Annotated in this window: 94 protein-coding genes (2 of these 94 running past the window's edge); 59 read left to right on the forward strand and 35 right to left on the reverse strand. The window is 71.8% G+C overall.

All coding sequences use genetic code 11. The features are described from left to right. Positions 1 to 722, reverse strand: the 5' portion of a protein-coding gene (locus IE278_RS09945; RefSeq protein WP_189770844.1) for a COG1470 family protein. 712 nt of this gene lie to the left of the window's left edge; only the first 722 of its 1,434 coding nucleotides appear in the window; it begins with the start codon at positions 720 to 722; its stop codon lies beyond the left edge, outside the window. A 284-nt stretch (positions 723 to 1,006) separates the two neighbouring features. Here IE278_RS09945 and IE278_RS09950 point away from each other — a divergent pair, with 284 nt between their 5' ends. Continuing rightward, positions 1,007 to 1,942 carry an ABC transporter ATP-binding protein gene (locus IE278_RS09950; protein ID WP_189770846.1) on the forward strand — a complete coding sequence of 312 codons (936 nt, stop codon included), beginning with the start codon at positions 1,007 to 1,009 and terminating at the stop codon, positions 1,940 to 1,942. 104 nt (positions 1,943 to 2,046) lie between these two features. After that, positions 2,047 to 2,844: an ABC transporter permease gene (locus tag IE278_RS09955; RefSeq protein ID WP_189770849.1), complete on the forward strand. Its 798-nt coding sequence runs from the start codon at positions 2,047 to 2,049 to the stop codon at positions 2,842 to 2,844. A 207-nt stretch (positions 2,845 to 3,051) separates the two neighbouring features. Here IE278_RS09955 and IE278_RS09960 read toward each other — a convergent pair whose 3' ends face one another. The 8 genes from IE278_RS09960 to IE278_RS09995 all read right to left on the reverse strand — a co-directional run bounded on the left by IE278_RS09960 (position 3,052) and on the right by IE278_RS09995 (position 14,140). Continuing rightward, positions 3,052 to 3,693, reverse strand: a complete 642-nt coding sequence (locus tag IE278_RS09960; RefSeq protein WP_189771008.1) for a response regulator — start codon at positions 3,691 to 3,693, stop codon at positions 3,052 to 3,054. An 81-nt stretch (positions 3,694 to 3,774) separates the two neighbouring features. Then, positions 3,775 to 5,433, reverse strand: a complete 1,659-nt coding sequence (locus IE278_RS09965) for a sensor histidine kinase (protein ID WP_189770850.1) — start codon at positions 5,431 to 5,433, stop codon at positions 3,775 to 3,777. 46 nt (positions 5,434 to 5,479) lie between these two features. Beyond that, a complete protein-coding gene (locus tag IE278_RS09970) occupies positions 5,480 to 6,274 on the reverse strand; it encodes a hypothetical protein (RefSeq protein WP_189770851.1) in 795 nt (264 codons plus the stop codon). Further along, positions 6,267 to 8,609 carry a hydroxymethylglutaryl-coenzyme A reductase family protein gene (locus IE278_RS09975; protein WP_189770852.1) on the reverse strand — a complete coding sequence of 781 codons (2,343 nt, stop codon included), beginning with the start codon at positions 8,607 to 8,609 and terminating at the stop codon, positions 6,267 to 6,269. Before IE278_RS09975 ends, IE278_RS09970 begins: the two co-directional genes overlap by 8 nt. 62 nt (positions 8,610 to 8,671) lie before the next feature. Beyond that, on the reverse strand, positions 8,672 to 10,387 hold the full coding sequence (locus tag IE278_RS09980) for a GH3 family acyl-acid amido synthetase (protein WP_189770853.1): 1,716 nt from the start codon (positions 10,385 to 10,387) through the stop codon (positions 8,672 to 8,674). Next, positions 10,388 to 11,164: a DUF6182 family protein gene (locus IE278_RS09985; protein WP_189770854.1), complete on the reverse strand. Its 777-nt coding sequence runs from the start codon at positions 11,162 to 11,164 to the stop codon at positions 10,388 to 10,390. It lies immediately after the preceding gene. Next, positions 11,161 to 12,249 (reverse strand): hypothetical protein, encoded by a 1,089-nt coding sequence (locus IE278_RS09990; RefSeq protein ID WP_189770855.1) that lies wholly within the window; start codon positions 12,247 to 12,249, stop codon positions 11,161 to 11,163. Before IE278_RS09990 ends, IE278_RS09985 begins: the two co-directional genes overlap by 4 nt. 721 nt (positions 12,250 to 12,970) lie before the next feature. Next, positions 12,971 to 14,140: a magnesium and cobalt transport protein CorA gene (locus IE278_RS09995; protein WP_189770856.1), complete on the reverse strand. Its 1,170-nt coding sequence runs from the start codon at positions 14,138 to 14,140 to the stop codon at positions 12,971 to 12,973. A 266-nt stretch (positions 14,141 to 14,406) separates the two neighbouring features. On the opposite strand from IE278_RS09995, the gene IE278_RS10000 reads away from it, so the two are divergent. Next, positions 14,407 to 15,570 (forward strand): winged helix DNA-binding domain-containing protein, encoded by a 1,164-nt coding sequence (locus tag IE278_RS10000; protein ID WP_189770859.1) that lies wholly within the window; start codon positions 14,407 to 14,409, stop codon positions 15,568 to 15,570. Positions 15,571 to 15,711: 141 nt separating this feature from the next. Here the strand turns inward: IE278_RS10000 and IE278_RS10005 are convergent, their stop codons facing one another. The 3 genes from IE278_RS10005 to IE278_RS10015 all read right to left on the reverse strand — a co-directional run bounded on the left by IE278_RS10005 (position 15,712) and on the right by IE278_RS10015 (position 20,934). After that, entirely contained in the window at positions 15,712 to 16,503 is a 792-nt protein-coding gene (locus IE278_RS10005; RefSeq protein ID WP_189770860.1) for a S1 family serine peptidase, read from the reverse strand. Positions 16,504 to 16,967: 464 nt separating this feature from the next. Further along, positions 16,968 to 19,835, reverse strand: coding sequence for a helix-turn-helix transcriptional regulator (locus IE278_RS10010; RefSeq protein ID WP_189770861.1), 2,868 nt, complete (start codon positions 19,833 to 19,835; stop codon positions 16,968 to 16,970). Positions 19,836 to 19,989: 154 nt separating this feature from the next. Beyond that, the gene (locus IE278_RS10015) at positions 19,990 to 20,934 is read right to left on the reverse strand and encodes a helix-turn-helix transcriptional regulator (protein ID WP_189770862.1); all 945 of its coding nucleotides are present in this window, start codon (positions 20,932 to 20,934) and stop codon (positions 19,990 to 19,992) included. Between the two features lie 113 nt (positions 20,935 to 21,047). On the opposite strand from IE278_RS10015, the gene IE278_RS10020 reads away from it, so the two are divergent. The 3 genes from IE278_RS10020 (at position 21,048) to IE278_RS10030 (ending at position 28,030) form a co-directional block, all read left to right on the forward strand. Continuing rightward, complete coding sequence (locus IE278_RS10020; RefSeq protein WP_189770863.1) at positions 21,048 to 22,814, forward strand: AMP-binding protein; 1,767 nt, start codon at positions 21,048 to 21,050, stop codon at positions 22,812 to 22,814. A 74-nt stretch (positions 22,815 to 22,888) separates the two neighbouring features. Continuing rightward, the gene (locus tag IE278_RS10025) at positions 22,889 to 24,499 is read left to right on the forward strand and encodes an AMP-binding protein (RefSeq protein ID WP_189771009.1); all 1,611 of its coding nucleotides are present in this window, start codon (positions 22,889 to 22,891) and stop codon (positions 24,497 to 24,499) included. Between the two features lie 459 nt (positions 24,500 to 24,958). Further along, on the forward strand, positions 24,959 to 28,030 hold the full coding sequence (locus tag IE278_RS10030) for an NACHT domain-containing protein (protein WP_189770865.1): 3,072 nt from the start codon (positions 24,959 to 24,961) through the stop codon (positions 28,028 to 28,030). Positions 28,031 to 28,197: 167 nt separating this feature from the next. Here IE278_RS10030 and IE278_RS10035 read toward each other — a convergent pair whose 3' ends face one another. Together IE278_RS10035 and IE278_RS10040 are read right to left on the reverse strand one after the other, a co-directional pair. After that, complete coding sequence (locus IE278_RS10035) at positions 28,198 to 28,725, reverse strand: GNAT family N-acetyltransferase (RefSeq protein ID WP_246570219.1); 528 nt, start codon at positions 28,723 to 28,725, stop codon at positions 28,198 to 28,200. A 38-nt stretch (positions 28,726 to 28,763) separates the two neighbouring features. Continuing rightward, entirely contained in the window at positions 28,764 to 29,594 is an 831-nt protein-coding gene (locus tag IE278_RS10040; RefSeq protein WP_189770867.1) for a hypothetical protein, read from the reverse strand. Between the two features lie 274 nt (positions 29,595 to 29,868). Here IE278_RS10040 and gcl point away from each other — a divergent pair, with 274 nt between their 5' ends. Then, positions 29,869 to 31,653, forward strand: a complete 1,785-nt coding sequence (gene gcl / locus IE278_RS10045) for a glyoxylate carboligase (RefSeq protein WP_189770869.1) — start codon at positions 29,869 to 29,871, stop codon at positions 31,651 to 31,653. Positions 31,654 to 32,488: 835 nt separating this feature from the next. Here the strand turns inward: gcl and IE278_RS10050 are convergent. Further along, positions 32,489 to 33,403 carry a 2-hydroxy-3-oxopropionate reductase gene (locus IE278_RS10050; protein WP_189770870.1) on the reverse strand — a complete coding sequence of 305 codons (915 nt, stop codon included), beginning with the start codon at positions 33,401 to 33,403 and terminating at the stop codon, positions 32,489 to 32,491. Positions 33,404 to 33,467: 64 nt separating this feature from the next. Beyond that, a complete protein-coding gene (locus IE278_RS10055; RefSeq protein WP_189770871.1) occupies positions 33,468 to 34,343 on the reverse strand; it encodes a TIM barrel protein in 876 nt (291 codons plus the stop codon). 281 nt (positions 34,344 to 34,624) lie between these two features. Between IE278_RS10055 and IE278_RS10060 the strand changes: the two genes are divergently transcribed. The 7 genes from IE278_RS10060 to IE278_RS10090 all read left to right on the forward strand — a co-directional run bounded on the left by IE278_RS10060 (position 34,625) and on the right by IE278_RS10090 (position 40,524). Further along, positions 34,625 to 34,876 carry a YkoF family thiamine-binding protein gene (locus IE278_RS10060; RefSeq protein WP_189770872.1) on the forward strand — a complete coding sequence of 84 codons (252 nt, stop codon included), beginning with the start codon at positions 34,625 to 34,627 and terminating at the stop codon, positions 34,874 to 34,876. 53 nt (positions 34,877 to 34,929) lie between these two features. Next, a complete protein-coding gene (locus tag IE278_RS10065) occupies positions 34,930 to 35,241 on the forward strand; it encodes a helix-turn-helix domain-containing protein (RefSeq protein WP_373311966.1) in 312 nt (103 codons plus the stop codon). A gap of 195 nt (positions 35,242 to 35,436) precedes the next feature. Then, positions 35,437 to 35,958 (forward strand): 2-oxo-4-hydroxy-4-carboxy-5-ureidoimidazoline decarboxylase, encoded by a 522-nt coding sequence (uraD, locus tag IE278_RS10070; protein WP_246570220.1) that lies wholly within the window; start codon positions 35,437 to 35,439, stop codon positions 35,956 to 35,958. Continuing rightward, positions 35,955 to 36,422 (forward strand): hydroxyisourate hydrolase, encoded by a 468-nt coding sequence (locus tag IE278_RS10075; protein WP_189770874.1) that lies wholly within the window; start codon positions 35,955 to 35,957, stop codon positions 36,420 to 36,422. The genes uraD and IE278_RS10075 overlap by 4 nt, the downstream gene beginning before the upstream one ends. Before the next feature lie 5 nt (positions 36,423 to 36,427). Next, a complete protein-coding gene (gene pucL, locus IE278_RS10080; protein WP_189770875.1) occupies positions 36,428 to 37,375 on the forward strand; it encodes a factor-independent urate hydroxylase in 948 nt (315 codons plus the stop codon). A 67-nt stretch (positions 37,376 to 37,442) separates the two neighbouring features. Continuing rightward, positions 37,443 to 38,822 carry an 8-oxoguanine deaminase gene (locus tag IE278_RS10085; RefSeq protein ID WP_189770877.1) on the forward strand — a complete coding sequence of 460 codons (1,380 nt, stop codon included), beginning with the start codon at positions 37,443 to 37,445 and terminating at the stop codon, positions 38,820 to 38,822. A gap of 277 nt (positions 38,823 to 39,099) precedes the next feature. Continuing rightward, positions 39,100 to 40,524, forward strand: coding sequence for a nucleobase:cation symporter-2 family protein (locus tag IE278_RS10090; protein ID WP_189771013.1), 1,425 nt, complete (start codon positions 39,100 to 39,102; stop codon positions 40,522 to 40,524). A gap of 28 nt (positions 40,525 to 40,552) precedes the next feature. Here the strand turns inward: IE278_RS10090 and IE278_RS10095 are convergent, their stop codons facing one another. Next, positions 40,553 to 41,329 (reverse strand): chitosanase, encoded by a 777-nt coding sequence (locus IE278_RS10095; RefSeq protein WP_189770879.1) that lies wholly within the window; start codon positions 41,327 to 41,329, stop codon positions 40,553 to 40,555. Positions 41,330 to 41,646: 317 nt separating this feature from the next. Next, positions 41,647 to 43,191, reverse strand: coding sequence for an MFS transporter (locus IE278_RS10100; RefSeq protein ID WP_281403144.1), 1,545 nt, complete (start codon positions 43,189 to 43,191; stop codon positions 41,647 to 41,649). A gap of 102 nt (positions 43,192 to 43,293) precedes the next feature. Here IE278_RS10100 and IE278_RS10105 point away from each other — a divergent pair, with 102 nt between their 5' ends. After that, the gene (locus IE278_RS10105) at positions 43,294 to 43,683 is read left to right on the forward strand and encodes a winged helix-turn-helix transcriptional regulator (RefSeq protein WP_189770881.1); all 390 of its coding nucleotides are present in this window, start codon (positions 43,294 to 43,296) and stop codon (positions 43,681 to 43,683) included. 38 nt (positions 43,684 to 43,721) lie between these two features. Here the strand turns inward: IE278_RS10105 and IE278_RS10110 are convergent, their stop codons facing one another. From IE278_RS10110 to IE278_RS10120, 3 genes are all read right to left on the reverse strand, one after another. Further along, a complete protein-coding gene (locus IE278_RS10110; RefSeq protein ID WP_189770882.1) occupies positions 43,722 to 44,150 on the reverse strand; it encodes an acyl-CoA thioesterase in 429 nt (142 codons plus the stop codon). Positions 44,151 to 44,247: 97 nt separating this feature from the next. After that, the gene (locus tag IE278_RS10115; protein WP_189770885.1) at positions 44,248 to 44,892 is read right to left on the reverse strand and encodes a hypothetical protein; all 645 of its coding nucleotides are present in this window, start codon (positions 44,890 to 44,892) and stop codon (positions 44,248 to 44,250) included. A 104-nt stretch (positions 44,893 to 44,996) separates the two neighbouring features. Then, the gene (locus tag IE278_RS10120; protein WP_189770887.1) at positions 44,997 to 46,205 is read right to left on the reverse strand and encodes a pyridoxal phosphate-dependent aminotransferase; all 1,209 of its coding nucleotides are present in this window, start codon (positions 46,203 to 46,205) and stop codon (positions 44,997 to 44,999) included. 86 nt (positions 46,206 to 46,291) lie between these two features. On the opposite strand from IE278_RS10120, the gene IE278_RS10125 reads away from it, so the two are divergent. Beyond that, the gene (locus IE278_RS10125; RefSeq protein ID WP_189770889.1) at positions 46,292 to 46,927 is read left to right on the forward strand and encodes a winged helix-turn-helix transcriptional regulator; all 636 of its coding nucleotides are present in this window, start codon (positions 46,292 to 46,294) and stop codon (positions 46,925 to 46,927) included. A gap of 356 nt (positions 46,928 to 47,283) precedes the next feature. Here IE278_RS10125 and IE278_RS10130 read toward each other — a convergent pair whose 3' ends face one another. Genes IE278_RS10130 through IE278_RS10140 form a run of 3 tightly spaced genes read right to left on the reverse strand, consistent with a single transcriptional unit; the run spans position 47,284 to position 51,034 of the window. After that, positions 47,284 to 48,081 (reverse strand): hypothetical protein, encoded by a 798-nt coding sequence (locus IE278_RS10130; RefSeq protein ID WP_189770891.1) that lies wholly within the window; start codon positions 48,079 to 48,081, stop codon positions 47,284 to 47,286. Next, positions 48,081 to 49,358, reverse strand: a complete 1,278-nt coding sequence (locus tag IE278_RS10135) for a VWA domain-containing protein (protein ID WP_189770893.1) — start codon at positions 49,356 to 49,358, stop codon at positions 48,081 to 48,083. Before IE278_RS10135 ends, IE278_RS10130 begins: the two co-directional genes overlap by 1 nt. A gap of 32 nt (positions 49,359 to 49,390) precedes the next feature. Then, on the reverse strand, positions 49,391 to 51,034 hold the full coding sequence (locus IE278_RS10140) for an IucA/IucC family protein (protein WP_189770895.1): 1,644 nt from the start codon (positions 51,032 to 51,034) through the stop codon (positions 49,391 to 49,393). A 74-nt stretch (positions 51,035 to 51,108) separates the two neighbouring features. Here IE278_RS10140 and IE278_RS10145 point away from each other — a divergent pair, with 74 nt between their 5' ends. The 3 genes from IE278_RS10145 to IE278_RS10155 are packed head-to-tail and all read left to right on the forward strand — an operon-like array spanning position 51,109 to position 54,094. Next, positions 51,109 to 52,800 carry an IucA/IucC family protein gene (locus tag IE278_RS10145; RefSeq protein ID WP_246570222.1) on the forward strand — a complete coding sequence of 564 codons (1,692 nt, stop codon included), beginning with the start codon at positions 51,109 to 51,111 and terminating at the stop codon, positions 52,798 to 52,800. A gap of 35 nt (positions 52,801 to 52,835) precedes the next feature. Next, positions 52,836 to 53,765 (forward strand): HipA family kinase, encoded by a 930-nt coding sequence (locus IE278_RS10150; RefSeq protein ID WP_189770899.1) that lies wholly within the window; start codon positions 52,836 to 52,838, stop codon positions 53,763 to 53,765. After that, entirely contained in the window at positions 53,762 to 54,094 is a 333-nt protein-coding gene (locus tag IE278_RS10155; protein WP_246570223.1) for an Rdx family protein, read from the forward strand. The genes IE278_RS10150 and IE278_RS10155 overlap by 4 nt, the downstream gene beginning before the upstream one ends. A gap of 22 nt (positions 54,095 to 54,116) precedes the next feature. Here the strand turns inward: IE278_RS10155 and aceB are convergent, their stop codons facing one another. Together aceB and IE278_RS10165 are read right to left on the reverse strand one after the other, a co-directional pair. Next, positions 54,117 to 55,751 (reverse strand): malate synthase A, encoded by a 1,635-nt coding sequence (aceB, locus tag IE278_RS10160; protein WP_189770901.1) that lies wholly within the window; start codon positions 55,749 to 55,751, stop codon positions 54,117 to 54,119. 186 nt (positions 55,752 to 55,937) lie between these two features. Beyond that, positions 55,938 to 56,540, reverse strand: coding sequence for a nucleotidyltransferase family protein (locus IE278_RS10165; RefSeq protein WP_189770903.1), 603 nt, complete (start codon positions 56,538 to 56,540; stop codon positions 55,938 to 55,940). Positions 56,541 to 56,734: 194 nt separating this feature from the next. On the opposite strand from IE278_RS10165, the gene IE278_RS10170 reads away from it, so the two are divergent. Then, positions 56,735 to 57,049: a DUF5955 family protein gene (locus tag IE278_RS10170; RefSeq protein ID WP_189770905.1), complete on the forward strand. Its 315-nt coding sequence runs from the start codon at positions 56,735 to 56,737 to the stop codon at positions 57,047 to 57,049. 275 nt (positions 57,050 to 57,324) lie between these two features. Here the strand turns inward: IE278_RS10170 and IE278_RS10175 are convergent, their stop codons facing one another. Continuing rightward, positions 57,325 to 58,137, reverse strand: a complete 813-nt coding sequence (locus tag IE278_RS10175) for an IclR family transcriptional regulator (RefSeq protein ID WP_189770907.1) — start codon at positions 58,135 to 58,137, stop codon at positions 57,325 to 57,327. A 276-nt stretch (positions 58,138 to 58,413) separates the two neighbouring features. On the opposite strand from IE278_RS10175, the gene allB reads away from it, so the two are divergent. After that, positions 58,414 to 59,763 carry an allantoinase AllB gene (allB, locus tag IE278_RS10180; RefSeq protein WP_189770909.1) on the forward strand — a complete coding sequence of 450 codons (1,350 nt, stop codon included), beginning with the start codon at positions 58,414 to 58,416 and terminating at the stop codon, positions 59,761 to 59,763. A gap of 68 nt (positions 59,764 to 59,831) precedes the next feature. Continuing rightward, a complete protein-coding gene (alc, locus tag IE278_RS10185) occupies positions 59,832 to 60,959 on the forward strand; it encodes an allantoicase (RefSeq protein ID WP_189770911.1) in 1,128 nt (375 codons plus the stop codon). Between the two features lie 123 nt (positions 60,960 to 61,082). Here the strand turns inward: alc and IE278_RS10190 are convergent, their stop codons facing one another. Together IE278_RS10190 and IE278_RS10195 are read right to left on the reverse strand one after the other, a co-directional pair. Further along, positions 61,083 to 61,886, reverse strand: a complete 804-nt coding sequence (locus tag IE278_RS10190; RefSeq protein ID WP_189770913.1) for a 3-oxoacyl-ACP reductase family protein — start codon at positions 61,884 to 61,886, stop codon at positions 61,083 to 61,085. 93 nt (positions 61,887 to 61,979) lie between these two features. Continuing rightward, positions 61,980 to 62,186, reverse strand: a complete 207-nt coding sequence (locus IE278_RS10195; RefSeq protein WP_189770915.1) for a hypothetical protein — start codon at positions 62,184 to 62,186, stop codon at positions 61,980 to 61,982. 169 nt (positions 62,187 to 62,355) lie between these two features. On the opposite strand from IE278_RS10195, the gene IE278_RS10200 reads away from it, so the two are divergent. Beyond that, entirely contained in the window at positions 62,356 to 63,621 is a 1,266-nt protein-coding gene (locus IE278_RS10200; protein WP_373311965.1) for a sensor histidine kinase, read from the forward strand. A gap of 20 nt (positions 63,622 to 63,641) precedes the next feature. After that, a complete protein-coding gene (locus tag IE278_RS10205; protein ID WP_189770919.1) occupies positions 63,642 to 64,313 on the forward strand; it encodes a response regulator transcription factor in 672 nt (223 codons plus the stop codon). A gap of 194 nt (positions 64,314 to 64,507) precedes the next feature. Here the strand turns inward: IE278_RS10205 and IE278_RS10210 are convergent, their stop codons facing one another. Beyond that, positions 64,508 to 65,521, reverse strand: coding sequence for a Gfo/Idh/MocA family protein (locus IE278_RS10210; protein WP_189770920.1), 1,014 nt, complete (start codon positions 65,519 to 65,521; stop codon positions 64,508 to 64,510). Between the two features lie 117 nt (positions 65,522 to 65,638). Between IE278_RS10210 and IE278_RS10215 the strand changes: the two genes are divergently transcribed. From IE278_RS10215 to IE278_RS10295, 17 genes are all read left to right on the forward strand, one after another. Then, positions 65,639 to 66,388, forward strand: coding sequence for a GntR family transcriptional regulator (locus tag IE278_RS10215; protein ID WP_189771015.1), 750 nt, complete (start codon positions 65,639 to 65,641; stop codon positions 66,386 to 66,388). A 152-nt stretch (positions 66,389 to 66,540) separates the two neighbouring features. Further along, positions 66,541 to 67,545, forward strand: a complete 1,005-nt coding sequence (locus IE278_RS10220) for a sugar ABC transporter substrate-binding protein (protein ID WP_189770923.1) — start codon at positions 66,541 to 66,543, stop codon at positions 67,543 to 67,545. Continuing rightward, positions 67,542 to 68,606 carry an ABC transporter permease gene (locus IE278_RS10225; protein WP_189770925.1) on the forward strand — a complete coding sequence of 355 codons (1,065 nt, stop codon included), beginning with the start codon at positions 67,542 to 67,544 and terminating at the stop codon, positions 68,604 to 68,606. The genes IE278_RS10220 and IE278_RS10225 overlap by 4 nt, the downstream gene beginning before the upstream one ends. After that, entirely contained in the window at positions 68,603 to 69,415 is an 813-nt protein-coding gene (locus IE278_RS10230; protein ID WP_189770927.1) for an ATP-binding cassette domain-containing protein, read from the forward strand. Before IE278_RS10225 ends, IE278_RS10230 begins: the two co-directional genes overlap by 4 nt. 147 nt (positions 69,416 to 69,562) lie before the next feature. Beyond that, entirely contained in the window at positions 69,563 to 70,747 is a 1,185-nt protein-coding gene (locus IE278_RS10235; protein ID WP_189770934.1) for an ROK family glucokinase, read from the forward strand. Beyond that, on the forward strand, positions 70,744 to 71,325 hold the full coding sequence (locus IE278_RS10240) for a sugar kinase (RefSeq protein ID WP_189770936.1): 582 nt from the start codon (positions 70,744 to 70,746) through the stop codon (positions 71,323 to 71,325). Before IE278_RS10235 ends, IE278_RS10240 begins: the two co-directional genes overlap by 4 nt. 129 nt (positions 71,326 to 71,454) lie before the next feature. Continuing rightward, positions 71,455 to 74,313, forward strand: a complete 2,859-nt coding sequence (locus IE278_RS10245) for an SCO1167/SCO6262 family helicase (RefSeq protein WP_189770938.1) — start codon at positions 71,455 to 71,457, stop codon at positions 74,311 to 74,313. Continuing rightward, positions 74,313 to 76,892 carry an SWIM zinc finger family protein gene (locus tag IE278_RS10250; RefSeq protein WP_246570225.1) on the forward strand — a complete coding sequence of 860 codons (2,580 nt, stop codon included), beginning with the start codon at positions 74,313 to 74,315 and terminating at the stop codon, positions 76,890 to 76,892. The genes IE278_RS10245 and IE278_RS10250 overlap by 1 nt, the downstream gene beginning before the upstream one ends. A gap of 377 nt (positions 76,893 to 77,269) precedes the next feature. After that, positions 77,270 to 78,613: a sulfite oxidase gene (locus IE278_RS10255; protein WP_189770940.1), complete on the forward strand. Its 1,344-nt coding sequence runs from the start codon at positions 77,270 to 77,272 to the stop codon at positions 78,611 to 78,613. Between the two features lie 182 nt (positions 78,614 to 78,795). Further along, on the forward strand, positions 78,796 to 80,397 hold the full coding sequence (locus tag IE278_RS10260) for an ABC transporter substrate-binding protein (protein ID WP_189770942.1): 1,602 nt from the start codon (positions 78,796 to 78,798) through the stop codon (positions 80,395 to 80,397). A gap of 20 nt (positions 80,398 to 80,417) precedes the next feature. Next, a complete protein-coding gene (locus tag IE278_RS10265; RefSeq protein WP_189771017.1) occupies positions 80,418 to 81,386 on the forward strand; it encodes an ABC transporter permease in 969 nt (322 codons plus the stop codon). Positions 81,387 to 81,421: 35 nt separating this feature from the next. Next, complete coding sequence (locus IE278_RS10270) at positions 81,422 to 82,300, forward strand: ABC transporter permease (protein ID WP_189770944.1); 879 nt, start codon at positions 81,422 to 81,424, stop codon at positions 82,298 to 82,300. A gap of 38 nt (positions 82,301 to 82,338) precedes the next feature. Further along, positions 82,339 to 83,250, forward strand: coding sequence for an ABC transporter ATP-binding protein (locus IE278_RS10275; RefSeq protein ID WP_189771018.1), 912 nt, complete (start codon positions 82,339 to 82,341; stop codon positions 83,248 to 83,250). Next, the gene (locus IE278_RS10280; protein ID WP_189770945.1) at positions 83,243 to 83,914 is read left to right on the forward strand and encodes an ABC transporter ATP-binding protein; all 672 of its coding nucleotides are present in this window, start codon (positions 83,243 to 83,245) and stop codon (positions 83,912 to 83,914) included. Before IE278_RS10275 ends, IE278_RS10280 begins: the two co-directional genes overlap by 8 nt. 186 nt (positions 83,915 to 84,100) lie before the next feature. Next, positions 84,101 to 85,402 carry a bifunctional 3-oxoadipate enol-lactonase/4-carboxymuconolactone decarboxylase PcaDC gene (gene pcaDC / locus IE278_RS10285; protein ID WP_189770946.1) on the forward strand — a complete coding sequence of 434 codons (1,302 nt, stop codon included), beginning with the start codon at positions 84,101 to 84,103 and terminating at the stop codon, positions 85,400 to 85,402. A gap of 61 nt (positions 85,403 to 85,463) precedes the next feature. After that, positions 85,464 to 86,099, forward strand: coding sequence for an MBL fold metallo-hydrolase (locus tag IE278_RS10290; RefSeq protein ID WP_189770947.1), 636 nt, complete (start codon positions 85,464 to 85,466; stop codon positions 86,097 to 86,099). A gap of 45 nt (positions 86,100 to 86,144) precedes the next feature. Then, entirely contained in the window at positions 86,145 to 86,924 is a 780-nt protein-coding gene (locus IE278_RS10295) for an exodeoxyribonuclease III (protein ID WP_189770948.1), read from the forward strand. Positions 86,925 to 87,094: 170 nt separating this feature from the next. Here IE278_RS10295 and IE278_RS10300 read toward each other — a convergent pair whose 3' ends face one another. Next, positions 87,095 to 88,948, reverse strand: a complete 1,854-nt coding sequence (locus IE278_RS10300; RefSeq protein ID WP_189770950.1) for an SGNH/GDSL hydrolase family protein — start codon at positions 88,946 to 88,948, stop codon at positions 87,095 to 87,097. A 153-nt stretch (positions 88,949 to 89,101) separates the two neighbouring features. Between IE278_RS10300 and IE278_RS10305 the strand changes: the two genes are divergently transcribed. After that, a complete protein-coding gene (locus IE278_RS10305) occupies positions 89,102 to 89,542 on the forward strand; it encodes a DUF6278 family protein (RefSeq protein WP_189770952.1) in 441 nt (146 codons plus the stop codon). A 127-nt stretch (positions 89,543 to 89,669) separates the two neighbouring features. Beyond that, the gene (locus IE278_RS10310) at positions 89,670 to 90,413 is read left to right on the forward strand and encodes an amino acid ABC transporter ATP-binding protein (RefSeq protein WP_189770954.1); all 744 of its coding nucleotides are present in this window, start codon (positions 89,670 to 89,672) and stop codon (positions 90,411 to 90,413) included. A gap of 502 nt (positions 90,414 to 90,915) precedes the next feature. On the opposite strand, the gene IE278_RS10315 is transcribed toward IE278_RS10310, so the two are convergent. Beyond that, positions 90,916 to 91,671: a hypothetical protein gene (locus tag IE278_RS10315; protein ID WP_189770956.1), complete on the reverse strand. Its 756-nt coding sequence runs from the start codon at positions 91,669 to 91,671 to the stop codon at positions 90,916 to 90,918. A 104-nt stretch (positions 91,672 to 91,775) separates the two neighbouring features. Here IE278_RS10315 and ggt point away from each other — a divergent pair, with 104 nt between their 5' ends. From ggt to IE278_RS10360, 9 genes are all read left to right on the forward strand, one after another. Beyond that, positions 91,776 to 93,587, forward strand: coding sequence for a gamma-glutamyltransferase (gene ggt / locus IE278_RS10320; protein ID WP_189770957.1), 1,812 nt, complete (start codon positions 91,776 to 91,778; stop codon positions 93,585 to 93,587). A gap of 183 nt (positions 93,588 to 93,770) precedes the next feature. Continuing rightward, on the forward strand, positions 93,771 to 95,342 hold the full coding sequence (locus tag IE278_RS10325) for a hypothetical protein (protein WP_189770958.1): 1,572 nt from the start codon (positions 93,771 to 93,773) through the stop codon (positions 95,340 to 95,342). 167 nt (positions 95,343 to 95,509) lie between these two features. After that, positions 95,510 to 96,352: a nitrilase-related carbon-nitrogen hydrolase gene (locus tag IE278_RS10330; RefSeq protein ID WP_189770959.1), complete on the forward strand. Its 843-nt coding sequence runs from the start codon at positions 95,510 to 95,512 to the stop codon at positions 96,350 to 96,352. Then, complete coding sequence (locus IE278_RS10335) at positions 96,349 to 97,638, forward strand: aspartate aminotransferase family protein (RefSeq protein WP_189770960.1); 1,290 nt, start codon at positions 96,349 to 96,351, stop codon at positions 97,636 to 97,638. Before IE278_RS10330 ends, IE278_RS10335 begins: the two co-directional genes overlap by 4 nt. Before the next feature lie 89 nt (positions 97,639 to 97,727). After that, on the forward strand, positions 97,728 to 99,311 hold the full coding sequence (locus IE278_RS10340) for a PucR family transcriptional regulator (RefSeq protein WP_189770961.1): 1,584 nt from the start codon (positions 97,728 to 97,730) through the stop codon (positions 99,309 to 99,311). 155 nt (positions 99,312 to 99,466) lie between these two features. Beyond that, entirely contained in the window at positions 99,467 to 100,309 is an 843-nt protein-coding gene (locus IE278_RS10345) for a nitrilase-related carbon-nitrogen hydrolase (protein ID WP_189770962.1), read from the forward strand. Between the two features lie 198 nt (positions 100,310 to 100,507). Then, complete coding sequence (hydA, locus tag IE278_RS10350; RefSeq protein WP_189770964.1) at positions 100,508 to 101,911, forward strand: dihydropyrimidinase; 1,404 nt, start codon at positions 100,508 to 100,510, stop codon at positions 101,909 to 101,911. 18 nt (positions 101,912 to 101,929) lie between these two features. Then, positions 101,930 to 102,949 carry a TIGR03842 family LLM class F420-dependent oxidoreductase gene (locus tag IE278_RS10355; protein WP_189770966.1) on the forward strand — a complete coding sequence of 340 codons (1,020 nt, stop codon included), beginning with the start codon at positions 101,930 to 101,932 and terminating at the stop codon, positions 102,947 to 102,949. Positions 102,950 to 103,108: 159 nt separating this feature from the next. Beyond that, positions 103,109 to 104,677, forward strand: coding sequence for an NCS1 family nucleobase:cation symporter-1 (locus IE278_RS10360; RefSeq protein ID WP_189770968.1), 1,569 nt, complete (start codon positions 103,109 to 103,111; stop codon positions 104,675 to 104,677). Positions 104,678 to 104,706: 29 nt separating this feature from the next. Here the strand turns inward: IE278_RS10360 and IE278_RS10365 are convergent, their stop codons facing one another. Beyond that, positions 104,707 to 105,369 (reverse strand): hypothetical protein, encoded by a 663-nt coding sequence (locus IE278_RS10365; protein ID WP_189770969.1) that lies wholly within the window; start codon positions 105,367 to 105,369, stop codon positions 104,707 to 104,709. Between the two features lie 141 nt (positions 105,370 to 105,510). Then, entirely contained in the window at positions 105,511 to 106,560 is a 1,050-nt protein-coding gene (locus tag IE278_RS10370) for a carboxymuconolactone decarboxylase family protein (protein WP_189770971.1), read from the reverse strand. A gap of 167 nt (positions 106,561 to 106,727) precedes the next feature. Between IE278_RS10370 and IE278_RS10375 the strand changes: the two genes are divergently transcribed. From IE278_RS10375 to IE278_RS10405, 7 genes are all read left to right on the forward strand, one after another. After that, positions 106,728 to 107,828: a sensor histidine kinase gene (locus IE278_RS10375; RefSeq protein WP_189770973.1), complete on the forward strand. Its 1,101-nt coding sequence runs from the start codon at positions 106,728 to 106,730 to the stop codon at positions 107,826 to 107,828. After that, positions 107,825 to 108,493, forward strand: coding sequence for a response regulator (locus tag IE278_RS10380; RefSeq protein ID WP_189770975.1), 669 nt, complete (start codon positions 107,825 to 107,827; stop codon positions 108,491 to 108,493). The genes IE278_RS10375 and IE278_RS10380 overlap by 4 nt, the downstream gene beginning before the upstream one ends. 35 nt (positions 108,494 to 108,528) lie before the next feature. Continuing rightward, a complete protein-coding gene (locus tag IE278_RS10385; RefSeq protein ID WP_189770976.1) occupies positions 108,529 to 109,263 on the forward strand; it encodes a DUF4232 domain-containing protein in 735 nt (244 codons plus the stop codon). 55 nt (positions 109,264 to 109,318) lie between these two features. Beyond that, positions 109,319 to 111,220, forward strand: coding sequence for a gamma-glutamyltransferase family protein (locus IE278_RS10390; protein WP_246570226.1), 1,902 nt, complete (start codon positions 109,319 to 109,321; stop codon positions 111,218 to 111,220). 121 nt (positions 111,221 to 111,341) lie between these two features. Then, on the forward strand, positions 111,342 to 112,187 hold the full coding sequence (locus IE278_RS10395) for an inositol monophosphatase family protein (RefSeq protein ID WP_189770977.1): 846 nt from the start codon (positions 111,342 to 111,344) through the stop codon (positions 112,185 to 112,187). A 122-nt stretch (positions 112,188 to 112,309) separates the two neighbouring features. Next, positions 112,310 to 113,719 (forward strand): phytoene desaturase family protein, encoded by a 1,410-nt coding sequence (locus tag IE278_RS10400; protein ID WP_189771020.1) that lies wholly within the window; start codon positions 112,310 to 112,312, stop codon positions 113,717 to 113,719. Next, positions 113,716 to 114,225, forward strand: coding sequence for an O-acetyl-ADP-ribose deacetylase (locus tag IE278_RS10405; protein ID WP_189770978.1), 510 nt, complete (start codon positions 113,716 to 113,718; stop codon positions 114,223 to 114,225). Before IE278_RS10400 ends, IE278_RS10405 begins: the two co-directional genes overlap by 4 nt. A gap of 28 nt (positions 114,226 to 114,253) precedes the next feature. On the opposite strand, the gene IE278_RS10410 is transcribed toward IE278_RS10405, so the two are convergent. Further along, positions 114,254 to 115,343, reverse strand: partial view of an MDR/zinc-dependent alcohol dehydrogenase-like family protein gene (locus IE278_RS10410; RefSeq protein ID WP_213089715.1) — the 3' portion only. It continues 44 nt past the right edge of the window; only the last 1,090 of its 1,134 coding nucleotides appear in the window; its start codon lies off the right edge, out of view — the gene reads right to left on this strand; its stop codon occupies positions 114,254 to 114,256.

Below are 115,343 nucleotides of genomic sequence, written 5' to 3' on the forward strand. Positions count from 1 at the left end.
GCGATCCACAGCAGGACGAACGTGATCGCCAGCGCCATGAAGATGCCGAGGAAGGTGGCGAGCCAGCGCGGCAGGAAGCTCCGCTGGACGTAGGTGCCTTCGACGTCCAGCGGATCCACACCGGACCGTTGGAGGGCGAGGGTGTAGGGGCGGGACTCCTTCGAACCGAACCAGATGATGTCCCGCGGCTTCAGCGTCGTCTTCACGAACGCCGCACGCCCCGGCTCGATCTGCACATTCGACGGATGGATGTCGTACGACAACTGGTCACCGTTGTCGCTGCCGCTCACCGATGCCGTGAGCTTGGTATTGCCCAGGTTGTCCACCGCCAGCTTCGGACGCCCCCGGAAACGCCCCTTCACCGTCGGCGGCACCAACTCCGCCCGCACCTCCGTGAACGGGGTGATGGTCAGGTTGCCCTCGGGGACGGTGGTCGCCTCGGGGTGTTCGGTCGGCGTGATCCGCACCGCGTACGGGTTCGGGCCCGCCGTCGCGTCCGGCGTACGCGGCGGCGCGAACGCGATGTCCACCGAACCCGTCGTCCCCGGGTAGAGCCGCAGTACCTGCGGCTCCACCCTCGCCCACGGCGCCAGCGGACCGACCGCCTCGAAGCGGTACTCGTCCACCACGTCACCGGTGTTCCGCAGACGCAGCCGCACCGTCGTACTGCCACCCGGGTCCACGGTCGCGGAGGCGGGTTCCAGATAAGTCCAAAGGCTCACTCTCGGACGTTAGACGCATCGCCGGTACCGCGTCAGGAAGCGGCGGGGCACGGCGGATGCCCTCGTGGACGCGACCGGTTGCCCCCGCACCGGTGACGGGCGGCAGGGCGTGCCGAGCACCACCCGGTAGCCGATGAACGCACTGGGCAGTTGCCCAAGGTCTCGGTGAAGTCCTGACCAAAGTCAGGGCGGATGCCTTCCCTTGGACCGATGTGGCCCTCCCTGGGCGGAGCCTAGCTTCGGCGTGAGACAGAGAATGCTGGAACGGCTGGGAGCACTCATCCATGATCACGCTGCAGGGTCTGACAAAGAAGTATGGCGGTCAGGCCGCCGTGGACAACCTTTCGCTCACCATCGCGGCGGGCCGTGTCACCGGTTTCCTGGGGCCCAACGGCGCGGGCAAGTCCACCACCATGCGGATGATCATGGGCCTGGACCACCCCACGTCCGGACAGGCGCTCGTGGGAGGCCGCGCCTACGCCGACCTGGCGTACCCGTTGCGGGAGATCGGCGCACTGCTGGACGCCAAGGCCGTGCACCCCGGCCGCAGCGCCCGCGCACACCTGCGGGCCCTCGCCCGTACCAACGGCATCCCCGTCGGCCGGGTCGACGAGGTCCTCGAAACCGTGGGCCTGACCTCGGTGGCCAACCGCCGGGCCGGCTCGTACTCGCTCGGTATGGGACAGCGCCTGGGCATCGCCGGTGCCCTGCTGGGCAACCCCGGTGTCGTCATGTTCGACGAGCCGGTCAACGGCCTCGACCCCGACGGTGTGCGCTGGATCCGTGGCCTGATGCGCGGACTCGCCGCCGAGGGACGTACCGTCTTCGTCTCCAGTCACCTGATGAGCGAGATGCAGCTGACCGCCGATCATCTGGTGATCATCGGCAAGGGGCGGCTGATCACCGAGACGTCCGTCAAGGAGCTCATCGACAGCAGCTCGCTCAACGCGGTGCGGGTGCGCGGCGCGGAACAGGAAGGGCTCAAGATGCTGGTGGCCCGGCTGCACGAATCGTCGGTGGCCGTCCGCTGGGAGAGCCACAACGAGCTGTACATCACGGGCCTCACCGTCGACCGGGTCTCGGACCTCGCCTTCGAGCTGGGGATCCGGCTGCACGAAGTGCGCAGCGTCGAGGCGTCCCTTGAGCAGGCCTACATGGAACTGACCGCGGACAGCGTCGAGTTCGGCGCCGCCGCCGGTCGCCCGCACCCGGGCGCGTGATCTTTGGCGCCCCGCTCGGCGCGCCACCGCCCGCCCCCGGACCGGGGAACCCGAAACCTCACGCGACCGCGTCGCCCAGTTGACAGAACACAAGGACTTCAGTCATGACGACATCAATGCCCGTGACGACCGCCGGTCAGCCGGTACGTGCCTCCGGCGGCGGACTGCCCGGCGCCGTGGCAGCGGAATGGACCAAGCTCTGGTCGGTCAGGTCCACCTGGTGGTGCCTGCTGGGCGGTGCGGGGCTGATGCTGCTCACCACCCCGATCATCGGCGCGACCATGGCCAACAACAAGGCGAAGGGCACCACGGTGCCGGTCGGCGACGTCGCCGTGGCCACCGTGTACGTCGCCCAGTTCGCGCTGATCGCCCTGGCGATGCTGATGATCACCGCCGAGTACGCCTCCGGCAGCATCCGCACGACCCTGCAGTCCGTGCCCAAGCGCGGCCGGCTGCTCGCGGCCAAGACCGCGGTGGCCGCCGCGGTGAGCTTCCTCGCCGGAATCGTGTACGGCCTGATCGGAGTCGGGGTCTCCTCGTTGTCGCTGGGCGACAAGGGGGAGACGGCGGGCGGTGACGCCCTGGGCAGCGCCCTTCGGATCGGCGTCTATCTCGCGCTCGTCGCCGTGCTCGCCGTCGCCGTGGCCGTCGCCGTGCGCAGCGCCGCCGGCACGCTCACCATCGTCTTCGTCGGACTCACGGTCCTGCCGGTGGTCCTCCAGGCCTCCGACATCGACCCGCTGGTGGCCCTGGCGGAGCGGATGCCCAACTCGGCGGGCACCGTCTTCATGAACGCGGACACCTCGCCCTACGGACCCGGAATGGGACTCCTGCTCCTCGTCCTGTGGGCTCTTGGGACCCTGGCCCTCGGCTTCTACGTCCTGCGCAAGCGCGACGCCTGACCTTCGCCACCCCCCAGACGCGCTCCGGATCGGACCGGGCGCACGGGGCGTCGCCGCACCGGGATCCCCCGCCCGGTGAGGCGACGCCCCGGTTTGCGTTGCCGTACCCCGCACGGACCGGGTGCCGAGACGGACGTGGTCGCGGCCCGGGCCCCGTGCGACGTGGCGTCATGTCACCTCCGCGACATGACGCCACGTCACGTCAGGTCACTTGTCCTGGTCCGCCACGACCCCCGCCTCGTACGCGATGATCGCGGCCTGTACCCGGTTGCGTACGCCCAACGCGGTGAAGATGGCGCTGACATAGCTCTTGACGGTGCCCTCGACCACATGGAGCCTCCTGCCGATGTCCGCGTTGGACAGACCGCTGCCCACCAGCGCGAGCACCTCCTGCTCCCTCTCGGTCAGGGCGCTCACCCGCTTCTGCGCCGCGGCGCTGCGGGCCTCGGCCTGTCCTCCCGAGCTGCGGTTGAGTTCGGAGATGACCCGTTCGGCGACCTTCGCCGACAGATAGGAGGCGCCGGCCGCCGCGGCGTGCACACCGGTCAGAAGCTCCCGCGGATCACCGGACTTGAGCATGAAGCCGCTGGCTCCGTCGCCCAGCGCACGGGCTACGTACGCGTCCTCGGAGAACGTCGTGAGAACCAGTACCGAGGTCTGCGGCACCTGCCGTTTGATCTCGGCCGTGGCGGCGAGTCCGTCCATGACGGGCATACGGATGTCCATGAGCACCACGTCCGGCCGGTGCTCCAGTGTCAGAGTGATCGCTTCGCGTCCGTTGGCCGCCTCGGCGACGACGTCGATCTCGGGATCGGTGGCCAGGATGGCCTTCACCCCCGCGCGGATCATTGCTTCGTCGTCGGCCAGGACAAGGGTGATGGGAGTGATGGTCGTCTCCAATTCAGCGGCGGGGCAGGGTGGTCGGGGTGGTCAGGCGTCGTGGTCCACAGGGGCCCGGGACTCGGCGGTGATGACGTCCTTGGCCACCAGGAGCCCGTCGGCGAAGCAGAGCCGGTAGACGTCGACCTGGATGAAGAGCGCCCCACTGGAACGGTAGTAGTGGCAGGACGCCCCGGCCGGGACGGGCAGTTCCTCGGACGGCGGGTCGTTCATGTCGCTTCCGGGAAGCACACGGTTCACCTCGGCCTTGCGCTGCCCGACCCGAAGGCTGTCGTAGTCCTCTGAGGTCAGCGTCGTGGACGCCGACAGATACGCGTAGTAGCCGATTATTCCCACCACGAGCAGGACGAACAGACCGAGCGGCAGCGCGACCGCGGTGATGAACCGCCGCCGCACGTGCATGGTCGCGTCGGCGAGACCTCCGTCCGCCGACCCGGCCGACGGTGACAGCCACTCGGGATCCTCGCCGGCCTGGAGCGCCTCGGGGATCCGCGGCAGCCGGGCCGTCACCTCGAAGCCGCCGTCCGGCAGCGCGGCGGCGTACAGCCGCCCGCCCGCCAGACGAGCCCGCTCCTGCAGCCCGATCAGCCCGCGCCGCCCGCTCGGGCGGTCGTCCGCGGGCGGCTCGGAGGGCGGACCGTTGCGCACCGTCACCATGACGTCGATGGGCCGGTACTGCAGACACACGGTCACGGCCGCACCGGGGGCATGCTTCATCGCGTTGGTCAGCGACTCCTGCACCACGCGGTACAGCGCCTTGTCCGTCATGGGGGGCAGTTCCTCCGCCTCGCCCACGTGTTCCAGCGTCACCGGCACACCGGACGCCCGCGTACGGTCGATCAGCGCGCCGATGCCGGACTGCGAGGGATCCAGCGGTGTCTCCGTGCCGTCCTCGCGCAGGACGCCGATGATGTCGCGCAGATGCTCCATCGCCCTCGCGGTGCTCTCCCGCAGCTCACCGGCCCCGGCACGGAAGCTCTCGCTCACGCCGGGAGCCACCTGCAGCGCACCGGCGCGCAGGGCGATCAGACTGAGTTCGTGCCCCAGCGAGTCGTGCATGTCCTCGGCGATGCGGGCACGCTCCCGCAGCCGCGCCTGATCGACCAGGATGCGCTGCTGCGTCTCCACCTGACGGGCCCGCTCCCAGCCCGCGAGCTGCAGCTCGTGCCGCTGCTGCCAGTAGCGGCCGGTCAGCCAGGGCAGCAGACACGCGAAGATGAGAACGGTCAGCAGTACGAACCACATCGGCAAGGACAGCCGGACCGCGACCGCGAGCCCCGAACCGACGACGACCGTGCCGCCCAGCGCCTGCAGAACCGACGGGGAGGCCACGGGAAGCCGTCCCACCGTGAAGCTCATGATGAAGACGGCGGGCAGGTACGGAGAGACGACCGCCGACCCCAGGTCCTTGTCCAGCGTGCCCAGGGTCCACCACAGGGCCAGACACAGGACGAACGAGACCAGGGGCCGCGACCGGTGCAGCCATACGGCGACACCGGTGACCACCGCCCCGATCAGGATCTGCCACCACCGGTTCAGGCCCTCCGGGAACCCCGAGGACAGCAGCAGCGCCGGAAGGTTGAGCGCGACCCAGACGAGCAGTGAGGTGACCAACCGCCGTTTGAGGGGCCGTTGCCGCTCTGCGGGGGAAGGGCGGGGCGGGGCGGGGGCGGCAACTGATCCTTTCACGGTCTTCAGGCTAGTTACTTTGGGAAGCCGGTGGTACTGACGAAGGTCAGGTGCCCGGCGGGCCGAGCGCGCGCCGCACGCTGTCCGTCACCTCCTCCACGGAGCGCCCGGAGCAGTCGATGCGCCGCACGGCGACCTCGGGCCGGGCCTCCCGCAGCCAGTCCAGGACGCTGCCATAACGTTTCCGCGTCGCGCTCAGGAAGGCCGAGGTCTCGTGCAGTTCGCTGTCGCGGTCACGTGCGTGGGTACGCCGCAGCGCCTCCGCCACCGGCAGATCCAGCATCAGCACACGGTCGGGCATCGTGACGCCGAACCGCCGGCTCAGCGTGTCGAGCATGGTGTGCGGGGGTTCGGCGCCCACCCGCAGCAGTTCCTCGCCGAGCGGCCAGGGGTCCGAGTCACCGCAGCATGCGCGGAGCCAGTCGCGCACCGCTGAAGCGGCATGGGGATCCTGTTTGCGCCACCAGGCCTCCACGTCACCGCCGGGCTCGTCGTCCCGCTCGATCCGCCCGAACATCGGCAGGTAGACCAGAGGGTCGACGAGCGGGTGCCGGTCGGCGAGCAGGACCCGGCTCCGTGCGGCCGCCTGCCGTTCCGCCGGCCCGTACAGCCACATCTGCAGACAGAGCACGGCGACCTTGAGCTGCACCCGGCCCAGGGCGTCCGCCACGGCGGAGGCGTCGGCCAGCGCCCGGGAGAGTTCCGCGAACGGACTGTGCGGATCCTCGTGGTTGCGGATGGCATGGACCACCGCGTAGCCGTCCCGCTCACGGATGCGGCGCACCACCGTGGTCTTGCCCGTGCCGTCGATACCGACCACCGCGACCCGTATGTCACTCACCGTCCCGCTCCCTTGCCAGCTCCCACAAGCGGAACGCGGTCTCCGTGACCCGTGGCAGGAAGTCGAACGCGCGCTGACTGTGACCGGCCGCGTACAGGGCCAGCCGGGTCATCAGGAACTCCCTCAGCGCCAACCGGTAACCGCGGTGCCAGTCGCAGCCGGCGACCAGGGCCGCCGCCCGGGGCGACACCGCGGCCACGGCCTCCGCGTGCACCGCGAGGAACCGGTCCACCTCGGCCGCCGTCACCTCCGGACCGAGGGTGAACGCCAACAGCTCCACGACGTCACGCTGGGGTACGTCGACCGTGGCGAGCTCCCAGTCGAAGACGACCGGACGCCCGTCCCGCACCGCGATGTTGCGCGGGTTGAGGTCGTTGTGGACGAGGGTCCGGGGTACCGCGTGCAGTTCCTGCGTCCAGTACCCGGCGTCCTCGACGATGCCGAGCATGATCTCCGTACGGGCGGAGTCGAGCAGGTCGGGCAGCTCGGCGGCGGCGTGCCGGACCAGCCCCTCCCACAACTCCCGCGCCTTCGCCAGGTACGCCGGCTCCGGCACCCGGTACAGCCAGCCCTCCGTGAGCAGTTCCTGGTCACGGCCGAGCCAGTGTCCGTGCACCCCGGCCACGGCGCGCAGCGTGGTGTCGACCCGCTCACCCGTCCACGGCCCGCTGTCGTCGGGCAGCCGTTCCATCAGGACGACGTACGCCTCGCGCTCGTCGTCCTCCAGCAGCCCGTAGCAGCGCGGCAGCAGGTCCGTCAGCACACCCTCCGTACGCCGGTACACGGCCAGTTCGCGGCGATGCGCGTCCCGGAACTCCGTGTCGGCACCCCACCGGTCCCACGCCCGTGCCAGCTCCGGGCCGCACAGCGAGAACAGCATCGCGATACCGGCGACGATCTCCTCGCCGCGCGACTTGACCTTGGCCACCAGATCGACGGTACGCGGGGACCCCTCACCCGGCCGCCAGGTCACGGTGACCGGGTGGAGGCCGGTCAGCTTGCGGCGCTCACTCAGCGCGCCGAGTTCACTGGCGATCCCCTGACCGCGCAGCCGCCGGCCCGGCCGGACCCCGGTGACGTGCAGGCGCGGGTCGTCGAGCCCTTGCGCGAGAACGGGTTGCAGCAGTGCCGCGCCGAGGTCACCGGCCTCCAGCCAGTCGACGCGCCGGGCCCGGCCCAGTCGTTGGTGTGCCTGGGCGAACTGGCCGCTGACCACCGCGGCCATGGTCGACAGGTCGAGGGCGAGGGCGAACCCGGCGACGATCTCGGCGAACCGGCGGACGCCACCCGCCCCCGCACAGCCGAGTGCGGTGAGCAGATCGCGCTGGTGCGGCAGGGCCGTGCCACCACCGACGGTGCCCACGACCAGATTGGGCAGCAGGAGGGTGCCGACCAGGTCGTCGCCGTCCGTCTCCAGCGAGAAGAGGGACACCCCCGACTCGTGGACGCACGCCACGTCCTGCCCGGTCGCCACGAACAGCGCGGCGACGATGTTCGCCGCGTTGACGCCGTACCCGACCATGCCGGCCTGCTGGGCTCCCAGGACCGTCGCCGTATGGCTCTTGACCATGGCCTCCGGCGTGGACTTGAGCACCCGGGCCACGACGTCCCGGCGCAGTCGGCATTCGGCGGTGACCCGGGTGCCGCGCCCGGCCAGCATGGAGCCGGCGGTCACCTTCTTGTCACCGCTGAGATTGCCCTCCAGGAGCAGGCCCCGTGGCCGCAACTCGTCCTCGGTGGCGAGCCGGTCCGTCAGCCAGCGGCAGATCTGCCAGGTCGCCGCCGTCGTCATGTTCTGCCCGGCGGCGTCGGCCGTCTCGAAGACGAAGCGCACATGGAGACGGCGGCCGATCTGGTGAGGGTCGACATCGACCAGCCGGGTGTGCCGGGAGACCGCGCGCACCTGCTCGTCCAGCCGGCCACGCTGCTCGCGCAGCCAGCCGGTGAACCGCACCGCGGTGGCGATGTCGTCGAACTCGAAGGCCGGCGCCCGGGTCATGCGCTGCGAGAGCACCTTCGTCGTCACCCCGCCGGACTCGGTGACGGCACGTGCGCCGCGGGACGCCGACGCCACGAGCGCGCCCTCGGTGGTGGCCAGGGGCGCCACCAGGCTGCCCCGTGCGGCGTCCCCGACGAACAGCAGCGGACCGGCGAGGCCCACGGGCACCTCGACGGAGCCGATGAAGTTCTCCACGTTGCCGACCAGGTTGTGCGCGTCCAGGCCGGTCCTCTCCAGCGACGCCAGCGCGGTGTCGCTGCGGGCGCGCAGCCAGTTCAACCGCTGTCCGCGGGCGTCCTCGGTGTACTGCCCTCGGCCGGGAATGGCGTCGGTCATGCGGTCCCCCTAAGCATGTCGGTGGTCCGGGAAGGACCGGGTGCGGTTGATACGGCTCGGTGTCAGGCCCGGTGTCGGGCGGGGACGTGGTGCTCGGCGGCGGTGAGCCTCCGCCACGCTTCCGCGCCGGGCAGGAAGATCCGGTCCTTGACCCGGGGCGGGCGCTGCCCGGCGCGCACGGTCCGTTCCCACTCGCGCAGGAAGGCGTCCGGGTGGACGGGGATCACGTCGACGGGGGAGATCAGCCCGGAGCGACGGCCGGCCCGGTATCCGGGGGACTGGTCCGACAACCGCGCGTCGAGTGCAGTGGCGAGGGCCGCGGCCAGGTCTGATGCCTGTGCATGGACCGGTGCCTGTGTCGGTGCTGGTGCGCCCGCGAACGCGACGGCAAGCTGGTAGCGCCCGCCGTTCCCCGGCCCGTTCCCGTCGGCGTCGGTGTCAGCGTCGGCGTCCAGACGGTACGTCGCGTTGCGGATCTCCGCGCCGGTGTCGGCACACGCGGCGCGCAGGGCACGGAGGGCGGCGGCCTCGGTCAGGTTCTCCCCGGCGGCGGACCGGACGGTGTCGCGTCCCGCGTACTCGATGCGAGGCGTACGGCCGACATGGCCCACGACCCGGACGACATCGGTGACAGCACACCGGTACATGCCCCCGAAGTGGCTGAACACCAGGTGGTAGTCACGGTTCTCCTCAAGTTCGGTGGCCAGCAGCGTCTCGCTGTCGGCCGTCACCGGCCCGTCGGCCGGGACGAACTCGTACAGGCACCCCGGCAGGAACAGGGGCGCACCACTGGCGTGCCGGTCGACCGGGACCCCGGCCGGTCCCTCACAGGACGCGATGGGCGCGGAGAACAGCTGGACCCCCGGGCCGTACGTCTCCCGCACCCGCGGCAGGTAGAGGGAGGCGAGTCCGCTGTTCCAGACGACGATCGCGGTCAGGCGCGGCCACAGGTGGTACGGATGAAGCGTGCCGAACGCCTTGGCGTACCGCTCGATCTCGTCGGCGCGTGCCGGGTTGGGTGTCGTGTGCGGGTGGCCGCCGAGGGTCCCGGCCCGGATGTCCTCGACGAGCTGGGGCCACTGTTCGCGCAGTTGGTAGGGGAGGCCGGCGACCATCGCCGGGTTGATGCCGATGAGTACGCGGATGTCCTGCTCGGCGGCGAGGCGCAGCTTGTAGTAACTGCGCTCCCAGGGGCCGGCCGCGGCGAGCTCTTCGGGTATCCGGCTCCACGGGGCACTGTTGCCCGGGCCGACCGCGGACGCTTCGCCGAACTTGCGGTAGTCGACCTGGCTGGCGCCGATGTGCGGCTGTCCGTTCCGGGCACGGGCGATCGGTGCCGTGGGGTCCTGCCACAGGTTCAGCACACCGTGCGGCGCGGCGAGGGCCTCGGGCACCGCCTGGAGGAGCGGGGCGAAACCGGCGTAGTAGAACGGCAGGAAGGTGCGCCGCATATGGGTGCGGGTGACCGGGATGTGCTTCTCCCGGCCCGTGCTCCCGCTGGACGAGAAGTAGACGACCGGTTCGTCGGCGGTCAGCACGCCGGGCTCGCCGTCCATCGCCCGCTCGACCCAGGGCATCAGCGCCTCGTGGGTGCGGATCGGCACCGCCCGGCGCAACTCGTCGACGGTGCGGACCGCGGGCAGCCCGTGTTCGCGGCCGAAGGCGGTGTGCGCGTTGTGTTCCAGGATCGCGGTGAGGAGGCGGCTCTGCACCTCCTCGGGGCGGTCCAGGCTCTCCATGAACCGGCGGTGTTCCGACAGCACTCGTTCGGCCTGCATTCAGTGTCCTCCTTCGGGACGGGCCGAGGTCAGCAGGCCGTACAGGCGCAGGCGACCGGGGTCCGTTCCCCTGTGGGTGACGCGTGTCTGGACCCGGTCGGCGCGGGCCGGATCGAGGACGTCGCGGAACTCCGCGACGTCGAGGGTCTGCCGGTGGTCGACACGGATGGTGTCGCCGGGCCCGATGAGCCCGCGCAGCGCCGCCTCCGCGATCAGGTGATGCGCGTGGATCAGATACTCGTGGGTGCTGACGCCGCCGATCGCGATCGCCGCGTCGACGGTACGGCCCGAGGGCGTTCCGGAGACCGCGGTCGTCAGCGGTCCGGGCGGCACGTCGATCGGCGCCGGCCCGTGGAAGGCGCGCAGCAGCCGCGACAACGGCAGCAGCGCCCCGCGCCGGGCAGGACCGTGCCAGGAGAGCCGCGTATCGGTGGTGACATGCCGGTGCGGATGCCGGGCGGCCACACTGGCGGGGGTCCCGGCGAGGAACACCGTCCTGGTGTACGACCTGTACCAGCCGTCCCGTACGTCGGCCGGGATCGCCAGCGCGAAGTCGGCGGCACCGGCGAGGAACGCCGCCACGTCGAGGTCGGCCACCACGACGGCCACGCCCAGCCCCCAGGGGGCCGCGGCGTCGCCCAGCCCGTCACGGACCGCGTTCCGGCGCACCAGCGCGGCAGCCGTCAGCAACGCCGCCTCGGGCAACTCCTCGGACAGCTCCCCGGGCAGCCCCTCGGACAGTTTCTCGGGTGATTCCCCGGACAGGGTTCCGCTCATGTGTAGAGCGCCCGGAGGAGGGGGGTGGGCGGGGTGGACCGCCTCCCCAGCGAGGACGTCGTCAGCCGGTAGGGGTCGACGTAGCCGAGCTGGGCCTGCAACCGGGACAGCGTCCTCATGAGCTGCTGTCCCGCCGTCTCGTCCCGGTCAACGGGTGCCCGGTCGAGCAGCCGGGCGGCGCGCCCCACGCAGCGGCGCAGCAGTGGCATGCGGAACGACTGGGCCGAACGCCGGTGGAGTGTTCCGGCGAAGTACATCCGCATCCCGAGCCGGTACGCGGCGCGGCCGGCGGTGCCGGGGGCGGCCGAGAGGTCGGCGAGCGTCGCTCCGTCCCAACCGCCGTAACGGCTGGAGCGCACCGTGCCGTTGACGGGTACGCGACTGAGGGCGAGTCGTGTCACCTTGGCCCCGAACTCGCTCAGCACGCGCTCGAGCAGCAGGTAGTCGGCGGTCAGCTCCTCGTCGTGGACGAGCAGGAACAGCCGGTCGGAGTGGACCATGGGGACCAGTTCGCGCAGGATCGGCATCAGGTAGTTGGCATGACCGTCGCCGCCGATCAACTGCCGGAGCGGCATGCCCCAGCGGGGCCCGTCGAGGTGGACAGGACCTCCGAAGCGCCGATGGTCGACGAGCAGGCCGCGCTCGGCCAGGGCTTCGATCATCGCCCCCGCCGTGCCGGCCAGCGGGCGGTTCTCGGCGAGGCCGAGGCCGTCGACGCCCAGCACCTCCAGATCGGCACGCCACAGGTCCAGCATGCGCCGGCCGGCGGGGTGGACCCAGCCGTGGTCGTCGGCGCGGGTCAAGTAGTCGTCCAGTGCCCGCGGGTCGGGCTTCCGGCGCTCGGCGTGGAAGCGGACGTACCGCTCACCGATCCGCGTCCCCGATTCGCCGCTCCAGTCGGTGCACGGCTCGGTGAGATCGAGGTAGTGCCAGAAGGCCGTGGACTGGGTGGTCAGGGTGGCCATGCGGTCGTTCCACACGAGCCGCACCCCGGTGACCCGAGCGCTGGCCTTGACGAGTAGGTCGGTCCAGAGCAGACCTTTGATGTGCGTCGGCGTGAGTGGTTTGGTCGGAGTGATGGTCACCGGTGCGACGACGAGTTCGGTGACCGGCTCAGGGAAATTCTGCGGCCTCTTGTGCGTATGTGGCGTAAGTAACGGAGGATGGTCCAGGGTCAAAGTGATTCCCTCTCCACAAGAACGTGCTGATGCTGATGGTTCGGGAAAGAAAAAGGGGAAGACCGGCACGACCGTGGACGGCGATCCGGGAAATTCGTCGGAGTCGCCGAAAGCCTGAAGAGGGTGCGATCGGCCCAACTGCGCCGTCGAGCCACCGCGCCGTCGACCCACTGTGCCGGCGAACCACTGTGCCGCCGAACACCGCCGAACAATCACGTCGCGGCACGCATCCCCCGCGAAATCCCCGTCCGCAGGGGCGGCCGAGGGCGTCTCTTACAGGCGTGGCCGCAAGCGCTCTAGGTGCGCATCGCCGGGCCGGACCAGGATTCGCCGCCCGCGTGGATCGCCCCATGGCATTCGAAGAAAGCTAATGCATACAAACCTGGTCTCCCAGTCCCCCGTGCTGATTCCCCGTGATGCTTCCCCGTAATGGTGGCGATGTGTGCGGCTGCCGAAGCGAAATGTCGGGCCTGTTGCATCAACGGTGCCACCAGAAGCCCGACAAGCTTGTCTTGCGCGCGCCGCATATGTCAACGGCGTTATGGGCGAGGCGCGGTGAGACCGGCATATGCACGACCGGCCTGTCGCCCGCACGGCGTACGTTGTTAAGCCCCGCCGTCCAAAGCGGTCAGAGCCAATCGCGCCGCTTGAAGATGACGTACAGGCTGGTGCACACGACCGCCATCAGGACGATGGCGAAGGGATATCCGAGCGTCCAGTGCAACTCCGGCATGTGCGTGAAGTTCATGCCGTAGATCGTGCCGACGAGGGTCGGGGCGAAGAGGATGGCCGCCCACGAGGAGATCTTCTTGATCTCCTCGTTCTGTTCGAAGCCCGCCTCCGCCAACGCCCGCATCTCCGCGTTCTGTTGCTGGGTGACCAGGGTGGCGTTGACCGTGAGGATGTCCGTGAGGGCCTGGCGGAAGCCGTCCACGCGCTCGCTGGTGTGGGTGACGTGGTCGGCGACGTCGCGGAGGTAGCGCTGCAGTTCGTCGTCGGTGCCGTACTTGGCGAAGCCCGCCATCAGGCCGTGCAGCATGCCGACCAGGGGGCGGGTGGCGCGCTGGAACTCGACCATCTCGCGGGAGAGTTCGTAGATGCGGCGCGAGACCCAGGGGTCGCCGCCGAAGACCTCGGTCTCGATCTCGTCGATGTCGTTCTGGACACCGGAGACGACCGGTGCGTAACCGTCCACGACCGCGTCGAGGATGGCGTACAGGACCGCCTCCGGGCCGAGACTCAGCAGCTCCGGGGTCTCCTCCATACGGCGTCGCACGGCGGACAGGTCGGGAGCGGCGCCGTGCCGGACCGTGATGAGGAAGTCGGGGCCGAGGAACACATGCAGTTCGCCGAAGTCGACCTCCTCGGACGCGTCGAGGTAGCGGGCGGCGCGCAGGACGACGAAGAGCGTCTCTCCATACCGTTCCAGCTTCGGCCGCTGATGGGCCTCCATCGCGTCCTCGACGGCGAGCGGGTGGAGGTCGAACTCGGCGGCCAGGGACAGGATCTCGTTCTCCGTGGGGCGGGCCAGGCCGATCCACGCCATGCCGTCCGGCTGCTCGCGCAGCTCGCGGAAGGTGTCCGCGAGGGTGGCGGGGGTCGCGACCCGCACACCGTCGCGGTAGAGCGCCGCCTGTACGACGCTGCCGGCCTCCACGGCGTCCGTCTTCGCGTCGGCCGGAGCGGGGCCCGACGCCGGAGGGTCCGAAGGGGGCTCGGTCGCCGGAGCCACGGCGCGTCGCCAGATCGGCTTCCGGTTGCCCCTGGTGGGTACGGGGCGGGCTCGGCGCTCCGGCATCGCGGCTGCCTCCGTGTCGTACGTGTCGCACGCTCGTTCGTGCGTCCTACCTGTCAGCCGCCGCCGCAGCTGCTGTGCGGGTCGCCCCGGCAGTTGCCGTGTCGGCCGCTGTGTCCGCTGTCTCGTGGGCTGCCTCGGGGGTTGTCCGTCGGCTGCCCTGTCGGCTGCTGTGTCGATCACGGGCAGGATATACGGGTCACCTGGCCGGAGCGCTTCGGCCTGCTTGCGGACAGGTGATGTCCGTGGGGCCCGGTAGCGTGCCGAACATGACGAAGACCCCGACCGCTCCCGTGCTGAGCGTCCGCGAGCTGAACCGCGCGACCCTCGCCCGGCAGTTGCTCCTGCGCCGGGCCACCCTGTCCGCGAAGGACGCCGTCGAACACCTCGTCGGCCTCCAGGCGCAGAACGTGAAGCCCCCGTACCACGCGCTCGCCGCCCGCCTGGAGGGTTTCGCCCCGCTGGAGCTGTCCGCGGCCATGGAGGCGCGGGAGGTCGTCCGGATCGTCACCATGAGGTCCACCATCCACACCCACACCGCAGACGACTGCCTGACGCTGCGCCCGCTCGTACAGGCCGCTCGCGAAAGGGAGTTGTACGGCTTCCGCAAAGGGCTCGCCGGAGTGGACCTCGACCGGCTCGCCGCGATCAGCAGGGAGCTGGTCGAGGCCGAGCCGCGCACGATGAAGCAACTGCGGGAGGCGCTGCTCACCGAGTGGCCGGACGCCGATCCCTCGGCCCTCGCGATCGCCGCCCGGTGCCGGCTGCCGCTCGTCCAGGTCACCCCGCGCGGGCTGTGGGGGCGGAGCGGTCAGGTCGCGCTCACCACCGCCGAGCACTGGCTCGGCAGACCGTCCGAGCCGGCTCCCGCGCCCGACGCCACGGTTCTGCGCTATCTGGCCGCCTTCGGGCCCGCCTCCGTCAAGGACATGCAGACCTGGGCCGGTCTGACCCGGCTGCGCGAGGCCTTCGAACGGCTGCGGCCGCACCTGGTCACCTTCACAGACGAGCACGGCGCCGAACTCTTCGACCTGCCGGACGCGCCCCGCCCGGACGCCGACACGCCGGCCCCCGCGCGACTGCTGCCCGAGTTCGACAACCTGCTCCTCTCGCACGCCGACCGCTCGCGGGTGGTGTCCGCCGACTACAAGGGCCGTACATGGCGCGGCAATCAGGCCTATCCGACCCTGCTCGTCGACGGATTCCTGGCGGGCGTGTGGCGGCTGGAGGAGACCGGCGAACGGTCCGTGCTCACCGTCGAGCCGTTCGGCACGCTCACCGGGCGCCGGCGGGCCGAGGTGACGGAGGAGGCGGCCCGGATGCTGACCGCGCTGAGCGGCACACCTTCGCCCTCGCAGGCGCCGACGGCCTCGTCCTCGGCCTCGTCCTCGGTCTCGTACGACATTCGGTTCGGGACCGTTGTACGAGGCTGACGGCCGGGGGCCAAGGGGGCGCCGGACATGTGGATAGGGGGCGTTGCGGGCCGCTCGTGGAGGCCCGCAACGCCCCCTGGCTCTACCTGAGTCCAGCTCAGGGAGTACTGGGGAGTGCCAGGGAGGACTGACTCCTGGTAACTAGGAGTTGACCTGCGCCGTCACCAGGCTGGAGAACGTCGTCAGGCGGGTGTAGACGCCCGGGTAGCCGGCGTCCGCGCAGCCGTAGCCCCACGAGGTGATGCCCGCGAGCTTGCCGCCGATGATGAGCGGACCGCCGCTGTCGCCCTGGCAGGTGTCCACGCCGCCGGAGGTGTAGCCCGCGCAGACCATGTCGGAGGAGATGTACGACGAGCCGTACGCCGAGGAGCAGGTGGAGTTGGAGACGGTCGGAACCGTGGCCGTGCGCAGCTGGTTGGAGGACGAGCCGCCCGAACTGGTGGTGCCCCAGCCGAGGATGCGGGCCGTGGTGCCGGCCGTGTACAGGCTGGTCTCGGAGGCGGAGACGTAGCTGATCGGCGTGTACGGCATGGACGTCGACAGGGTCAGGACGGCGACGTCGTCGCCCTCCTCGGCGTCCGTGTAGCTGGGGTTGATCCATATCTTGCTGACCTGGGCGACAGTGCCGTTGGTGCCGTTGCGGTAGGTACGGCCGCCGACGACGCGGACGCTGCTCGGGGTCTCGCCGACCATGCAGTGGGCCGCCGTGACGACCTTGGTGGCCGACACCAGGGTGCCGCCGCAGAACTGGCTCTGCGAGGCGGTGGTGATCTGCATGACGTACGGGTACGCGGCTGCCGTGGTCGTCGTGCCGCCGACGATGGGGGCGGGGGCGGCACTTGCGGTGGTCGCGCCGAGAAGACAGGTGGTCGCGGCGGCGGCGACGGCCGCGGTGGTGGCGGCGGCCTTCTTGGCAAAGGTGAGCCCGAACATGGATCTCCTCAGGAGTGCCGGTGGGGGGATGCACTGTGGGGTGGTGCGACGGCGTGCGGGGTGGGTTCCACGCTAGGAGGGGGGCGGGGGTGTTCCCAATGAGGGAACTCCCTCGGGCAGTTACCGAGGGATAACCCTCGGTCACGCCTGTCCGGGCGGGGGTTGCGGGTCGGCCGCGGGGCCGGTGGGGTGGTCGCGCCGTTCCCCGCGCCCCTGAAGGACTGCGCCGTTCCCCGCGCCCCTTAAAGATTGCGCCGTTCCCCGCGCCCCTGACAGCGACAGGATTGCGCCGTTCCCCGCGCCCCTGACAGCGACAGGATTGCGCCGTTCCCCGCGCCCCTGACAGCGACAGGATTGCGCCGTTCCCCGCGCCCCCAAAGACGAAAGACTGCGCCGTTCCCCGCGCCCCTGACAAGCGACAAGATGGCGCCGTTCCCCGCGCCCCTGGAGGGGGCGGGGTGCGTTCAGTCTCCTCGGTGGCGGCCTGCCGCCAGTCTGACGATGTCCACCCGGGAGCGGATTCCGAGTTTTCGGTAGACGCGGGTGAGGGTCGCCTCGACCGTCTTCACGCTGATGAACAGACGCGCGGCGATCTCGCGGTTCGTGGCGCCCTCCAGGACGAGCGCCGCGACCTGACGTTCCGTCGAGGCCAGCCGGTCGAGGTGCGGCAGCACCGACTCGGGAGCCGTCGGCGCGGAGACGGCGGACGAGGCGGCGACGGGGGCCGCGGAGGCCGCGGCGACCGCCTCCAGCTGGCGCAGCCACGGCATCGCACGGCAGCGCCGGAACAGCCGCGCCGCCTCGTCGTACGAACCGCGCCCCGACTGCTCCGCGCGCAGCCGGGCCAGCGCGAAGGCGGCCCGGGCCTCCTCGAGTCCGTAGCCGAGCTGCGCCAGCCGGTCCTGAGCCGACGTCAACTGCTGGACCGCCGCCTCGTGTTGACCGGTCGCCGCCTTCACCAGGGCCTCGGCCCGGTCCAGTACGGCCAGTACACTCGCCCGCCGCAGCCGGATCGCGTGCTCGCGCGTGGCGGTGATGACGTCCTGCGCCTCCGCCGGCTCGCCGACCAGGACCAGCGCCTCGGCGAGGTCGCCGTGCCAGCGGCCGCGCGCCGGATCGGAGATGCCGAGCCGCTGCTCCGACTCCCGTGCCCGGCGCAGCGAGCGGACCGTGCCTGCCGCGTCCCCGGCCACCAGCTGGGCGTGCCCGAGCGCGCCCAGGGCCCGTGAGAGGTAGATCAGGTCGCCGTCGTCCTCGGCCCGCCGCACCGCGTCACCGGCCAGGACCAGCGCCCGGTGCACATCGCCGCCCGCGGCCTCGGCGAGCGAGGTGAACATGTTGCCCGCGGCCTCGCCGATACCGGTGTCCCGGGCCAGCCGCAGACTCTCGTGGGCGAGGTCGAGCGCCCGGCCGCAGTGCCCGGACCGCAGTTCGGTCTCCGCGAGCCCGCGCAGGAAGTGCACCTCGCTCTCGACGATGCCGCGCCTGCGCACCTCACCGAGCAGCCGGGTGATCGAGACCCGGGCGTCCGTGAGCTGGTCGCTCATGATCAGCCAGCGGAACCGGGTCGCGCCGGCGCCGTTGTGGTCGACGGCCACCCGCAGGTCCTGCGGTTCCGCGAGGGCCTTCTCCAGGGTCGCCGGGGCCGCGGGGTGACCCATCAGGGTCTCCATCTGGGCCTGGAAGGACAGGGCGAGCAGTTCCGTGCTGCGGTCGCCCGCGGTGGCCGCCAGCTGTGCCGCGCGGGCGGCCTCCTCGCGGCCCTTGCCCATCGCGCCCTCCACGAGGAGCGCCCGCCACGCCAGTTGGTAACGGACCAGCGCCAGCAGCCGCGGGTCCTCGCCCGCGTCCGCGAGGGCCTGCGGGAACACGGCCTCGACGTCGGCCATCGCCTGCCCGGCGGAGTCGATCACGACCATCCAGGCGCGGACCCGGACGGCAGGGTCCGCCGCCCGTTCCAGGACGTCACGGGCCACCTCGCGGGCCAGATCGATCTCGCCCGAGGTCAGCGCGTCCTCGGCGGACCGCAGCCGCCGCTCGTCCGCGCCGACGTGGCTGTCGGCCGGGGTGTGCCGGGCGGCGAGCAGCCCGAGCTGGGCCGCCACCGAAGGCGCGCCGCGGTCCCGGGCCAGGGCGGCCGCCTCGGAGAGCCGTGCGGCGACCTGCTCGTCGGTGCCGGTGGTGGCCAGGGCGAGATGCCGGGCCCGTTCGATCGGCTCGGAAGCGGCCGTCGACAGGGCGGCATGGGCGGCCCGCCGGTCCTGGGGCGTCGCCTGGGCGTACAGCGCGGCCGAGACGAGGGGGTGCGCGAAACGCACGGCGCTCTCCTGGCCGTCCGGGCCGTGGCCGTCCGGACCCTGGGCCGCCACCAGTCCGAGGGAGGCGGCCAGCGCGATCTCCGCCTCCGCGTCAGGACGGCCCGCGGACTCCAGGAGCGACTGGGTGGGGCGGGCTCCGGCGCTCGCCACCAGGAGCGTCTGCCGCGCCTCGTCGGACAGCAGCTCCAGACGGCTGAGTACGAGGGCGCGCAGCGAGGTCGGCACGGGCAGCGGCTCGCCGGGCCGCGGCGGTGTCGGACTCTCGGCCAGGGCGCGGCCGATCTCCAGCGCGAACAGGGGGTTGCCGCCGCTGGTGTGGTGGATGTCCCGCAGGGTCGAACGGCGCAGACCGCCGTAGCCGCGGGCGGTCAGCAGCTCGGAGACCTGCGGCCGGGACAGCGGGGGCAGCCGCAGGGCCAGCGTCTCCGGCGGATACGCGCGTAGATACGGGTCGTGCTCCTGCTCCTTCGGTTCCGTGCCGGTACGCACCGCGCCCAGCATCCGCACCGGCATACCGCCCAGGCGACGGGCGGCGAACGCGAGCAGTTCGGCGCTGGGCGCGTCCAGCCACTGCAGATCGTCGGCGACGAGGAGGACGGGCCCCTTGGCCGCCAGCGCGCGCAGCACCGACAGGACGGCGAGCCGCAGCGCCAGGCCGTCCTGGTGCAGGGACGATTCCGCGCGCCCGGTGAGGGCCGCTTCGAGCGCGGCCTGCTGCGGGGCGGGCAGCGCGTCCGCGACCTCGTCGGCGACCAGACCGAGCAGATCGACCAGCGCCAGGAACGGGAGATGCGATTCGGACTCGGTGGCGGAGCAACGCAACACAGTCCGGGCCGATTCGGCGTATTCCGCAGTGATTGCCCGCAGGACGGTCGACTTTCCTATTCCGGGCGGACCGTGCAAGAGGAGGCTGCCCCCTCGGGAGAGCTGGCCGCGTGCTCGTCCGAGCAGTTCCTCCCGCCCGATGACCTGCTCGGAACGGGGTCTGACAGGCTCTTCGAAATCCCGTCGCACGCGCACCGCTCCCCTCAAGTCGTGTCCGGAACAATATTATGCAAAGAGCCCCTGAATTTCGGGGGGTTCGACCGTGAGGGAAATAACAGAGATTCGGTATACGGGATTTCATGGCACCCGCACATGTATGAAACACGCGGCGAGGTACGGACCTTCACGGCAGCAGCCCCGCCCGCCGCGCCGCGACCACCGCCTCCAGTCGCGTATGGGCGCCCAGCTTGCGCATCGCCGACCGCAGGTACGCCTTCACCGTCTCCGCGCGCAGCCCGAGCCGCTCCCCGGCCGCCGCGTTGGTCGCGCCGACGGCCACACAGGTGAGAACGTCCAGCTCACGCGGGGTGAGCCGGACCTGACCCGCCTGACCCGCCGGCCCCGCCGATCCCGGTGGCCGCTCCGATCCGGTCGACCGCGCCGATCCGGGGGAGGCCGCCAGCGTCTCGCAGACCGCGAGCAGCTCGGCCCGCAGCGCCGGGTCCACTACGCGCGGGGCCAGCGCGCGCAGTGCACCGTGCGCCTCCCGGAGCCGCTCCCACACCATGCCTTCCGCCCCCTGTGCCCCCTGCGCCCCCGCGTGCCTCACCGACCTGCCGGGCGCCCCTGGGTGGGCGTGTCCGCACAGTCCCCGCGCCGCCGCCAGCAGCCCGTCCACCTCGTCGCGTACGGCCAGTGACTGCTCCACGTCCCGGGCCGCCTCCACCGCCGCGGACAGCGTGCGGTCGCCCAGGGGCTGGGCCGAGCGCAGGGCGCCGTACAGGACGCCACGCACCCGGCGGCGTACGACGACGGGCACCGCGAGGACGGAACGCAGCCCCTCCGCGGCGACCGCGACGTCGTACTCGTGGCTGATCCGCCGGGACGAGGAGTAGTCCGACACGGCGCACGGCCGGACGAGAGCGACCGCCTTGCCGCCCAGACCGTTGCCCGACGACACCGCGAGCGCGCTCAGGGCGGCCGTCGTCGTGCCGTTCAGCTCGCTGATACGCACCTGCGCGCGGCCCGGCTCGACCAGCCCGCCGAAGGCGACGGCAAGACCCGTCTCCCGCCGCAGCCGCATCAGCGCGCCGCGCATCTCCACCGCGTCGGCGGCGCCAGTTGCCACGTGCTCGTCCCTTCACCGTCACGCACCCCCCGTCCGGGGGTAGTGAGACCCGCATCACGGATTACACGATGTGGGGGAGCCACCCGGCAATGGTCCGGGACCGAGGAGGACAGATGACGACGACGCCGCCGACGACGCCGGCCCACCCCACGCCCACGGAGAGCTTCCGCGCGGCGCGGGATTTCCTGCTGGCGCACCGCGAGGACTACACAGCGGCCTACGAGGGCTTCTCCTGGCCCCGACCGGAGTACTTCAACTGGGCACTGGACTGGTTCGACGTCATCGCGGACGGCAACGACAGGACCGCCCTGCACATCGTCGAGGAGGACGGCCGGGAGACGAAGCTGTCCTTCACCGAGCTGTCCCGCCGCTCCGACCGGGCCGCGGGATGGCTGCGCGAGGTGGGCGTCCGCGCCGGTGACCGCATCCTGGTCATGCTCGGCAACCAGGCCGAGCTGTGGGAGACCGCGCTGGCCGCGATGAAACTGCGTGCCGTGGTCATCCCCGCCACACCCCTGCTGGGCCCGGCCGACCTGCGCGACCGTGTCGAGCGGGGCCGGGTCCGGCACGTCGTCGTGCGCGCCGAGGACACGGCCAAGTTCGACGAGGTGCCCGGCGACTACTCACGTATCGCCGTCGGAGCCGTCGGAGCCGTGGGCGCTCCCGGAGCCGTCGGAGCTGTCGGGGGAGTCGGGACAGTGGGGGGCGGACGGGCGGGCTGGCGCGCGTACGAGGACGTCCAGGGCCGTGACTTCGGGCCCTTCGAGCCGGACGGTCCGACCCGGGCCGACGACCCGCTGATGCTCTACTTCACCTCGGGCACCACCGCCCGCCCCAAACTCGTCGAGCACACCCATGTCTCATACCCCGTAGGCCATCTGGCGACCATGTACTGGATCGGTCTCAAGCCCGGTGACGTGCATCTGAACATCGCCTCGCCCGGCTGGGCCAAGCACGCCTGGTCGAACCTCTTCGCCCCCTGGAACGCCGAGGCGACCGTCTTCATCCATCACTACACGCGCTTCGACGCGGGCCGGCTGATGGCGGAGATCGACCGGGTCGGCGTGACGACGTTCTGCGCGCCGCCCACCGTGTGGCGCATGCTCATCCAGGCCGACCTGAGCCGGCTGCGGACACCCCCGCGCGAGGTCGTCGCCGCCGGTGAACCGCTCAACCCCGAGGTCATCGAGCAGGTGCGCAGGGCGTGGGGGGTCACGATCAGGGACGGCTTCGGGCAGACCGAGACGGCCGTCCAGGTGTCCAACAGCCCCGGTCAGGCGCTCAAGACGGGGTCGATGGGACGGCCGAGCCCGGGTTACCGCGTCGAACTGCTCGACCCGGTGACGGGCGCCCCGGGGGCGACGGAGGGCGAGATCGCGCTCGACCTGTCCGCCCGGCCCGTGGGACTGATGACCGGCTACCACGGTGACCCGGACCGCACGGCCGAGGCGATGGCGGACGGCTACTACCGCACCGGCGACATCGGCTCGCGCGACGCCGACGGGTACGTCACGTACGTGGGCCGCAGCGACGACGTCTTCAAGGCCAGTGACTACAAGATCAGCCCCTTCGAGCTGGAGAGCGCGCTCCTGGAGCACGAGGCCGTCGCGGAGGCCGCCGTCGTGCCCGCGCCGGACGAACTGCGGCTCGCCGTCCCGAAGGCGTACATCGTGCCGGCGGAGGGCTGGGAGCCGGGCCCCGACACCGCGAAGGTGCTCTTCGAGCACTCGCGCACGGTCCTCGCGCCGTACAAGCGCATCCGCAGGCTGGAGTTCGGCGAACTGCCCAAGACCGTGTCCGGGAAGATCCGGCGGATCGAGCTGCGCGAGGCCACGGCGGCGGGTTCGGACGCCGAGTACCGCGAGGAGGACTTCCGATGACCGAACCGACGCGCACGCAGACGTCGTCCACGCACCTGCCCGACACGCACCTGCCGAACACACCGCTGCCGAACATGCCGCTGTCGTACGCGCACGGGGTGAGCGGCACCGGCCTGCTCGGCGACACGATCGGGGCCAACCTTGACCGGGCGGTGGGCCGTTGGCCGGACCGCGAGGTGCTCGTCGACCTGCCCTCGGGGCGGCGCTGGACGTACGCCCGCTTCGCCGCGGACGTCGACCGGCTGGCGTGCGCGCTGCTCGCGAGCGGCGTCGCCAAGGGCGACCGGGTGGGCATCTGGGCGGTCAACTGCCCCGAGTGGGTGCTCGTCCAGTACGCCACCGCCCGCATCGGCGCGGTCATGGTGAACATCAACCCGGCGTACCGCACCCACGAGGTCGAGTACGTCCTCAGGCAGGCCGGTATCTCCCTGCTGTTCGCCTCCCTCAGCCACAAGGGGAGCGACTACCGGGAGATGGTCGGCCAAGTGCGCGGCGGCTGCCCGGAGTTGCGGGAGACCGTGTACGTCGGCGACACGACCTGGGACACGCTGCTGGACCGCGCGACGCCGGAACTGCACGAGCAGCTGCCGCTGCTGGCAGCCGAGTTGTCCTGCGACGACCCGATCAACATCCAGTACACCTCGGGCACGACCGGGTTTCCCAAGGGGGCGACCCTCTCCCACCACAACATCCTCAACAACGGCTATTTCGTGGGTGAGTCGATCGCTTACACCGAGCAGGACCGCGTCTGCGTACCCGTGCCCTTCTACCACTGCTTCGGCATGGTCATGGGCAACCTGGCGGCCACCTCGCACGGCGCGTGCGTCGTCGTCCCCGCGCCCTCCTTCGATGCCGCGGCGACGCTCCGGGCGGTGCAGGAGGAGCGCTGCACCTCGCTGTACGGCGTACCGACGATGTTCATCGCGGAGCTGAACCTCCCGGACTTCGCGGCGTACGACCTCTCCTCCCTGCGGACCGGCATCATGGCGGGCTCGCCCTGCCCGGTCGAGGTGATGAAACGGGTCGTCTCCGAGATGCACATGGCGGAGGTCTCCATCTGCTACGGCATGACCGAGACCTCGCCGGTGTCCCTCCAGACGCGCCGCGACGACGACCTGGAGCACCGCACCGGCACGGTCGGGCGCGTCCTGCCGCACATCGAGGTCAAGATCGTCGACCCGGCGACCGGGGTGACGCTGCCGCGCGGCTCCGCGGGCGAACTGTGCACCCGGGGCTACAGCGTGATGCTCGGCTACTGGGACGAGCCCGAGAAGACCGCCGAGGCCGTCGACGCCGGGCGGTGGATGCACACCGGCGACCTCGCGTCGATGCTCGACGACGGCTACGTACAGATCGTCGGCCGGATCAAGGACATGATCATCCGGGGTGGCGAGAACATCTACCCGCGCGAGATCGAGGAGTTCCTGTACGCGCACCCGAAGATCGCCGACGTACAGGTGGTCGGGGTGGCCCACGAGCGGTACGGCGAGGAGGTGCTCGCCTGCGTCATCCCGCGCGACCCCGCTGATCCGCCGACAGCGGCGGAACTCCGTGCCTTCTGCGAGGGCCGCCTGGCCCACTACAAGATCCCCAGCCGCCTGCAGATCATGGAGTCCTTCCCGATGACGGTATCGGGCAAGGTACGCAAGATCGAACTACGAGAACAGTTCACCCACCAGGACTAGCCCCCTTCAAGGGGCGCGGGGAACCGCGCACCCAGCCCCCGGCGGACCCGCACGAACAAACACACGCGAGCTCCACTCACCCAAGGGGCGCGGGGAACTGCGCACCCAGCGACAACGCACCCGCACCTATAAACACAGGCCAGCTCCACCCACCTAAGGGGCGCGGGGAACCGCGCACCCAGCCCCAGCGGACCCGCACCAACAAACACACGCCCACCCCCTCCCACCCCCGGTGAAAGGGCATAGGCGGGACGCATCCCATGCCCCCCGCCTATGCCCGTGACCCCTGCCCGAAAGGGCCTCCGCGCTTCCACCCGCCCCCCAAACACCCCCACGCGCTCACTCACACGTGTCTCGAACAGCCGGTTTGCCATCGCGATGAGGACTACAACAGGTCACTTCGGAAGTCCGTGACCGACGAGTCGGCGGAGGAGCGGTGGGGATGGGGGAGCGGTGGGGATGCGAACCGGACTGCACAACGCGCAGGCACGCAGACGCATGTGGTTCGCCGTGTGCGCGGTCGCACTCGCGGCCCTGGCCGCGATCCTGCGGTTCTGGTGGCAGGACTCCGCCACCGCCGGCGTCCTGCTGACGGCACTCGGCGCCTTCATGTCCGTCGCCGCGCTGATGGCCGACGTCCTGCGCGGCGACACCACCCCGCGCCCGGACGGCGACGGCGCCCATCGGCGCCGGGCCGTCGAGGCGCTCGCGGAGGCCGTGCGCGACCAGTGGGCGGCCGAGGCGCGGCTGCGGCGCCTCCAGGACCCGGCCCCGCTGGAGGTGGACTGGTCCCTCGCGGACCGCCGCCTGGCCGACCACCCGTACAACATCCCGCCCGGCGCCGTACTGCCACACCCACGCACGGGCGACAACACGGCCGGCGATGCGAGCGGCAACACGGGAGGCGACGCAGGGACCGCCGACCCCACCGCCGACCCCGCCACCGCCCCGCCGAACCCCCGCGTCGTGGTCCTCGGCGAGCCCGGATCGGGCAAGAGCGTGCTGGCCATGCGGTACGTCCTCGACCGCCTCGCGGCCCGCCAGGAGGGCGGCCCGGTCCCGGTGATCCTCCCGCTCGCCTCGTGGGACCCCCTGCGCTCCCCGCTGCGCGACTGGCTCGCGGCCCGGCTCGCCGCGGACTACCGGCCGCTGGCCGCCCAGGCGGACGACCGCCGCACCCTGGCACGCGTCCTGGTCGACACGGGCCTGGTCGCACCGGTCCTCGACGGCTTCGACGAACTGCCCCGCCCCGCCCGCGCGACGGCCGTACGCCGGATCAACGCCGAACTCGACCCGGGCGCACCGCTGATGCTGACCAGCAGGGGCGACGCCTGGGCCGCCGCGGTGGACGAGGGCGACGTACTCACCGCCGCCGAGGTGGTGGAGCTGCGGCCCCTGGACCTCGTACGGGCAGGGGCACATCTGGAACGCTCGGCGCGGCCACTGGGCGTGACGGCGGACGGCGTCCCGCACACCGTGTGGACACCGGTACTGCGGAGACTGGCCGAGCGCCCCGACCTCCCGCTGGCGAAGGCGCTCACCACACCGCTGATGGTCGCCCTGGCCCGCACGGTCTACGGCGACACCTCCCGCGACCCAGCGCCGCTGTTCGACCCCCGGCGCTTCCCCACGGTGGCGGCGGTGGAGGGGCACCTCCTGGAGGCGTTCGTACCCGCGGCGTTCGCGGACGCCGGACCGAGGGCCGCCGCCGACGCCACCCGGCGGCTCACCGTGCTGGCCCGCGGGCTGCACCGCCGTGGCACGGGCCGGCTCGCCTGGTGGGAGCTGGAGTCGCTGGTGCCACGGACCCTCGCGCTGTACGCGCCGGGCCTGCTGGCGCTCGCCGTGCTGTCCTTACTGCTGCTGCCGGTGACCCTGGCCCGCGCGGCCGACGATCTCGCCGGTCTTGAGGACGTGCTGTCGCTCGTCGCCTTGCTCATCGGCCAGACCCTGGGGTTCGCGTTCGGGGTCAGGTACCTGCTGCCGTCCGGACGGCGGGGACAGCGGGCACGACGGGGCACGGACGGCCCGGACCGGGGTTTCCTGCGGCGGCAGGCGTTCGTCACCACCGGGGTGAGCGCGCTGATGTGGGCGGGGTTCGCGTACTTCGACGATCTGCGCTTCGGGTTCCGCTTCGGCGGGGTCACCGACGGCTGGCTGCCGGATCTGTTCGGCGGTTTCCTGTTCTCGCAGTTGTTCACCCTCTTCCTCGGCATCGCGGGACTCTCCCGCCGCCCGACCCCGCTCGGCCTGCCCTGGAGCGGCCACATGAGCCGGGCGGCGGCCCGGCTGGGCGGCGCCGCGCTGGCGGCGGCCGGAACGGTCACGGCGGGCATCGCCCTGCTGGGCCGCGAGGGCAACCCGTGGACCGTGCTGCTCGGCACCACCTGCGCGGCGGCGGGTACGGCCCTGATGGTGAGCGGTACGAGCCGGGGCGGCCAGGACGGGGCACACACCCCGCGTGCCGGGCGGATCGCCCGCCGGTTCGTGACGGGCACGGTCAGGGGCACCGCCGCGGCGATGCTGATCGGGGTGGCCTCCTGCACGGCGGGAGGGTTCGCGGCAGTTGGTGTGACCGCGCTCAAGTCCCGTACGGCGGCGGACCTGGCGGACCGGGAGATCGGCGGCTGGTACTTCTCCGAGCGGGCGGGAGTGCGCAGCGCCGCCACCGAACGGACCCTGCGGGGCGGTCTGCTGCTGCCCGGGGACGGGGCGCGCCCGGTGGCCTTCGCCGGGACGGCACGCCCGCCGAACTGCACGATGCCGCTGCTGCCCCGGCGCCGGTGCGTGGACTTCGTGTCACGGCGGACGGTCTTCGAGTCGCGCGGCGGTGACGTGGTCGCGCTCATCACCCCGGGCGCCGGGCCGGACACGACAGCGGTCCACCCGTCGAACCTGCGGTCGGTACTGCCGGACGAGGGCCGGGACTGGCTGACCCGGGGGCCCGCGGCGGGTGTCCTGGCCCGCGATCTGCCCCCGGTCCTGGTCGCGGGCCTGCTGATCGGAGTGGTCGGCGGCTGTGTGTGCGGGGTCTACCGCGCGCTGAGCGTGCCGTCGGACCTGATGCGCGCGGCGAGCCCCGGCCTCTCGCTGCGCACCGACCGGACCGCGTCCCTGACCCGGGGCGGCATGGTGGCACTGATCGTGGCCTGCGTCTGCGTGCCCGTCGTGGCGACGCCCGGCGACTGGGGCGGCCTGGTGCACCTGGGTACGCAACTGTGGCTGCCGCTGGGCACGGCGGCGCTGGCGCTGAGCGCCTGGGGCCGTTTCCTCGTCGCGCGCGCCTGGCTGGCGGTGACCGGCCGGCTGCCGTGGCGGCTGATGGCGTTCCTGGACGAGGCACATCAACGGGGCGTGCTGCGCCAGTCGGGGGCGGGATTCGAGTTCCGGCACCTGCGGCTCCAGGCGCAGCTCGCCGCGACCGGCCGCACGGCGGACGTGGTGTCCGCACGCGGAACGCCGGACGAGCCGGACGCCCCGAACGCCCCGGACATGGACGAGGACTCCGACCTCCACCACCGGACGCCCTGAACGCGCTGAACGCGCTGAACGGCCCGGCGGCCCGAGCGGCCTGAACGGGCCGAGCGGCCTGAACGGGCCGAGCGGCCTGAACGGGCCGAGCGGCCTGAACGGGCCGAGCGGCCTGAACGGGCCGAGCGGCCCGGCGGCCTGCGCGCCCAGTGCGTCGCCCCCGGCGTCTAGGCGTGCTGTCCGGGTCGTTCCATCGGCAGGTACATGCACACCCGGGGCCGGCGATCGAGGCCCTGCTCGGCCTCTCCGGCGCGGACCCTGCGCAGTCCCGGGGTGAGGTCGGCCTCCGGCAGGACACGGAAGCCGAGCCGCTCGTAGTAGGGCGCGTTCCAGGGGACCTCCGAGAAGGTCGTGAGCGTGAGTCCGGTCAGCCCCTCCTCCAGCGCGCGCTCGGCGGCGTACGCGATCAGGGTCCGGCCCACGCCCTGGTGCGCGGCGTCCGGGTGGACGGAGACCTGCTCGATGTGGAAGGCGCCGTCCAGGGGCTCCCCGATCAGGTACGCGACGAGCCGGCCCGTGGTGTCCTCGGCGACCCAGGCGTGGCCCGCTTTGCGGAAGCGCTCCAGCACGTCGAGCGCGGGCGGTTCGTCGTCGGCGATCTCCGGCATGCCGAAGATACGGAAGGGCTCGCCCGCGGCACGTTCGATGTCCTGGAGCAGCGGGAGGTCGGCGGAAGTGGCCGCTCTGACGGTCATGGGGTCAAGTATGCGACCGCTTCGCCGAGTTGGTGCGATCACGCGCCGGTCGCGACGAGTTCGTCGGCGAGGCTGTTCGCCGGCTGCGGGGTCCCGGTGAGGTCCAGTACGAACAGGGGGACGCCCAGTGAGTCGGCGCGGGCGCGGGCGTCCTCCTCGTAACCGGCCAGCGAGAAGTAGACGCAGCCGGCCGACTCCGTCATCGCCGTCAGCCAGAGGCACTCCACGTCCCGGAGGGAGGCCGGGCGCACGGTCGGGTCCACCTGGGCGACGATTCCGCGGGCCGCGAGGCCTATGCCGGAGGGGGGCCGCTGGTCGGCCCGCCGGATGTCCCGGTAGCCGAGCCAGCGCAGATACAGCGCGGCGGCGGTCACCGCGTCCCGGGCCGTACGGATGGTCACCGGCTGGAACGCGGGACGGGGTACCGGTTCGGTGCGGGGGAGGGGGAGCGAGACGGCGGCGGGGAGGCGCTGGGGCCGGGACTTCGGAGGCGGACGGCGACCACCGCCCTCACCTGAGCCCGCACCCGCACCTTCGGGGCTGCTGCTGCCGCCGTCACTGTCGGCCTCGGTCTCGGCTGTGTCGGCGGGCCCGTCGCCGTCGAGGGCCGTCCCGGCCACCGGAACCCTTAACACCGTCCCGCACGGGCAGCCGAGTTCCGGCCGGGGCCACTGGTCCGCGCGCCCGCAGGTCGCGCAGGGGATCGTCACCCAGCCCTCGTCCCAGGTGTGGTGGGTGACGGACTCGGGGACCGCCCGTGAGTCGAGAGCGGGAGTGACCGGCGCACCGCACGCGCACGGGTAGGTCGGCGCCGCATAGACATGCTCGCGCCGACAGGCCGGACACGTCACCGGCACGCTCTCGGCCATGACTCTCTCCAGAACACGTGACACCGAACCGCAGGGGAGCTGCACCTCCATCGTCCTCCGGAACGCCGTCCTCCGGCAGGGAATCGATCGGACGCCCCCTGATTCGCCGCGCAGTGCGCCGTGCGCTCGGGCACGCCTCCCGCTCTTGACGCCCTCCGGCCTCCCACCTACATTGCTTCCAGATAGTAGAAGTTAGTTTCCGTAATACGGAATTTGAAGCTCTCCGCGGGGCGCGACGGGAGCCCGAATCCTCCAGCCGAAGCAGGAGTACGCAATGGCTCGTATGACCGCTGCCCGCGCGGCAGTCGAAATCCTCAAGCGCGAGGGCGTCACCAACGCGTTCGGTGTCCCGGGCGCGGCGATCAACCCCTTCTACGCGGCGCTCAAGGCCTCCGGCGGTATCGGCCACACCCTGGCCCGCCATGTCGAGGGTGCCTCCCACATGGCGGAGGGCTACACCCGCACCGCGCCCGGCAACATCGGCGTCTGCATCGGGACGTCGGGACCCGCCGGCACCGACATGATCACCGGTCTGTACTCCGCGACCGGCGACTCCATCCCGATCCTGTGCGTCACGGGACAGGCCCCGACCGCCGTGATCCACAAGGAGGACTTCCAGGCCGTCGACATCGCGTCGATCGCCAAGCCGGTCGCCAAGATGGCGGTCACCGTGCTGGAGGCGGCCCAGGTCCCGGGCGTCTTCCAGCAGGCCTTCCACCTGATGCGCTCGGCCCGTCCGGGCCCGGTCCTCATCGACCTGCCCATCGACGTCCAGCTCACGGAGATCGAGTTCGACCCGGACACCTACGAGCCGCTGCCGGTCTACAAGCCCGCCGCGACCCGTGCCCAGGTCGAGAAGGCGATCGCGCTGCTGAACGAGTCCGAGCGGCCGCTGATCGTCGCGGGCGGCGGCGTCATCAACGCCGACGCCTGCGAACTGCTGGTGGAATTCGCCGAGTTGACCGGCGTTCCGGTCGTTCCCACGCTCATGGGCTGGGGCATCCTCCCCGACGACCACGAGCTGAACGCCGGCATGGTCGGCCTGCAGACCTCGCACCGCTACGGCAACGCGACCTTCCTGGAGTCCGACTTCGTCCTCGGCGTCGGCAACCGCTGGGCCAACCGCCACACCGGCAAACTGGACGTCTACACGGCCGGACGGAAGTTCGTGCACGTCGACATCGAGCCCACCCAGATCGGCAAGATCTTCGCCCCGGACTTCGGCATCGCCTCCGACGCGAAGGCCGCGCTGGAGCTGTTCGTGGCGGTGGCAGGGGAGTTGAAGGCCGAGGGCAGGCTGCCGGACCGGTCCGGGTGGGCGCAGGCCGCCCAGGAGAAGAAGGCGTCACTCCAGCGGCGTACGCACTTCGACGACATCCCCATCAAGCCGCAGCGGGTCTACGAGGAGATGAACAAGGCCTTCGGCCCCGAGACGCGGTACGTCACCACCATCGGCCTCTCCCAGATCGCCGGCGCGCAGATGCTGCACGTCTACCGGCCGCGGCACTGGATCAACTGCGGTCAGGCGGGTCCCCTCGGCTGGACCGTCCCGGCCGCGCTCGGCGTCGCCAAGGCCGACCCCGGTGCACAGGTGGTCGCGCTCTCCGGCGACTACGACTTCCAGTTCATGATCGAGGAACTGGCCGTCGGGGCGCAGCACCGGATCCCGTACGTCCATGTGCTGGTGAACAACGCCTATCTGGGGCTCATCCGGCAGGCCCAGCGGGGGTTCGACATCGACTTCCAGGTCAACCTGGAGTTTGAGAACATCAACTCTCCCGAGCTGGGTGTGTACGGGGTCGACCACGTCAAGGTCGTCGAGGGGCTCGGCTGCAAGGCGATCCGGGTGACCGACCCGAGCGAGCTGGGCGCGGCCTTCGAGCAGGCGAAGAAGCTGGCCGCGGAGTTCCAGGTGCCGGTGGTCGTCGAGGCGATCCTGGAGCGTGTCACCAACATCTCGATGTCCACGACCAACGACATCAGCGACGTCGTGGAGTTCGAGGAGATCGCGACCGAGCCCGGTCACGCGCCCACGTCCATCAGGACCCTGAAGGTCTGACCCGTCCCGACGAACCGAGACCGACGAACCGACCCCGACACAGACACAAGCCGAGGCCCCGTCCTGAGTCATCAGGACGGGGCCTCGCGCCGTGTTCAGCCCCGGCCGCCCCCGCCGCGACCTGAGCCGGACCCGGCGCCCCCGTGCTCTCCCCCGTGTGCCGCCCCGCGTCTCCCCCCGAGTGGCGCGTCGGGCGGGGCGATCGTCACCGCGGCAGGCGGCCCGCCCCGCGACAGCGTCGCGAACGGCTCGCGCCGACACCTCAACCGGCTGCCCATGCGTCCCACCCCCGTTTCAGGACAAGCCCGCGGTGTATTTCGTAAGGGGCCCGCCGCCCCCGTGCCGGCGGGCCCCGTGTGCTGAGGATGTGCCCAGTGCCACCGTGAGTTGAAGCCTCAGGAGCCATGTTCAGAGGTTGATTTGAGGGTTCCGTAGCGGCCGTACGCCCACCGCTGTACGCCCCCCGGCGTACGGACGACGAAGAGCGCCGAGTACGGGACTCTCCGTACTCGGCGCTCTTCGTCGTGGGTTCTCGGCCGGGACCGCGGCGGTGCGACGGTTCCGGTGCTTCCCTTCCCTCATGTCGAGAAGGAGGCGCCGGGACCTTCACCACCGCACTGGCGTGCACACCGCCGCGGCCCTCGCCCTGCCCGCTCGTTCCGTGGACTACCCCTCATCCGGGTCCACGGTCCTCGCGGGCGATGCGCCCGAAGCATGACCTCCCGTCAGGCTCCAGGCGCAGCTGTGGAGTTGTTGGTACCGGGCGGCGCCGCCGCTTGGGCGCGACAGGACAGGTGTCAGCGCCGGCGCCGCCCGGGTCTGTGGGGGCGGGCGGTCAGACCCGCGCGCCGGAGAGGCGCTCGACCGCCCGCAGCAGCGCGGAGTGGTCCAGGCCGCCGTCGCCCTGGGTGCGCAGGGAGGCGACGAGCTGGGCGACCACGGCGCCGACGGGCAGCGCGGCACCGACATTGCGGGCGGCGTCCGTGACGATGCCCATGTCCTTGTGGTGCAGGTCGATCCGGAAGCCCGGCTTGAAGTCGCGGTTCAGGAAGTTGTCCTTCTTGCGTGTCAGTACGGTCGAGCCGGCGAGGCCGCCGTTCAGCACGTCCAGGGCCGCCCTCAGGTCGACGCCCGACTTCTCCAGGAAGACCACGGCCTCGGCGCACGCCTGGATGTTCACGGCGACGATCAGCTGGTTCGCGGCCTTCACGGTCTGACCGGAGCCGTGCGGACCGCACAGCACGATGGTCTTCCCCAGCGCTTCGAAGATCGGCTCGGCCTGGTCGAAGTCGGCCTGCTCGCCGCCGACCATGATGGACAGCACGGCCTCGACCGCGCCCGCCTCGCCGCCGGACACGGGTGCGTCCAGGACCCGGATGCCCTTGTCCTTCGCCGCCCCGGCCAGGTCCACGGAGGTCTGCGGGGTGATGGAGGACATGTCGATCAGGAGGGCGCCGGACCGCGCGTTCTCCAGGATGCCGTCGGGCCCGTACGCGATGGCCTCGACCTGCGGGGAGGCGGGCACCATCGTGATCACGACGTCGGTGTCCCGGACGGCTTCGGCTATCGAGCCGGCCGCGGTGCCGCCCGCGGCGGTCAGCCGGTCCAGCTTGTCCCGCTCCAGGGTGAACCCGGTGACGTCGTAGCCGGCCTTGATCAGGTTCTCCGACATGGGGGAGCCCATGATGCCGAGGCCGATCCAGGCGATCGTGGGACGGGACGCGTGGGAACTGGCGGCGAGATTGCTCATGGTGAGGGTGCCTCTCTGCACGCTGTGCTACGTCAACTGCCGTGCTGTGTCTATGAGTTGCCGCTCATCCGGCGGCGCGGGTGCCGCGGGCGGCGCGGGCCTCGCGGGGGAGCCAGTCGAAGGAGTCGGCGCTCGGCCGGTCGCCCGGCTTGTACTCCAGGCCGACCCAGCCCTCGTAACCCTGCTTGCGCAGCAGGCCGAGCAGCTCGGCCAGTGGGAGCGAGCCGGTGCCGGGTGCGCCACGGCCCGGGTTGTCGGCGATCTGGACGTGGCCGGTCCTGGCGGCGTACCGCTCGATCACCGACGGCAGGTCCTCGCCGTTCATGGACAGGTGGTAGAGGTCCATCAGGAACCTGGCGTTGCCCAGTCCCGTCGCTTCGTTGATCTTGTCGACGACGGCGATCCCCGCCTCGGCGCTCACCAGCGGATAGAGCGGCGACTCCGGCTTGTTGAGCGTCTCGATCAGCAGGACCGCGCCGACGCGGTCGGCCGCGCGGGCCGCCACTACGAGGTTCTCCAGGGCGAGTTCGTCCTGCTCGGCGGGGTCGACGCCCTCGACGCGGTTGCCGTACAGGGCGTTGAGCGCCGTACAGCCCAGGGACCGCGCGAAGTCGGCGGCCACGTCGATGTTCGCGCGGAACCGCTCGGACTCCCGGCCCGGAATCGACAGGGCGCCCCGGTCCGGGCCCGGCAGCTGCCCGGCGTAGAAGTTGAGGCCCGTGAGCTGTACGCCCGCGTCCTCGATCGCCTTCTTCAGGGCGTCGAGCTCCGCGCGCTCGGGGGTCGGGGTGTCGGTCCAGGGCCACCAGAGCTCGACCGCGGTGAAGCCGGCCGCGGCGGCGGCCGCGGGGCGCTCCAGGAGCGGCAGCTCGGTGAAGAGGATCGACAGGTTGACGTTGAAGCGCTGCTCTGCGGCTGCATCCATCGAGAAACCGGGCATAGGGGTCGGCGCTCCCTTCCGTGACGAGTAGGTCCGTGCGGTGAGGCCTGTACGGCCTGGCCAGTTCCGTATTGCGGAAGTTCTTTTCTGCTTGATGGAAAGGCTGCCTTCGTGGGGGAACCTTGTCAAGAGGGGTCGGCGGGAAAAACGCACGTGTCCGTGGTGGGTCCCGGGTCCCGTCCGGCCGCCGGGAGGGGGATTCCGGGTGGGCTAGGGTCGCCTTCTGGTCGGCCGGGCCTGGGCCGTCGCAGACACGGACCGAGCGATGCCATGGGGGCACAGTGCGATTGCGCGTGGAGTTCACCACCGAACCCTTCGACCTCGACGAGGCGCCGCCGCACGCGCTGGTCGCCCGCGAGGTCATCGAGGCGGCCGAACTGGACTCGGTCGACGTCGGCCCGTTCGGCAACACCGCCGAGGGCGGGGCCGAACCGGTGCTCGCCGCGGTCGACGCGCTGCTGCGCAAGGCCCTGGACGCGGGCGCCACCCGGGTCTCGCTGCAGCTCAACGTGATCGGGGAGGAGGGCCGGTGACCCGGTCCGCGGACGACCCCTTCGTGTCGGCCGTCAAGCCGCTGGTCGACGCCATGGGCGCCGAGATGCTGCCGCCGGACGAGGCCGGACCCGACGACGTGGTGCTCTCCTGGGAGGGCGTGGACGTCGTGGCCGTCCGTCTGCCGCAGCTCGCCGACTCGCTGGACCACATCCTGGCCGCCCTGGAGCGCAAGCGCGGCAAGCCCCTCGCCGAGCTGGACCGCAAGGCCAAGCAGGAGGTCGTACGGATACTTGAGGCGCGCGGGGCCTTCTCCGTACGGCACGGCGTGGAGACGGTGGCGAGCGCGCTCGGTGTGTCGCGCTTCACCGTCTACAACTACCTGAACCGCGAGAAGGACGCCTGAGCGGGAAGCGGGGGCCCTGAGCGGAGGCAGGGGCCCTGAGCGGAGACATGGGCCCCGGGCAGGGCGAACGGCGCCCGGGGCGGGACCGCGAGGGGCGCCTTCGTTACCTCGATTTTTCAACAAAGTGTTGACGTGGTGTTTCCGAGGGCGTTAGCTGACCGCAGCCCGTCCAGCACAAGGCCACGGAGGCTTGCCGTGACTTCGAGTACGACGACACCCGGCGGCCTCGCCCGGTTCAACACCCTGGAGGAACCCGCGGCCCGCGCCGCCCTCCACGAGCTGTGCGCCTCGGCGACCTGGGCGCACAGGCTGCTCTCCGGCCGCCCCTACGCCACCGGGGACGACCTCTTCGCCCGGAGCGACGCCGTCATGGCCGACCTGACCGACGCCGACCTGGCGGAGGCGATGGCCGGCCACCCGCCGATCGGACGCCCGAAGCCGGGCGACCCGACCTCCTCCCGCGAACAGCGCGGAATGGCCGGCGCCTCCGACGAACTCAAGGCGGAGATGCTGGAACTGAACCTGGCGTACCAGGAGAGGTTCGGCCATGTCTTCCTGATCTGCGCGACCGGGCTCACCGGCGAACAGATGCGGGACGCGCTCAGGGAGCGCATCGGCAACACACCCGCACAGGAGCGCGAGATCGTGCGCACCGAACTGGGCAGGATCAACCGCATCCGGCTCGCCCCGCTCGTCGAGGAGGACGCACCCGCATGACCACCGAGACCACCGCTTCCGTCACTCCTGGCACGCCCGTCGCCTCGGTGTCCACGCACATCCTGGACACCAGCGTCGGCCGCCCCGCGGCGGGAGTCGCCGTCCAGCTCGCGGCCCGTGGCGGCCGGGACGCGCGGTGGCAGGCGCTCGGCGGCTCCGCGACCGACGCGGACGGCCGGTGCAAGGACCTGCCGGCCCTGCCGGAGGGCACCACACACGTACGGCTCGACTTCGCCGTCGAGGCGTACTTCGAGAAGAAGTCCGAGAGCGACACGTTCGCGGGCGACAGGCCCGCGAAGAACCAGGCCGAGGCGCAGCAGGACGCCCCCGCGAACCGGGACAGCGGTGCCGCCCAGGTGTTCTTCCCCGAGGTGGCGATCACGTTCGCCGTCAGCCCGGGGGAGCACTATCACGTACCGCTGCTGCTCAACCCGTTCGGCTACTCCGTTTACCGAGGGAGCTAGCAGACATGACCACCCCTTCCCGTTCTGCCCGTCCGGCGGTCCTGGCCCAGAACCAGTACGGCAAGGCCGAGAACCGCGTCGTCAGGATCACCCGGGACGGCGCCACCCACCACATCAAGGACCTGAACGTCTCCGTCGCCCTCAGCGGTGACATGGAGGAGGTCCACTACTCGGGCTCCAACGCGAACGTCCTGCCGACGGACACCACCAAGAACACGGTGTACGCGTTCGCCAAGGAGTACGGCATCGAGTCCGCCGAGCAGTTCGGCATCCACCTCGCCCGGCACTTCGTCACCTCGCAGGAGCCGATCAGGACCGCCCGGATCCGTATAGAGGAGTACTCCTGGGAGCGCATCGGGGCCCCGGAGGCGGACCCGTCGTCCGCCGGCGCCCAGGAGGGCGGGCACTCCTTCGCCCGCAAGGGCCAGGAGACCCGCGTCACGCAGATCACGTACGACGGCTCCTCGTGGGAGGTCGTCTCCGGCCTCAAGGACCTGGTCGTACTGAACTCGACGAACTCCGAATTCTGGGGGTACGTCAAGGACAAGTACACGACGCTGAAAGAGGCGTACGACCGCATCCTCGCCACCGAGGTCTCCGGGCGCTGGCGGTTCAACTGGACCGACGACGAGCAGCCGATGCCCGACTGGGAGGAGTCCTACGCCCAGGTGCGCGGGCACATGCTCCAGGCCTTCGCGCAGACGTACTCGTTGTCGCTGCAGCAGACCCTGTACCAGATGGGCGCACGGATCATCGAGAACCGCGACGAGATAGACGAGGTCCGCTTCTCGCTGCCGAACAAGCACCACTTCCTCGTGGACCTGGAGCCGTTCGGCCTCAAGAACGACAACGAGGTGTACTTCGCCGCCGACCGGCCCTACGGCCTGATCGAGGCGACGATCCTGCGGGACGGCTGCGAGGCGCTCATCCCGGTGGACCTCAGCAACCTCTGACGCACCCCGCCCAGGTGGGCAACTCCCCCTATCGGCAACCTTTTTCGGCACGGCAGAAGGACGAACCATGGCAGCAGACCGGCGGATCGTCATCGAGAACTGTTCGATCGCGACCGTGGACGCCGACGACACCGAGTACACGTCGGGCCACCTGGTCCTGGCCGGCGACCGCATCGAGTCACTGGGTGCGGGCAAGGCCCCCGAGGGCCTGGAGAACGTCGTACGCCGGATCGACGCGACCGGCCACCTCGTCACCCCGGGCCTGGTCAACACCCACCACCACTTCTACCAGTGGATCACCCGCGGCCTCGCCACGGACCACAACCTCTTCGACTGGCTCGTCGCCCTCTACCCGACCTGGGCGCGCATCGACGAGCGCATGACGTACGCGGCGGCCCAGGGCTCCCTCGGGATGATGGCCCGCGGCGGAGTCACCACCGCCATGGACCACCACTACGTCTTCCCCAAGGGCTCGGGCGACCTGTCCGGGTCGATCATCCGCGCCGCACGCGAGACGGGCGTCCGCTTCACGCTGGCCCGCGGCTCCATGGACCGCAGCGAGAAGGACGGCGGGCTGCCGCCGGACTTCGCCGTCGAGACGCTCGAAGGTGCCCTCGCCGCCACCGAGGCGACCGTCGACGAACACCACGACGCCTCCTTCGGCGCCATGACCCAGGTGGCCGTCGCACCCTGCTCGCCGTTCTCCGTGTCCACCGAACTCATGCGTCAGGGCGCCGAGTTGGCCCGGCGCAAGGGGGTCCGGCTGCACACCCACGGCTCGGAGACCGTAGAGGAGGAGCAGTTCTGCAAGGAACTGTTCGGCATGGGCCCGACCGACTACTTCGAGTCGACCGGCTGGCTCGGCGAGGACGTGTGGATGGCGCACTGCGTCCACATGAACGACTCCGACATCGCCGCCTTCGCCCGTACGAGGACGGGGGTGGCCCACTGCCCCTCCTCCAACGCCCGTCTGGCGGCCGGGATCGCGCGGGTGCCCGACATGCTCGCGGCCGGCGTACCGGTCGGCCTCGGCGTCGACGGCACGGCGTCCAACGAGTCCGGCGAACTGCACACCGAACTGCGCAACGCGCTGCTCATCAACCGCCTCGGCGCCCATCGCGAGGCCGCCCTGACCGCCCGTCAGGCGCTGCGGCTCGGTACGTACGGCGGAGCCCAAGTCCTCGGCCGGGCACCGGAGATCGGCTCCCTGGAACCGGGCAAGCTCGCCGACCTGGTGCTGTGGAAGCTGGACACCCTGGCCCACGCGTCGATTGCCGACCCGGTCACCGCACTCGTCCTCGGCGCCGCTGCGCCGGTCACCGCGTCCTTCGTGGGCGGTGAGCAGATCGTCGAGAACGGCAGGCTGCTGCACGTCGACGAGGACGCCATCGCCCGCTCCACGCGGGACGAGGCCCAGCGCCTCGCGCGGATCGCCGCGCGGGCCTGACCTCGCACAGATCTCCGGCCGAGGGGGACGGCCCTCGGCCGGTGGCCGTGGACCCGAACGGGGTCCGCGGTGACCGTCTCCGGGGCGCGCGCACGAACTGCCCGCGCCCCGGAACGGTCCCTTCCTGTCGCGCCTTGTGACACACCGTCGGTCCTCCCCGCCACGCCCCCTCCGTGACGGGTGACGGGCACCGTCCCGCCAGAAAAAAGACCTCCCTGACACCCACGTCAACGCCGACGTGTACCCGACCGGAGGAGCCGCCGTGGCTGCCCAGCACATGCCCAGCAGTACGGACGTAAGCGCGACCGGCCCGGGGAGACACCCGGTCGACGAGAAACTCCCCGCCCTGAAGATGGCGACCAGCGGTCTGCAGCACGTGGCCGCCATGTACGCGGGAGTGGTCGCCCCACCCCTGATCGTCGGCGCGGCCGTGGGCCTGACCGCGACCGAACTGACCTTCCTCACCGGCGCCTGTCTGTTCACCGCGGGACTCGCCACCTTCCTGCAGACCCTCGGCATCTGGAAGATCGGCGCCCGGCTGCCCTTCGTCAACGGCGTCACCTTCGCCGGAGTCGCCCCGATGATCGCGGTCGTCAACTCCACCGACGACAAGCGCGACGCGCTGCCGGTCATCTTCGGCGCGGTCATCGTGGCGGGCCTGCTGGGCTTCCTCGCCGCCCCGTTCTTCAGCAAGGCGGTCCGCTTCTTCCCGCCCGTCGTCACCGGCACGGTCATCACCCTCATCGGCATATCCCTGATGCCGGTCGCCTTCGGCTGGGCCCAGGGCCCGGACCCGGCGGCGCACGACTACGGCTCGACCACCAACCTGGGCCTGGCGGGCGCGACCCTGCTCATCGTCCTGCTGCTGCGCCGCTTCACCCGCGGCTTCGTCAAGCAGATCGCCGTACTGCTCGGCCTGGTCGCCGGCACGCTCGTCGCGATCCCGTTCGGTGTCACCGACTTCGCGCCGGTGGCCGACGCGGCTGTCGTCGGCTTCCCGACGCCCTTCCACTTCGGGGCCCCGCAGTTCCAGCTGGCCGCGATCGTCTCGCTGTGCGTGGTGATGGTCGTCTCGATGACCGAATCGACCGCGGACATGCTGGCGTTGGGGGAGATAGTCGGCCGGCCGGCGGACGAGAAGACCATCGCGGCGGGCCTGCGCGCCGACACCCTGGGCTCGGCCGTCAGCCCGCTGTTCAACGGATTCATGTGCAGTGCCTTCGCCCAGAACATCGGCCTCGTCGCGATGACCCGCATCCGCAGCCGGTACGTCGTGGCCACGGGCGGCGGCTTCCTCGTCCTGATGGGCCTGTGCCCCATGGCCGCGTCACTGATAGCGGTGGTACCGCGTCCGGTGCTCGGCGGGGCGGGCGTGGTGCTGTTCGGATCGGTGGCCGCGAGCGGTATCCAGACCCTCGTCAAGGCGGGCCTCGAGAAGGACAACAACGTGCTGATCGTGGCGGTGTCGCTGGCCGTCGGCATCATCCCGATCACCGCGCCGGAGTTCTACCACGCGTTCCCGGAGACCGCGAAGATCATCCTGGACTCGGGGATCTCGACCGGGTGCGTGGCGGCCGTCGCCCTGAACCTGGTCTTCAACCACCTGGGCGGAAGCCGCGAGTGCGACGAGGTGACGGCGCCGATGGAGCCGGCGCCGGGGACGGCATCGGCCCCGGGAGCGGGTCCGGTGGCCGCTCGTTGACGAACGAGCGGCCATCGGACCTCCGCTCTCAGCCGATGTGGAAACTGTCCCCGTAGACCTGCCAGTCCAGCGGCGGGTTCAGGTTCAGGTTCCGGTTCCTGAGGAAGACGCGCTGGGCGGTGTCCACCCGGCTGGTGTCCGAGTGGGCCTCCTCCTGCTTCATCGCCCACACACGGGCGTCGAGGAAGGCGTTGAGGTACGTGACCTCGTCGCCGCCCTGGGCCGGGGGTTTGGCCCGGCCCAGCGCGCGGTTGCGGATACTGCCGAAGCTCGTACGGTCGCCGCCGTTGCCGTGCATGACGATGGCGTCGTAGTACGTGAACTGGCCGAGGGTGCCGATGCCGTCCGCCTTGCCGCGCTGGACCGCCGGGTTGAAGTAGACGCGGTCCCGCTCGTCGTTCTGGGCCTGCTTGAAGACCTGGTCCTGGGCCGCCCGGCGCCAGGCGTCCGGGTAGCCGGGGTCCAGGCCCTCGTGCGAGTCGGTGCCGTCGACGCGGCGCAGCGCGGGCAGGTAACCGGCCAGCGGGTTGCCAGGCTTGCGCCGGGTGTACAGCTCGACGAGGTCGAGCATGTCGTGCGTGCCCGAGCAGAACCCGATGATGCCGGCGGTGTAGCCGCGGCCGTCGCCGATGTCCTCGATGTATCCGTACTGCGCCTTCCAGTCCAGCGAGGAGTTCTCCGCGCTGGACACCAGCTTCATGGCGATCTCCTTCTTCGCCGGGTCGTCGAGGCCGGGGGCCGCGGCGGCTGCGGTCGCGGGGGTGCCGGTGAGGGTTGGGCCTGCCACCAGGGATGCTCCGATCATCGCGAGGATGGTACGGCGCGAGGAGTTCAGGGGGGTGTGGGGGGTTTGCACGGGACCTCCAGTGGGGGGTGGGAGTCGCTCTTCCGTACTGTTAGGAAAGTTTCCTACCAGAGATTGAGGGTGACGTATACCCGTCAAGCGTTTCTTCGCCCCCGCCGCCCTTACCCTTCCCATCCCTGGGGCTGCGCCCCAGACCCCCTGTCGCGCTGACGCGCTCGTCCTCAAACGCCGGACGGGCTGAAGATGTACGCCCGTCCGGCGACATCTCAGCCCGTCCGGCGTTTGAGGAGCGGGGGTTCGGGGGCGGAGCCCCTGAGTCAGTGACGGGAACGGGTAGGGGCGGCGGGGGCGAGAGAATCCCGACCCGCCACCCGCAGCACCACCGCCGCGACCACGAACCCCGCCACAGCGATCCCCGTCGCGACGGTGAACGCCAACCGATACCCGTCAGCGTTCGCGGAGACGAACGACTCCCCACCCGCCAGCAACTCACCCGTACGACTCGCCGCCAGAGTCGTAAGCACCGCAAGCCCCAACGAACCCCCCACCACCTGCGTGGTGTTGAAGACCCCGGACGCAAGCCCGGCATCCTCCTCCGCCACCCCCGACATGGCGAGCCCGGTCACCGCAGGCATCGCACCGGCAAACCCCGCCCCGAGCAACAACATCGCGGGCAGCACATCAACGACATACGCCCCGGACGCCGGCACCCGACTCAGCAACGCCATCCCGGCAACGATGAGCACCAGCCCGGCGAGCAGCACCCGATACGGCCCGAACCGGCCGATCGTCCGCGCCGACAGCCCCAGCATCAGCACCCCGATCAGTACGGGCGCGGGCAGAAACGCCAACCCCGTCCGCAACTCCCCGTACCCCAGCACCCGTTGGATGTAGAGCGCCCCGATGTACTGGAACCCGAACATCGTCGCGATCATCAGCATCTGCACACCGTTGGCACCGGTGAGCAGCCGTGAACGGAACAGCCTCAGCCGCAGCAGCGGCCGCTCGGCCCGTGCCTGCCGCAGGATGAACGCCGCGAACAGTCCGAGCGAGAGCGCGGCCAGGATCAGCGTGCGGCCGACCGGCCGCTCCCCGGCCCCGACGATCGCGTAGACCGTGAGCATCAGCGCGCCCGTGACCAGCACGGCCCCGAGATGGTCCGCGCCCCGGCCGAGTCCCGCACCGCGGTCGGGAGCGCGGTCGGGTGCGAGGACGCGCAGCGCGGCGATCCAGGCCACGATCCCGATCGGCAGGTTGATCAGGAAGATCCAGTGCCAGCTGAGCGCCTGGGTGAGCGCCCCGCCGAGGAACGTGCCCAGCGCGCCGCCCGCCGCCCCGACCGCGCTGAACACCGCGATGGCCCCGGCCTGTTCACGCGGTTCGGGAAAGAGCGCGATCAGCATGCCCAGGACGACCGCCGAGGTCATCGCCCCGCCGACGCCCTGCACCGCTCGTGCCGCGATCAGGACGCTCTGACCGGTGGCGACCCCGCACAGCACGGACGCCACGGTGAACAGGGCGAGCCCCGCGGTGAACATCCGCCGGCGTCCCACCAGATCGCCGAGCCGCCCCATGAGCAGCAGCAGCCCGCCGAAGGGGATCAGATACGCGTTCACGATCCAGGCGAGTCCCGAGGACGAGAAACCGAGATCGCTCTGGATCGCGGGCATCGCCACGGTCACGACGCTGCCGTCGAGGATCGTCATCAGCGCGCCCGCGCACAGCACGACGAGGGACGCCCGACGGGAGTACGTTCGCGAGTGGTGCGCAGACTCTGCTGGATCGGAGTGCGAGTCGGAGTCTGAGTCCGAATGCGGGTCTTGGGGGAGTTCCTCCGCGGGAGCTCCGGTCCGGGGCAACATGGTCACGGCCTCCGTACAGGTGCTGGACATTCCATAGGTGCACGACTTGTAACGGAGGACATCGTGAGTGACCCTGAAGGCCGGCCGTAAGGAGGCACCTGGATGTCCCAGGGGAACACCCGTGTTACCCCGCAGGTCGTGAACGCGCACGCGTGTCCCGTCCGCGAGGTTCTTGACAGGGTCGCCGGAAAGTGGAGCGTTCTGATCATCGTGGCCGCCGCGCACGGACCGATCCGCTTCACCGAGCTGGAGCGCGGCGTAGAGGGCATCAGCCGCCGCATGCTCACGCTGACCCTGCGCAATCTGGAGCGTGACGGGCTTCTCACGCGCACCGTCCACCCGACGGTCCCGCCGAAGGTCGAGTACGAACTCACTCCGGTGGCCCACGAGTTGCACGCGTCACTGCTCGGGCTGACCGACTGGGCGGAACGGCACCGCGTCACGATCGCCGAGTCACGCGCCGCGTACGACGCCCGCCATCAGCCGGAGTGAGTCGGCCGAGACCGGAGCGTGTGTGCGATCGTCCGGTGTCAGAGGCCGAACAGCCGGGGGTCGGTGGCCAGCGCGCGGAAGTATTCGCGAGGGTCCGCGACCAGCCTTCGTTCCTTGAGGTCCATCAGGCCGCCGACCGCCGTGATCTCGGCCGCCACCGTACGGTCGGTCTTGCGGATGGTCTGCTCGATCCGGAACGTCTTGCCCCTGCCCTCGCCCCAGTCGAAGCCGCAGGTGACCTCGACCTCGTCACCCGCGCGCAGCTCCCGCAGATAACGGACGGTCATCTCCAGCGACACCGGGCCCACGCCCTTCGCGACGAGACCGGCCTGGCTGATCCCGGCGGCCTGCAGTAACGACCAGCGGGCGTGCTCCGCGTAGTTCACGTACACGGCCTGGTTCAGATGCCCCTGGACGTCGGTCTCGTACCCGCGCACGGTCACCGGGACGGCATACGGTTCGGCCACGACTTCCCCATTTCTACGGTGAACTGAGTCGGCGTCAGCGTACTGAGCGGTTGCTCATCGGCGTCAACCTCCCCTCCGCGCAGGGCATTCCGGGGCGTCACGACCGGCGGGGCGAGGCCAGCAGATAGCGCGCTCCTGTACGCGGCTCCGTGTGCTCGCCGACCTGCCATCCGGCCTTCTCCAGCGTCACTGCGCACTCCTTCAGTGCCGCCGTGTCCGGCTCGCGCACGGCGACGGCCTCCGGCTGGGGTGTCGCCCGCACCCGGTAGCCCTCCGCGCCCGTCCCCGCCGGACGGAGTCCCGCCGCCTCCAGCGCCAGGGCGGCGGCCTGCACCAGATGCGTACGCTCCCATGCGCACGGCCGGTCCACGACGCCGTCCGTGTTCGTCATCCGCCGCAGTTCCAGCAGCCCCTGCCAGGCGCTGCGCACCTCGCGGACGCGTGACGGACCGGCGTCGGCGGTGTCCTCGCCGCCGACGCGCGCGGCGAACACCCCGGCGGGCTCATGGGCGGGGGCGGGTTGCGGTGCCTCGGCGGCGGGCGCCTCCGCCGTGGCGGTCTCCTCGCGTATACGGTGACCTGCCGGGGTCAGGAAGTGGGCGTGCGGCGGTCGCGGGTGCCGGAAGGCCAGGCCGTGCCTGACCAGCGCCGCGAGCTGGCTCTCCGTACCCTTGAGGCGCCCGGTCACGGGGTCGGCGGCGTCGATGACGCGCCGCTGCGCGGCGCTCGGCGGTCGCGTCACGGATGGTCGCCTCCTTCGGACCGGGGGCCACGGCGGACCCGTCAGCTGCTGTCGAAGACTACGACCAGGGTCTGACATCGGCGCCCGCTGCCACCCACCGCCGCCTACTGCCGATAGCCGCTCAGGAACCGGCCGATCCTGCTGATCGCCGCGTCGAGGTCGTCGGCGTACGGGAGGGTGAGGATGCGGAAGTGGTCGGGGCGCGGCCAGTTGAAACCGGTGCCCTGGACCACCTGGATCTTTTCGCGCAGCAGCAGGTCGAGCACGAACTTCTCGTCGTCGTGGATCTTGTGGACCGAGGGGTCGAGCCGCGCGAACGCGTACAGCGCGCCCTTCGGTTTCACGCAGGAGACGCCGGGGATCTCGTTCAGCTTCTCCCACGCGACGTCCCGCTGTTCGCGCAACCGGCCGCCGGGCGCGGTGAGTTCGTGGATGGACTGCCGGCCGCCGAGCGCGGCCTGGATGGCGTACTGGGCCGGGGCGTTGGCGCACAGCCGCATGGAGGCCAGCATGGTGAGGCCCTCCAGATAGCTCTTCGCGTGCTGGCGCGGCCCGGTCACGACCAGCCAGCCGGAGCGGAAGCCCGCCACGCGGTACGTCTTCGACAGGCCGCAGAAAGTGAGGACCACCAGGTCGGGGGCGAGCGCGGCGGCCGAGTGGTGCACGGCGTCGTCGTACAGGATCTGGTCGTAGATCTCGTCCGCGAACACCATCAGGCCGTGCCGGCGGGCCAGGTCGAGGATGCCCTCGATGATCTCCTTGGGGTAGACCGCGCCGGTGGGGTTGTTCGGGTTGATGATGACGACGGCCCTGGTGCGGTCCGTGATCTTCGACGCCATGTCGTCCAGATCCGGGTACCAGTCGGCCTGTTCGTCGCACAGGTAGTGCACGGCCTTGCCGCCCGCGAGGGTCGTCACCGCCGTCCAGAGCGGGAAGTCCGGGGCGGGGATGAGGACTTCGTCGCCGTCCTCCAGAAGTGCCTGGACGGCCATCGAGACGAGTTCGGAGACACCGTTGCCGAGGAAGACGTCGTCCACGCCGACTTCGAGGCCGCGTTCCTGGTAGCGCTGCGCCACGGCGCGGCGGGCCGACAGGACACCGCGCGAGTCCGTGTAGCCGTGTGCCTGGGGGAGCATCCGGATCATGTCCTGGACGATGTCCTCCGGTGCCTCGAAGCCGAAGAGCGCGGGGTTGCCGGTGTTGAGGCGCAGCACGCTGTGGCCTGCCTCCTCCAGGGCGTTCGCGTGCTCGATGACCGGGCCCCGGATCTCGTAACAGACCTCGCTGAGCTTGCTCGACTGCCGGAACTCCATGCGGTGCGCACCTCCAGGTTGTGGTGTTGCTTGGTTTTACCAAGTTCACGCTTGGAAAGTCCAACAAGTTGTCTAGACTGCGTCGCATGTCACCTCGCCGAAGCTACGACCAGTACTGTTCCGCTGCCCGGGCGCTCGACGCCGTCGGTGACCGCTGGACCCTCCTGATCGTCCGCGAGCTGCTGGCCGGTCCGCGCCGCTACACCGACCTGCACGCCGACCTGCCCGGGGTGAGCACGGACGTGCTCGCCTCCCGGCTCAAGGACATGGAGCGCGACGGGTTGACGACGCGTCGGCGGATGCCGCCGCCGGGGGCGGTGTACGTGTACGAACTCACCTGCCGTGGGCGTGAGTTGCTGCCCGTGCTGCAGGCGCTCGGGGAGTGGGGCGCGCCCCTGCTGGCGGACCGGCGGCCCACCGACGCGGTGCGGGCGCACTGGTTCGCGCTGCCGTTGCTGCGGGCGCTGGAGGGGTTCGGCGAGGGGGTGGTGCATGTGAGGCTGGACGAGGGGGAGTTCTACGTCCACGTCGGCGCGGCGGCGGACGGCCCGGTGTACGGGGAGGGCCCCGCGCCCGAGGAGGCCGATGCCCGGCTCTCCCTCGACACCGAGACATGCACGGCGCTGGGGCGGGGTGATCTCACGCTCCCGGACGCGATACGGGTCGGCCGGATCGCGGTATCGGGCGAGGGCCCCCTGGCCAAGGCCCTCCGGGAACCCTGACCGGAGGCGCTGCGCTGACCGCGCCGGTGAGTTGCAGGCGCGGGTACGCCGTAGCCGGCCGCGCAGTTCCCCGCGCCCCCATACAGCCCCTGACGGGCCTGCACGGGGCACGATCGTGCGGCTCGCCCCTGCGGGTACACCGGCACCCGCCGACGCAAGGCCGCGCCCCTCCAGGGGCGCGGGGAACGGCGCACCTCGCTACAGCGCACCGGCACCCGCCGACGCAAGCCCGCCCCCCTCCAGGGGCGCGGGGAACTGCGCACCTCGCTGCAGCGGACCCGCACCTGGTGACGCATGGCCGTGCCCCCTGGGGCCGGGAACGGCGCCCCCGGTTACCGCGGGCCCGCCGGCGAAGGCTACGGCCGGGGCCGCCCCGCTCCCCGCGTCAGCGCATACCCGCCAACCCCCGCGAGAGCGGCGAGCACACCCCCGACGCCGGTCCACACCCACCGGTCGGACCACCACCCGGAGGCCCACCCGTCGTCCGGCTCGATGCTGGACAGCACCGCCGCAGGCGAGTCGGACTCCTCGGCGCCGGCGGCCGTCACCGCGACCCCCGGAACCAGCGGCTCGGACAACGAGCCGTCGACCGCCGCCGCCCCACCGATCTCCTTCGAGTCGACCCGCACCTCGGTGGTCACCGGCAGCCCGAGATCCGCCGCCGTGAGACCGACCGTGGTCAGCCGGATGTAGTACGTACCCGGCAGCGGGTCGTCGGCCCACGGCTCCGACCACGCGCGCACCGTACGCAGCGTGCAGGACAGCTCCACCGAGCCCGCGTCCGGCGCGGCCGTCCGCGTCTGCGCCCCGTACTGGCACGCCTGACGCCGCCGCAGTCCGTCGTACACGTCGATCTGCCAGGTCGTGGAGGCCTCGGCGTCGGGCAGTTTCACCTTCGCCCGCACGGTCGGCCGCTGTCCCGCGTCGGCGGGGAACGACCAGTACAGGTAGTCGCCCGTGGACGCGCCGGCGGTCGCCCGCTGTCCCTGGTCGACCTCGGCCGCCGTACGGAAGGACGTCCCCGCCGAGGTGGGCGCGTCGGAGTCGTCCGACGGGCTCGCGGAGGGCGAGGAGTCGGCCACCGCCGGAACCGCCGCGACCCCGAGCAGCAGCAGCGCCGCACTAGCCGCGCGCAACAATAGCTTCGTACGCATTAGTTGGTCCTCCAGACCGCGACCCGCCAGCGAGAGACCCAGCCCCACAGCACACCCGCGAGGAAGCCGGTGAGCACCAGGGCGCCGAGCAGCCACCAGCCGCGGCCGAGGCCGAAGGAGGCCACATCGCTCGACGCGTCGGGCCCGTCCACGACGTCGATGGTCAGTTCCAGGGGCAGACCGGGAGTGGTCTTCACCCCGGAGGCCGCCGAGAAGGAGTTGGCGACCTGGAGACACACGACCTCCGTCGCGGCCTCGGAGTCGTCGTCCTCGTCGTCGCTCTCCGCCTTGGGGTAGCGCAGCCCGGCCGACATGACATCGGTCCGGCCGGAGCCGGTCGTCTCGCCGCGCACGATCTCACGGCCGTTCACGGTCACCGCCCGCAGCGACACCCCGTAGTCCCGGTTGACCTGGCGGTCGGCCGCGACGCTCACCGAGGCGCGCAGTTCGGAGCCGGCCGGCAGGTCCACGCGGTACCAGCGGTGCTGCCCGAACTCCTCACGGTCGGTGTACAGCCCGGACTTGACCGCGGGTGCCTTCGCGCACGCGTCGGCGCCCTCGACGGCCACCGGCGTCACCACCGGGTCGGCCGCGCGGTCCACCAACTGGTTGACCTTGTCGGTGAGTTCGTCGGTGTGCTCGACCGAGGTGTACGTGCCGCCGGTCGCCTCGGCGATGCAGCTCAACTGCTGCCGCAGCTTGGTGTTCGGCACCAGCCCGAGCGTGTCGATGGTGAGCCCGATCCCCTTGGCGGCGATCTCGCGTGCCACCTCGCACGGGTCGAGCGGGGCGCAGGTGTCCTCGCCGTCGCTGATGAGGACGATACGGCGGGAGCCCTCGCCGCCTTCGAGGTCGTCGGCGGCCTTGAGGAGCGCGGGGCCGATCGGGGTCCAGCCGGTGGGCGACAGGGTCGCGACCGCCGTCTTGGCCTCGGTACGGTCCAACGGCCCCACGGGGTAGAGCTGTTCGGTGTCCTTGCAGCCCGTCTTGCGGTCGTCGCCGCGGTAGTTGGCGCCGAGTGTGCGTATGCCCAGCTCGACCTCTTCGGGCGTCGCGTCGAGGACCTCGTTGAAGGCCTGCTTCGCCGCGGCCATCCGGGTCTGGCCGTCGATGTCCCGGGCCCGCATGGAGCCGCTGACGTCGAGGAGGAGGTTCACCTTGGGCGCGGCGGTGCCAGAGGGCTCGTCGGCGACGGCGTCGGCCGGGAGCGCGATCCCGGCCGCCAGGGCGGCGAGCAGGGCGCATGCGCCCGCCGCCAGCCGTTGTCTTGTGATCATCGAAGGATCCTATGGAGCAAAGGCACCGCGCTTCAAAACGAGCGCCCGCGGAACGGGCCGTCGGGGTCGGCGAACGGGTTGGGCAGCCGCGCCCAGATGTCCCCGGGCCGCTCCGGCGACAGCCTCATCAGCGTCAACGCCTTGGCGGGCAGCGGCTCTTCGAGCAGCGCCGTGAGATCCGGGGTGCGCGGCAGATCCCGTACGGCCGTGGACAGTGCCTCGCGCAGCGCCGGTGTCGAACCCGCCGTCGCCGCCAGCGTGCCCGCGACGAGTGAGCCGAAGAGTTTGCTGCGCAGCACGGACTCGTCGTCCGTGACGATACGGCCCGTCAGATCGGGTGCCGGGATGCCGTGGCGGGCCAGCCGGGCCGGGCTGATCCGGATGTCCGCCAGATCGCGGTAGACGAGCCGCACGGGGTCGCCGGCGGGGGAGAGCACCACGAGCAGGTTCTGGCCGTGCGCCTCCAGGGCGACGCCCAGGTCGAGCAGCCGCAGCCCCACGGTGAGCGCGAGCCGGCTGAACTCCGCCACCCAGCCAGGGGACCGGGGCAGGACGCTCGCGGCGAGGGCGGCGACCGGCACGACCTGCTCGCCCGTCCCCGCGTACAGCTCGGGGGACTCCCGTGCGACGGCGGCCAGATCGGCGGAGCCGGCGGTGACGGCGCCCAGGGTCCGGGTGATGTGCAGCAGGCCGTCCAGGCGCCCGGCCATCGACTCCATGAACGCCGACACCGTCGCCGCCGACGTGATCGAGTACACCGAGATGTCCCGTACGGAGGAGGTCAGCCGGGCGCTGAGCGCGGTCTTGACGTGCGGTCCGCCCGGCACGGCCAGGGTGCGCAGCGACATCAGGGGATGTGCGGCGATCCCGTCCCCGACGGGCTTCTCGTCCTTCAGCACATGCCGGGCCTGCCATGGATGTACGGGGATCAGCACCCGCCCCGCCTCCCGGTACGGCCACTCGCCCGTGGACCGGCAGTCGTCCTCCCGTAGGGCGATCAGGCCCAGCCGGACCACCGGCCGGTGCTCGGGGGCGTACGCCAGCTCCTCGGCCACCGAGAACCCGGGCCGGGAACGGCAGTTGGGATGGAAGGGATGCCCGTCGACGACCCGCTGCTCCCACTCCCAGAGCGCTCGGTGAGCCTCCGCCGGACCCGCCGAAGCTCCGGGCGACGAGACCCCCACCGACGAAACCCCGGCCGACGGGACCTGGTTGGCGCGCGACAGCGCCAACGAGGCGACACTGCCGGCGAGTTCGCTCGCGAAGGGCCGCCCGTGCGGCAGCCCGAGCGCTGCCATCAGCGCGGCCGGATGGTCGTACGCCGTCCCGTCCAGCTCGACCTCCGTGACGGTCGAGGCGGTCGCGTACGCGTCCGGACGCGGCCCGCGCAGCCGGCGGCCGTCGGCCGTCCGGAGCGTCAGACCGGTGGACCCGGCCTCGCGACGCGTGACCCACGGCAGCGGATCGAGGGCGAGCCCGCGCCACAGCCGGGTCAGCACGGCCGAGCGTGCGCCGGGGAGTTCGGCGGCGTACGGGGCGAGCAGCTCGGGGCGTACCGTGCGCAGCTCGGCGGCGAGAGCGGTCTCGGTCCCGGCCGGGGTGCGGGGAGGATGCACAGGGGCTCCTAGGGTGAGGGGACGCCGTCCGGCCGGGTACAACGCCGGACATCCGGACATACTCAGCGCAAGTGCACCGTATGCAACGAACGGATCGCGTGGATCTCATGCCCCCCGTGCCCCCTATGCAGCCCATGTCCCCCATGCCCTCCGCGCAGGCCACCGACGGCCTCGCCGAAGCGGTCGAAGCCGCCGAAGCGGTCGAAGCCGCCGATGCGGCCGACGTCGCTGACGCGATCGCGTCAGCACCGCTGCTCAACTGTCTGCTGCGGGAGATCGGCGAACCCGAACCCGAAACCGAAACCGAGCCGGAGCCCCGGTCCGGATCGGTCCCTGAGCGTCGGCCCGGACCGGTTCCGGAGCGGGCGCCCGACGCCCGGCGCGTGTACCGGCTGCCGGCCGGTGACCGGCTCCTGCGCGTGCGCGACGGGCGCCGGCCCCGCGACCCGGAACTCCTCACCGACGGCACCTGGCAGCGGCTCGGCCACGCCGAACTGGTCAAGCTCACCGCCGAGGAACTGCGTCTGCACACCGGCCTGTCCAACTCCGAACTGCCCGCCGAGACGACCGCCGGCCGGGACGCGGTGGCGGCGATCCTGGCGGCCCGGGAGGGTGTGGCCCCGCCCGCCGACCCGTACCGCCGCTCCGAGCAGTCCCTGATCACCGGGCATCCCCACCACCCCGCCCCCAAGGCGCGCGGCGGCGGCCCGGCCACCACCTGGCTCCCGTACGCCCCCGAGGCGTACGCCGACTTCCCGGTGACGCTGTTCGGCCTGCGCGAGGACGTCTGCGTGCAGGACGGCGACACGAGCGCCCTGGACGCCCTCGGTGAAGCCCCGGACGGCTACCGGCTCCTCCCCGCCCACCCGTGGCAGCTCGACCTCGTCGGCGGCAGCCCGGAGATCCGTGCGGCGTTCGCCGACGGCCGTCTCGTCCACCTCGGGACCTCGCCGTGGTCCGCCTGGCCCACGGCGGCCATCCGCACCCTGTACGTTCCCGACGCCGACCTCTTCGTGAAGTTCAGCCTCGACGTCCGCATCACCAACGACATCCGGCGCCTGTGGCGGCACGACCTCCTCGCGCTGCGGCGGACGGACAGCGCGGTGACGGCGGCCTTCCGTGCCCTGGACGGCGGCGCGGCCTGGCTGAGCGACCGCGGCTACCGCACGGCGGACTTCGCCTTCGAGGAACTGGCCGTTCTCGTGCGTGACGGTCTGGGCGGGCATGTGACCTCCGGTTCGACTCCGCTGCTGGCGGCCGCGCTGACGGAGGGCATGGGAGGCCCGTACGACCCGCCGGGCGTGGCCGCCCTGGCCGACTTCGACGGAAACCCTCTGGACACCCTCGCCGATCCTGCTAGCTGGTGGACCGCGTATCTGCGCCAAGTCGTCCCGCCCGCACTGGAGTTGTTCGCCCGGCACGGGGTCGTACTCGAAGCGCATCTGCAGAACACGGTGGTCGCCGTGGACGGTGACGGCACACCCGTGCAGGCGCTGTTCCGGGACGCCGAGGGGGTGAAGCTGCTGGCGGACGTGACGCGGGCGGCCGGGTGGGAGCGGCTGGTGTACTGCCTGGTCGTGAACAACCTGCTGGAGATCGCGGACGCCCTGCGCGAGCGGTATCCGCGGCTCGACCCCTGGGAGCCCGTCCGCCGGGAGCTCGCGCGGTACACCCAGGAGCTGCCCGAGGTGGCGGACCTCCTGCGGTCCCCGACCCTGCCGGGCAAGACGAACCTGCTGCTGCGCTGGACCGGTGCGGACGGCGCCGCCGCCCGCTACCGGCCCGTACCGAACCCCCTGCGCGCGGCTGACGCCCGAGACGCCTGACGGGGACCGCGGGCGGCTGAATTACAGTGGCGGGTGTGCTGCGCCAAGTGACCGCCGACCGATACGTGACCCCGCTGCGGGCGGGCGGCTCCGTGCCCGGAGTCGTCGAGGCCGACGACCTGGGGACGTACGTCGTGAAGTTCACGGGCTCGGCGCAGGGCCGCAAGGCGCTGGTCGCCGAGGTGATCGTGGGCGAACTGGCGCGCGCTCTGGGGCTGCGGTTCCCCGAGCTGGTGCTCGTGGACTTCGATCCGGCGATCGCCGCGCACGAACCCCACCAGGAGGTCCAGGACCTGCTGAGGGCCAGCGCGGGCGTCAACCTCGGCATGGACTATCTGTCGGGCGCCCGGGACTTCACCCCCGAGGTGGCGGCGGCGTTCGACGTCGATCCCCTGGAGGCCGGCCGGATCGTCTGGCTGGACGCCCTCACCGTCAACGTGGACCGCACGACGCACAGCTCGAACCTGATGATCTGGCCCACGCTCGGCGTCGCACCCCCGAAGCTGTGGCTGATCGACCACGGGGCCGCGCTGGTGTTCCACCACCGCTGGGACGCGTCGGCCCCGGAGAAGTCGGACCCGCGGAAGGCGTACGACTTCCGGCAGCACGCGCTCGGCGGCCACACCCCCGACACCCGCGCGGCGGACGCCGAACTGGCGCCCCGGGTGACGGAGGAACTGCTGCGCGCGATCACGGCCGAGGTGCCCGACGCCTGGCTCGCCGACGAGCCGGGGTTCGCCACGCCCGACGAGGTCCGCGAGGCGTACGTCGGCTACCTCCTCGCCCGGGCCAGGGCCTCCGCGGCCTGGCTGCCCACCGACTTCCCCACCCGGGAACAGCTCGCGGACGAGGACGCCCGCCGGGCCGCGAAGACCCAGCAGGGCCGGCCGAACTGGCTGAAGCGGGTCCCCGACCTGCACGGCAAACCGGCGGCGGAACAGGATTGGTCGGTACACCTCGGATGACCACGGACGACACCCAGCCCACGGACGACACACCCGCCGCGCCCTCTGCTCCGGCCGGGCGGGCGCACCGCGTGCAGATCGAGTACTGCACCCAGTGCCGCTGGCTGCCCCGGGCCTCCTGGCTCGCCCAGGAACTCCTCACCACCTTCGAGCAGGAGCTGACCGAGCTGGCGCTCAAGCCCGGTACCGGCGGCGTCTTCGTCGTACGCGTCGACGACGAGGTGGTCTGGGACCGCCGCGAGCAGGGCTTCCCCGAGCCGACGGCCGTGAAGCGCCTGGTACGCGACCGAGTGGCCCCGGAGAAATCCCTGGGCCACTCGGAGAGGTAGAGCCTGTCCCGCGTACCGCTGCTCAGCCGGTCAGCTGCTCGTACGCCGGCAGCGTGAGGAAGTCCGCGTAGTCCCCGTCGAGCGCGACCGTCAGCAGCAGGTCGTGGGCCTGCTGCCAGCGGCCGGCCGCGAAGGCCTCCTCGCCGATCTCGGCGCGGATGTCCGCCAGGTCCCGGGCCGCGATCTCGCGGGCCAGCTCGGGCGTCGCCCGCACGGTCTTACCGTCGTGCTCGAACTCGACGCCCGCGTTGATCCACTGCCAGATCTGCGAGCGCGAGATCTCCGCGGTGGCCGCGTCCTCCATCAGGTTGAAGATCGCGACGGCACCGAGCCCGCGCAGCCAGGCCTCGATGTACCGGATGCCGACCTGGACGGCGTTGACCAGTCCGTCGTACGTGGGCCGGGCGTCGAGGGAGTCGACGGCGATGAGGTCGGCGGCCTTCACGTCGACGTCCTCGCGCAGCCGGTCCTTCTGGTTCGGCCGGTCGCCGAGCACGGCGTCGAAGGAGGCCATCGCGATCGGCACGAGGTCCGGGTGGGCCACCCAGGAGCCGTCGAAGCCGTCGCCCGCCTCGCGGTCCTTGTCGGCCTTGACCTTCTCGAACGCGACCTTGTTGACCTCTTCGTCGCGCCGCGAGGGGATGAACGCGGCCATGCCGCCGATCGCGTGGGCGCCGCGCTTGTGGCAGGTGCGGACGAGCAGTTCGGTGTACGCGCGCATGAACGGGGCCGTCATCGTCACCGCGTTGCGGTCCGGCAGGACGAACTTGCGCCCGCCGTCACGGAAGTTCTTGACGATGGAGAAGAGGTAGTCCCAGCGGCCCGCGTTCAACCCCGAGGCGTGGTCGCGGAGTTCGTAGAGGATCTCCTCCATCTCGTACGCCGCCGTGATCGTCTCGATCAGGACGGTCGCGCGGACGGTGCCCTGCGGGATGCCCACGTAGTCCTGCGCGAAGACGAACACCTCGTTCCAGAGGCGGGCTTCGAGGTGCGACTCCGTCTTGGGCAGGTAGAAGTACGGGCCCTTGCCGAGGTCGATCAGGCGCTGGGCGTTGTGGAAGAAGTACAGGCCGAAGTCGACGAGCGCGCCCGGGACCGGGGTGCCGTCGGCGTCGACGAGGTGGCGCTCGTTCAGGTGCCAGCCGCGCGGGCGTGTCACGACCGTCGCCAGCTCCTCGGGCTTCCTGAGGGCGTACGACTTGCCGGTGCGCTCGTCCGTGAAGTCGATGGAGCGGGTGTAGGCGTCGATCAGGTTGATCTGGCCGAGGACCACGTTCTCCCAGGTCGGCGCGGAGGCGTCCTCGAAGTCCGCGAGCCACACCTTGGCGCCCGAGTTGAGGGCGTTGATGGTCATCTTGCGGTCGGTGGGACCGGTGATCTCCACGCGGCGGTCGTTCAGGGCCTCCGGCGAGGGGGCCACCCGCCAGGAGTCGTCCGCGCGGACGGCGGCGGTCTCCGGGAGGAAGTCGAGCGTGGAGGTACGGGCGATCTCGGCGCGGCGCTCGGCGCGACGGGCCAGCAGCTCGTCACGCCTGGGGGTGAACCGCCGGTGCAACTCGGCGACGAAGGCGAGGGCCTCCTCGGTGAGGACCTCCTCCTGCCGGGGCAGGGGCTCGGCGTCGACGATGGCCAGCGGGGACGGCGCTGGTGCGGACATGAGCTGTCACTTCCTTCAGCGAACGTGGCACCGGGTGCCAGTCGACCGGTTGCGGCGGTGGGCGCCCGTGAAGAGGTCGGGCGCTTCTGAACAGTGGATACTAGTTTCCTCATGGTGGAAGTTCAATGTTTTGTTGATGTCGAGACTCTCCGGATCGAGACAATGTGGCGCTCGGTGCCACCTCGCTCACTGTAGGTACCGGGCGAGGTCCGCCGCCGTGTCGATGTCGTAGGGCTGTGCCACGTCCGCGCACTCGACGAGGGTGATCGCGTCCGCGTGCGCCTTCAGATAGGCGCGTGCCCCCTGGTCGCCGGTCGCAGTCGCGGCGATGCCCGCCCAGTGGTCGGCGCCGAGCAGGACGGGGTGGCCCCGCTTCCCCTCGTACGAGGCCGCGGCGAGCGTCGCGGGGGAGCGGTGGGCGGCGAGGAGCCGGGCCGTCGCCTCCGGCCCGATGCCCGGCTGGTCGACCAGGGACACCAGGGCGGCTCCCGCCCCCGTACCCCGCAGCGACTCCAGCCCGGCCCGCAGCGAGGACCCCATGCCCTCCTCCCACTCGGGGTTGTCCACCAGTACGCAGCCGGGCAGGTCGGCCCGCTCCCGTACGGCGTCGGCCGCCGCCCCCAGCACCACGTGGACGCGGGTGCAGCCGGCGTCGCGCAGGACCCCGGCCGCGTACTCCACCAAGGGGCGGCCCCGGTGTTCGAGGAGCGCCTTGGGTCGTCCGCCGAGGCGCCGGCCGCCGCCCGCGGCGAGCAGCAGTCCGGCCACCAGGCCGTCGTTTTCCGTCATCCCTCCTGCATACCTGACCGGTGGGCGAGGGAAGGATGTCCGGGGTCTGAATTTCGGTCCGTGGAGTGGCGTCCACCGCACCGGGTGGCGTTTACTTGCCCGCGTCCCCGGCGCCCGACCAACGCCACGGGGCGGTCGGGCGGGAGAGACGAGGTCGCGCGCCGGGCGGCGGGCGGCACGCCAGGGGGAGAGCTGTGTTGCGGAGCTTGGGACAGAGGTCAGTGACCGGCAGCGACGAGGATCCGAGAGTGGCGGAGCTGCGGACCGCCGTGTCCAGACTGCGCCGCGAACTGGCCGCGCTGCCGGCCGAGTTCCCCGACCGCGGCATCGCGGAGGACGAACTCGCGGCGCTCGCCGCGATGGCCGTCAGCGGCATCCCCGAGATCCCGCGCCTGCGCCGCTCGCTCCTGCTGGTCGCCGGCTCCATCGGCTCGGTCAGCGCCCTGACCACGGGACTCGCCGCGGTACGCACCGCGGTCGACCTCTTCGGAGAGCCCCCGCGAGGCTGAGAGCCCGCGCCCTTGCTGTGCCGGGCGACTCCCGCGCCGGTGGGCGGCCCGCGGAGGGCGGGCTCAGGCCGCGCCGGACCGCGAGGGCCAGGCTCGGGCCACCGCGCCGAAAGGGGGTGGCCTCGGGCCGCCGGGCCGCGACGGGGCGGGCTCGAACCGCCGGGTCGCGACGGGGGGCTCGGACGCCGGGGCTCAGGCGGCAGGGCCGGAAGGGGCGGGCTCGGGTTGCCGGGGCGCGGCGGGCGGGATCGGCCGCCGGGCCGGAGAGGGTGGGCTCAGGTTGCCGGGCCTGAGTTGGCCAGGGCCTCCGACAGTTCCAGTGCGACCTGTTGCAGTACCGGCACGATGCGGTCCGTGGCCGTCTCCGTGACACGGCCCGCCGGGCCTGAGATCGAGATGGCCGCGGCCGTGGGGGAGTTGGGGACGGAGACCGCGAGGCAGCGGACCCCGATCTCCTGCTCGTTGTCGTCCACCGCGTAACCCGCCCGGCGCACCTCTTCGAGCGCGCTCAGGAAGCCGTCCGGTGTCGTGATGGTCTTGTCCGTCGCGGCGGGCATCCCCGTACGGGACAGCAGGGCGCGCACCTCGCCGTCCGGGACGTGGGCCAGCAGGGCCTTGCCGACACCGGTGGAGTGCGGCAGCACCCGGCGGCCCACCTCGGTGAACATCCGCATCGAGTGCTTCGACGGCACCTGCGCCACATAGACGATCTCGTCGCCGTCGAGCAGCGCCATGTTCGCCGTCTCGCCGGTCTCCTCGACCAGGCGGGCCAGATAGGGGCGGGCCCAGGTGCCGAGCAGCCGGGACGCCGACTCGCCGAGCCGGATCAGGCGCGGACCGAGCGCGTAGCGCCGATTGGTCTGCTGGCGTACGTAACCGCAGACCACGAGCGTGCGCATGAGGCGGTGGATGGTGGGCAGCGGCAGCCCGCTGCTCGCGGAGAGTTCGCTCAGCCCGACCTCGCCGCCCGCGTCCGCCATCCGCTCCAGCAGGTCGAAGGCGCGCTCTAGGGACTGGACGCCACCGCTGGCGGCAGCCGGCTTGGTGGCGACCTCGGCGGAGGCGTCGCTTGCGCTGGACGTCGGCACGGGCGCGGTCCTTTCAGACGGGCAGGCAGGTGGGAAGCCTACCCGGCAGTTGGTTGACTGCACGGCTGCGTGTGATTAAGTTCTGCTCTACGGAAGTCTATTTCCGCTTAGTGGAAACGTCCAGTGGCTGCCGTGCGCGGGTCGAGGTCGCGGCCCGGTCGAGGCCGACCCTTGACGGCACGGGGTGCGGAGTGAAGACTCCTTCAACAGAACGTTGAATTCCGTTACGTGGAAGTTAACGGCGGCAGGAGACGTCCGGCATGGAAAGGGGTCCCGGTGTCCGACGACGGCTTGGTCGAACTGGTCCTGCGCTCGACGCGCGTCATCACTCCGGAAGGGATGCGCGCGGCCTCGGTCGCCGTCTCCGGGGGAAAGATCACGGCCGTGCTCGCGCACGACGCCGAGGTGCCCGCCGGGGCAAGGCTGGAGGACTTCGGAGACGACGTCCTGCTGCCCGGACTCGTCGACACCCACGTACACGTCAACGATCCCGGCCGCACGGAGTGGGAGGGCTTCTGGACCGCCACGCGCGCCGCGGCGGCGGGCGGCATCACGACCCTGGTCGACATGCCCCTCAACTCCCTTCCGCCGACCACGACGGTCGACCACCTCCGCACCAAGAAGGACGTGGCCCGCTCCAAGGCGCACATCGACGTCGGGTTCTGGGGCGGCGCCCTGCCCGACAACGTCAAGGACCTGCGCCCCCTGCACGACGCGGGCGTCTTCGGCTTCAAGGCGTTCCTGTCGCCCTCCGGCGTCGACGAGTTCCCCGAGCTGGACCAGGACCAACTCGCCCAGTCCCTCGCGGAGATCGCCGGATTCGGCGGACTGCTGATCGTCCACGCCGAGGACCCGCACCACCTGGCCGCGGCCCCGCAGAAGAGCGGCCGCAAGTACGCCGACTTCCTGGCCTCGCGCCCGCGCGACGCCGAGAACACCGCCATCGGCAACCTCATCGCCCAGGCCGCGCGCCTCGACGCCCGCGTCCACGTACTGCACCTGTCGTCCAGCGACGCGCTCCCCCTGATAGCGGCGGCCAAGCGCGAGGGCGTACGGGTCACGGCGGAGACCTGTCCGCACTATCTGACGCTCACCGCCGAGGAAGTCCCGGACGGGGCGAGCGAGTTCAAGTGCTGCCCGCCCATCCGGGAGGCCGCGAACCAGGACCTCCTGTGGCAGGCGCTGGCCGACGGCACGATCGACTGCGTGGTCACCGACCACTCGCCGTCGACGGCTGACCTGAAGACCGACGACTTCGCGACCGCGTGGGGCGGTATCTCCGGGCTCCAGCTCAGCCTGTCGGCCGTCTGGACGGAGGCCCGCAGGCGCGGACACGGCCTGGAGGACGTGGTCCGCTGGATGTCTTCGAGCACGGCGGAACTGGTCGGCCTCGACGACCGCAAGGGCGCCATCGCGGCGGGCCGCGACGCCGACTTCGCGGTCCTGGCGCCCGACGAGACGTTCACCGTCGACCCGGCCGCGCTCCAGCACCGCAACCGCGTCACCGCGTACGCGGGCCGGACCCTGTACGGGGTGGTCCGCTCCACCTGGCTGCGCGGTGAACGCGTGCTGTCCGAGGGCGAGTTCACCGACCCGGCAGGCCAACTCCTGTCCCGCCGGAGGTAGTCCCCCGCCGACGCCCGACAACCGCCCCGCACCCGCGGCGGCAGACCCCGAAAGGAAGACCTGATCACGTGACCGAGCAGCAGCCCTCTCCGGCTCGTTTCACCGGCGACGCGAACCCCTACGGAGGCGGTGACCCGTACGCGGACCACCGCACCGCCGACTTCCCCTTCACCCGGTACGCCAACCTCGCCGACCGGCAGCTCGGCGCCGCGGTCGTCGCCGCCAACGACGAGTTCTTCGCCCACCGCGAGAACCTGCTGCTGCCCGAGCCGGCCGAGTTCGACCCCGAGCGCTTCGGACACAAGGGCAAGGTCATGGACGGCTGGGAGACCCGCCGCCGACGCGGTGCCTCCGCCGAGCATCCCTGGCCCACGGCCGACGACCACGACTGGGCGCTCGTCCGCCTCGGCGCCCCCGGAGTCGTCCACGGCATCGTCGTCGACACCGCCCACTTCCGCGGCAACTACCCGCAGGCGGTGTCCATCGAGGGGACCTCGGTACCCGGCTCCCCGTCCCCCGAGGACCTCCTCGCGGACGACGTCAAGTGGACAACTCTCGTACCCCGTACGGAGGTCGGCGGCCACGCGGCCAACGGGTTCGCGGTCGACGTCGAGCAGCGCATCACCCACCTCCGCGTCAACCAGCATCCCGACGGGGGCATCGCGCGCCTTCGCGTGTACGGCGAGGTCGTACCGGACCCGCGGTGGCTGTCCGTCCTCGGCACCTTCGACGTGGTCGCCCTGGAGAACGGCGGCCACGTCGAGGACGCCTCAAACCGCTTCTACTCGCCCCCCACCAACACCATCCAGCCCGGCCACTCCCACAAGATGGACGACGGCTGGGAGACACGGCGGCGCCGCGACCAGGGCAACGACTGGATCCGCTACCAGCTCGTCGCCCGGTCCGAGATCCGCGCGATCGAGATCGACACGGCGTATCTGAAGGGCAACGCGGCGGGCTGGGCGTCGGTCTCCGTCCGCGACGGCGCGGACGGCGCATGGACGGAGGCCCTGCCCCGAACCCGCCTCCAGCCCGACACGAACCACCGCTTCGTCCTCACCACCCCGGCCGTCGGCACGCACGCACGCGTGGACATCTATCCGGACGGCGGGATATCGCGCCTGCGACTGTTCGGCTCACTGACGGAGGAGGGGTCGGCACGCCTGTCGGCCCGCCACCGGGAACTCGGCGGATAGCCGGTCTCCCAGCCCGTCCGGCGTCCGAGGACGAGCGCGCAGCGCGATACGGGGGGCGAGGGGGCGCAGCCCCCATGGGGGACGGGACCGGGTAGGGGCGGCGGGGGCGAAAACCCCCGCCGATCAGGCCGCATGCCCCCCATCCACCGAGAACTCCGCCCCCGTCACATACCCGGCCTCACCCCCCGCCAGATACGCGACCGCCGAAGCCACCTCCGCGGCCGTCCCGAACCGCCCCACCGCGGTGAAAGCGGCCTGCCCCGCCGCATAGACCCCGTCGGCCGGATTCATGTCCGTGTCCACCGGCCCCGGATGAACGATGTTCACCGTGATCCCCCGCTCACCCAACTCCCGGGCGAGCGCCTTCGTCAGCCCGATGAGCGCGGACTTCCCGGTGGAGTACAACGTGCTCCCGCCCCCCGGCACCCGCTGCGTCATGCACGACCCGATGGTGATGATCCGCCCGCCGCGCCCCATCCGGCCGGCCGCCGCCTGGGAGGTGAGGAAGACACCGCGTACGTTCACGGCGAGCACCCGGTCGATGTCGGCGAGGGAGAGGGTCTCCAGCGGTCCGATCAGCCCGACGCCCGCGTTGTTCACCAGGATGTCGAGGCCGCCGAACTCCTCCACGGCACGGTCCACGGCACCCGCCGCCTCTCCCGCGTCGGCGGAATCCGCGCGCAGCACGAGCGCCCGCCGCCCCAGCGCCCGGATCCGGCCCGCGACCAGGTCCGCCGCCTCCTTGTCGCGCACATAGGTGAACGCCACATCGGCGCCCTCCTCGGCGAGCCGTACGGCGATCGCCGCACCGATCCCGCGGCTGCCGCCGGTCACCAGGGCCACGGTTCCGCCGAGCGCCGGCCGGGCGGTCGCCAGGGAGGTCCGGGCTGTCGTCTCCGAGGTCTGATCAGTCGTCTGCGAAGTCATGTGTCCATCTCAGCGGCCACGCTCCCGGAACGCTGGCGGCGAACGGACACGGACCTCACCGGCACACCCGACGTCACCCCAAGGCCGAGCTCCTCAGCCGGACTTCAGGCTCTCGGCCGCCGCGAACAGCGCGAACGACAGCACGAGCAGCGCGACACTCCCGTAGACCTCACGGCCGTCGAGGAAGCCGAGCCCCTGGACGAGGCCCCAGCCACGCAGCCAGCCGGTGAACTCGTGGACCAGACCGACCCCGCCCTGCAAGAAGGCGATCACACCGAGAAACTCCAGAACCTGCTTCATACAAGGATGCTCGCCCCGCGGCCCCGGCGGATTCATCGGCCGCCGGTCGCGCCGCGCACGGCGGAAGTCCCGGAACGACGACGGGGACCGCGCCGAAAGTCTGACGTGTCCGCGACTTTGGTAGACGATCGGCCGACGGGGGCGGTACCGGCGGGCGTCGATGCGTAGATTGCCCACCGTGAGTGATATCGCGCCGCTGCCGAAGCCCCCGAACCCCCCGGTACGCCGGTGGTTTCTGCCGTCGGCCGTCACCTCGGAACTCGACCCGCAGCACACCGACCGCAAGGGCCGCCCCCGGCGCACCGCCCGGGACTGGGCCGTCGACTTCGCCTGCTTCCTGATCGCCGTCGGCGTGGGCCTGCTCGGCGCGGACCAGACGGACGGCGACCCGAACATCCCGTACGCCCTAGAGGTCGTCGACCAGTGGCTCGGCGCGCTCGCCTGCGCGGCCGTCTGGCTCCGGCGGCGCTGGCCGGTCGGCCTCGCCTTCGCGATGGTGCCGGTCTGCTTCGTCTCCAACACCGCGGGCGGCGCGGGCCTCGTCGCCCTGTTCACCCTCGCCGTGCACCGCCCCTTCAAGTACGTCGCCTGGGCGGGCGGCGTGCAGCTCGTGTTCATCCCCTTCTTCTTCTGGTGGCGCCCCGACTCCGATCTCCCGTACGCGGTGATCGTGGGCCTCGGTGTGCTGCTGACCCTCGCAGTGGTCGGCTGGGGCATGCTCGCGCGCTCCAAGCGGCAGCTCATGCTGAGCCTGCGCGACCGGGCACGGCGTGCCGAGACCGAGGCGGCGCTGCGCGCCGAGCAGGCCCAGCGGCTGGCCCGGGAGTCGATCGCGCGCGAGATGCACGACGTCCTCGCCCACCGGCTGACCCTGCTCAGCGTGCACGCCGGAGCACTGGAGATCCGCCCGGACGCCCCCCGGGCGGAGGTCGCGCGGGCCGCCGGGGTGATCCGGGAGAGCGCGCACGACGCCCTTCAGGACCTGCGCGAGATCATCGGGGTGCTCCGCGCCTCCGGGGACCACGCCGAGGAGTCCGGGCGGCCGCAGCCGACGTTCGGCGCTCTGGAGGGGCTGGTCTCCGAGAGCCGGGACGCCGACATGAAGGTCACGCTCGACAACCGGGTCGTCGACGCGGCGGCCGTCCCCGCCTCGGTGGGCCGCACCACGTACCGCATCGCCCAGGAGTGCCTGACCAACGCCCGTAAGCACGCCCCCGGCGCGGAGGTCACGGTCACCGTGACCGGGGCCCCGGGCACCGGTCTCACCATCTCCGTACGCAATCCGCCGCCGCCCGGCGACGTGCCTGATGTCCCGGGTTCCGGTCAGGGGCTCATCGGCCTCAGGGAGCGGGCCGTGCTCGCGGGCGGACACCTGGACCACGGCCCCGAGGGGGACGGCGGCTTCCTCGTGCACGCGTGGCTGCCCTGGGGGTGACGTATCACTACGGTGGGCGCATGACTTCGATCCGTCTGCTCCTCGTCGACGACGACCCGCTGGTCAGAGCCGGCCTCTCCCTCATGCTGGGCGGCGCCGACGACCTGGAGATCGTGGGCGAGGCCTCCGACGGCAGCGAGGTCGAGGCCCTCGTGGACCGCACGCGCCCCGACGTCGTCCTCATGGACATCAGGATGCCGACGGTGGACGGGCTGGTCGCCACGGAACGGCTCAGGGGCCGGAAGGACGCTCCCCAGGTCATCGTGCTCACCACCTTCCACGCCGACGAACAGGTGCTGCGGGCGCTGCGCGCGGGTGCGGCGGGGTTCGTCCTGAAGGACACCCCGCCCGCGGAGATCCTGCACGCGGTGCGCCGGGTCGCGGCGGGTGATCCGGTGCTCTCGCCCACGGTGACGCGGCAGTTGATGGAACATGCCGCGGGCGCGGCGCCCGACACGCGGCGTGCGCGTGCCCGTGCGCGGGTCGCCGCGCTCAACGACCGCGAACGCGAGGTCGCCGTGGCGGTCGGGCGGGGCGGTTCGAACGCGGAGATCGCGGCGGGACTCTTCATGAGCGTGGCCACGGTCAAGACACACGTCTCCCGAATCCTGGCGAAGCTGGACCTCAACAACCGCGTCCAGATCGCCCTGCTCACCTACGACGCGGGCCTCCTGGAAACAGACGACCACTGACGCCGACCCCGATCCCAGAGGCGCGGGGAACCGCGCATTCGGCCCCGACGCTGCCGCAGCCGACCGCGCGCCCCCCGCCTCGACGGCAGTCGGTCGCGGCCGTCCGGGATCTCCGCTTTCAGGGGCGCGGGGAACTGCGCATTCGGCCCCGACGCTGCCGCAGCCGACCGCGCGCTCCCCGCCCCCGACGGCAGTCAGTCGCGGCCGCCCGGGATCTCCGACAGCGGCACCGACCGCCGCCCGCGCCGCGACAACTCGCACGCCTCCGCGATCCGCAACGCGTGCAACGCCTCACGCCCGTCGCACGGATTCGCCCGCTCCCCGCGCACCACCTCCACGAACGCGTGCAGCTCCGCCTCGTACGCCGGCCCGAACCGCTCCAGGAACCCCGTCCACGGCTTGGTCGCGGCGGGCGGCCCCGCCGGCTCCGTCGAGGCGATCGGCGTACGGTCGTCGAGCCCGACCCCGATCTGGTCCAGCTCCCCGGCCAGCTCCATGCGTACGTCGTACCCGGCACCGTTCAGCCGCGTGGCCGTGGCCGTCGCGAGCGTGCCGTCGTCCAGCGTGAGGACGCACGCCGCCGTGTCGATGTCGCCCGCCTCGCGGAACATCGCGGGCCCGGCGTCCGACCCCATCGCGTAGACCTCGGTGATCTCCCGCCCGGTGACCCACCGCAGCATGTCGAAGTCGTGCACGAGCGTGTCCCGGTACAGCCCGCCGGACAGCGGCAGATGCGCGGCCGGCGGCGGCGCCTGGTCGGAGGTCATCGCGCGCACGGTGTGCAGCCGGCCGAGCTGCCCCGAGCGCACCACCTCGCGCGCGGTCGCGTAACCGGAGTCGAAGCGCCGCTGGAACCCCATCTGCAGGATCGTTCCGGCAGCCTCGACCTCCGCGATGGCCGTAAGGGTGCCCGTCAGGTCGAGGGCTATGGGCTTCTCGCAGAACACGGGCAGTCCGGCCCGGGCTGCCCGACCGATCAGTTCGCCGTGTGCCGAGGTGGCCGCGGTGATGACCACGGCGTCCACACCCCAGGTGAAGATCTCGTCCACGCCGGGTGCCGCGGTGGCACCTAAGCGGTCCGCGAGCCGACGTGCTCGTACGGGGTCCGCGTCCGTGACGATGAGGGAGCCGCCCACCTCGCGGTGGCGGCTGAGGGCGGTCGCATGAAATGTACCGATACGACCCGTCCCGATGAGTCCGATGCGCATGGGACAAAGTTGAGGGCGAATCCTACACCCTGTCAACTCTTTGTCCGGACAATCGAACCTCACAACTTCCCGTCAACATGCACCGGAGCTACGCTCGGGCCCGTGCCCAAACCAGATGTGGACCCGACCACGCCGCTCCAGCTCAGCGTCGACCGGAACAGCCCGGTCCCGCTCTACTTCCAGCTGGCCCAGCAGCTCGAAGCGGCGATCGAGCGCGGTGCCCTGACCCCGGGCAGCCTGCTGGGCAACGAGATCGAGCTCGCCGGACGTCTCGGCCTGTCCCGGCCCACGGTCCGCCAGGCCATCCAGTCCCTGGTGGACAAGGGCCTCCTCGTACGCCGCCGGGGTGTCGGCACCCAGGTCGTCCACAGCCAGGTCAAGCGCCCCCTGGAGCTCAGCAGCCTCTACGACGACCTGGAGGCGGCCGGCCAGCGCCCGGCGACCCGCGTCCTCGTCAACACCGTCGTCCCGGCGACGGCCGAGGTCGCGGCGGCCCTGTCGGTGGCGGAGGGCAGCGACGTGCACCGGGTGGAGCGGCTGCGGCTGGCCCACGGCGACCCGATGGCGTACCTCTGCAACCATCTGCCGCCCGGCCTGCTCGACCTCGACAGCGCGCAACTGGAGGCCACCGGGCTGTACCGGCTGATGCGGGTCGCGGGCATCACCCTGCACAGCGCCCGCCAGTCCGTCGGCGCCCGGGCCGCCACGGCCGCGGAGGCCGAGCGCCTCGACGAGTCCGCGGGCGCCCCGCTGCTCACCATGCAGCGCACCACCTTCGACGACACGGGCCGCGCCGTCGAGTTCGGCTCCCACACCTACCGCGCCTCGCGCTACTCCTTCGAGTTCCAACTGCTCGTACGCCCCTGAGCTGGTACGACTCCACGGGCCCCGGCGCCGCATCCGGACGCCCGCGCACAGGCTGACGCGACGGTGCCGACAGCCCCGCTGTCCGGAATCCTTCACTCCGTATCCGATACTTGGTTGTTCCATATATCGGATGGCAAGAAGGGCACGGCCTCGTGGCACGGTTTCGGACCTGGGTCAGCATCGCGGTGGCAGGGGCGCTGGGCGCATCCCTGGCCGGGTGCAGCAGCACCGGCGGCAAGCGCGCCGAGGACGCCCGCGAAGCGGCGTCGGCCCAGGGTGGGGGCGCGGTGAGCACGCCTCGCTGGACCGTCGCGATGATCACCCACTCGGGCGACGGCGACACGTTCTGGGACATCGTCCAGAACGGCGCCCAGCAGGCGGCCGACAAGGACAACATCAAGTTCCTGTACTCCCACGACGACGAGGGACAGCAGCAGGCGCAGCTCGTGGACGCCGCCGTGGACAAGGGCGTCGACGGCATCGTCGTCACGCTCGCCAAGCCCGACGCGATGAAGAGCGCGGTCGCGCGCGCCGTGAAGGCCGGCATCCCCGTGATCACCGTGAACTCGGGCTCCGAGCAGTCCAAGGAGTTCGGCGCGCTCACCCATGTCGGCCAGGACGAGACGATCGCGGGCGAGGCCGTCGGCGACGAGCTGAACGAGCGTGGCCGGAAAACGGCCCTCTGCGTCCTCCACGAACAGGGCAATGTCGGCCATGAGCAGCGCTGCGCGGGTGTGAAGAAGACCTTCGACGGCACCCTACGGAACATCTACGTGGAGGGCACCGACATGTCGGCCGTCCAGTCCACCATCGGCGCCAAGCTCCAGGCCGACCCGTCCGTGGACGCCGTCGTCACCCTCGGCGCGCCCTACGCGGACACCGCGGTCAAGGCCAAGGAGGACGCGGGCAGCAAGGCCGAGATCGACACCTTCGACCTGAACGCCAAGGTGGCCGCCTCCCTCAAGGACGGCACCCTCGGCTTCGCCGTCGACCAGCAGCCGTACCTCCAGGGGTACGAGGCCGTGGACCTGCTCTGGCTGTACCGCTACAACGCCGACACGCTCGGCGGCGGCCGGCCCGTCCTCACCGGGCCGCAGATCATCACCAAGGACCAGGCCGCCGAGCTGAAGAGCTACGCGGAGCGGGGGACACGATGACGGCGACGGCTCCCACGCCTCCCACACCCCCTGCGACCTCCACGGCGGACGACCGGCTGCTGCGGACCTCGCCGCTGCGCAGGCTGCTGGGCCGGCCCGAACTCGGCTCGGTGGTCGGCGCGCTCGCCGTCTTCCTCTTCTTCGCGCTGATCGCGGACGGTTTCGTCCGGGCCGCGGGGCTCACCACCGTGCTGTACGCGGCCTCCACGATCGGCATCATGGCGGTGCCCGTCGCCCTGCTGATGATCGGCGGCGAGTTCGACCTCTCCGCGGGTGTCATGGTGACGTCGTCCGCGCTGATCTCGTCGATGTTCAGCTACCAGATGACCGCGAACGTCTGGGTGGGCGTGGGGGTCTCGCTGCTGGTCACCCTCGCGATCGGCTTCTTCAACGGCTTCATGCTCACCCGCACCAAGCTGCCCAGCTTCATCATCACGCTCGGCACCTTCCTCATGCTGACCGGGATGAACCTCGGCTTCACCAAGCTGATCACCGGCACCGTCTCCACCAAGTCGATCGCCGACATGGAGGGCTTCACCTCCGCCAGGGCACTCTTCGCGTCCGTCCTGACCGTCGGCGGCGTCGACTTCAAGGTCACCATCCTGTGGTGGATCGGCCTGGTGGCCCTCGCCTCCTGGATCCTGCTGCGTACTCGCGTCGGCAACTGGATCTTCGCCGTCGGTGGCGGAAAAGAAGCGGCCCGCGCGGTCGGCGTCCCCGTCGCCGCGACCAAAATCGGCCTCTACATGGGCGTGTCCTTCGCCGCCTGGATCGCCGGACAGCACCTGCTCTTCTCCTTCGACGCCGTGCAGTCGGGCGAGGGTGTCGGCAAGGAACTGACATACATCATCGCGGCCGTCATCGGCGGCTGTCTGATCACCGGCGGCTACGGTTCCGCCGTCGGCTCGGCGGTCGGCGCGCTGATCTTCGGCATGACCGACAAGGGCATCGTGTTCGCCGAGTGGAATCCCGACTGGTTCAAGTTCTTCCTGGGAGCGATGCTGCTCCTCGCGACCCTGCTGAACGCCTGGGTCCGCAAGCGCGCGGAGGCCACGGCGTGACGCAGCCCACCCCGACGACGTCCGCTCGGCGCACACCCCTCGTCGAACTCGACGACGTCAGTAAGTACTACGGCAACATCCGCGCCCTGGAGGGCGTCTCGCTGGAGGTCCACGCCGGGGAGATCACCTGCGTCCTCGGCGACAACGGCGCCGGCAAGTCGACCCTGATCAAGATCATCGCGGGGCTGCACCAGCACGACGCGGGCACCTTCCGCATCGAGGGCGAGGACGCCCGCCCGGCGTCCCCGCGGGAGGCCCTGGACCACGGCATCGCCACGGTCTACCAGGACCTCGCCGTCGTCCCCCTGATGCCGGTCTGGCGGAACTTCTTCCTCGGCTCCGAACCCCGCAAGGGATCCGGCCCCTTCAAGCGCCTGGACGTCGACCTGATGCGCCGCACGACCCACGCGGAGCTGCTGCGCATGGGCATCGACCTGCGGGACGTCGACCAGCCCATCGGCACTCTCTCCGGCGGCGAGCGCCAGTGCGTGGCGATCGCCCGGGCCGTCCACTTCGGCGCGAAGGTCCTCGTCCTCGACGAGCCCACCGCGGCCCTGGGCGTCAAACAGTCCGGTGTGGTCCTCAAATATGTGGCCGCGGCACGTGACGCGGGTCTGGGTGTTGTTCTGATCACCCACAACCCCCACCACGCGTACCTCGTCGGCAACCGCTTCGTCCTCCTCAAGCGAGGCACGATGGTCGGCAACCACACGCGCGACGACATCACCCTCGACGAACTGACCCGCCAAATGGCGGGCGGCACGGAACTGGACGCCTTGCGCCACGAACTGGAGAAGCCGACCCCGTAGTGCGCCCCGTCAGGGGCGCGCGGAACCGCGCGACCAGCCATGACGAACCCGCGAAGGACGGACGGCCGCGGCTGCCCGGGGCGACCCGGAGCGCGGCGAGGGACGCCGCCGTGCGGCCAAACCCCCACGTGGGGCAGAATCGGCGCGATGAGCACCTACCGCGACCTCGCCCTGCCCAGGGCGCTCGGCTCCGCCAGAGCCGCGGGCGCCCCCATCGGCTCCCGCCGTGCCACCGCCCTGCGCACCGTGGGCACACGCGAGCGCCGCTCCCACCTGACGGCACCGCGCGTCCCCACCGTCGGCATCGACATCGGCGGTACGAAGGTGATGGCGGGCGTCGTGGACGCGGATGGCAACATCCTGGAGAAGGTCCGCACCGAGACCCCCGACAAGTCCAAGAGCCCCAGGGTCGTCGAGGACACCATCGTCGAACTGGTGCTGGACCTCTCCGACCGGCACGACGTGCACGCGGTGGGCATCGGCGCGGCCGGCTGGGTCGACGCGGACCGCAACCGCGTCCTGTTCGCCCCCCACCTGTCGTGGCGCAACGAACCCCTCAGGGACCGTATCGCCGGACGCCTCGCCGTCCCGGTACTGGTCGACAACGACGCCAACACCGCCGCCTGGGCGGAGTGGCGCTTCGGCGCGGGCCGCGGCGAGGACCACCTCGTCATGATCACGCTCGGCACCGGTATCGGTGGCGCCATCCTGGAGGACGGGCAGGTCAAGCGCGGCAAGTTCGGTGTGGCGGGCGAGTTCGGCCATATGCAGGTCGTGCCCGGCGGCCACCGCTGCCCGTGCGGCAACCGCGGCTGCTGGGAGCAGTACAGCTCAGGCAACGCCCTGGTCCGCGAGGCCCGCGAACTCGCCGCCGCCGACTCCCCGGTGGCCTACGGGATCATCGAGCACGTCAAGGGCAACATCGCCGAGATCACCGGCCCGATGATCACCGAGCTGGCCCGTGAGGGCGACGCGATGTGCATCGAACTGCTCCAGGACATCGGCCAGTGGCTCGGCGTCGGCATCGCGAACCTCGCGGCCGCACTCGACCCCTCCTGCTTCGTCATCGGCGGCGGCGTCAGCGCGGCCGACGACCTCCTGATCGGCCCCGCGCGCGACGCCTTCCGACGCCAGCTGACCGGCCGCGGCTACCGCCCCGAGGCCCGCATCGCCCGCGCCCAGCTCGGCCCCGAGGCCGGCATGGTCGGCGCCGCGGACCTCGCCCGGCTGGTGGCCCGCCGCTTCCGCCGCGCCAACCGGCGCCGCGTCGAACGGTACGAGCGCTACGAGCGGTACGCCGAGTCGCGCCGCGAGGCACAGGAGACGCTGTGACGGCCTCACTGCCGCGCCAGGCCTCGCCCCCGGACGAGCCGCCCCGTCCGCCCGAGAACCGGGGCCACCGGATCCGCCGCCGCGCGCTGACCCTGCTGATCATCGTGCTGCTCATCGGAGTCCCGGCCGGCTATCTGGTGATCTCCGCCAACCAGAGCCGGGACAGCGGCAAGGACAAGGAGGCGAAGTACTCGGCGACCGGGCTCACCCCGGGCTGGCCCTCCCGCGTCCAGCGCCGCCTGTACCAGGTGCCCATCCCGGGCTACTCGGCCGAGGTCGCGTACTACGAGACGAACAACTGGAAGACCAGCCGGCTCTACGTCCAGTTCCTCACCAGCGACGAGGGCCTGGAGAAGTTCCTCAAGACCATCGGGACCAGCCTCGACGCCCTGGAGAAGGACGACATCGTCATCAGCGCACGCGACCGGCGGGTCGTAGGCTGGGAGTTCACCGGCCCCGGCCCCTGGTCGGGCCTGAACCACGAGCGGAAGAACCCGACGCCCACGCATCACATCGTCGTGGACTGGGCGAAGCCCGGCCATCCCATGGTCTACGTGGTCTCCAGAACGACGCCCTGACCAGCCCTGACCCCGCCTGGCCGCCCCGCCCCGCCCCGTCGCCGGACCGCGTTGTCAGACCCGGCCCGTAGAGTCGAAGACGATCGATCCGTCAATGGCGTCGGGGTGGCGAGGGAGGTGGCCGGGAGCATGATCGTGGGGGAGACGCGTGCCGACTCCGGCACTCATACCGATACGGACACCGCGCCCGAGGTGTCCGTGCGGCTGGCCGCCGTGTTCCTGCCCGCCGCGCTGCCCCGCGGCGGACGGATGGCCTTCTGGGACCCGGACGGCGAGATCCCGGTCCCAGCGCCGGACACCGAGATCACGGTCGTACGACGGCACGGGACGGGGGTACGCCGGGTGTCGGTGCCCGCGCTGACGCTGCCCGTCACCGACGCCCTGCCGCTGCTGGTGCGGGCCCGGCACGACCCCGCCACCCATCCCGCCACGGCCTGCTGGGGAGCCGCCGCCCTGCACGCGCTGCGGCTCGTCGCGCGCGGCCGGCTGCTGCCCGGCCTGACACCCGACGGATTCGACGCCTGGCGTGCCGGCCCCCTGGACCCGGACGACATCGCCCACCTCAGGGCGATCGCCGCGGCCCTTCCGTACGAGGGACACGCCGTCCCCCTGCCGGGCCGCGGCCCGCTCAGGCTGCCCGAGCCGGAAGCCCTGACCCGTGCCTTCCTGGACGCGGTCGCCGACGCCCTGCCCCGCACCCCGGCCGCTCCCTACGCCGCCGGGCTGCCCTTCGCCGCGAGCGGAGCCCAGCGCCTGCGGGGCGCCGAGGACTGGGCGGCGGAGGTCGCCGCCGGCATGGACGCGGGGGTACGGATCTCCCTGCGCCTGGACCTGTCCGCGTACGAGCTGTTCGACGACAGCGAGGACGCGCGGCGGGCGGGCGCCGCCGTCGTCCAGGTGCACAGCCTCGCCGACCCCACCCTCGTGGTCGACGCGGCGGCCCTGTGGGCGGGTACCGCCGCCGACGGATTCGGACCGCGCGCCCAGGTCGACGCCGCACTGGCCGTGCGCCGCGCGGCCCGCGTCTGGCCGCCCCTGGACCGGCTGTCCGCGCAGGACGTGCCCGACGTACTGGCCCTGTCCGAGGACGAGCTGTCGGACCTGCTCGGGGTGGCGGCCACCCGCCTCGGCGCGGCCGGGGTCGCCGTGCACTGGCCGCGCGACCTCGCCCAGGACCTGAGCGCCGCCGCGGTCGTGCGGCCCGCGCCCGGCTCGGCCACGGACGGGACGGGCTTCTTCGAGAGCGAGGAGCTGCTCCAGTTCCGCTGGCAGCTGGCCCTGGGCGGCGACCCGCTCAGCGAGGCGGAGATGGACGCCCTCGCCGAAGCACACCGCCCCGTCGTCCGGCTCCGGGACCAGTGGGTGCTCGTCGACCCGGCGCTGGTCCGCAAGGCCCGCAAACGCGAACTGGGCCTGCTCGACCCGGTCGACGCCCTCTCCGCGGCGCTCAGCGGCAGCGTGGAGGTCGACGGGGAGAGCGTCGAAGCGGTGCCCGTCGGAGCGCTCGCCGCGCTGCGCGACCGCCTGACGGCCGGACTGCGGCCCGCCGAACCGCCCCCCGGCCTGAAGGCGACCCTTCGGGACTACCAACTGCGCGGACTGGCCTGGCTCGACCTCATGACCTCGCTCGGTCTGGGCGGCTGCCTCGCCGACGACATGGGACTCGGCAAGACCATCACCGTCATCGCCCTCCATCTGAAGCGCGCACGCACCGAGCCGACCCTCGTGATCTGCCCCGCCTCGCTGCTCGGCAACTGGCAGCGGGAGATCGAGCGGTTCGCCCCCGGCGTGCCTGTGCGCCGCTTCCACGGACCTGACCGTTCGCTGGCGGACACGGCGGGCGGCTTCGTCCTGACCACCTACGGGACGATGCGGTCGACGGCACCGCTGCTGGCCCAGCAGACCTGGGGCATGGTCGTCGCGGACGAGGCCCAGCACGTCAAGAACCCGTACTCGGCGACGGCCAAGGCCCTGCGGACGATCTCCGCACCGGCCAGGGTCGCCCTGAGCGGCACCCCGGTGGAGAACAACCTCTCCGAGCTGTGGGCCCTGCTCGACTGGACGACCCCGGGGCTCCTCGGCCCGCTGAAGTCGTTCCGCGCCCGGCACGCGCGCGCCGTGGAGAACGGCGAGGACGAGGAGGCCGTGGCCCGCCTCGCCCGGCTGATCCGGCCCTTCCTCCTCCGGCGCAAGAAGTCCGACCCGGGGATCGTGCCCGAACTCCCTCCCAAGACGGAGACGGACCACCCCGTCCCCCTCAGCCGCGAACAGGCCTCCCTGTACGAGGCCGTGGTCCGCGAGTCGATGCTCGCCATCGAGACCACGCAGGGCATCGCCCGACGAGGCCTCGTCCTCAAGCTCCTCACCGCGCTCAAGCAGATCTGCGACCACCCGGCGCTGTATCTGAAGGAGGAGCCGGACGGACTCCCCAGCGGCTCGGGAGCGGCTCGGCAGGCCGCCCGTTCCGGCAAACTGGCCCTGCTCGACGAGCTGTTGGACACGTTGCTCGCCGAGGACGGCTCGGCGCTCGTCTTCACCCAGTACGTGGGGATGGCCCGGCTCATCACGAACCACCTCACGGCGCGCGCGGTCCCCGTCGAACTGCTCCACGGGGGCACGCCGGTGCCGGAGCGCGAACACATGGTGGACCGGTTCCAGAGCGGGGCGACGCCCATCCTGATCCTGTCCCTGAAGGCGGCCGGCACCGGTCTCAACCTCACCCGCGCGGGCCACGTCGTCCACTTCGACCGCTGGTGGAACCCGGCCGTCGAGGAACAGGCCACCGACCGCGCCTACCGCATCGGCCAGACCCAGCCCGTCCAGGTGCACCGCCTCATCACCGAGGGCACCGTCGAGGACCGTATCGCCGACATGCTCGCCTCCAAGCGGGCCCTGGCGGACGCGATCCTCGGCTCCGGCGAGGCGTCCCTGACGGAGCTGACCGACCGCGACCTGTCCGACCTGGTCTCCCTGCGGAGGTCCACGTGATGTCTCCGACGGATCAGCCGGGTACGGCGGACGAGCGTCCCCCGACCGGCGAGGAGCGGCCCGCCGACGCCGCCCGGCGCGCGCTGCGGGCCGCGCGGCGCGGGGACGCGGGCACCCCGGGTGCCGAGTCGGCCAAGCCGCGCTCCGACGAGCCGGTCGCGCCCTCCACGGCGGCTGGCGAACCGAGGCGGGGAGCCACCGAGGGGCCCACGGCGTCCGGACCCCGGCCGACATCCGGACCCCGGCCTGGGGACATCGCGCGCGAGGCACTGCGACGGGCCGCCGCCGAGAAGCCCGTGCAGGAGAACCCGGCTCCGGCCGCCGACGCGACGGTGGCGGGACCGCCCGACGCGGCCCCCGTACCGTCGGCGCAGGCGCAGGCGCAGGCGCAGGAGCCGACGTCGGCGGACAGTCGGCCCGATGAGGCGGACGCGGCCCCCGAGCCGCCGGTGCGCGACCGGCCCGGCGCTTCCTCCGGCCCCGCGCGCCCCGGCGACGTGGCCCGAGAGGCCCTGCGAGCCGCACGCAGCCAGGCGGAGAAGGCGGAGAAGGCGGAGAGGGAGCGAACCGCCGCGCAGGGCAGGGGAGTCGGGGCCGCCAGGAAGCGGCGCGGGGGCGCCGAGTCCGCGGCCCCCGGTGCTCGCGCTCGTTCCGCCGCGCCGGGCCGCGAGGCGGCGGCCCAGGTCCGGGAGCTGGCCGCACTGCTGGGCAACACGCTCGACCTGTCGTCCCGACTGGAGAGGGAAGAGCGGGCGGACGAATCCGACCCTGAGCCGAGCACCACGAGCCCGGCGCCGCATTCGGGCACGGACACCGGCATGCGCGCGGGCAGCGGTACCGGTACGGATACCGGCACAAGCGCGACCACCGGCACCGGTACAGGTACCGGCACCGATACGGATACCGCCACAAGCGCGACCACCGGCACCGGTACTGGCACGAGCGCGGGCAGCGGCACAGCCCCCGGCACGAGCACGGGCACCGGCACAAGTACGGGCAGCGACACCGGTACGGACACCGGCACAAGCGCGGGTACCGGCGCGGGTGCGGGCGCCGGCAGTAAAGCTGCCGCCGGCAGGGAAGCCGGTGCCGCCGACGCGGGGACCGGTCTCCCCGCCTCAGCCGCCGCCGGGCCCGGCGGCGACCGCATCCCGCACGCCGAGGTCGCCCCCGGCCCCTACGCCGCCCCCGGCCCCCACGCCACTTTCGACACCTCCCCCGACCCGGGTGCCGTCCCCGCTGCCGGCCGCTCCTCAGCCCCCGCCCCCGCCCCCGCTCCGGCCCCCGCACAGCGCAGCGCCCCGGGGGCCGGTCGTTCCATGGGCGCTCCCGCTCGGGACGGTGAGCTGCGGCGTACGTTTCCGCCGCCGGCGCGGGTGCGGCGCGAGGGCGGGTTCGCCGAGACGTGGTGGGGGAACGCGTGGGTCGCCGCGCTGGAGGAGATGGCGCTCGACGCGGCACGGCTCGGACGGGGCAAGGCGTACGCGGGGCAGGGACACGTCGACGCCGTCACGGTCACGCCGGGGCTCGTGCTCGCCTACGTCCACGGGAGCCGCCCGCGGCCGTACCGCGTACAGATCAGGATGCGTACGCTCTCGGACGACGACTGGGAACGCTTTCTCGACGCCGCCGCCGAACGCCCGGCCCACATCGCCGCGTTGCTCGACAAGGAACTGCCCCAGGCCCTCGCCGACAGCGGGGTGGAACTGCTCCCCGGCCCCGGCGACCTCGTCCCGCGCTGCAGTTGCCCCGACTCCGGCCACCCCTGCAAACACGCGGCAGCCCTCTGCTATCAGACCGCGCGACTGCTGGACGAGGACCCGTTCGTCCTCCTCCTGATGCGCGGCCGGGGCGAGCGCGAACTGCTGGACGAACTGTCCCGGCGCAACGCCACCCTGGCCGCCCGCTCGGCCCGCGCCGCCGAGGAACCGGCGCTGCCCGGAGTCCTGGCGCGCGAGGCGGTCGAGCGCCGCGTACGGGCGCCGCTGCCGGCCCCGCTGCCGCCGCCCGCGCATCCGCAGCAGCCCCCGGCCTACCCGGCGTCGCCCGGCGGCCCCGACCCGTTCGCGCTGGACCAGTTGGCCACCGACGCCGCCGCCCGCGCGCACGCCCTGCTCACCACCGGCCGCGACCCCCTCGGCGGTCTGACGCTCTGGCAGGATGCCGTCCGGCTCGCCGCCACCCGCCCGGGTTCCGGCCTCACCGCCACCACCCGCGCCCTCTACGCGGGCCTGGCCACCGCCGCGCGCCGCACCCCGGGAGACCTGGCCCGCGCGGTCGCCGCGTGGCGCCAGGGCGGGCTCGAAGGGCTCGCCGTCCTCGAAGAGGCATGGGACCCTCCGGCGGGCCGTTTCGACCGGGCCCGCCCGCTCCTCCTCGCGGCCGACTTCCCCGCCTTCCGGCCCTGGCACAACCACCTCACCCACCCGCACGGCCACATACAGCTCCGCCTGGGCCACGACGGCCTCTGGTACGCGTACGAGTCGGAACCGGGCCATGACGACTGGTGGCCCCGCGGCACCCCCGACCTGGATCCGGTCGGCGCCCTCACCGGCCTGGGATCGCCGACCGACGTCTGAGCGCGCCCCGACTCCCGCGAATCACCGGCGAGTCGGCGCGCGGGCTCGTACCATGGCGCCCATGATCCTCAGCCGATGCCGCCCCGCCCCGCGGTTCCGTGTGCGTACGCCGCACGGCTGTTGTTGATCCTCACCGAACCCGTGGCCCCGGCGCGCTGACCGTCGGCGAACCTCCGCCGAGCTCGTCACGGCACCCGGCCGCACCACCCCGACGCACCACTTCGACGCACCCTCCAGGCACCCCCGGGTCCCGGCGTGCCTTGCCGTACCCGGACCGGTTCCGGACCCGTCGTCGCACCGGACCCGTATCCGCACCCCGCCCCGCCCACTTCCTCCGTACGCACGCTCGTGAACCCCCGAGAGGCAGGAGCCCACCCATGGCCCGTACCGAATCCGCATCGCACGAAGAGGCCGTCTACGACCGGCGCAGACTCCGTCAGTGGCTGGCGGGCGAAGCCCGGGCCGACGGTATCGAGCGGCGCGACATGCTCCGGCTGCTGGCCGCCGCCGGACTCACCACCGCGGCCACCGCGGCCACCACCGCTTTCGCCGCACCGGCCCTCGCCGCTTCCGGAACCACCGCCGGTTCCGCTGCCGGTTCCGCCGCCGGAGCCACCGGCAGCGCTTCGGCCGCCGCCGTCCCCGGGATAGTCAAGCCCCTCCCCGACGACTGGTTCGTCTCCCGCGGTACGAACGCCGAGACCAGGTTCGAGGCACTGGCGGGCACCGGCCACCACACCCCCACGGACCGCTTCTTCGTCCGCAACCACACCGCCACCCCCGTCCTGGACGCGAACACCTGGAGCGTCACCGTCTGGGGAGACGGACTGGCCGGCGGCGGCGCCGCGTTCACGCTCGACGACCTGAAGCGGCTGCCCGCCACCACCCGCAGCGCGTTCGTGGAGTGCGCGGGCAACGGCCGCAGCTTCTTCACGACCCAGCAGGGCCAGACCGTGTCCGGCACGGCGTGGACCCTGGGAGCGATCGGCGCGGCCCGCTGGCGCGGGGTACGGCTCGGCGAGGTGCTGCGCCGCGCCGGGCTGAGCCGCGGCGCCGTGGACGTCCTGCCGCGCGGCCTGGACGCCGACTACGTCACGGCGGACGGTACGAACCTCGGCCGGGTCCGCCGCCCGCTGCCCGTGTCGAAGGCCCTGGACGACGTGCTGCTCGCGTACGAGATGAACGGTGAGCCGCTCCCGCCGGACCACGGCGGCCCCGTGCGGGTCCTCGTGCCGTCCTGGGTCGGGATCGCGTCGATCAAGTGGGTCGGCGACATCGAGGTATCCGCCCAGCCGCTGTACTCCCCGTGGAACACCGACTTCTACCGGCTGTTCGGCGACGCCTACCCGGCGGGAGGCAGTGCGCCGCTCACCCGTCAGACCCTCAAGTCCGCCTTCGAACTCCCGTGGAACGCGAGCCTGGAGGCCGCCGCCGAGCACCGTCTCACCGGCCGCTCGTGGTCGGGCGCGGGCGAGGTGGCGCGCGTCGACGTGAGCACCGACGGCGGTGCGAGCTGGCGGCGCGCCCGCCTGCACGACGCCCCGCGCCGCGCCGACTGGGTCCGCTGGTCCGCCGACTGGCGTCCGGCGGCCCCGGGCGCGTACACGCTCCTGGCCCGCGCGACGGACACCACGGGCCGCACCCAGCCGGAGACCACCGTCCACAACACGCAGGGCTATCTCTTCGACGCGGTCGTCCGTCACCCGGTCCGGGCCGTGTGACCCGCGCCCCGTGCGGGCGCGTACGAGACACGACGTGAAAAGCGGCCCCGCGTGCACCTGCGCCGCCGGTGGAGCGAACGCCACCGGCGGCGCAGGTCGTGGACTGATGTGCGATCGTCCTGGGTATCCCCCAGTTGCATGTGATGCGCAAGAGCATTCTGACTGCAACAAGGGGTGGGTTCATGACGACCCGATGGATACGCGGCACAGTCGTCGCCGCGGCGATGACCTGCGGGGCCGCCGCGTGCTCGGCGCCCGGTGGCGGGCCCGGCGACGGCGGGTCCGCCGACTCGGTGGTGATCGGGGTGGCCTCGGAGCCGGACACCCTCAGCCCCCTGCTCGGCTACGGCAAGGACGGCAACTCCAAGATCTTCGACGGGCTGCTCGCCCGGGACGCCGACCTGAAGCTCGTGCCCGCGCTGGCGAAGGCACTGCCCACGGTGGGCGACAACGGCCTGACCTACACCTACACCCTGCGCGACGGGGTCGAGTTCAGCGACGGCGAGCCGCTCACCGCCGCCGACGTGGTCTTCACCTACGAGACCGTCCTCGACGAGAAGACCAACAACACCTCCCGCAGCGAACTCGACGCCGTCGAGGAGGTGCGGGCCGACGGTGACGGCAAGGTCGTCTTCACGCTCAAGTACCCCTACGCGCCCTTCGCCGGCCGCACGGTCCTGCCCGTCGTCCCCGAGCACGTGGCCGGCGGCCAGGACCCCAACACCGGCTCCTTCAACACCGAGCCGGTCGGCACCGGCCCGTACGTCCTCTCCGCCTGGAGCAAGGGCGAGAAGCTCACCTTCAAGGCCAACCCCCGGTACTGGGGCGGGGCCCCGAAGGTGAGGACGGTCACCATGGCCGTCGTCGAGGACGACGACGTACGCGCCACCCGGCTGCGCTCCGGCGACCTGGACGGCGCGGTCCTGCCGCCCAACCTCGCCGCCGCCCACAGGAACGACAGCGGCACGAAGTCCCGTGACTTCAGGACCTACGAGGCCAGGTCCTACGACTTCCGCACGGTCACCCTCCCCACGGGGAACGAGGTCACCGGCGACCGGGCGATCCGCCGGGCCCTGGACGCCGCGGTGGACCGCGAGGCCATGACGGCCGGCATCCTCGACGGCGCGGGCCGCCCGGCCTACGGACCGCTGCCCGTCGACGACCCGTGGTTCGCGAAGGGCATCGAACACCCCCAGGACCTGAGCGGGGCCGAGCGCATCCTGGACCGGGCCGGCTGGCGGGAAGGCGCGGACGGCATCCGGGCCAGGAACGGCCGACGGGCCGCCTTCACCCTCCTCTACCCCTCCGGCGACAAGGTCCGCCAGGACCACGCCCTCGCGTACGCCTCCGATGCCAAGAAGGCCGGTATCGACGTCAAGGCCGAGAGCGCCACCTGGGAGGTCATCGAACCGCGGATGAAGGACGACGCGGTCCTCGCAGGCGGCGGCAGCACCGGCGACCCCGACTTCGGCCTCTACACGCTCCTGCACTCCTCACTCGCCGGAGACGGCTTCAACAACATGGGCCACTACGACAACCCCGCCGTGGACAAGGCCCTCGACGCCGGCCGCCGCAGCCAGGACGAACAGACGCGCAAGGCGGCGTACGACACGATCCAGCGGGAGCTGGTGAAGGACCCCGGCTACACCTTCCTCACCCACATCGACCACGTCTACGTCCTCGCCGACCGCTGGCAGGGACTGACCACCCAACTGGAGCCGCACGAGCACGGATTCGCCAGCGGCCCCTGGTGGAACGTCGAGGACTGGCGGCCCGAGCAGTGAGCCGACCGCCCTGGGGCGCCATGGCCCGGCTCGCCGGGCGGCGGTCCCTGTTCGCCGCCCCGGTCCTGCTGGTCGTCACCTTCGGCATGTTCGCGATCGCCGCCGCCTCCCCCTTCGACCCGGTACGGGCCTACGCGGGCACCGCCGCCCTCGGCGCCGACCGCGAGACCCTGGACCGGCTCCGCACCAATCTCGGGGTGGACCGGCCCTTCGCCGAACGCTGGTGGGACTGGCTGACCTCCGCGCTCACCGGCGACCTCGGCCAGTCCAGCGTGATGCGCCAGCCGGTGGCCGAGGTGATCGGCGAACGCCTGCTGTGGTCCACGCTGCTGTGCACGGTCGCGTTCGCCGCGGCCGTCCTCGGCGGCACCCTGCTCGGGGTGCTCGCCGCCCGTCGCCAGGGCGGTTGGCTCGACCGTACGGTCACCTCGCTCGCCTACGCCCTATCGGCCGCCCCGGTGTTCTGGACCGCCCTGCTCGCCATCTGGCTGTTCGCCCTCCGGCTGGACCTCCTGCCGGCGGGCGGCCTGACCGACACCGCGACCGAACAGGTCACCGCCGGCCAGGTGGTGAGCCACCTCGTGCTGCCCGCCGGCGTCCTCGCGGTCTCCCAGCTCCCGTGGTTCGTCCTGTACGTCCGTCAGGGCGTCGCCGACGCCCTGACGGAGGACCCGGTACGCGGCGCCCGGGCCCGCGGGCTGAGCGAACACACCGTCCTGCTCGGCCACGCCCTGCGCTCCGGACTGCTCCCGGTCCTCACACTGATCGGCTCCCGCCTGCCCGAACTCATCACCGGCGCCCTGCTGGTGGAGACCGTCTTCAGCTGGCCCGGTATCGCGGCGGCCACGGTGGAGGCGGCCACCGCCGTCGACTTCCCGCTCCTCGCCGCCCTCACCGCGCTGGCCGCCGTCGCCGTCCTCGCCGGGAACCTGCTCGCGGACCTGCTCTACGGACTCTTCGACCCGAGGGTGAAACTCAGTGAGATGTGACTCCCCGACTCCCACGACCGAGGGAGCCGACTCCCATGGCTGACACGGCAGTCGAGACCGAATGGCGCTCGTGCGGCACCCGCCGCCGCTCCGCCCGCACCGTCCGGGTGGCCGCCTCCGTGACGATCGTCGCCGCGACGGTCCTCGCGGTTTTGCTCGTCCCGCCGCTGGTCCAACTCGACCAGCAGGCCGTCGACTTGGCCGCCAAGCTCCAACCGCCGTCCTGGGCGCACCCGTTCGGCACCGACGACGTGGGGCGCGACCTGCTGCTGCGCTGTGTCCACGGCCTGCGCGTCTCCCTGCTCGTCGGCGTGACCGCGGCCCTGACGGCGACCGTGATCGGCACGGCCGTCGGCGCCACGGCCGGAGCGCTGGGCGGCTGGGCCGACCGGGGCATCATGCGGCTGATCGACACCTTCTCGTCCGTCCCGCACCTGCTCCTCGGCATCTTCGTCGTCGCCATGTTCCGCCCCGGCGTCTGGCCGGTGGTGGTCTCGGTCGGCCTCACCCACTGGCTGTCGACCGCCCGGATCGTCCGCGCCGAGGTGCTGTCCCTGCGCTCCCGCCCCTACATCGACGCGGCGCTCTCCGGCGGCGCGTCGAGGCTGCGCATCGCGGTACGCCATCTGCTGCCCGCCGTACTGCCCCAGGCCGCGCTGGCCGCCGTACTGATGGTGCCGCACGCCATGTGGCACGAGTCCGCCCTGTCCTTCCTCGGACTCGGCCTGCCGTCCCACCTGGCGAGCCTCGGCAACCTCATCCAGAACGCCCGCGGCTCGCTGCTCGCCGGACAGTGGTGGCCGACCCTCTTCCCCGGCCTGTTCCTCATCGTCCCCACCCTCGCCGTCGCCGGCCTCGCCGGAGCCTGGCGGGAGCGGATCAACCCACGCCGCCGATCGGAGCTGATGCTGTGACGGTGCTGTCCGTGCGCGGCCTGTCGGTGCGCTTCCTCATGCCGGGCGGGCGCCGCGTCGCCGCCGTCACCGACGCGCACTTCGACGCGGCGGCGGGGGAGTGCCTGGCCCTGATCGGCGAGAGCGGCTGCGGCAAGTCCGTCCTCGTCTCCGCCCTCCTCGGCCTGCTCCCCGCCAACGCCCAGACCGCCGGCGAGGCCCGCCTCGGAGACCTCGACCTGCTCGCGGCCGACGAGCGCACCCTGGCCCGTACGGTCCGCGGGCGCCGTATCGGCCTCATACCGCAGAGCCCGGCCGCCCACCTGACCCCCGTCCGCACCATCCGGTCCCAACTGGAGGAGACCGTCGCCGCGTTGACGGGCGTCCGCGGCCGGGCGGCCCTGCGCTCCGCCGCCGAACAGGCCGCCCGGCGCGCCGCGTTCCCCGAGGACCACCTCGACCGCCACCCGCACGAACTCTCCGGCGGCCTCGCCCAGCGGGCCGCCACCGCCCTCGCCCTCGTCGGCGACGCGCCGCTGCTCCTCGCCGACGAACCCACCACCGGACTCGACCGCGACCTCGTGGACCACACGGTCGACGAACTGCGCCGTCATGTGGACACCGCGGGCCGGGCCCTCCTGGTCATCACCCACGACCTGGCCGCGGCCGAGCGCGTCGCCGACCGTGTGGCCGTCATGTACGCGGGCCGCGTCGTCGAACTCACCGACGCCGACGCGTTCTTCGGCGCTCCCGGCCCCCGCCACCCCTACAGCCGAGGCCTCCTGCGGGCACTGCCCGACCGCGCCTTCACCGCCATCCCCGGCATGCCCCCCGAACTCGGGAACCTCCCCGACGGCTGCGCCTTCGCCGCCCGCTGCGACCGGGCCGCCGCCACCTGCGCCACCCGGCCGCCGATGACGGCCACGGTCGCCTGCCACCACCCGTACGTACCTGAGGACAGCCATGCTTGAACTGCGGGCCATCACCGCCGGATACGAACGGCACGCCCCCGTGGTGCGGGACTTCTCCCTGACCGTCGGGCCCGGCGAAGTCGTCGGCCTCCTCGGCCCCAGCGGCTGCGGCAAATCCACCCTCGCCCGCGTCGCCGCGCTGCTGCACCGCCCCGACTCCGGAACCCTGCTCCTCGACGGCGAACCCGTACGCCACTGGCGCCACCGCGCCGCACGCGCACAACGCACCGCCTTCGGCGTCGTCTTCCAGCAGCCCAGACTCGCCGCCGACCCCCGGCTGCGCCTCGCCCACCTCATCGCCGAGCCCTTGTACGCCACCGGCCGGCGGAGCGAAGTACCCGACCGGGTAACGGAGTTGGCGTCGGCCGTCGGACTGACCCCCGACCTGCTGACCCGCCGCCCGCACGAGGTCAGCGACGGCCAACTGCAACGCGCCTGCCTGGCCCGCGCCCTCGTCCTGCGCCCCCGCTGGCTGATCTGCGACGAGATGACCGCGATGCTCGACGCCTCCACCGGCGCCGCGCTGGTCGCGGTGGTGGAGGCCTACAGATCCACCACCGGCGCGGCCCTGCTGGCCGTCGGCCACGACCGGACACTCCTGAACCGCTGGTGCGGCCGCACGGTCCACTGGGAGACATCCTGCGAGGTCCCTGAAGCCTCCTAGGGTCCCTCTGCCTCCTAGGGTCCCTCTGTACGATGCACGCGCGGCGTGTCCGGCGTTACCCGGCCCTCGGCGGTATGTGAAGGCCGGTGCGGAGGATCTTCGCGAGGCTGCCACAACGTGGGACGGCTTGCACGGGGATCCGACCCAAGTGCGTGAGAAATCGTGAGATGTGGGAGCGTGAGCCGGGTGAGCGACGCACAGACCAACACCCTTCAATACCGCTTTGACGGACCGGAAGACGCACCTGTCCTGATCTTGGGTCCCTCACTGGGCACCACCTGGCACATGTGGGACCGGCAAGTCCCGGAGCTGGCCAAGCAGTGGCGGGTCTTCCGCTTCGACCTGCCCGGCCACGGCGGCGCGCCCGCGCACCCGACCGGTTCGGTCACCGAGCTCGCCGAACGGCTGCTCGCCACCCTCGACGGGCTCGGCGTCCAGCGGTTCGGCTACGCGGGCTGCGCGCTCGGCGGAGCCGTCGGCGCCGAACTGGCCCTGCGCCGCCCCGAGCGCCTCGCCTCGCTCACCCTGATCGCGGCCTCCCCGCGCTTCGGCACGGCCGACGAGTTCCGGCAGCGCGGAGTGATCGTCCGGTCGAACGGCCTCGACCCCATCGCGCGGTCGTCCCCCGAGCGCTGGTTCACGACCGGGTTCGCCGCGGCGCAGCCCGCGATCACCGAGTGGGCCGTGCAGATGGTGCGCACCACCGACCCGGGCTGCTACATCGCCGCCTGCGAGGCGCTCGCCGCGTTCGACATCCGCGCCGACCTCGGCCGTATCGGTGTGCCCACGCTCGTCCTGGTCGGTTCGGACGACCAGGTGACCGGCCCCGCCGAAGCCCGCACCCTGGTCGCCGGAATACCGGACGCCCGCCTCGCGGTCGTCCCCGGCGCCTCCCACCTGGTCCCCGTCGAGCAGCCCGCCGCCGTCACGGACCTTCTCGTACGGCACTTCTCCACGGCCTGGCAGCAGCCCGCCTACGACTCGTCCACCGGCCAGATGTCGGTCGTGGTCCCGCAGGCGAGCCCGGTGCTGTCCGTGCCGCAGCAGGCGTCACCCGTCGCCGAGATAGCCCCCGCCCCGCAGCAGCCCGAGGCGCTGACGGGCAGGGCCGACCCCTACGACGCGGGCATCAAGGTCCGCCGTGAGGTGCTCGGGGACGCCCATGTGGACAGGGCGCTGGCCCAGGCCGACGAGTTCTCCGGGGACTTCCAGGAGTTCATCACCCGCTACGCGTGGGGCGAGATCTGGGACCGGCCGGGCCTCGACCGGCGCTCGCGCAGCTGTGTCACCCTCACCGCCCTGGTCGCGGGCGGCCACCTCGACGAGCTGGCCTTCCACACCCGGGCCGCCCTCCGCAACGGGCTCACCCCGGTCGAGATCAAGGAAGTACTCCTCCAGGCGGCCGTCTACTGCGGCGTACCGGCCGCGAACAGCGCCTTCAAGGTGGCCCAGCAGGTCATCCGCGAGGAGACCACCCCGCAGGAGTGAGCGGCGGGACAGGGCCCCCTCGGGTGAGCCCGCGCCGACGGGCGGAGGCAGGATGGAAGGCATGAAGTTCACAAAGAAGTCGCATGCCTGCGTCCGCCTGGAGAAGGACGGCCGCGTACTCGTCATCGATCCCGGTGTCTTCAGCGAGGAGGACGCCGCCCTCGGCGCGGACGCGATCCTCGTCACCCACGAGCACCCCGACCACTTCAGCGAAGGGCATCTGCGGGCCGGTCTGGAGGCCAACCCCCAGGCGGAGATCTGGACGCTGAAGTCGGTCGCCGACCAGCTCTCGGCCGCGTTCCCGGGCCGGGTGCACACCGTCGGCCACGGCGACACGTTCACCGCCGCGGGCTTCGACGTCCAGGTCCACGGCGAACTGCACGCCGTGATCCACCCGGACATCCCGCGCATCACGAACGTCGGCTACCTCATCGACGGCGGACGCATCTTCCACCCGGGCGACGCCCTCACCCTCCCCGACCACCCCGTCGAGACGCTGCTGCTCCCCGTCCAGGCGCCCTGGAGCAAGATCTCCGAGGTCATCGACTACGTCCGCGAGGTCAAGCCGCAGCGCGCGTACGACATCCACGACGCCCTGCTCACGGACCTCGCGCGCCCCGCCTACGACCGGCAGATCGGCACCCTGGGCGGTTCCGAGCACCTGCGGCTGGCGCCGGGCGAGACCGCCGACCTCTGAGCGGCCGGCCGTCGGCTGTCAGTGCCGCCCGGTAGGTTGTGAGGCATGCGTATCGCCACCTGGAACGTGAACTCGATCACCGCCCGTCTCCCGAGGCTGCTGGCCTGGCTGGAGAGCAGCGGCACGGACGTGCTGTGCATCCAGGAGACGAAGACCACCGCCGAGCAGTTCCCCACCGAGGAGCTGCGCGAGCTGGGTTATGAGTCGGCGGTGAACGCGACGGGCCGGTGGAACGGCGTGGCGGTGGTGTCCCGGGTGGGTCTGGAGGACATCGTGCGGGGCCTGCCCGGCGACCCCGGCTACGAGGGCGTCGAGGAGCCCCGCGCGGTCTCCGCGACCTGTGGCCCGCTGCGCGTCTGGTCGGTGTACGTGCCGAACGGCCGCGAGGTGGACCACCCGCACTACGCGTACAAGCTGCAGTGGTTCGAGGCCCTGAAGGCGGCCGTCGCGGGCGACGCGGCCGGCAGCCGCCCGTTCGCGGTGATGGGCGACTACAACGTGGCTCCGACGGACGACGACGTCTTCGACCGGGCCGTCTTCGAGGGCTCCACCCACGTCACGGCCCCCGAGCGCGCCGCCCTCACCGCCCTGCGCGAGACGGGCCTCTCGGATGTGGTCCCGCGCCCCCTGAAGTACGACCACCCGTTCACGTACTGGGACTACCGCCAGCTCGGCTTCCCCAAGAACCGCGGCATGCGCATCGACCTCGTCTACGGCAACGCCCCCTTCGCGAAGGCGGTCACCGACGCCTACGTGGACCGAGAGGAACGCAAGGGCAAGGGCGCCTCGGACCACGCCCCGGTGGTAGTGGACCTGGACGTATAGCCCACCTCCACCACCCGCGCCCCTGAGGGGCGCGGGGAACGGCGCACCCCAGCCACAGCCGACCCGCCGCTTTTAGGGGCGCGGGGAACTGCGCACCTCAGCCACAGCCGACCCGCCGCCGGACAGCGACCTGCCCTGTCCTGACCTGTCCTGCCCCAAACCGCACCCGCCTACAGCAACCCCAGATCCACAGCCTCAGCCAGCGCAGCGAACCCCGCGTCGCCGGGATGCAGATGATCCCCACTGTCATAGACAGGCAGTATCCGCGCGGGATCCCCCGGATCCCGCAACACCGCGTCGAAGTCGAACACCCCGTCGAACACGGTCCCGGACCCCGCCCGGATCCACCGGTTCACCGCGGTCCGCTCCGCGTCGACCGCGGCCGTGCACCGCGCTTCCCCCGCGCACGGCACGATCGTCGCGGCCAGCACCCGCAGCCCCCGCCCGTGCGCCCGCTCGGCGATCTCCCGCAGCCCGGCCGCGACCTCCTCCGCGCTCGCACCCCAGCGGACGTCGTTGATCCCCTGGAAGACGACGACCGTGCGCGCCGACGTCTGCGCGAGGACGTCCCGGTCGAGGCGGTGCAGCGCGCTCACCCCGCCCGTGTCGGTGGAGACACCGTCTCCGGGGTACCGGTCGGTGACCACGCGGTTCGCCGAGATGCCGTGGTTGAGCACCCCGTAGCGCGGCACCGCACTCTGCTCCTGGAGCCGGTCGGCCAGCAGATCGGGCCAGCGCCGGTTCGCGTCCCGCGTCGACTTCTCGCCGTCGGTGATCGAGTCACCGAGCACCACGACGGACCCCGGCCCACCGCCCCGCCCGGCACCTGACCCGGCACCCACGTCGACACCCGTCAGCAGCGGCCAGTTGAGGATCGTCGAGGTGTACGCGTCCGGCGCGGTGTCGCCGGCGTGGTCGCCGGGCTCGCTGACGTACGACCGCTGGACGGCCAGGCTGTGCACGGGCGCCGCCGTCACCGTTCCCGGCAGATGGAAGCTCACCAGGAGATTGCTGTTCGCGGGCACGTCGAAGCCCAGCGGATCGCTGAACGCCTGCGTCCCCGCGGGGATCCCGGTGCCCGGGGAGCCCCCGAAGGACAGCGGCACGGGAGCGCCGCGCGGGCTCGCCCCGGACGCCTGCACCGCCACCGTCGCGCCGCCGATCCGTACGGGCGCGGACGCGAACGTGTTGTCGAGCCGGATCCGTACCCGTGGTCCGCCCGCCGAGGTGTGCACCACCAGCCGCAGTGTCCGGTCCGTCCAGGGTCCGACAGCCGGCTGGCCGGAGGTCGACGCGGCCCAACTGCCCGTCCAGGCCGGGCTGTCGGAGCGCACGGTCAGGGCGAACACATGCAGGTCGCGGTTGACGGGCAGCTCGACGGAGTCCACCGCGCGCCCTCGGGCGAGCGGCACGGTCACCACGTACAGCCGTGCCTTCTCGGCGAGTTGACCCCCGGGGGTGTTGACGTGGGGGAGGGCCACGGCCTTGGTGGCGAGCGGTCCGACGCGCCAGTCCGACGCGCTCAGCCGGTACGAGGAGCTGGACCCGTCGAGGTAGCGCACCACACCCGTGCCGCTCTCCTCGCCGCCGCCCGTGCCCGCCACCAGGAAGGCGAGGGCGTCACCGTGGCCGCGTACCCGTACGGACTGGCCGTCGGCGCGTACGTTGTCGGGCTCGCCCGGTGTCCGGCGGGGCCAGGTCAGCCGGGCGCCCTGGACTGTCAGCGCGCGTCCCGGTGTCCAGCCGGCGGCGGTCAGGTCCTGCGCCGACAGGGAACGGCCCGAGCCGTCGAAGTCCGCCCCGGCGGGCCGCGTGTCGTCGCTCACGGCCGTGTTGTCGAAGAGCCGCTCCAGGGACAGCGGCCGTTCCCTGACCTGCGGCGCGGCTGTCGCGGCCGTCGCAGGGACGGCGGCTGGCACGGGGACGGCGGCTGGCACGGGGACGGCGGCCGTCGCCGGGACCGTGGCCGTCAGCACGGACAGCAGGGTCAGCGAAACGGTGGTGCTCCACACTCGTCGGCGCACACCGACTCCTCCCGCTCGGGGGTGCCCCGTGAAGCTAAGGAGACGGCAGGGTCCCGTCAATGAGGCAGGCGCGAACTGCGTGCGAACTCCCTGGGAACAGGCGTTCCGCGCGCCCTGTGGTGCGGCGGGTGATACGGATGAAAGGCTGGGTGTATGAACATCCCTTTCCTGGGCAACTGGCGCAAGAAGCGTGGCCCCGCCCAAGGGGTCGCGGTCTTCTCGGACAGCGAGAGCGACCACGAGGGAGTGGCCGAACTGCTCTCCGAATGTGAACTGCTTCGCTCCCAGGCCCACCAGGCGGGGATCGAACTGGACGACACGGTCGCCTCCTTGGAGGCCCTCGACCAACTGCTGCCACGCTGGCGCGACGACGAGGAGAGCCTGCCCTGGCTCGGCAACGACGCCGGCCTCTATCTCGGCACGGTCATCGTCCGTACGGTGCCCGGCGCGCTCTGGGAGGTGTGGCCCAACGGCCGGCCGGTGGTGCGGCTCGTGTCGGGCCGGGAGATCGACGTGGTCGTATCGGGTCACGCGTGGGCGGCCAGCGGAGTCCCCGAACTCTCGCAGCTGTATGCCGAGGTCGCGGAAACGTGAGGCCCTGGCCCGCACCGGCGGAGTAAATACGGCTAATGCCCGAAAGGTGCGTGTCGTGTATTAACTCCACTCTTGTCTGGATAGTTTGCCGCAATCGCGACACTGCTGAGAGTGGGTAGGGCTGAGCATGGCCGTCGATCCGTTGATCGAGCTGCGTGACGTCAACAAGTACTTCGGGGAGCTGCATGTCCTCCAGGACATCAACCTCACCGTCGGCAAGGGGGAGGTGGTCGTGGTCATCGGCCCCTCGGGGTCGGGCAAGTCGACCCTCTGCAGGGCGATCAACCGTCTGGAGCCCATCGGGTCCGGTGAGATCAGACTGGACGGACAGCCGCTGGCGGAGGAGGGCAGGGAACTCGCGAAACTCCGCGCCGAGGTCGGGATGGTCTTCCAGTCCTTCAACCTCTTCGCGCACAAGACGGTCCTGCAGAACGTCTCACTGGCGCAGATGAAGGTGCGCGGCCGGAAGAAGGCCCAGGCCGACAAGCGCTCGCTCGAACTCCTCGACCGGGTGGGACTCGTCTCGCAGGCGCCGAAGTACCCGGCGCAGCTCTCCGGCGGTCAGCAGCAGCGCGTGGCCATCGCCCGCGCCCTCGCGATGGATCCCAAGGTCCTCCTGTTCGACGAGCCGACCTCGGCGCTCGACCCGGAGATGATCAACGAGGTTCTGGAGGTCATGCAGCAGCTCGCGCGCGACGGAATGACGATGGTCGTCGTCACCCACGAGATGGGCTTCGCGCGTTCGGCGGCCAATCGGGTCGTCTTCATGGCCGACGGCCGCATCGTCGAGGACCGCACCCCCGAGGAGTTCTTCACCGACCCACGCAGTCACCGTGCCAAGGATTTTCTCTCCAAGATCCTCACACACTGAGCGGGGGAGCGTGATCATGATCCGTACGGCTCGTGCGGCACGGGTACGCCCTGGATCCCATGGACCCCACGGATCTCGTGGATACCGAGGATCCCGCGGTGGGGCCCAACCAGCCGTCCACGCCCCCGAGTCGGCTCCGTGTCCCGGTGCCGGTGCGGGTCTCCGCCATGTCGGTGAGCGGGCCGGGGGACGGGCCGCGCCGGGTCTCGACTACGCTTTGTCGTTCATCCCCGCGGTGACAGAGGCTGTCGTAGGCGCCTCGGCCGACCCAGGGACGCTGCTGCCGGGCACGCGGTAGCGAGGGGCAATGGCCCGTCCGGCGGCAGCCGGGGATCACTGCTCACGCAGCGGGACCGACACGCACCACGGGTCGGGCGCTGGTGAGCAGAAGGTCAGCTGCGCCGGTCGGGTTGTGCTCGCCCCCAGGGGCGGGAACGCTCCGACAGGCTCCGAGGCTCCACAGGCCCCACAGGTCCCGGAGCGCCCGATGAGTGGTTCGTCCCTAGGACGCCCGATGGGTGGTCCGGGTGGCCCCCTCGGGCAGGGGAGTCTGGGCGGCACGGGTGACGTCCGCGACCAGCTCGACGACGTCCGGCCCGTACGCCTGGGAGTTCACGACCTTCAGCAGGAGCGCGAAGGAGTTGTCGCCGTGCTTGCGGTACAGCCGCTCGTGGTTGCGGGCCAGATAACGGGTCGCCGCCTGGTTGGTGATCGCACGCTGCCCGCAGAAGAGGAACACGGGCCTGCTCGGGCCCTGCTGCGCGGCAGTGAGCCGCGCGAGCAGTACGTACTCGGCCAGCCCGGGCTGCATACGGTGGCGATCGGTGCCTATCTGGAACGCGAGGCGGTCAGGACCCGGTTCCGGATCGACGTTCACGCGCACCCCCGGCAGCATGGCCTGCATATGGGCGGCCATGCGGCGGTTGGACCCGGGGCCGCCGACACAGAACTCCGTGCGTTCACCGAAGCCCTGCCGTGCCGCGTCCTGCGTGATCACGTCGGCGTGCGCGTTGCAGTCCTTGATCAGCGCGGCCAGCTCCAGGAGCGCGAACACGTCGTAGCGGTGCACGGCCAGATCGGGGCTGCCTGCGTCGCGGTTGACCACGAGCAGCGACTCGGAGTGGTCGGGCAGCCCGAAGAAGGCCTGCTTGCGGCGGAGCTTGCGCTTCCACAGGTAGGTCCGGGCGAGCCAGCCCAGCGAGGCGCTGAGGCCCGCCGCGATCACTCCGAGGACGATGTTGCGCACGTCGTCATTCATGGGCGCGCATGTTAGCGGGCGAGCGCATCCGTGTTCGAGAGGTGCCTGACGCGGCCATGCCGAGGAAGTTACGCTGCGCAGAGAATCGCTGACTGGAGGTACTGATGGGGCGCTCGGTCGCGCGGAGACTTGCTGTGCTGGCGGTGTCGGCCGCTGTGGTGTCGGTGGGGGCGGCGCCGCCCTCCTCGGGGGCCGCCGCGGGCGGTTCAGGCCCGGCGGAGAAGGTGCCGGTGGCCGTCGGGTACGGCGGGGCCGTCGCGAGCGTCGACGCGGACGCCTCGGCCGCCGGTGTGGAGATCCTCCGCAAGGGCGGCAACGCGGTGGACGCGGCCGTCGCCACGGCGGCGGCCCTCGGCGTCACCGAGCCGTACTCGTCGGGCATCGGCGGAGGCGGCTACTTCGTCTACTACGACGCCAGGTCCCGTACGGTGCACACGATCGACGGCCGGGAGACGGCGCCCCTGACGGCCGACTCGGGGCTCTTCCTGGAGAACGGGCAGCCGATCCCGTTCGCCGACGCGGTGACCAGCGGCCTGGGCGTGGGCACACCCGGTACGCCCGCCACCTGGCAGACCGCGCTGGACAGTTGGGGCAGCAAGCGGCTCGGGCCGCTGCTGAAGCCCGCCGAGCGGCTGGCGCGGGACGGGTTCACCGTCGACGACACGTTCCGCTCGCAGACCGCGTCCAACGAGGCACGGTTCAGGAACTTCCCCGACACGGCCGAGCTGTTCCTGCCGGGCGGCTCGCTGCCGGTGGTCGGCTCGACGTTCAAGAACCCCGATCTGGCGCGTACGTACCGGGAGTTGGGCCGCAAGGGCGTGGGCGCGCTGTACCGCGGCGAACTCGCCGAGGACATCGTCGACACGGTCAACGAGCCGCCGGTGGACCCCGCTTCGGGATACAACGCCCGCCCGGGCGACCTCACGCTGAAGGACCTGGCGACGTACCGGGCGAAGCGGCAGGCGCCCACGAAGACCTCGTACCGCGGTCTGGGTGTCTACTCCATCGCGCCCTCCTCCTCCGGCGGGACCACGGTCGGTGAGGCGCTCAACATCCTGGAGAACACCGACCTCTCGAAGGCCTCTGACGTCCAGTACCTGCACCGCTACATCGAGGCGAGCCGGATCGCCTTCGCGGACCGGGGGCGCTGGGTGGGCGACCCGGCCTTCGAGGACGTACCGACGAAGGAACTGCTGTCGCAACGGTTCGCCGATTCACGTGAGTGCCTGATCAAGGACGACGCGGTGCTCACGAGTCCGCTGGCGCCGGGCGACCCGCGCGACCCGGCGGCGTGCGCGGCCGGTGGCACCGCCGCGCCGACGACGTACGAGGGTGAGAACACGACCCATCTGACGGCCGCCGACAAGTGGGGCAACGTCGTCGCCTACACGCTCACCATCGAGCAGACCGGCGGCAGCGGGATCACCGTCCCGGACCGCGGGTTCATCCTGAACAACGAACTGACCGACTTCTCCTTCGCCCCGGCGAGCCCGGCCGTGCACGACCCGAACCTGCCCGGGCCCGGCAAGCGTCCGCGCTCGTCGATCTCGCCGACGATCGTGCTCGACCGGCACGCGAAGCCGGTGGTGGCGCTGGGCTCGCCCGGTGGCGCGACCATCGTCACGACCGTGCTGCAGACGCTGACTGGCTTCCTCGACCGGGGGCTGCCGCTCGTCGACGCGATCGCCGCCCCGCGGGCCAGCCAGCGCAACCAGACGACCACCGAGCTCGAACCGGGCCTGTGGAACAGCCCGTTGAGGACGCGGCTGGAAGGAATCGGCCACGGCTTCCGCCAGAACCCGGAGATCGGCGCGGCGACCGGTGTCCAACGCCTCCCGGACGGCAAGTGGCTGGCGGCCGCGGAGACCGTACGCAGGGGTGGCGGCTCGGCGATGGTGGTGCGGCCTGTCCGCTAGCCGCGGCCATCACCGGTCACGCCGCAGCTGGTTGCACTGTTCCCCGCGCAAGCTTCGGGCCTGACGTTCCGGGGTGGTAACCGCACTCTGCGTCCAGGTCGAAAACTCGTCGTAGTACGTCCGTAACACGAATGGTGTTTTCTGCCATATTGGAGTGCTCCGGTCCGGCGTGGGGTGAACGCAATGACAGTGGAACAACTCCCGGACCAAGTACGGGAGTTCGCGCAGTACCTCACCGGCCTGCTGTCCCGGCTCGACCAGGGCGGCGGCTGGTGCGGTGTGTTCTGGCAGCGCGACCCCGACGGGATGCGGGCCTGCCTGGACGGCTGGGAGGTACCGCCCTGGGACGTCGTGGAGGCCATCCTCCAGGATCTGGGCGCCGAGTACGGTGACCGGGCGGCGGCGCGGGAGACCGAGCGGGCCAGGCCCCTGCACGCCGCCTCCCTCGCCGCGTACGACACACGGCCGGGCGGTCGTGACGCTCTCGGCGACCGGCTCGACGTCATGCTGCGCGAACAGCGCTATGCCGCCGAACGGCTCGCGGAACTGGGGCGTTCGCTTCCCGCGGCCACCACCGAGGAGGAGGGCGACTCCCTCCGCCTCGATCTGGCGTGGGCCCGCGACGACCACGACCGCGCGACAGCCCGGTGCGCCGAGATCCGTGCCCGTATCGAGGCGTTGGACCGGCGTACGGTGGACGGCCGCGCCCGGAGCGGGGACGACGGCCTTGGCTCCGCTCGGCCGACCGCCCGGGCAGCCGCCCCGCGCCTGGGCGTGCAGCGTCCGGCGCCGGACGAGGACGACTGGCCGGACCTCTGGCGCGACGCCTCCGCGGACCGGGCCGCACGACAGGACGCCGCGGCCCGGGCCGCCTCTGTCCCGGGAGACCGGGCGGCCCACCCCGAAGCCCAGGAAGCTCCCGGAGCCGCCGAGCACCCCGTCCCTCCCGAGGCTCCCGCGCCCAGACAGCGCTCCAAGCGCCGCCTCCGGAGCGGCGCCCGGGGCAGCGCCCGCTTCGCCGGCATGACGGACGCGACCGCGGAAGTGACCACGGACGCGACCACCGGCCCGGGTGCGGACAGGAGCGAAGGGGCCGCGAGCAGCGCCGTGACCCCCGTGCCGCCCGTACCGCAGCCCACGGACCGCACCCCCCGGGGCGCCCGGTTCGCGGGAGGGGCCGAGGAGGGCGGCGGGCAGCCGGCAGCGCGGCGCGAACCGCTGGACGACGAGGCGCGGCGGACCACCGTCGAGACCGTGGCGACGCTCGTCCGGCTGCGGGGCGAGGGCCGTACCGGTGAGGCGCACGCCGTGCTGGTCGAGGCCGCGCAGTGGCCCGCGGCCCGCTTTCCGCTCCTCGCCGCCGAACTGCACCGTGCCGGGCTCGACGCCGACTGGGCCTCCCTCCTGTGGGAGGCGGTCTCGCTGCCCGCCGACCGGCTGGTCGCCGCGGCCGACGCGCTGGTGGCGGCCGGACGTACCGCGGACGGCCGGCAGATGCTGCGGCAGGGCGTCGCACGCCCCGCCCCGGAGATCGGCGAGGCGGTCCTGGGCCTCGTCGCGGAGGGGCGGCACCGCGAGGTCCGCGCCCTCCTGGACGCGTACGTCCGTGTGCGCACCCCGGAGGAAGCCGCCCGCAGTATCGACGCCGACCCGCAGTTCCTCGCCCCGCTCCTCCTGGAGGCGGCCCGTGACGTCTCGGAGCAGCGCTACTGGGATCTGATCCACGCCCTGCGCGTGGCCGGCTACACCGCCTGAGACGGAAGCCCCCGTCCCGCTCACCCACAGGGGTGTGAAACATGATCGACTCCGCCGGTTAACGACGATGGTCTTGCCCAGGGCAGCGCCGAGGCTTACTTTCAGGGCTCTACGCCCCGTGTCTACGGGCGTAGAGGCTCTCTGACGTCACGTCGAAGGAGCAGCTCATGGCCCACGTCGTACGCGCCGCTCTGGTCCAGGCCACCTGGACCGGCGACACCGCATCCATGGTCGCCAAGCACGAGGAGCACGCCCGCGAGGCGGCCCGTCAGGGCGCCAAGATCATCGGCTTCCAGGAAGTCTTCAACGCCCCCTACTTCTGTCAGGTCCAGGAGCCCGAGCACTACCGCTGGGCGGAACCCGTACCGGACGGACCGACCGTCACCCGGATGCGGGAACTCGCCCGCGAGACCGGCATGGTCGTCGTGGTCCCGGTCTTCGAGGTCGAACAGTCCGGCTTCTACTACAACACCGCCGCGGTCATCGACGCCGACGGCACGTATCTCGGCAAGTACCGCAAGCACCACATCCCGCAGGTCAAGGGCTTCTGGGAGAAGTACTACTTCAAACCGGGCAACCTCGGCTGGCCCGTCTTCGACACCGCGGTCGGCAAGGTCGGCGTCTACATCTGCTACGACCGCCACTTCCCGGAGGGCTGGCGGCAGCTCGGCCTGAACGGCGCCCAGCTCGTCTACAACCCGTCGGCGACCTCCCGGGGCCTGTCCGCCCACCTGTGGCAGCTGGAGCAGCCGGCCGCCGCCGTCGCCAACGAGTACTTCGTCGCCGCGATCAACCGGGTCGGCGAGGAGGAGTACGGGGACAACGACTTCTACGGGACCTCGTACTTCGTCGACCCGCGCGGCCAGTTCGTCGGCGAGCCCGCGAGCGACAAGAGCGAGGAACTCGTCGTCCGCGACCTGGACCTGGACCTGATCGAGGAGGTCCGGCAGCAGTGGGCGTTCTACCGGGACCGCCGCCCCGACGCGTACGAAGGGCTGGTGCAGCCGTGAGCGAGGACCTGCTGGGCCGTCACCGGGCCGTCCTGCCGGACTGGCTCGCCCTCTACTACGCGAACCCGCTGGAGCTCACCCACGGCGAGGGCCGCCACGTCTGGGACGCCGAGGGCACCAGGTACCTCGACTTCTTCGGCGGCATCCTCACCACGATGACCGCGCACGCCCTGCCCGAGGTCACGAAGGCCGTCAGTGAGCAGGCCGGCCGGCTCAACCATTCCTCCACGCTCTACCTCAACCGGCCGATGGTCGACCTGGCCGAGCGGATCGCGAAACTGTCGGGCATCCCCGACGCACGTGTCTTCTTCACGACCTCGGGCACCGAGGCCAACGACACGGCCCTGCTCCTGGCCACCGCGTACCGCCGCAGCAACCAGATCCTGGCGATGCGCAACAGCTACCACGGGCGTTCGTTCAGCGCGGTCGGCATCACCGGCAACAAGAGCTGGTCACCGACCAGCCTGTCGCCCCTCCAGACGCTGTACGTGCACGGCGGCGTCCGCACCCGCGGCCCGTACGCCGATCTCGACGACGCCGGTTTCATCGCGGCCTGCGTCGCCGACCTGGAGGACCTGCTCGGGCATGTGCGCGCGCCCGCGGCCCTGATCGCCGAGCCCGTCCAGGGTGTCGGCGGCTTCACCTCACCGCCGGACGGCCTGTACGCGGCCTTCCGCGAGGTCCTCGCCGAGCGCGGCATCCTGTGGATCGCCGACGAGGTGCAGACCGGCTGGGGCAGGACCGGCGACCACTTCTGGGGCTGGCAGGCGCACGGGCAGCACGGGCCGCCCGACATCCTCACCTTCGCCAAGGGCATCGGCAACGGCATGTCCATCGGCGGGGTCGTCGCCCGCGCCGAGATCATGAACTGCCTCGACTCCCACTCCATCTCCACCTTCGGCGGCACCCAGGTCACCATGGCCGCGGGCCTCGCCAACCTCATGTACCTCCTGGAGCACGACCTCCAGGGAAACGCCCGCAGGGTCGGCGGACTGCTCATCGAGCGGCTGCGGGCCGTCGCCGAACAGTTCCCGGGCGTACGGGAAGTGCGGGGCCGCGGCCTCATGATCGGCGTCGAGCTGGTGAAGCCCGGCACCGACGACGCCGATCCGGACGCGGCGGCCGCCGTGCTCGAAGCGGCCCGCGAGGAGGGCCTGTTGATCGGCAAGGGCGGTGGTCACAGCACCAGCGTCCTGCGGATCGCGCCGCCCCTTTCCCTCACCGTCGCGGAGGCCGAGGAGGGCGCCGCGATGCTGGAGCGCGCCCTGCGGAGCTCCCGACTCTGAGCGGGGCGTCCGATCTGGGCAGCAGTCAACTCCGTGGAGGGGTCGGCTCCGAGGAGTGTTCGGTACCGCGAGATTGAAGGTTCGCCCTGATGACGACCGCCGCCTCGGAACCCGCCCTGTCGGTCCGGCAGATCCTCGCCCTGGAGCGGGTGCTCGCCGGGGAGCCCGAGGTGGTGGCGGGCGCGGGCCAGCTCGACCGGCCCGTGCGCTGGGTGCACGTCGCCGAGGCCGCCGACGTCGGTGTGATGCTCAGCGGTGGCGAGATGGTCCTCACCACCGGCGTGCTGCTCGCGGGCGACCGGGAGGCGCAGGCCGAGTACATCCGCTCCCTGCACCGCGCGGAGGCCTCGGCCGTCGTCCTCGGACTCGGCCGGGCCTTTCCCGCGCCGCCCGAGGTGATGCGCCGGGCCGCCGAACGGTGCGGGCTGCCGATGGTGGTCCTGCACCGCCCGTTCCCCTTCGCCGAACTCACCGAAGAGGTGCAATCCCGGCTCGTACGAAGGAAGTTCGCGGCCGTCAGCCTCTCGGAGGCCGTCCGCACCGCGCTGACCGGGCTCATCACGACGGGCGCCCCGCTGCAACGGCTGCTCGACGAGATCGCCGGCCACAGCGCCTGCCCGGTGGTCGTCACCAACCTCGCCCACCGGGTCCTCGCCACGGCGGGGGAGCGGTCCGCGGTCGACGACGTGCTGCGCGACTGGGAGCGCATCGCGCGGCAGGCGGGCGGCAGCGAGGGCGACGGCTGGGTCCGCGCCGAACTGGGCGGACGCGGTGAACGCTGGGGCCGCATCGTGCTCTGCGGCTACCGCGGCGACACCGCCACCGGGCGGCTCCTCGCCGACCGGGCCGCCGAAGCGCTCGTCCTGCACCGGATGCTCGGCGGCCCCGCGCACTCCTGGGAGGAGCAGTCCGCGCAGAGCCTGCTCACCGACCTCGTCTCCGGAGCCGTACCGGCCAGACACCTGCTGCCCCGGGCCCGCGCGGCCGGACTGCCGGTCAACCGACGGACGTTCGTGCCGCTGGCCGTACGGGGTGCGGGCGCGGCCCGACTCCTGCGCGTACTGCGACTGTTGGGGCTCCCCGGACTCGTCGCCGAACTGGCGGACGGGGTCACCGCCGTCCTGCTGAGCCTCGCCAGGGACCAGGACGCCGAAGCGCTCGCCGCGCACTTCGCCACCCGGCTGCGTACGGAACCGGGCGGCGGCCTGCCGCGGGACCAGGAGCCCGCGGCCGTCGTCGCCGCCGCGGACGCGCGGACCGGGTGGGACGACGTGCCCGCGGGGCTGCGCGAGGCCCGGCACGTGGCCGACTCGGTGGCCGAGAGCCCGGCCGACCTGGACCTCCCCGTCGTCGTGCGGCTGCGGGACGTCCACCTGCGCGGGCTGGTGCGGCTGCTGCGTGACGACCCGCACGTCCAGTCCTTCGCGGAACGGGAGCTGGACGGGCTGCTGTGCGGCGCCGACGCGGAGGCGGAGCTGCTGCCGGTGCTGCGGACGTATCTGGCCACCGGCCGCAACAAGTCGCGTACCGCACAGCTCCACCATGTCTCCCGGCCCGCGCTGTACCGGCGGCTGGAGTCCATAGAGGCCCGGCTCGGAGTCGACCTCGACGACTTCGAACAGGCCGCCTCCATCCACATCGCCCTCCTCGCGCACGACGCGCAACAACGCTGAAACATGGAACGACCTGGGAAAACGGTGGTGAAACATGGGCCTTGGCAAGGGTGACACCGTGGAACGCCACGCCCCCGCAGACGTGACACGCTGCAACTCAAAGTCCCCATCAGGGCTTCCTAGGCTCGCCGCACACCCAGCGACCGGAGGTCCCGATGAGCAGAGTGATCCGCGCCGCCGTCTTCCAGACCGCGTGGACGGGCGACAAGGAATCGATGATCCAGGTCCACGAGCAGGCGGTCCGCGACGCGGCCGCGCAGGGCGCTCAGGTCCTGTGCTTCCAGGAGCTGTTCTACGGGCCGTACTTCTGCCAGGTCCAGGACAAGGCGTTCTACGAGTACGCCGAGCGGATCCCCGAGGGCCCGATCGTCCGCCGATTCCAGTCCCTGGCTTCGGAGTTGGGCATCGTCCTCGTCCTGCCGATGTACGAGGAGGAGCAGCCCGGCGTCCTCTACAACACCTCGGCGGTGATCGACGCCGACGGCTCGTACCTCGGCAAGTACCGCAAGCACCACATCCCGCAGGTCGAGGGCTTCTGGGAGAAGTTCTACTTCCGTCCCGGCAACAGCGGTTGGCCGGTCTTCGACACCGCGGTCGGCAAGGTCGGCGTGTACATCTGCTACGACCGGCACTTCCCGGAGGGCTGGCGTGCGCTCGGGCTCGCCGGGGCCGAGATCGTCTTCAACCCCTCGGCCACCTCGCGCGGCCTTTCCGCCTACCTCTGGCAGTTGGAGCAGCCGGCGGCGGCCGTCGCCAACGAGTACTTCGTGGGCGCCATCAACCGTGTGGGTGTGGAGGAGCTGGGCTCCAACGACTTCTACGGGACCTCGTACTTCGTGGACCCGGAAGCACAGTTCGTCGGAGAGGTGGCGAGCGACAAGGAGACCGAACTCGTGGTCCGCGACCTGGACATGGACAAACTCCGCACGGTCCGCGACCGCTGGCAGTTCTACCGCGACCGCCGCCCGGACGCCTACGGCCCCCTGACGGCCCCCTGAGCACCGACCCCGGCCCGGGACCCCGGAAAGGGGCGCGGGGAACTGCGCACCCGGCCACGACACCAAGGGGGCGTGGATCGCCCGCTCAGCCACGAGGCCTTCAGGGGCGCGGGGAACTGCGCACCCGGCCACGACGTACCCGCACCCATCCACCGCCCTCCACCGGAGGTGCCCGTCCGGACAGACAGGAGACGAAGCATGAGCAGCCGTACAGTCATCCGCGGTGGCCTAGTGATCACCGCGTCGGACGAACTGCACGCGGACGTCCTCATCGAGGACACCCGCATCGCCGCGATCGCCGCGCCCGGCACCTCCGCCGCCGAGGCCTGGACGGCAGAGCGCACCATCGACGCCACCGGCAAGTACGTGATCCCGGGCGGCGTCGACGCCCACACCCACATGGAACTGCCCTTCGGCGGCACCTTCGCCTCCGACACCTTCGAGACCGGCACCCGAGCCGCCGCCTGGGGCGGCACGACCACGATCATCGACTTCGCGGTCCAGAGCGTCGGCCGCTCCCTGCGCGAGGGCCTGGACGCCTGGAACGCCAAAGCCGACGGCAAGTGCGCCATCGACTACGGCTTCCACATGATCGTCTCCGACGTCAACCAGGACACCCTCAAGGAGATGGACCTGCTGGTCGAGGAGGGCGTCACCTCCTTCAAGCAGTTCATGGCCTACCCCGGCGTCTTCTACAGCGACGACGGCCAGATCCTGCGCGCCATGCAGCGCTCCGCCGAGAACGGCGGCCTGATCATGATGCACGCCGAGAACGGCATCGCGATCGACGTGCTCGTGGAACAGGCACTCGCCCGGGGCGAGACCGACCCCCGCTTCCACGGCGAGGTCCGCAAGGCCCTCCTGGAGGCCGAGGCCACCCACCGCGCCATCAAGCTCGCCCAGGTGGCCGGCGCCCCGCTGTACGTCGTGCACGTCTCGGCGACGGAGGCCGTCGCCGAGCTGGCGCGGGCCCGCGACGAGGGCCTGAACGTCTTCGGCGAGACCTGTCCGCAGTACCTGTTCCTCTCGACGGACAACCTGGCGGAGCCGGACTTCGAGGGCGCGAAGTACGTGTGCTCGACCCCGCTGCGGCCCAAGGAGCACCAGGCCGCCCTGTGGCGGGGGCTGCGCACCAACGACCTCCAGGTCGTCTCCACCGACCACTGCCCCTTCTGCTTCGTGGGCCAGAAGGAGCTGGGCCGGGGCGACTTCTCGAAGATCCCCAACGGTCTGCCGGGCGTCGAGAACCGCATGGACCTGCTGCACCAGGCCGTCGTCGACGGCCACATCTCGCGCCGCCGCTGGATCGAGATCGCCTGCGCGACCCCGGCCCGGATGTTCGGCCTGTACCCGAAGAAGGGGACGATCGCGCCGGGCGCCGACGCGGACGTCGTCATCTACGACCCGCACGCCGAGCAGGTCATGTCCGCCGAGACCCACCACATGAACGTCGACTACTCGGCGTACGAGGGCAGGCGCACCACCGGCCGTGTCGAGACGGTCCTGTCGCGCGGCACACCCGTCATCACCGGGCGGGAGTTCACCGGCCGTGCCGGGCACGGCATGTACACCCCCCGCTCTACCTGTCAGTACCTTCTCTGAGCGACCAGGAGTGGCGCCATGGACTTCGGACTCGTCCTGCAGACCGACCCCCCTGCCTCCCGTGTCATCAGCCTGATGAAGCGGGCCGAGCGCAACGGCTTCACGTACGGCTGGACCTTCGACTCCGCCGTGCTGTGGCAGGAGCCGTTCGTGATCTACAGTCAGATCCTTTCCAATACCACCAAGTTGAAGGTCGGCCCGATGGTGACGAACCCGGGCACCCGCACCTGGGAGGTCACCGCCTCGACCTTCGCCACGCTCAACGACATGTTCGGCAACCGCACGGTCTGCGGCATCGGCCGCGGCGACTCGGCGATGCGGGTGGCCGGCCGCAAGCCCAACACCCTCGCGCGGATCAGCGAGGCCATGAAGGTCATCCGGGCGCTCGGGCGCGGCGACGAGGCCGACCTCGGCGGCACGGTGATCAGGTTCCCGTGGATCAAGCCGGGCGCCGAACTGCCGGTGTGGATGGCCGCGTACGGGCCCAAGGCCCTCAAGATGACTGGCGAGGAGGCGGACGGGTTCATCCTCCAGCTCGCCGACCTGTATCTCACCGAGTACATGGTCAAGGCGGTGAAGACCGCGGCGGCCGAGGCGGGACGCGACCCCGCCGACGTCAAGATCTGCGTGGCGGCGCCCGCCTACGTCACCGAGGACGACTCACCGGAGGCGCTCGCCCACGCGCGGGAGCAGTGCCGCTGGTTCGGCGGCATGGTCGGCAACCACGTCGCCGACCTCGTCTCCAAGTACGGCGAGCACTCCGCCGCCGTCCCCGACGAACTCACCGACTACATCAAGTCCCGCGAGGGCTACGACTACTCCCACCACGGGCGCAGCGGAAACCCCGACACGCGGTTCGTGCCGGACGAGATCGTCGACCGGTTCTGTCTGATCGGTACGGCCGAGCAGCACATCACGAAGCTGAACGCCCTGCGGGAGCTGGGCGTCGACCAGTTCGCCCTGTACGACATGCATGACGCCCAGGAGGCGGTCATCGAGGCGTACGGGTCGACGGTCATCCCCGCCGTCAACGGTTAGCGGCGTCCCCTCCCGACCGCCCGCACCCACGTCGTCGCCTCCGAACCGCCCGCACCCGAGTCGTCCCCTTCCCACCTCCCCGGGAAGGGGACCGCACCACCACCCCCACGGCGCCACCCGCACGGCCTTTCCCGTCCCACCTCATCGATTGGCCTGCTCATGACCGAAACCGTCCCCACGGGGCCGCCGATATCCCAGTCCGCCGACGCCGAGGGGCGGATCGAACTCAGCCCCGGGGCCTTCCCCGCGAGCAGCCCCTTCGCCAACGAGGACCTGCGTCCCGTCCCCGTCTCCGAGCGCAAGTGGACGACGTACAACTTCGCGGCGCTGTGGATCTCCATGGCCCACTGCATTCCCAGCTGGACCCTCGCCTCCGGTCTGGTCGCCCTCGGCATGGACTGGAAACAGGCCGTCTTCACGATCGCGCTGGCCAACATCATCGTGCTGCTGCCGATGCTGGCCACCGGGCACGCCGGACCCAAGTACGGCATCCCCTTCCCCGTACTGGCCCGGGCCTCCTTCGGGCTGCGCGGGGCCAACGTCCCGGCGCTGATCCGGGCGGCCGTGGCCTGCGGCTGGTTCGGCATCCAGACCTGGATCGGCGGCAGCGGCATCTTCGCCCTGGGCTCCAAGCTGACCGGCGGTGACTGGGAGAAGGCGGCGCAGATCGCGGGCAACCCCTGGCCGCTGTGGCTGTGCTTCATCCTGTTCTGGGCCGTGCAGATCGCGATCATCTACCGCGGTATGGACTTCCTGCGGCGCTTCGAGAACTGGGCCGCGCCCGTCGTGATCGTCGGCGCGTTCGCACTGCTGATCTGGATCGCGGTCAAGGCCGACGGCTTCGGCGCGCTGCTCGACCAGCCCTCGAAGCTCGGCTGGGGCCCCGACTTCTGGCCGGTCTTCTTCCCGTCCCTGATGGGCATGATCGGCTTCTGGGCGACCCTGTCGCTCAACATCCCCGACTTCACCCGCTTCGGCGCCAGCCAGAAGGCACAGACCTGGGGGCAGACCCTTGGGCTGCCGACGACGATGACGCTCTTCGCGATCCTCGCCGTGCTGGTCACCTCCGGCTCCGAGGCCGTCTACGGAGAGGCGATCTGGGATCCGGTGGCCCTCGCGGCCAAGACCGACAGCGCCTTCGGTCTGCTCTTCGCGCTCTTCATCGTGCTGATCGCCACGATCTCCGTGAACATCGCGGCGAACGTGGTCTCACCGGCGTACGACCTGTCCAACCTGGCACCGAAGTTCATCAACTTCCGTACAGGCGCGCTGATCACGGGTGTCATCGGCATCCTGATCTTCCCCTGGAAGCTGATCTCCACCCCGGAGTTCTACATCTTCACCTGGCTCGGGGTGGTCGGCGGACTGCTCGGCACCGTCGCCGGCATCCTGATCGCCGACTACTGGATCATCCGCCGTACGGTCCTGCACCTCGCGGACCTCTACACGCCCGGCGGACGCTACTGGTACACGAACGGCTGGAACTGGCGAGCGGTACTGGCCTTCGTCGTCGGCGGTGTCCTGGCCGTCGGCGGCTCGTACTCGAACGTCGACGCGAAGGGCGCGAAGCTCGGCCCGTTCCCGACCGACGGACTCATCCCGTTCCTCAAGCCGCTCGCGGACTACGGATGGGCGGTCGGCGTCGCCTCGTCGCTCATCCTGTACGTCGCCCTGATGGCACCCCTGGCGCGGGCCGAACGGGAGGAACCCGCGGACAGGGGCGCCTGACGGTCGGCAGGCCGCGCCGGGAGCCGCCCCTACTGGGCGGCCTCCAGCGCGGCCATCCCCTCCTTGGCGGCCTTGATGGCCCCCTTGTTGATCTCGTCCGTACCGGGCGCCTTCTTGGTCTCGAAGTCGCTGCCGTTGTACGTGACGACCACCAGGGCGTTGGACGCGCGGACGATCACCATGCCCTCACGGGTCTGCTGCTTGTCGTCCGTGGTGAGGTTCACCACCGAGTAGGCTTCGTCGCCGACGCCCGGGACCTTGCCGCCGCCGCTCTTCTCCGTCGTGCGCTGCTTGTACGCGGCGAGGGCGCTCTCGTCCGACTTCTTGATCTCGTACGAGATGTCCAGCCAGCGGTAGTCGAACGACTTGAGCGCGTTCCAGGAGCAGGTGCGGCGCAGCGACTCGTCGGTCGAGGGGATCTCCTTGCCGGCCGTCTTGGCACCGGGCACCAGCGCGGTCACCGTCTTCTTCGTGATCCCCTCGCACGGCGCGGGGGAGTCGCGGTAGGTGAGGGTCGCCGCGGCGGTCGCGGGCGCCGACGGGGATCTCTCGCCGTCGGGGGCGGCCTTCTTCTCCGTTGCCGGAGTCGCGGCGAGCGGCCCGGACGACAGCGCCCAGCCCGCCGTGGCGAGCACGACGACCGGCGCCAGACGCGCGGTGAGAGCGAGAGGAAGAGATCGCACGGCGCACATTTCGTGGGGGACGGTGCGGAGGGGTCCGCACAGCGGACGGGACGCCAGTGTCACACGCGTGGCTGTGGGGCGGAAGTGCGAACTCGCTCCGTGCCTGCCCGTGCCCGCGCGGTGACAGTACTTACTGACTTACTCCGTCACTTACCGCGTACTCACCGAGTCACTCACGGCGCTCCGCAGGGGCAGGGCTCGCTCGATGCGGTCCACGGCGGTGAACGCGCCGTACGCGATCAGCTCGACCAGGCAGTGATCCGTGTACGGCGGCTTCCTCCAGGCGGCCACGTCCTCGTCGGTGATCCGGTACGGGGCCAGCGCGGCCAGCAGCGCCAGCCGTGCCCCGGGCCGGTCCGCGCGGCCGGGCAGGGCGTCCCAGACCAACGGCTGATGCGTACCGTCCCAGATCGCGACCGTGTCCCGTACGAGGTGCTGGTCGGACTCGGTCAGCAGGGAGGAGCCCGCCATGGCCGCGGCCCGCAGCGCCGCGTAGGCGGGACCGACCGTCGTGCCGGCCGCCCAGGCCGGGCCGGGGCCCGCGTCGCCGTCGAGGAGGGCGAGGCTCGTGCCCGGGACGAGGCGCCGGCGCACGGTCTTCGCCACGGAACGGCCGACGAGGCTGCGGACCGTCCTGAACCGCTGGACGTTGCCCGGCAGGAGGTTCTCGGTCAGGAGGGCCGAGACGATCCGGTTGATGAAGTGGAAGGACAGGGCGGTGCCCACGTACGCGGCGGTGTGCCGGACGAAGAAGGGCAGCGGGGTGAGTTCCGGACTGCCCGGCACCCGGGTCGCCTCGCCCCAGGCGACCATGCGCGCCTGGACCTCCTTCTCCGGAGCCTTGCCGCGGGCCAGGCGCTCCGCGAGGGCGTGGTCGCCGGTGGCGTGCAGCAGGAGGGTGTGCGCGTCCACGCAGAACGGGCACTTGTTCGCGCGGGACACCCCGAAGGCGGCCAGCTCCTTCCCGGTGCGGCTGCCCTCGCCCGCGAGCAGCGACTCCCGCATCAGCGCCCAGGCGGCGGCCATCAGTTCGGGCGAGGAGGACAGGACGACGAAGGTGGAGGCGTTCTCGACGCCGAAGTCCTCGGCGAGCTGCCGGTACACCTCGGCGGTGCGACCGGTGGCGGACCTGGGCGGCAGGGGCTCGGTGTGGCGGAAGGGCGCGGTCGTGAACGGCGCGGTCAGGAAGGCTGGAGTCATGGGGAGAACCCTGGCCCGCCGGGGTGCCCCCACGCGTCGTACGGCCGGAGGCAGTCGGGCGTGCGCCGACCCGACCGCCCGGGGCCTCCCCCTACTGCGGGGGGAGTAGTGCGGGAGTTGTCCACAGGGCTGACGCCGCTGTCCGTCCGGCGGTCTACGGTACGGACATGAGCGCGGACCAGGCCCTCCTCAAGCGGCTCGCCGACGCGGCACTCGCCGTCGTGATCGGCGCGATCACCGTGTCCGCGGCGGCCTTCGACCAGGACACCACGCCGCTCGACCACGCCCTGATCGTGGCCGGCTCACTCGCCCTGGCCGCGTACCGGAAAGCGCCCCGGGTGGTGCTCGCCGTGACCACGGCGGCCCTGAGCGCCTACGCGCTGCACGCCCAGCCGGGTCCGGTGGCCGCCCTCCCCGTGGTGGCCGCCGTCCACACCGCCGCGCAGGCGGGACACCGGGCCGTGGGCGCGGCCGCGGGTGCCGTGTTCCTCGGCGCGTATCTCGCGGCGGGCCCGGTCACGCACGGCACCGTCGAACGGACCGCCCTGCTCGCGGGCTGGTTCCTGTGCGCCGTGGTCAGCGGCCTCGCGGGCCGCAACTGGCAGGCCTATCTCCGCCAGACCGAACAGCGCGCCCTGGAGGCCGAGCGCACCCGCGAGGAGGCGGCCCTGCGCCGCGCCGGGGAGGAACGCCTGCGCATAGCCAGGGAGTTGCACGACTCCCTCACCCACAGCATCTCCATCGTCAAGCTCCAGGCGGGTGTCGCCGTGCATCTCGCGCGCAAGCGCGGCGAGGAGATATCCCCGGCCCTGCTCGCCATCCAGGAGGCCGGCGGGGAGGCCATGCGCGAACTGCGCGCCACGCTGGACATCCTGCGCACCGACGAGCCGACCGGCACGCCCGCGCTGCTCGTGGAGCGGGCCCGCGCGGCCGGCCTCACCGTCGACCTGACCGTGACGGGCCGCGAGCGCCCGCTGGCGGCGACCGTGGACCGGGCCGCGTACCGCATCGTCCAGGAAGCCCTCACGAACGCCGCCAGACACGCGGGCCCCGCCAAGATCGCCGTGCAACTCGACTATGGAGAAGGTGAGTTGACGATACGCGTCGACGACGACGGAACCGCCGAACCGTCCTGTCCGCCCGCCGAGGGCATCGGGCTCACCGGTATGCGCGAACGGGTCACGGCGCTCGGCGGCACCCTGCGCGCCGCCCCGCGTGAAGAGGGCGGCTTCTCGGTACGGGCCGGTCTGCCGCTGGAGCACGCGTGATCCGGGTCGCGCTCATCGACGACCAGGCGCTCATGCGGGCCGGGTTCCGGGCCCTCCTGGAGGCCGAGGAGAACATCGAGGTGGTCGGCGAGGCGGCCGACGGCGAGCAGGGCGTGGCGCTGGTGCGCGAACAGGTGCCGGACATCGCGCTCGTCGACGTCCAGATGCCGGTGATGACGGGCATCGAGGCGACCCGCCGCATCGCCGCCGACCCACGGCTGTCCGGTGTGCGGGTGGTGATGCTGACCAACTACGGCCTCGACGAATACGTCTTCGAGGCGCTGCGGGCCGGGGCCAGCGGGTTCCTGCTCAAGGACACCGAGCCCGCCGACCTGCTCCAGGCCATCGAGGTCGTCACCCGCGGCGAGGCGCTGCTGTCGCCGTCCGTCACCCGCACGCTGATCGGCGAGTTCGTGTCCCGGCCGCCGGACCGGGCGAAGGCGCCCGGTCTCGAGTGCCTGACCCGCCGGGAGCGCGAGGTCACCGCGCTCGCCGCCCGCGGCCTCACCAACGAGGAGATCGCCGCCCACATGGTCATCAGTCCCTTCACCGCCAAGACCCACATCAGCCGCGCGATGACCAAGCTCGGCGCCCGCGACCGTGCCCAACTGGTGGTGTTCGCCTACGAGTCGGGGCTGGTCACGGCACGCGGTCAGGCGGAGTGAGGGCTTCCGCCGGGCGCCCGTGTGATGATCGGCGGGTGATCGCGATACGTCCGAGGCCGAAGCCGAGCCCGAGGTCGAGCCGGAGCCGGAGCCGGAGCCCGAGGGTCCTCCGCAGGGCCGCCCTCGTCTGCCTGCTGGTGCTGACGCCGGTGCTGGGGGCGAGCGGGTGCGGGCTCTCCGCCGAACTGGACCGGGAGAGCAACCCCGAACGCACACCCAAGCCGTCGCCGTCCCTGGCAGCGGTTCCGCCCACGCCCGCGCCCGCACTCACGCCCGCGCCCGCGGCTTCGCGCTCGTCCCCGCTCTCGCTCCCCGAGCCGTCGTCGACCGTTCTCGATCAGCAGGCAGAGAGCTGTCCCAAGTCGGGTCTGCGTTTCGCGGCCGATCAGGGCGACGCGGCGATGGGACTGCGCGCGATGGGCCTCGACGTCACCAACTGCGGTGACGAGCCGTACAAGTTGAACGGCTATCCGGCCGTCACCGTCCTGGACGCGTCGGGCGACCCGTTCCCCGGCGTGCGGACCGTCGAGGGCACGGACCAGGTGTCCATGGCGCCGGAGGACCCCGGCCCCCGGCCCATCACGCTCGCCCCCGGCGAGAGCGCGCACGCGGCCCTGTACTGGCGGATGAACAACACGAGCGGCGTGTATCTCCGGGTCGCCCCGAAGAAGGGCGACGACACCGTGACCGTAAAGCCGCCGTATCCGCTCGACATCGGTCCGGAGAACATCCTGGGAACGACGGCCTGGCAGCCCGCGCCGGCCCGCTAGCGGCGGGCCTGCGTACCATCGCCGGACGCCCCGGCCCCGCAGTGAGGAGTTCCCCGTGTTCACGACCCGCCCCACGCTCCAGGGCACCTTCGGAATGGTGTCCTCCACGCACTGGCTCGCCTCGCAGTCGGCGATGGCCGTGCTGGAGGACGGCGGCAACGCGTACGACGCCGCCGTCGCCGCGGGTTTCGTGCTGCACGTCGTCGAGCCGCACCTCAACGGGCCCGCCGGCGAGGTCCCGATCATCCTCGCCCCGGCGGGCGGCGAGGTACGGGTCCTGTGCGGTCAGGGCGTGGCACCGGCCGGGGCCACCGTCGCCCACTACCGCGGACTGGGTCTGGAACTCGTGCCCGGCACCGGACCCCTCGCGGCGGCCGTACCGGGCGCCTTCGACGCGTGGATGCTGCTCCTGCGCGACCACGGCACGAAATCCCTCGCGGACGTCCTGAAGTACGCCATCGGGTACGCGCAGGACGGGCACGCGCCCGTGGAACGCGTCGGGCAGACCGTGGAGACCGTACGGGAGCTCTTCGAGACCGAGTGGACGTCGTCCGCCGAGGTGTATCTGCCGGGCGGCGAACCCCCGCGGCCGGGCGAGCTGTTCCGCAACCCTGCGCTGGCGGCGACCTGGAAGCGGCTGATCGCGGAGTCCGCCGGGGACGGGGCCGTTCAGGAGGGCGACCGCCGGGTCGCGCAGATCGAGGCCGCGCGGCGGATCTGGCGCGAGGGCTTCATCGCCGAGGCGCTGGTGCGGCAGGCGGCCCGGCCCACGCGGGACACCAGCGGCGAACGCCACTCGGGCACGCTCACGGCGGCCGACCTGGCCTCCTGGTCCGCGTCCTACGAGGCTCCGGCCACCTACGACTGGCGGGGCTGGACCCTGTGCAAGGCGGGGCCCTGGAGCCAGGGGCCGGTGTTCCTCCAGCAGTTGGCCCTGCTGCCGCCCGAGCTGCCCCGGTACGGCTCCGCCGCGTACACGCACCTGCTGATCGAGGGCTGCAAGCTCGCGATGGCCGACCGGGAGGCCTGGTACGGGGACGCGGGCGAGGTGCCTGCGGCGGAGCTGCTGCCGGAGCTGCTGTCGCCGCGGTACAACGCCGGGCGGCGGGCGCTGATCGGGGAGAAGGCCTCGTACGAGCTGCGGCCGGGGAGCCCCGGCGGCCGTACCCCGCTGCTCAGCGGGCACGCGCGCGTGGTGGCCTCCGGAGAGGGCGGGTTCGACGCGCTCGCCGCGCCGGGCGCGGGAGAGCCGACCGTGGCGCGAGGAGCCGAAGGGGCGGGCGAACCGACCGTGGCCGAGCCGCCGACGTCTCCCGTGCCCGGCGAGCCGGACGTCTCGGCGGACGGGGGCACCCGGGGCGACACCTGCCACCTCGACATCGTCGACCGCTGGGGCAACATGGTCGCGGCCACGCCCAGCGGCGGCTGGCTGCAGTCCAACCCGGTCGTGCCCGAGCTGGGCTTCCCGCTCGGCTCCCGGCTCCAGATGGCCTGGCTGGACGAGGGACTGCCCAACTCCCTGACCCCGGGCCGCCGTCCGCGGACGACGCTCACGCCGTCGCTCGCGCTGCGGGACGGTGTCCCCGTCATGGCCTTCGGAACGCCCGGCGGCGACCAGCAGGACCAGTGGCAGCTGCACTTCTTCCTGGCCGTCGCCCTGCGCGCGGAGGTGCGTGGCGGCCTGGACCTCCAGGGCGCGATCGACGCCCCGAACTGGCACAACGACAGCTTCCCCGGCTCCTTCTACCCGCGCGGGATGCGGCCCGGCAGCGTGACCGTCGAGTCCCGCACCGACCCCGACGTCGTCGAGGAGCTGCGGCGCCGGGGCCACGACGTCGAGGTCGGCGACGCCTGGTCCGAGGGGCGGCTGTGCGCGGTCGCCCGGGATCCGCGCACCGGGATCCTGTCGGCGGCGGCGAACCCGCGCGGGATGCAGGGGTACGCGGTCGGCCGCTGAGAGGACTCGGCCGCCGGGCACCCCCGCAGCCGCCGGCCGCGGAGCACGTTGTTCATGCCGATTCCACCCGTGATGCACCCACCGGGTGGGGATTGTCAGTGGCGCATGCTCTCATGGAGACATGATCGAACACATGGAAACCATCGACGAGTTTCTCGCACACCGCACCGCCGACGTCGAACGGGCCGTCCGCGAGGCGGCCGCCACCGAGATCATGCCGCGCTTCCGGCAGCTCGCGGCGCACGAGATAGACGAGAAGAGCGGCCCGCACGACCTGGTCACGGACGCCGACCGCAAGGCCGAGGAATACCTCACCGAGGTGCTCGGCAAGCTGCTGCCCGGCTCGGTCGTCGTCGGCGAGGAAGCGGTCCACGCCAATCCGGCGAGCTACGAGGCGCTGCAGGGCGACGTGCCGGTCTGGATCGTCGACCCGGTCGACGGCACCCGCCAGTTCGTCCACGGCGACCCCGGCTTCTGCACGCTGGTCGCGCTCGCCCAGCGCGGAGTCGTGCTGGCGTCCTGGACGTACGCCCCGGTCCGCGACCAACTCGCCACGGCCGTACGGGGCAGGGGCGCCCTGCTGGACGGCGCACCCCTCCTGGCGGGCGCGCCGGACCTCGGCCGCGCCCTCGAAGTCGCCACCTCGCACCCGGACTACACGACGGACGACCAGAAGCGGGCACTCCTGGGCCTGCGCACGGAGGGCGTGAACCCGCGCCCCTGCGGCTCCGCCGGTCTGGAGTACCTCGCCGTCGCCCGTGGCGAGTTGGACGCCGTCGCCTTCAGCTGGGAGGCCGCCTGGGACCACGCGGCGGGGCTCCTGCTCGTAGAGGAGGCGGGCGGCGCGCATCTGACACTCGCGGGGGAGCCGTTCCGTATCACCGGCGGCAACACGCTCCCCTTCACGGCGGCGCGGGACGCGGCCACGGCCCGCCGGGTGCTGGGACTGCTGTCGGGCGGCGCCTGAGCGGGGCCGGGTGAGGAGCCGGTGACGAGCCGGCGAGGGGCTGGGACGGGGGCTGTCGAAGGCCCGGCATATCCTGACCCTCAGTGGCCATCGGCTGACAAAGGAGTCCGAAGGTGCCGTCGATGCTCGATGCCGTCGTGGTGGGTGCAGGGCCGAACGGACTGACGGCTGCCGTGGAGCTGGCCCGCCGCGGCTTCTCCGTGGCCGTCTTCGAGGCGCGCGACACCGTCGGGGGAGGTGCCCGCACCGAGGAGCTGACCCTGCCCGGCTTCCGGCACGACCCGTGCTCGGCCGCGCACCCCCTGGGCGTCAACTCACCCGCCTTCCGCGCGATGCCCCTGGACCGGTACGGACTGGAGTGGCTGCAGCCCGAACTGCCCATGGCACACCCCTTCCTGGACGGCACGGCGGCCGTGCTGTCCCGGTCGGTGGCGGAGACGGCCGCCTCGTTCGGACCGCGTGACGCGGGCACGTACCGCAGGCTCGTGGAGCCCTTCACCCACCGATGGGACACCCTCGTACAGGACTTCATGTCCCTGCCGCTCAGCGCGCTGCCCCGGGACCCGGTCACGCTCGCGCGCTTCGGTCTGGTCGGGCTGCCGCCGTCGACCTGGCTGATGCGCCGGTTCCGTGACGAGCGGGCCAAGGCGCTGTTCGCGGGGCTCGTCGCCCATGTCATGTCGCCGCTGGGCGGGCCCGCCACCGGCGCCGTCGGTCTCGTCTTCGCGCTGGCCGCGCACGCCAGGGGCTGGCCCGTCGCCCGTGGCGGCTCGCAGTCGATCTCCGACGCGCTGACCGCGTACCTCAAGGACCTGGGCGGCACCGTCCACACGGACTACGAGGTCAAGCGCCTCGACGACCTGCCGCCCGCGCGCGCGTACGTCTTCGACACCTCGCCCACCGCGCTGAGCCGGATCGCGGGCTTCGGCCGCTACTACGAGCGCTACCGGTACGGGGCGGGCGTCTTCAAGATCGACTACGCGCTCGACGGACCGGTGCCGTGGACCGCGAAGGAGGCCCGCACGGCCGGCACGGTGCAGGTCGGGGCGGACCGCAAGGAGATCGGGACCGCCCTGCGCGCGGCCTCCCGGGAGGGGCGGGCCCCCGACGCGCCGTTCCTGATCACCGTGCAGCCCAGCGTCGTCGACCCGTCCCGTGCACCGGCCGGAAAGCAGGTCTTCTGGGCCTACGCGCATGTGCCGAGCGGCTGGACCGGAGACCTCACCGACACGATCGAGCGCCAGCTGGAGCGGTTCGCGCCCGGCTTCCGCGACCGCGTCCTCGCCCGTGCCACGGCGGGCCCGCCCGAACTCGCCGCCCGCAACGCCAACTACGTGGGCGGCGACATCGGCTGCGGCGCGGCCTCCGGCCTGCAGTTGCTGCTGCGCCCCAAGCTGACGGCGTTCCCGTACACCACGCCGCACCCGGCGGTGTTCATCTGCTCCTCGGCGACTCCGCCGGGCCCCGGGGTGCACGGCATGTCGGGGCACAACGCGGCGAAGGCCGTATGGAAGAGGTTGCGCCAGGCATGACCCGTATCGAACTCGTCCGGGGCGACATCACCCAGCAGAGCGTGGACGCCATCGTGAACGCCGCGAACTCCTCCCTGCTGGGCGGCGGAGGCGTCGACGGCGCGATCCACCGGCGCGGCGGCCCCGAGATCCTCGACGAATGCCGAAAGCTGCGCGCCTCCCACTACGGCAAGGGTTTGCGCACCGGCCAGGCCGTCGCCACCACCGCCGGCAGGCTGGACGCGCGATGGGTGATCCACACGGTCGGACCGGTGTACAGCGGCAGCGAGGACCGGTCCGACCTGCTGATCTCCTGCTACCGGGAATCCCTGCGGGTCGCCGACGAACTGGGCGCGCGCACGGTCGCCTTCCCGGCCGTCTCCGCGGGCATCTACGGCTGGCCGATGGAGGACGCCGCGCGTGTCGCGGTGGAGACGGTGCGGGCGACGGAGACGGAGGCCGAGGAGGTCAGGTTCGTCCTCCTCGACGAGGGGGCCTACGCGGTGTTCGCCGCGCAGCTCCGTTGACGGCGCCGTGACTGCCCGTTCGGGCCGGTCAGAGCGGGTTCACGCGGTACATGGGGAAGTACGATCCGATCCTGCCGTTCGCGTAGTCGTCGGCCAGCTCCGGCACCCGGTCGAAGTTGTAGACGACGTCCGACCCCTTCGGAGCCACCCAGCCCTCGGCCTCCATGAAGTCCCGGATGCCCCGTGAGTCGGGCAGCCGCCACACATGCGTGTTCACATGCAGGTGCCGGCTGATCGACTCGGCTCCCCGCAGATGCGACACGCGCATTCCCGCCTTCCAGCCGCACGTGGTGACGACCCCCTCGCGGGCCAGGGCCGTCAGGGTGATGTCGTACAGGGGCTCGCCGATGTTGTCCACGAAGATCGCCGCCCCGTGGCCGTCGCTGAGGTCGTTGACGAGGGTCAGGAAGGCCTCGGCCGACTTCCGGCGCCGCTGGGACCGGTCCCGGTCCGTCCGTTCCCGCCGGGTGGGCAGCGAGAGGTCGGGGAACTGGCGGCGGTCCACCGCGGTGATCCCGTTCTCCCGCAGGAAGGCGACACGTTCGTCCGAGCCCGCCGTCATCGCCACCCGGAACCCGGCCCGTTGGGCCAGCTTCAGCTCGGCGAAGGCCACGCCGCCGCCCCACCCGAACACCAGGTGGTTCGCCGGATCGTCGTCGGCGACCTGTGTCCGCCAGCACCCGTACGCCTTCTGCCAGTTGTCCCACGCGGTGAAGTACCGCCCGTACGTGGTCCACTGGGGCAGTGAGTACGCCGTGCCGTCCGGGACCGGCAGGAGCAGCCGCGCGTCCAGCTTCGTCCGCTTCGTCAGCAGGCCGATGGTGCCGGGGGCGTCGTAGGCGTAGGCGAGTTCGGCGTAGCCGAAGCGGTCGATCTTGCCGAACGGCAGGAGCAGGCACAGGTCCCCTTCCCGGACCCGGACGTCCCGGCTGCCCGCGTTCACCTTGAGCACGCGGACCACACCCAGGTTGCCGAGGACCACCGCGTCCTCGCCGCGGCTGCTGCACACGTCGATGGGTGAACGGGTCAGCGCGTGGTCCATGTTGGCCTCCCAGGAGCCGAGGATCGGCTCCACCAGCGCCTCACCCTCCTCCAGCGGGCCGAAGGTGAACCGATCG

The organism is Streptomyces tauricus, assembly GCF_014650955.1.
GTDB classification, from domain to species: Bacteria; Actinomycetota; Actinomycetes; order Streptomycetales; family Streptomycetaceae; genus Streptomyces; species Streptomyces tauricus.

What these genes read in the sequence shown, in the direction of transcription:
- IE278_RS09950 (WP_189770846.1), top strand. Translation starts at nt 1,007, where the DNA reads ATGATCACGCTGCAGGGTCTGACAAAGAAGTATGGCGGTCAGGCCGCC.
- IE278_RS09955 (WP_189770849.1), top strand. Translation starts at nt 2,047, where the DNA reads ATGACGACATCAATGCCCGTGACGACCGCCGGTCAGCCGGTACGTGCC.
- IE278_RS09960 (WP_189771008.1), bottom strand. Translation starts at nt 3,693, where the DNA reads ATGATCCGCGCGGGGGTGAAGGCCATCCTGGCCACCGATCCCGAGATC.
- IE278_RS09975 (WP_189770852.1), bottom strand. Translation starts at nt 8,609, where the DNA reads ATGACCGACGCCATTCCCGGCCGAGGGCAGTACACCGAGGACGCCCGC.
- IE278_RS09980 (WP_189770853.1), bottom strand. Translation starts at nt 10,387, where the DNA reads ATGCAGGCCGAACGAGTGCTGTCGGAACACCGCCGGTTCATGGAGAGC.
- IE278_RS09985 (WP_189770854.1), bottom strand. Translation starts at nt 11,164, where the DNA reads ATGAGCGGAACCCTGTCCGGGGAATCACCCGAGAAACTGTCCGAGGGG.
- IE278_RS09995 (WP_189770856.1), bottom strand. Translation starts at nt 14,140, where the DNA reads ATGCCGGAGCGCCGAGCCCGCCCCGTACCCACCAGGGGCAACCGGAAG.
- IE278_RS10000 (WP_189770859.1), top strand. Translation starts at nt 14,407, where the DNA reads ATGACGAAGACCCCGACCGCTCCCGTGCTGAGCGTCCGCGAGCTGAAC.
- IE278_RS10005 (WP_189770860.1), bottom strand. Translation starts at nt 16,503, where the DNA reads ATGTTCGGGCTCACCTTTGCCAAGAAGGCCGCCGCCACCACCGCGGCC.
- IE278_RS10020 (WP_189770863.1), top strand. Translation starts at nt 21,048, where the DNA reads ATGACGACGACGCCGCCGACGACGCCGGCCCACCCCACGCCCACGGAG.
- IE278_RS10025 (WP_189771009.1), top strand. Translation starts at nt 22,889, where the DNA reads ATGCCGCTGTCGTACGCGCACGGGGTGAGCGGCACCGGCCTGCTCGGC.
- IE278_RS10030 (WP_189770865.1), top strand. Translation starts at nt 24,959, where the DNA reads ATGCGAACCGGACTGCACAACGCGCAGGCACGCAGACGCATGTGGTTC.
- IE278_RS10035 (WP_246570219.1), bottom strand. Translation starts at nt 28,725, where the DNA reads ATGACCGTCAGAGCGGCCACTTCCGCCGACCTCCCGCTGCTCCAGGAC.
- IE278_RS10040 (WP_189770867.1), bottom strand. Translation starts at nt 29,594, where the DNA reads ATGGCCGAGAGCGTGCCGGTGACGTGTCCGGCCTGTCGGCGCGAGCAT.
- gcl (WP_189770869.1), top strand. Translation starts at nt 29,869, where the DNA reads ATGGCTCGTATGACCGCTGCCCGCGCGGCAGTCGAAATCCTCAAGCGC.
- IE278_RS10050 (WP_189770870.1), bottom strand. Translation starts at nt 33,403, where the DNA reads ATGAGCAATCTCGCCGCCAGTTCCCACGCGTCCCGTCCCACGATCGCC.
- IE278_RS10055 (WP_189770871.1), bottom strand. Translation starts at nt 34,343, where the DNA reads ATGCCCGGTTTCTCGATGGATGCAGCCGCAGAGCAGCGCTTCAACGTC.
- IE278_RS10065 (WP_373311966.1), top strand. Translation starts at nt 34,930, where the DNA reads ATGGGCGCCGAGATGCTGCCGCCGGACGAGGCCGGACCCGACGACGTG.
- IE278_RS10075 (WP_189770874.1), top strand. Translation starts at nt 35,955, where the DNA reads ATGACCACCGAGACCACCGCTTCCGTCACTCCTGGCACGCCCGTCGCC.
- pucL (WP_189770875.1), top strand. Translation starts at nt 36,428, where the DNA reads ATGACCACCCCTTCCCGTTCTGCCCGTCCGGCGGTCCTGGCCCAGAAC.
- IE278_RS10085 (WP_189770877.1), top strand. Translation starts at nt 37,443, where the DNA reads ATGGCAGCAGACCGGCGGATCGTCATCGAGAACTGTTCGATCGCGACC.
- IE278_RS10090 (WP_189771013.1), top strand. Translation starts at nt 39,100, where the DNA reads ATGCCCAGCAGTACGGACGTAAGCGCGACCGGCCCGGGGAGACACCCG.
- IE278_RS10095 (WP_189770879.1), bottom strand. Translation starts at nt 41,329, where the DNA reads ATGATCGGAGCATCCCTGGTGGCAGGCCCAACCCTCACCGGCACCCCC.
- IE278_RS10100 (WP_281403144.1), bottom strand. Translation starts at nt 43,191, where the DNA reads ATGTTGCCCCGGACCGGAGCTCCCGCGGAGGAACTCCCCCAAGACCCG.
- IE278_RS10105 (WP_189770881.1), top strand. Translation starts at nt 43,294, where the DNA reads ATGTCCCAGGGGAACACCCGTGTTACCCCGCAGGTCGTGAACGCGCAC.
- IE278_RS10120 (WP_189770887.1), bottom strand. Translation starts at nt 46,205, where the DNA reads ATGGAGTTCCGGCAGTCGAGCAAGCTCAGCGAGGTCTGTTACGAGATC.
- IE278_RS10125 (WP_189770889.1), top strand. Translation starts at nt 46,292, where the DNA reads ATGTCACCTCGCCGAAGCTACGACCAGTACTGTTCCGCTGCCCGGGCG.
- IE278_RS10130 (WP_189770891.1), bottom strand. Translation starts at nt 48,081, where the DNA reads ATGCGTACGAAGCTATTGTTGCGCGCGGCTAGTGCGGCGCTGCTGCTG.
- IE278_RS10135 (WP_189770893.1), bottom strand. Translation starts at nt 49,358, where the DNA reads ATGATCACAAGACAACGGCTGGCGGCGGGCGCATGCGCCCTGCTCGCC.
- IE278_RS10140 (WP_189770895.1), bottom strand. Translation starts at nt 51,034, where the DNA reads ATGTCCGGATGTCCGGCGTTGTACCCGGCCGGACGGCGTCCCCTCACC.
- IE278_RS10145 (WP_246570222.1), top strand. Translation starts at nt 51,109, where the DNA reads ATGTCCCCCATGCCCTCCGCGCAGGCCACCGACGGCCTCGCCGAAGCG.
- IE278_RS10155 (WP_246570223.1), top strand. Translation starts at nt 53,762, where the DNA reads ATGACCACGGACGACACCCAGCCCACGGACGACACACCCGCCGCGCCC.
- aceB (WP_189770901.1), bottom strand. Translation starts at nt 55,751, where the DNA reads ATGTCCGCACCAGCGCCGTCCCCGCTGGCCATCGTCGACGCCGAGCCC.
- IE278_RS10165 (WP_189770903.1), bottom strand. Translation starts at nt 56,540, where the DNA reads ATGACGGAAAACGACGGCCTGGTGGCCGGACTGCTGCTCGCCGCGGGC.
- IE278_RS10190 (WP_189770913.1), bottom strand. Translation starts at nt 61,886, where the DNA reads ATGACTTCGCAGACGACTGATCAGACCTCGGAGACGACAGCCCGGACC.
- IE278_RS10195 (WP_189770915.1), bottom strand. Translation starts at nt 62,186, where the DNA reads ATGAAGCAGGTTCTGGAGTTTCTCGGTGTGATCGCCTTCTTGCAGGGC.
- IE278_RS10205 (WP_189770919.1), top strand. Translation starts at nt 63,642, where the DNA reads ATGACTTCGATCCGTCTGCTCCTCGTCGACGACGACCCGCTGGTCAGA.
- IE278_RS10210 (WP_189770920.1), bottom strand. Translation starts at nt 65,521, where the DNA reads ATGCGCATCGGACTCATCGGGACGGGTCGTATCGGTACATTTCATGCG.
- IE278_RS10225 (WP_189770925.1), top strand. Translation starts at nt 67,542, where the DNA reads ATGACGGCGACGGCTCCCACGCCTCCCACACCCCCTGCGACCTCCACG.
- IE278_RS10235 (WP_189770934.1), top strand. Translation starts at nt 69,563, where the DNA reads ATGAGCACCTACCGCGACCTCGCCCTGCCCAGGGCGCTCGGCTCCGCC.
- IE278_RS10245 (WP_189770938.1), top strand. Translation starts at nt 71,455, where the DNA reads ATGATCGTGGGGGAGACGCGTGCCGACTCCGGCACTCATACCGATACG.
- IE278_RS10250 (WP_246570225.1), top strand. Translation starts at nt 74,313, where the DNA reads ATGTCTCCGACGGATCAGCCGGGTACGGCGGACGAGCGTCCCCCGACC.
- IE278_RS10255 (WP_189770940.1), top strand. Translation starts at nt 77,270, where the DNA reads ATGGCCCGTACCGAATCCGCATCGCACGAAGAGGCCGTCTACGACCGG.
- IE278_RS10260 (WP_189770942.1), top strand. Translation starts at nt 78,796, where the DNA reads ATGACGACCCGATGGATACGCGGCACAGTCGTCGCCGCGGCGATGACC.
- IE278_RS10265 (WP_189771017.1), top strand. Translation starts at nt 80,418, where the DNA reads ATGGCCCGGCTCGCCGGGCGGCGGTCCCTGTTCGCCGCCCCGGTCCTG.
- IE278_RS10270 (WP_189770944.1), top strand. Translation starts at nt 81,422, where the DNA reads ATGGCTGACACGGCAGTCGAGACCGAATGGCGCTCGTGCGGCACCCGC.
- IE278_RS10275 (WP_189771018.1), top strand. Translation starts at nt 82,339, where the DNA reads ATGCCGGGCGGGCGCCGCGTCGCCGCCGTCACCGACGCGCACTTCGAC.
- IE278_RS10280 (WP_189770945.1), top strand. Translation starts at nt 83,243, where the DNA reads ATGCTTGAACTGCGGGCCATCACCGCCGGATACGAACGGCACGCCCCC.
- IE278_RS10290 (WP_189770947.1), top strand. Translation starts at nt 85,464, where the DNA reads ATGAAGTTCACAAAGAAGTCGCATGCCTGCGTCCGCCTGGAGAAGGAC.
- IE278_RS10295 (WP_189770948.1), top strand. Translation starts at nt 86,145, where the DNA reads ATGCGTATCGCCACCTGGAACGTGAACTCGATCACCGCCCGTCTCCCG.
- IE278_RS10305 (WP_189770952.1), top strand. Translation starts at nt 89,102, where the DNA reads ATGAACATCCCTTTCCTGGGCAACTGGCGCAAGAAGCGTGGCCCCGCC.
- IE278_RS10310 (WP_189770954.1), top strand. Translation starts at nt 89,670, where the DNA reads ATGGCCGTCGATCCGTTGATCGAGCTGCGTGACGTCAACAAGTACTTC.
- IE278_RS10315 (WP_189770956.1), bottom strand. Translation starts at nt 91,671, where the DNA reads ATGAATGACGACGTGCGCAACATCGTCCTCGGAGTGATCGCGGCGGGC.
- ggt (WP_189770957.1), top strand. Translation starts at nt 91,776, where the DNA reads ATGGGGCGCTCGGTCGCGCGGAGACTTGCTGTGCTGGCGGTGTCGGCC.
- IE278_RS10325 (WP_189770958.1), top strand. Translation starts at nt 93,771, where the DNA reads ATGACAGTGGAACAACTCCCGGACCAAGTACGGGAGTTCGCGCAGTAC.
- IE278_RS10330 (WP_189770959.1), top strand. Translation starts at nt 95,510, where the DNA reads ATGGCCCACGTCGTACGCGCCGCTCTGGTCCAGGCCACCTGGACCGGC.
- IE278_RS10340 (WP_189770961.1), top strand. Translation starts at nt 97,728, where the DNA reads ATGACGACCGCCGCCTCGGAACCCGCCCTGTCGGTCCGGCAGATCCTC.
- IE278_RS10345 (WP_189770962.1), top strand. Translation starts at nt 99,467, where the DNA reads ATGAGCAGAGTGATCCGCGCCGCCGTCTTCCAGACCGCGTGGACGGGC.
- hydA (WP_189770964.1), top strand. Translation starts at nt 100,508, where the DNA reads ATGAGCAGCCGTACAGTCATCCGCGGTGGCCTAGTGATCACCGCGTCG.
- IE278_RS10355 (WP_189770966.1), top strand. Translation starts at nt 101,930, where the DNA reads ATGGACTTCGGACTCGTCCTGCAGACCGACCCCCCTGCCTCCCGTGTC.
- IE278_RS10360 (WP_189770968.1), top strand. Translation starts at nt 103,109, where the DNA reads ATGACCGAAACCGTCCCCACGGGGCCGCCGATATCCCAGTCCGCCGAC.
- IE278_RS10365 (WP_189770969.1), bottom strand. Translation starts at nt 105,369, where the DNA reads ATGTGCGCCGTGCGATCTCTTCCTCTCGCTCTCACCGCGCGTCTGGCG.
- IE278_RS10370 (WP_189770971.1), bottom strand. Translation starts at nt 106,560, where the DNA reads ATGACTCCAGCCTTCCTGACCGCGCCGTTCACGACCGCGCCCTTCCGC.
- IE278_RS10375 (WP_189770973.1), top strand. Translation starts at nt 106,728, where the DNA reads ATGAGCGCGGACCAGGCCCTCCTCAAGCGGCTCGCCGACGCGGCACTC.
- IE278_RS10395 (WP_189770977.1), top strand. Translation starts at nt 111,342, where the DNA reads ATGATCGAACACATGGAAACCATCGACGAGTTTCTCGCACACCGCACC.
- IE278_RS10400 (WP_189771020.1), top strand. Translation starts at nt 112,310, where the DNA reads ATGCTCGATGCCGTCGTGGTGGGTGCAGGGCCGAACGGACTGACGGCT.
- IE278_RS10405 (WP_189770978.1), top strand. Translation starts at nt 113,716, where the DNA reads ATGACCCGTATCGAACTCGTCCGGGGCGACATCACCCAGCAGAGCGTG.